Raw genomic sequence first — 113,911 nt, forward strand, 5'->3', positions numbered from 1 at the left:
GTGAACGTGGCGTTCAGTAAGGGTGGAGGGCGGCCGGATGGACGTGGAGGAGCTGGGGCACCCGGGGCGGACCGGCCGGCCTCGCAGCGAGAAGCACAAAGCGGCTGGGTCCGGGTCCGCTCCGGGAGAGCGTCCGGACCCGCATCGCCGGCATGCGGGTCCGGACGGGTCAGGGTGCGCCCGCCGTCGTCCTCGGCGTCAGATCCTCCAGGTCCTTCTGGTCCTCCAGGTTCTTCTGGTCCTTCAGATCTTGTTGAAGATCTTGGAGTAGGCGTACCCGGTCGGCTTGTCGTACTGGTCGACCTCCCAGAAGGCCAGTTCCTGCACGCCCTTCGACGCGGCGAAGCTCTCCAGGGTGGAGGCGTTCGCCTGGGTGAAGTTCTCGTCGTCGTCGTTCTGCCCGGCGATCGGGGTCAGGCCCATGCGGGCCCAGTTCTGCGCGGCCGAGCCGCCGTAGATGCTCGCGAACTGCTTCTCGGCGGCGGTGGCACCGGACTCCGCGTCCGCCAGGGCGTTCTCGCCGTCGCCGAAGTCCATGGTCATGAGGTTCACCGCGCTGGTCTTCACCCCCGCCGACTGCGCGTTCTTCAGCAGCGTGGTGACGTCGGACTCCATGCCGTCCGGGTCCACGGCCACCGTCCAGTCGATCTGCACGGACGGGTCGGCCTGCTGGAGCGCCGCCAGGGCCTGGTCCCGCCGGGCGTTGGCGTTGCCGTTGGCGAGGGTGTCGCCCTCGATGTCGAAGTCGAGCCGGGTGACGCCGTAGGTGCTGACCACCTTCTGGTAGGCCGCGGTGAGACTGGAGACCGAGGTACAGGTCTGGGCGAGTTCCTTGCTGCCGGCGCCGCCGAAGGACGGGATCACGTTGCCGCCGGCCGACTTCACCGCGTTGATCTGGGAGCTGAAGGCGCCGACCGAGTCCCCGCCGTCCTCCCACTGGAGGGTGCAGCCGGACTTGGAGGTGAGGAAGGCCAGCGTGTAGTTCTTCAGCCCGCTCGCGCTCTGGTCGGCGGCCATGTCCTTGGCGGAGGAGGAGTCGATCTGCAGGTACGGCGCCGCGAACTGTGCGGGGAGCGCGGTCGGGGCCACGGCGGCGGCGTGGGCGCCGGGGGCCGCGGCGAGCAGCGCGAGCACCGGGGCGACCGCGGCCGCGGCGACGAGTGCGGGGCGGACGGGTGACTTGGCCATGGTGAAACCTCTCGGGAGGCGGAGGAGACAGTGGGGGAGCGCAAGACCGCAGGGGTGACAGGTTAGGAAAGCTTCCTAACCATGAGTCAGCATGGTTGGGCCCTTGGCTGGTGCACGTCAAGACCCGGAGTTCAGATAAATGAATCGCGGCCACCCTCTTGACCGAGGTTTTGCCTGCCGTGGGTCCGGGGTCCGGTCCCGGGGTTCGGGGCCCGGGACCGGGTCCCGGGGCGTGGGGCGTGGGGCGTGGGGCGTGGTGGCGCGCGGCCGGGGCTGGCTGGGCCGGGCCGAGCGACGCGGGAGGGCGCGCGCCCGGCGATGGGCGGGGGAGGGCGGGCTCGGCGGAGAGCCGCCGGCTTACTCCTCCGGGTCGGCGTCCTCCGCCGCCTCGGCGACCTGCAAGGCGTGGCGGGAGCGGCGGGTGGCGTTGACGACGAGCCCGGCGCCGGCGAGGAGGAAGACCGCGCCGCCGATGACGTAGGGCTTCGTGTCGATCATGCCGGTCTCGGCGAGCGACCCGGCGGGCGCCGCCTGCGTGGTGGTGGCGGGGGTCCGGGCGGGGGTGCCGGCCGACGTCGTGGCCGCGACGGTGGAGGTGGCCGCGACGGTGGCGGTGTCCGCGTGTGCCGAGGGGACGAAGTAGAGCGCGGCCAGCACGGCAGCGGCGGCCACGGCGACGTACGGGCGGGGCGAGGCCATCTGATCCCCCAGCGGATGCGGCGAGTTGACCGTAAGGGCCGATCGTAGTGACTGGCGGCGGCCGGTGGGAAGCGGCGGGTCGGCCCGACGGGGATTCGCCGGCGGTTCGCGGTGCGTGGCGGGAGGGCTGCGGAATGCCGCGGAAAGCCGCGTGACGGTCATCACGGGGAGTACGTGTCAAAGCCCACAATTTCCATCGGAAAGGACATACCTGGCGCCGAGGCTGTTTCCATGGATGGCGGAAGAAGCCCCGCGCCGATCGTTTCGGCCTGCGGGCGACCCCGATCATGGGAGAGACGCGTGACGCCGCCCGACACCGGAAAATCCCCCGCCTCCGCAGAGGACGGCCCCGCCGAGCACGGCAAGACCGGAGCAGTCCGCCGGAAGCGCACCGTGTTCCGCCGCGGCACCCTCGCGGCGCTCGCGGTGGTGGCCGGCGGCGCGGTGGCGCTGACCGCGTGCGGCCACGGCGACAGCGGCAAGGACAGCAGCCAGAACGCGGCCGCGTCCGTCTCCCCGACGACGAGCGCCACCTCCGCCGACCCCGGCTCCAGCCCCACCACGAGCCCGACCACCAGCCCGCAGACGCAGGCCCGGGAGGACGCGGCGGCGGCCAAGCACACCTCGACCGCGAAGATCACCATCTCGCCGAAGTCCGGCACCACCCAGGCCGCGGTGAGCGGCGCGGTGAAGGTGAGCGTCACCGGCGGCAAGCTGACCAAGGTGACGATGACGGCCACGTCGACCGGCCACACCGTGGCGGGCAGGATATCCGCCGACGGCACCACCTGGACGCCGAACGCGACGCTCGCGCACGGCCTCCAGTTCCGGATATCCGCCACCGCCAGCGACTCGCAGGGACGTACGACCTCCACGCAGGCCACGTTCGGCACCAAGGCGGCCACCGGCAGCTTCGTCGGGTACTTCACCCCGGAGGACGGCTCCACGGTGGGCGTGGGCATGCCGGTCTCGATCAACTTCAGCAAGGCGATCTCGTCCGCCGACCGGGCCGCCGTGCAGCGCGGGATCTCCGTGCAGTCCAGCAGCGGGCAGCAGGTCGTCGGCCACTGGTTCAGCTCCACCCGGCTCGACCTGCGGCCGCAGAGCTACTGGCAGGCCGGCTCGCACGTCACGCTGAACCTGAACCTGGCGGGCGTCGAGGGCGCCCCGGGCGTCTACGGCACGCAGCACAAGACGGTCGGCTTCGACGTGGGCCGCTCGCAGGTCTCCACGGTGGACGCCGCCACGCACATGATGACCGTGGTCCGCGACGGCAAGGTGATCCGCACCCTGCCGATCTCCGCCGGCGGCGACGGGCACACCACCTACGACGGCCAGATGGTCATCGAGGAGAAGGACCAGACCACCCGGATGAACGGCGCGACGGTGGGCTTCACCGACGACGACGGCAAGGGCGAGTACGACATCCCCGACGTGCCGCACGCCATGCGGCTGAGCAACTCCGGCACGTTCATCCACGGCAACTACTGGTCCGACAAGTCGATCTTCGGCACCGCCAACACCAGCCACGGCTGCATCGGGCTGAGCGACGTCAAGGGCGGCAAGGACGACACGACGGACGCGGCGTGGTTCTACAACAACTCGCTGATCGGCGACGTGGTCGTGGTGAAGAACTCGCCCGACAAGACCATCCAGCCCGACAACGGCCTCAACGGCTGGAACATGTCGTGGAGCAAGTGGGTGGCCGGCTCCGCGCTGTGAGCTGAGCCGGGCAGGTAGCCGGCCGGGCAGCAGACCGTACGGGAGCGGCCGTACGGGAGTGCGCCGGGCGAAGTGAGCCGGGCGGTACGGGTCGCGTCTCGGGGGCGCGGCCGGTACCGCCCGGCTCGCTTGTCAGTCCAGGGCGGTGTGAATCCAGGCGGCCGGGTCGTCCAGGACGGCCCGCACCGCGCTGTAGGCGGCGCCGCGCAGCACGCCGTCGCGGCCGAGCCGCGAGGTGACCACGTCCTCCGGGCGCCACTGGCGGTCGGTGACGCGGGCGGCCAGTTCGCGGCGCGCGCCGGGCAGCAGCCAGGGCGCGAGGTCCGCGAGCGGGCCGCCGACCACCACGGCCTGCGGGTCGAGGAGGTTGACGGCGCCGCTCAGCGCGATGCCCAGGGCCGCGCCGGCGTCCTCCAGGGCGCGGATCGCGGCGGGGTCGCCGGCCGCCGCGGCGGTGCGCAGCTCCCTCGGGGTGCCGGCGCCCGCGGACCGGAGCAGGGCCTCCTCGCCGGCGAAGGTCTCCAGGCAGCCGTGCGCGCCGCACGAGCACAGCGGCCCGTCCGGGTGGACCGGGACATGGCCGAGCTCGCCGGCGAAGCCGCGGGCGCCGCGGAAGAGCCGGCCCTCCACGATGAGGGCGGCGCCGATGCCGATCTCGGCGGAGACGTGGACGAAGTCCGCGAGGCGGTCGTGGCCGCCGAGCCAGAGTTCGGCGAGCGCGCCGAGGTTCGCCTCGTTCTCCACGACGGTCGCGTGCGGGCCGAGCGCGGTGGCGACGGAGACGTCCTCCCAGCCGAGGTTGGGGGCGCGCAGTACGGTGCCGCGGTCGCGGCTGACCAGGCCGGGGACGGCGACCGTGGTGCCGACCGGGCGCAGCTCCATCGCGGCGGCCTCCTTGGCGACCTGCGCGGTCAGCTCCGCGAGTTCGGCCAGCACGGACGCGGCCGGGCGGCCCCGGTTCGCGGCGGGGGACTCGGTACGGCAGCGCAGCTCGCCGCGGAGGTCCACCACGCAGGCGGCGAGGTGGTCGATACCGATCTCCGCGCCGATGCCGGCGGGGCCGGTGTCGGACAGCGCGAGGGCGGTGCCGGGGCGGCCCACGGTGCCGGGGCGGCGGGCTCCGCGCTCCTCCAGCAGGCCCGCGGCCAGGAGTTCGTCCACGAGCGTGGAGACGGTGGCCCGGGTGAGGCCGACCTCGGCGGCGATGGTGGCGCGGGTGAGGTCGTCCTCCGTGGCCAGGGCTCGCATCACCAGGGAGAGGTTGCGGTGGCGTAGTTCCGATTGGGCGCCGGTGCGTTTGACCACGGTTCTCCTTTCACGCCGTGCCGTCCACAAAGTATGTGCGGCCCCTCCGGGGGCTCCTCCCCGCCCACCCGCCCGCTGCTGGCCGAGGGCACGCTCCCGGGCCCCCGCCGCGGGGGTTCCGACATTCGCCCTTCCGCCCCGCGGCAAGCGCCTGTGACGTCAGGCGCCCACCAACGGCAGCGCTGCCCGCAGCCGTTCGAGCGTCGCGTCGTCGCGTTCCGTCGCCGGGAGCAGCTCGCCCCGGTCGGTGCCCCAGCGCGCGGCGACCGCGGCGGGCTCCTCGCCGGTGAGGAGGACGGCCGCCTGGACCGCCGCGCCGAGGGCGACCAGCTCCGAGGCGACGGGCACCTGGACCGCCCGCCCGGAAAGCCTCCGTACGGTCTCCCGCCACGCGGCCCCCCGTGCGCCGCCGCCGATCAGCAGGATCGGCTGGTCGCCGGGGTCCGCCCCGTCGACGGCGAGCACGAGGTCGAGCGCGGCGAGCAGCGCGTACACCGCACCGTCGTAGGCGCCTTGGAGCACCTGCCCGGCGGTGGTGTCGTGCCGGACACCGGTGAGCAGGCCGGAGGCGTACGGCAGGTTCGGGGTGCGCTCGCCGTCGAGGAAGGGGAGGAAGGCGACCGAGCCGCCGGGGTCGACCTGCTCGCGGTCGCGGCCGAGCAGCGTGGCGACCTTGTCCACGGCGAGCGTGCAGTTCAGCGTGCAGGCCAGCGGCAGCCAGGCCCCGTCGGCGGCGGCGAACCCCGCGACGGTGCCGGAGGGGTCGGCCGGGCGCTGCCGGGCGACCGCGTAGACGGTGCCGGAGGTGCCGAGGCTGAGCACCGGCCGCCCCGGGGCGAGCCCGAGGCCGAGGGCGGCGGCTGCGTTGTCGCCGGTGCCGGCGCCGACCAGCGCGCCGGGCCGTACGCCGGCGCCGTCCCGTACGGTGCCGGCCTGCTCGCCGGGCCCGAGCACCGCGGGCAGCAGCTTCGGGTCGAGCCCGACCTCGGCGAGCAGCGCGTCGTCGTACGCCCCGGTGCTCGCCGCCCACCAGCCGGTGCCGGAGGCGTCGCCGCGGTCGGTGACGGCGGTGCCGCTCAGCCGCTCGGTGAGGAAGTCGTGCGGCAGCCGGACCGCCCGCGCGGCCGCGGCCGCCTCGGGTTCGTGGGCGCGCAGCCACTCCCACTTGGCGATGGTGAAGCTCGCGCCGGGCACCGAGCCGACCCGCTCGGCCCACCACGCGGCGCCGTGCCGTTCCACCAGCGCCTCGGCCTGCGGGGCGGAGCGGACGTCGTTCCACAGCAGCGCGTCCCGCACCGGGCGGCCCCGCTCGTCGAGCACGACCAGGCCGTGCTGCTGGCCGCCGACCGAGATCGCGTCGGCCCGCGCCGCGTACGGTCCGAGCTCGCCCAGCGCTTCCTGGAGGGCGTTCCACCACACCTCGGGGTCGGTCTCGCGCCCGGCGCCGGTGCTGACGGTGTGCGCCGCCTGGCCGCGGGCGAGCACCTCGCCGCTGTCGACGTCGACCGCCAGCACCTTCGTGGACTGCGTCGAACTGTCCACGCCGAGCACGATCTGCCCTTGTCGCGCCATGTGATCCCGGTCCTTTCGCGCGGTTCCTACTTCCCAACCCTGGGCTCGCATACTAATTTGTTCAACAGTCTGACGAATAGGAGCCGACCGCAATGACTTCCGAGACGAACCTCACCCCCACCCCCGCCGACAAGTTCACCTTCGGACTGTGGACGGTCGGCTGGCAAGGCCGCGACCCGTTCGGCGACGCGACCCGCGCCCCGCTCGACCCGGTCGAGTCGGTGAACCGGCTCGCCGAACTGGGCGCGTACGGCGTGACGTTCCACGACGACGACCTGATCCCCTTCGGCTCCTCCGACGCCGAGCGCGACGGCCACATCAAGCGCTTCCGGCAGGCGCTGGACGCCACCGGCATGAAGGTGCCGATGGCCACCACCAACCTCTTCACCCACCCCGTCTTCAAGGACGGCGGCTTCACCTCCAACCTCCGCGAGGTGCGCCGCTTCGCGCTGCGCAAGGTGATCCGCAACATCGACCTGGCCGTGGAGCTGGGCGCCGAGACCTACGTCGCGTGGGGCGGCCGGGAGGGCGCGGAGTCCGGCGGCGCCAAGGACGTCCGGGTCGCGCTGGACCGGATGAAGGAAGCCTTCGACATCCTCGGCCAGTACGTCACCGAGCAGGGCTACAACCTGCGCTTCGCGGTGGAGCCGAAGCCGAACGAGCCGCGCGGCGACATCCTGCTGCCGACCGTCGGCCACGCGCTGGCGTTCATCAACTCGCTGGAGCGCCCCGACATCGTCGGCGTCAACCCCGAGGTCGGCCACGAGCAGATGGCCGGGCTCAACTTCCCGCACGGCATCGCCCAGGCGCTGTGGCACGGCAAGCTCTTCCACCTCGACCTCAACGGCCAGACCGGCATCAAGTACGACCAGGACCTGCGGTTCGGCGCCGGCGACCTGCGCTCGGCCTTCTGGCTGGTCGACCTGCTGGAGCGCGGCGGCTACGAGGGCCCGCGGCACTTCGACTTCAAGCCGCCGCGGACCGAGGACATGTCCGGCGTGTGGGCGTCGGCGGCCGGCGGCATGCGCAACTACCTGATCCTCAAGGAGCGGGCCGCCGCCTTCCGCGCCGACCCGGTGGTCCAGGAGGCGCTGCGCGTCTCCGGCCTGGACGAGCTGGCGCAGACCACGCTGGGCGCCGACGAGTCGCTGGCCGACCTGCTCGCCGACCGCAGCGCGTACGAGGACTTCGACGCGGACGCGGTGGCCGAGCGCGGGATGGCCTTCGAGGCGCTCGACCAGCTCGCCATGGACCACCTGCTCGGCGTGCGCTGAACCGTACGACCGCTGCACGTCCCCGGTCGGACCGGCGGACCGGCCTGCCGGCCCGTACGCCGGTCCGGGCAACGGACAAGAGTCCCGGACCAACCTGGGGACCGGCTGTGAACAGGCCGTGCGCGGCCTGTTCAAGGAAGAAATCACCTTCCGCTCAGCCGGACCTCATCTCCACGTGCTCTTTCTCAAGCCCCCCTCACTTTCGCCTCACCGCGCCCTCACCGCCGATTCCTAGCGTTGCGCGGCAGTGGGAGCAGGGGCGGACGCCTCGCCCTCCTCGCGTTCGCCCCCGCTCTCCGCACCTCACCCCGGTGCACTCCACTGCCTCTCTCTGCCAAACACGAGGAATCGGATGTTCTTCACGTATCTCCGGCGCGAGCTGCGCCGCCGGCGCAAGGCGGCGCTCGTGGTCGCGCTGGGCCTCGCGCTCGGCATCGGCCTCGTCATCACGGTCGACTCGGTCTCGTCCGGCATGGACCAGGCCCAGGGCAAGGTGCTCAAGTCGCTGTACGGCCTGGGCACCGACATGACGGTCACCAAGGCCGCGCCGGCCGCCGGCACCGGTTCCACCACCCGGCCCAAGTTCGACTTCGACGCGAACAGCGACGGCAAGTCGCAGAGCAGCGACCGGGTCACCGTGCAGGGCTTCCAGACCCTGTCCTCCTCGGTCGTCAGCAGCGTCGGCAAGCAGAAGAACGTCGCGGGCGCGGTCGGCGGGCTCAACCTCCAGGTGCTGAAGATCAACGGCACCTTCACGCCCGGCCAGTTCCAGCAGCGCCAGAGCACCTCCGGCGCGGGTGGCGGGCCCGGCGGCGGCTCCGGCGGCAGCGGCGCGCCGCAGGGCGAGGTCAAGGGCGGCGGCGCGCAGTTCGACGCCAACAGCTACACGCTCTACGGCGTGGACGTCTCCAACCTCTCGCTCGGCCCGCTGACCTCCTCCAAGATCACCTCGGGCACCACCTTCACCGCGGCCGACGCCGACGCGAAGGTGATGGTCGCCGACTCCGCGTACGCCAAGCAGAACAAGCTCAAGGTCGGCTCCACCGTCACCGTCAAGGGCACCAAGTACAAGGTGATCGGCATCGCCACCGCCGACAGCGGCGACGCGGCGGCCAACCTCTACCTGCCGCTGAAGCAGGCGCAGACCCTCTCCTCCTCGGCGAACAAGGTCACCACGGTCTACGTCAAGGCGGCCGACTCCAAGCAGATCTCGGGGGTCAAGTCGGAGATCCAGAAGAACATCTCCGGCACCACCGTCACCACCTCCGCCGACCTCGCCTCCACCGTCTCCGGGTCGCTGTCCACGGCGTCGTCGCTCGCCACGAACGTCGGCAAGTGGCTGTCCATCGCGGTGCTGATCGCCGCGTTCCTCGTCGCCGGGCTGCTCACCTCCTCGGCGGTCAGCCGCCGCGTGCGGGAGTTCGGCACGCTCAAGGCGCTCGGCTGGAAGAGCGGCCGGGTCACCCGGCAGGTCATGGGCGAGGCCCTGGTCAACGGCCTGATCGGCGGCGTCCTCGGGATCGCGCTGGGCCTGGCCGGCGCCTTCGCCGTCACCGAGATCAGCCCCAGCCTCACGGCCCAACTCGGCTCCTCCGCCTCCTCCGGCGGCACGGGCGGGCCCGGCGGCGGGGGCCCCGGCGGCTTCGGCGGCGGCGCCCGGCAGGCCGCGTCCAAGACGCTCGACGTCGCCCTGAGCGCGCCCGTCAGCGCCGGCACCATCGTGCTGGCCGTGGGGCTCGCCATCGGCGGCGGCCTGATCGCCGGCGCGTTCGGCGGCTGGCGCGCGTCCCGGCTGCGCCCGGCCGACGCGCTGCGCCGCGTCGAGTAGCCGCGGCTGTGATCGGCCGCCGATCGGCCGCGCCGCCCGCTGATCGGCCTCGCTGATCGGCCTCGCTCGTCGGCCCCGCCGCCCGGCCCCACCCGGTGGCCGGGCAGGGCCGGGTGGCCGCCACCCGGTCACCCGGCAACCCGGCCACCCGGCCGCTCCGCCGCGTGACCCCGGCCGTCCGGCCGCCCCCGGGGCCTCTCACCCGGCGGCCACCCCCACTTCCCTTCCGCTCCCAGGAGTCCACCCATGTACCAGCTCAGCGGCGTCACCAAGCGCTATCGCCGGGGCAAGACCAACGTCGACGCCCTGCGCGGCATCGACCTCACCATCGCCGACGGCGACCAGGTCGTCATCCAAGGCCCCACCGGCGGCGGCAAGTCCACCCTGCTCCAGATGCTCGGCGCGCTGGACCGGCCCACCTCCGGCTCGATCGAGTTCGACGGCACCGACCTGGCCAAGCTCAGCGAGGCACGGCTGACCAAGGTCCGCTCGGAGAACATCGGCTTCATCTTCCAGAGCTTCAACCTCATCCCCACGCTCACCGCCCAGGAGAACGTCGAGACCGCGCTGGTGCCGCTCGGGGTCCGCCCGTCGCTGCGCCGCACCCGCGCCGCGGCCGCCCTGGAGTCGGTCGGACTCGGCGAGCGCCTCACCCACCTGCCGTCCGAGCTCTCCGGCGGCCAGCAGCAGCGGGTCGCCATCGCCCGCGCCCTGGTCAAGGAGCCCAAGGTGCTGCTCGCCGACGAGCCGACCGGCAACCTCGACGAGGGCACCCGCGACGACATCATGGCGTTGCTCGAAGGGCTGTGGCGCGACCGCGGCCTCACCTTCATCCTGGTCACCCACGACTCCACCATCGCCAAGCGCGCCCCCCGGCTGGCCACCATCCGCAAGGGCACCCTCACGGTGCGCGAGTCCACCCGCAAGTGAGCCCCCGGGGCGGCGCCGCCGCCGGTCGTCAGCCCGTCGTCGGCTCGCCGCCGGTCGTCAGCCCGCCGCCTGCCCGGCGGCGCGCTCCTGGGCTTCGAGCAGTTCCTCGCCGTGCTCCCGGGTCCAGCGGCCCATCGCGCGCAGCGGGCCGTCCACCAGGCTGGTGCCGAGCGGTGTGAGGCCGTAGTCGACCCGGGGCGGCGCGGCGCGGAAGGCGCGGCGCTCCACCAGGCCGTTGGCGAGCAGGCGGCGCAGCGACTCGGTGAGCACCTTGTCGCTGATCCCGCCGGCCAGCGCCCGCAACTCGGCCCGGCGCAGGGGCCCTTCGCTGAGCCCGGCGAGGATCACCGGGTCCCAGGTGTGGGCGAACAGCTCGGTGGCCGCGCGCAGCCGGCAGTCCACGAGCAGCCGCTCGCAGGAGGCGTCCCCGGGGTTCCGGGTGGTGGGGGCGCCTCGGTTCTCCCGGGCGTCGTGCGGGGCCCGGGTGCCGGTCGCCGGTTCGGCCGTCACCGGTGCGGCGGTCGTCGGTGCCGTGGTCGCCGGTGCGGTGGTCGTCGGGGTGGCGCGGTCGTCGTCCATCGTGCCGCCATGGTCCCGCATCCGTTTCCTACCGTCCGGTGCGCGTCGGTTTTCCTACGGTGGCGGTCCCGCGGCGGCCTCGACCCGCAGGCCGCCCACACCTTCGGGAGCACACGATGAGGATCGGGATTCTCGGCACCGGAAACCTGGCGACCGCGCTGGGGGCGGCCTGGGTACGGGCCGGGCACGACGTGGTGGTCGGCGGCCGTTCGCCGGAGAAGGCCGAGGCGGCGGCGGCCGCGATGGGCGCCGGTACGGTCACCGGTGACCCGGGCCGTGGCGGTACGGCCACCCGTGGCACCGCCCGCGCGGGGGCCACCCCTGCTGAGGCCGTCGCCGGGCAGGACGCCGTGCTGCTCGCCGTCACCTGGACCGGGGTGCCCGACATCCTGCGCGCGGCGGGCGCCGCCGGCGGCGCGCTGTCCGGGACCGTGCTGATCGACCCGGTCAACGCGGTGGACCACGGCGTCGGCGAGCACCTCGTGGCCGACGGCCGGGCCGCCGCCGAGCACATCGCGGAACTCGCCCCGGGCGCACACGTGGTCAAGGCGTTCCACCTCTTCCCCGCGGACCAGTGGTCGCCCGGCCGCGCACCGGTCACCGTACCGATCGCGGGGGACGACGAGGCGGCCCTGCACACCGCCGCCGGCCTCGTCCGCGACGCCGGCGCCGAGCCCGCGGCCGTCGGGCCGCTGCGCCGCGCGCGCCAACTGGAGGAAGCGGCGGGCCTGGTGATCGCCCTGGTCTTCGCCGGGCACGACCCGGGCGCGGCCGTCCCCCACGTGCCGGCCCGCGCCACCGCGCGGGCCTGAGCCGCCCCGGCCGCCGGGCGCGGACCCGCCGGGTCGGAACGGGGGTGCGCGCCACGCCGTACGATCCGGCGCGTTGCGCCGATCAGCGGGTCACGGTGCTCGGCGGCTACGCTCGGCGGCATGAACGATAGCCCTCACCACCCGCGTGCGCACCAGCACTTCGAGACCCTGGCGATCCACGCCGGCCAGCCGGCCGACGCGCAGACCGGTGCGGTGGTCACGCCGATCTACCAGGTCTCGACGTACAAGCAGGACGGCGTCGGTGGACTGCGCGGCGGTTACGAGTACAGCCGCTCGGCCAACCCGACCCGCACCGCGCTCGAACAGAACCTCGCCGCCCTCGAAGGCGGCAGCCGCGGCCTCGCCTTCGCGTCCGGCCTGGCCGCGGAGGACTGCCTGCTGCGTACGGTGCTGACGCCCGGCGACCACGTGGTCATCCCCAACGACGCCTACGGCGGCACCTTCCGGCTCTTCTCGAAGGTCGCCGAGCGGTGGGGCGTGCGGTGGTCGGTCGCCGACACCTCCGACGTGCAGGCGGTACGCGACGCCGTACGGCCGGAGACGAAGCTGATCTGGGTGGAGACGCCGTCCAACCCGCTGCTCGGCATCACCGACATCGCCGCGCTCGCCGGGGTGGCGCACCAGGCCGGGGTGCGGCTGGTGGTCGACAACACCTTCGCCAGCCCCTACCTCCAGCAGCCGCTGGCGCTGGGCGCGGACGTGGTGGTGCACTCCATGACCAAGTACATGGGCGGGCACTCCGACGTCGTCGGCGGTGCGCTGGTCACCTCCGACGCCGCGCTCGGCGAGGAGTTGGCGTACCACCAGAACGCGATGGGCGCGGTGGCCGGGCCGTTCGACGCGTGGCTGGTCATGCGCGGGATCAAGACGCTCGCGGTGCGGATGGACCGGCACAGCGAGAACGCCGGGCGGATCGCGGAGATGCTGGCGGGCCACGGCAAGGTCACCCGGGTCTACTACCCCGGGCTCGCCTCGCACCCCGGGCACGAGGTCGCGGCGAAGCAGATGCGGGGCTTCGGCGGGATGGTGTCCTTCCAGGTGGCCGGCGGTGAGGAGGCGGCGGTCGCCGTCTGCGACCGTGCGGAGCTCTTCACGCTCGGGGAGTCGCTCGGCGGGGTGGAGTCGCTCATCGAGCACCCGGGGCGTATGACGCATGCGTCTGTGGCCGGTTCCGCGCTCGAGGTTCCGGCGGACCTCGTCCGTATCTCGGTCGGCATCGAAGCGGTGGACGACCTCATCGACGATCTTCGCGGCGCGCTCGGCTGATCCACCCGGGTGCCCCGGTCCGACGGTCGAGGGGCCGCCTGCCGGTGGGGGTGCTCGCGCGGGGGGTGGTTGCTCGCCGTGTCCAAGGGCAGCCCCCAGGGGGTGGTCCCGGCGCCGGCAGGGCTGGGGCACCCGGGGGTTCAGGCGAGGAGGAGCACGGCCGTGGTGGCCGCGGCGAGGAGGACCGTGCAGAGCGCGTAGCGCACGACGCGGCGGCGCCGTAGGAGGTGACGGCCCCGCGCGGCGGCGCGCTCCGCGAGGTCGGAGGGCACCAGCGGGTGCGGGGTGTCGAGTTGCCGCCGCAACTCGTCCTCGCGCCGGTTCGGCGGCGCACTCACCGTCCGACCGCCGAGGCCGTACGGGACCGGGACCGTGCGGCCCGGGGGCCGACCCGGGCCGGCCGGCTGCGCAGCCTCGCCCCGCTGTGCGCGGCGATCTCCCCGACCCGTTCGACCCCCATCCCGAGCAGCGCCGCGGTCTGCTCCTCCCCGATCCCCTCGAAGTACCGCATGGTGATGATGAGCCGCTCGCGCGCGGAGAGCCCGTCGAGAGCGCCGCCGCGCAGGCGGCGCCAGGGCCGGTAGGCGTACCGCACGAACAGCTCGGTGCGCGCCCGGTCGTAGGGGTCGTCGCCGTCGAGCAGGTGCTGCCAGTCCGCGTAGAGCCGGGCGAGCGCGGCGGTGAGCAGCCGCTCGGCGGCGGCCCGGTCGCCGGTGAGGAGGAGGGCGGAGTGCAGCAGCCGTCCGCCCGCGCCCGCGACGAACGCCGCGAACTCGGCGTCCCGGCGGGTCCCCGCGACCGCCCGGCGCTGACGCCCTGGAGTGCGTCCTGGAGTGCGTCCTGGAGTCCCCACGCGGCCATGGGACGGCACGCGCGGGCCTGCGGTCAATACTCGTGCGTGACCCGGGTCACACCGGTTCGGCGGCGCCGGTGCGGGGGTGCGCTCAGCGGCCGACGATGTCCTCGCCGCGGTCCGGCTCGCCGCGCTGCCCGAACCCGGAGTGCCAGTCGGCCAGCGCGATGTTGAAGCGGCCCAGCAGCTCGGTGAACAGCTCCCGTTCCCGCGGCGACCAGTCCTCGGTCACCTTGGCCATCAACTCCCGCCGGGAGTCGCGTACTTCGCCCAGCCGGCCGCGGCCGCGCGGGGACAGCGCGAGGACGACCGCACGTCCGTCCTCGGGGTGGGAGGTGCGCTTGACCAGGCCGGTGTCGACCAGCGGCGCGACCTGGCGGGTGACCGTGGAGGAGTCGATGCCCATCGCCTCGGCGAGTGCCTTGACGCCCATCGGGCCCTCGTGGTCGAGCCGGTTGAGCAGGAGGTAGGCGGCGCGGTCCATGGAGTTGCGGGCCCTGCCGACACCGCCGAGCCGGGTCTGCTCGGCGCGGCGGGCGAAGAGGGCGACCTGGTGCTGGAGGCTCTCAAGGAGTTCGGTCGAGGTCTCCGGAGGGTTGGACATGACCTTGAAGCTCGCGTTCTGTCGGTCCGGTGGAGTACCGGTGAGGGTTCCGGTCGAAGGTGGGATGAGCGGGGGATGAGCGGGAGGTACGGCGCGGGTACGGCGGGAAGTTGGGAGAAGAGTACGCGGCCACGGTCACCGCGGGGAGCTTCTGTCGACTTCCCGGGCAAAGGGTTGGCCGGGATCGTGAGGTCGGACTGCGAGACTGGGCGCATGGACAACAATCGGCTCCGGTCGATCACCCTGGATGACGTGCGCGGAGCCCACAAGATGCTCTCCGGGGTCGCCCGGATCACCGCGATGGAGACCTCCCGCCACTTGTCGTCGCTGGTCGGGGCGCCGGTGCATCTCAAGTGCGAGAACCTCCAGCGCACCGGGTCGTTCAAGATCCGCGGCGCGTACGTGCGGATCGCCGGGCTGCGCCCGGAGGAGCGCGCGGCCGGCGTGGTGGCCGCGAGCGCCGGCAACCACGCGCAGGGCGTCGCGCTCGCCGCGTCGCTGCTCGGCGTGCGCTCGACGGTGTTCATGCCCATGGGCGCCCCGCTGCCCAAGGTGGCCGCGACCCGCGACTACGGCGCCGAGGTTCGGCTGCACGGCACGGTCGTCGACGAGACGCTGCGGGCGGCGATCGCGTACGCGGAGCGGACCGGCGCGGTGTTCATCCACCCCTTCGACCACCCGGACATCATCGCCGGGCAGGGCACGGTGGGCCTGGAGGTGCTGGAGCAGTGCCCCGAGGTGCGGACCGTGGTGGTCGGCGTCGGCGGCGGCGGGCTGGTGGCGGGGATGGCGGTGGCGATCAAGGCGCTGCGGCCGGATGTGCGGGTCGTCGGGGTGCAGGCGGCGGGCGCGGCGGCGTATCCGCCCTCGCTCGCGGCGGGGCGGCCGATAGCGCTGGGCTCGGTGGCGACCATGGCGGACGGCATCATGGTCGGCCGGCCGGGCGACGTGCCGTTCGCGCTGGTCAAGGAGCTGGTCGACGACGTGGTGACGGTCTCCGAGGACGACCTGTCGTCGGCGCTGCTGCTGTGTCTTGAACGGGCGAAGCTGGTGGTGGAGCCGGCCGGGGCCAGTTCGGTGGCGGCGCTGCTGGCGGCGCCGCGGTCCTTCGAGGGCCCGGTGGTGGCGGTGCTGTCGGGCGGGAACGTGGACCCGTTGCTGATGCAGCGCATCCTGCGGCACGGCATGTCGGCGGCCGGCCGCTACCTGTCGCTGCGGCTGCGGCTCACCGACCGACCGGGCGCGCTGGCCGGGCTGTTGAGCACATTGTCAGAGGCGGATGCCAATGTGCTCGACATCAGCCACATGCGCACCGACCCGCGGCTCGGCCTCACCGAGGCGGAGGTCGAGGTGCACCTGGAGACGAAGGGGCCCGAGCACCGCGCGGTGGTCGCGACGGTCCTGGAGGACGCCGGCTACCGGGTGATCGGCTGAGCGGGCGGCGCGGCCCGGGAAAACCGGGCCCCGGGAAAACCGGTTGACGCGATATATCGCGTCTGGCATGCTCGCGGACTATCGCGAAGACGCCCGTCGACCGATGAGTTCCGGTCGGCGCACCGGTCGAACGGGCACGAGGCAGCGGGCCCGGCCGCGGGCACGCGGCTGCCGCCCCGGTACGCGTCCCGCGTACGCGCACACACAGATCACCGACGGGAGCGAAAGACATGGCGGGCGCCATCTACGCCGAAGGTCTGGTCAAGACCTTCGGAGACGTCAGAGCACTGGGGGGAGTGGATCTCGACGTGCCGGAAGGCACCGTCCTCGGCCTGCTCGGGCCCAACGGCGCGGGGAAGACCACCGCCGTCCGGGTTCTGACCACACTGCTGCGCCCCGACAGCGGCAAGGCCGTCGTCGCGGGCATCGACGTGCTCAAGCACCCCAACGAGGTCCGCCGGCACATCGGGCTGTCCGGCCAGTTCGCGGCCGTCGACGAGTACCTCACCGGCCGCGAGAACCTGCAGATGGTCGCGCAGCTCTACCAGCTCGACGCGAAGCGGGCCAAGGCGCGCGCCGACGAACTGCTGGAGCGGTTCAACCTCGCCGACGCCGCCAACCGCGTCTCCAAGACCTACTCCGGCGGTATGCGCCGCCGGCTCGACCTGGCCGCCGCCCTCGTGGTCAGCCCGCCGGTGATGTTCATGGACGAACCCACCACCGGGCTCGACCCGCGCAACCGGCAGCAGTTGTGGGAGGTCATCCAGGAACTGGTGGCCGGCGGCACCACCTTGCTGCTCACCACGCAGTACCTGGAGGAGGCCGACCACCTCGCGCACGACATCTGCGTCATCGACCACGGCCTGGTGATCGCCCGCGGCACCTCCGACCAGCTCAAGGCGCAGACCGGCGGCGAGCGGATCGAGGTCGTCGCCCACGACCAGGGCCGGATCGAGGACACCGTGGCCGTGCTGGTCCGGCACGGCAAGGGCGGCCGGGACGCCGTCACCGTCGAGCAGCACACCCGCAAGGTCACCGTGCCGGTCGCCGGCGGCGCCAAGCTGCTGGCCGAGGTGATCCGCGACCTCGACGCCGAGAGCATCGAGATCGACGACATCGGGCTGCGCCGCCCCACCCTCGACGACGTGTTCCTCTCCCTCACCGGGCACACCGCCGAGGAGTCCGAGGCGCAGGCCGCGGAGGCCGCCGAACGCGCCGGCTCCGACTCCGACTCCGGTTCGGCTTCCGGCTCCGGTGACGACCAGCAGGCCGCTTCGGCGAAGGAGAGCACGAAATGAGCGCCGTCACCGGCACCCCCGAGACCCCGCACGCCACCCTCGCGCCGACCCCGCGCGGCGGCGTGCTGGGCTCCCTGCACGACTCCCTGGTCGTCGCCAAGCGCAACCTGCTGCGGATGATGCGCATCCCCGAGGTCGTGATCTTCGGCCTGTTCCAGCCGATCATGTTCGTGGTGCTGTTCAGCTACGTCTTCGGCGGCTCGGTCGCCGTCGGCGGGTCGTCCAACGCCTCCGACTACCGCAACTTCCTGATGGCGGGCATCTTCGCGCAGACCGTCACCTTCGCCACCGCGGGCGCCGGCGCGGGCATCGCCGACGACATGCACAAGGGCCTGATCGACCGGTTCCGCTCGCTGCCGATGTCGCGCGGCGCGGTGCTCACCGGCCGTACCCTCGCCGACCTGGTGCAGACGGCGCTGACCGTGGTCGTCCTCGCCTGCGTCGGACTGCTGGTCGGCTGGCGCATCCACAACGGCGTGCCGAAGATGTTCGGCGCGTTCGCGCTCCTGCTGCTGCTCGGCTACGCCTTCTCCTGGATCGGCGCGCTGATCGGCCTGTCGGTGCGCACCCCCGAGGCGGCCACCTCCGGCGGCCTGGTCTGGCTCTTCCCGGTCACCTTCGTGTCCAACGCGTTCGTCTCCCCGGAGAACATGACGCCGTGGCTGCGGCACATCGCCGAGTGGAACCCGTTCAGTGCCACCGTCCAGGCGAGCCGCACGCTCTTCGGCAACCCGGGCGTGGTCAAGTCCTCGGCCTGGCCGATGGAGCACCCGGTGTGGGCCTCGCTGGCCTGGTCGGTGGTCATCGTGGCGATCTTCCGCACCCTCGCGGTGCGCAAGTACCGCTCCGCGGCCTCCTAGCCGGTCCCGTACGAGGCCGTACACAGCCCGTACGCAGGCCGTACGCGCCGGTGCGCCCGCGCCCCGGACGTACGCCGTACACGTACGCAGCCCCGGCCGTCACCCGACGGCCGGGGCTGCGTCATGCGTGCCGCGAGGGCGGCGCCGCGCGGAGGGCTCAGCCCTGGTACGGCTTCACGTCGAGGACCTTCACCGCCGCCGTCTTGCCGTTCGGCAGCTCGTACGTGGCGTCCTCGCCCTTGCGCTTGCCGGCCACACCCCGGCCGAGCGGCGACTGCGGCGAGTACGTGTCGAGGTCGCTGCCGACCCCCTCGCGCGAGCCGAGCAGGAAGGTCAGCGTGTCGTCCGGGTCGCCGTCGAACGCGATGGTCACCACCATGCCGGGCGCCACCACGCCGTCGTCGGCCGGCGCCTCGCCGACCTTCGCGGTCTCCAGGATCTGGTTGAGCTGCCGGATGCGCAGCTCCAGCTTGCCCTGGTCCTCACGCGCCGCGTGGTAGCCGGCGTTCTCCTTGAGATCGCCTTCCTGACGGGCTTCCTCGATCTTGGCGACGATCTCGGCGCGGGCCGGACCAGACAGATGCTCCAGCTCGGCCTTGAGCTGGTCGTACGCCGCCTGGGTGAGCCAGGTGACGTTGTCGCTGGTCTGGGTCACAGGTGCTCCTCGTCGGTACTGTCATGCGGTGTGCGTATGCGTGTCCCTTTCCGGTGAACAAGTGCATTGCCAGCCGGTGCAGGGACGAAACCACGAGCCTAACAATTCCTGACCGGCGAGGCGGCCTCGTCCTGCCGGTCCGCGGCCACTCGGCGGCCGGCGGGCGGGTCCCGGGCGGGCACCGGGCGGGGCCCCGGGCGCGTCCCGCACGCGCCTCGAACGCGTTTCCGGGCCTCGTGGAGCCCTTCTGGCGCGTGCCGCTCGGCGCGCGGCCGACATGCGGCGGCGCCCCCGGCCGGGTGCGGGGAGATATGCCCCACATGCGGTTACATCGTGCGGAGCGACCGTACTGCGCGAAGGGTGGCAGCGTGCCGGACAGCCCGAGCCGGGACACGGCTTACACGACCCTGGGCGTGCCGCGGCAGCGCCTGCTGTTCGGCGGCGTGTACGGGACGGTGCTCGCCAGTTCCCTCGCGTCCGCCCTCGACCACGACACCGGCCAGCCCAACCCCGGCTACGACGCGCTGTGGATTCTGCTGGCCGCGGTCACGGCGGCCGCGGCCCACGGTTACGCGCACACCATCTCCCACTGGTCGGCCGGCGGCGGCAAGAAGGCCACCGTCGAGACGCTCCGGTCGATGCGGGACGAGTGGCCGCTGGTCGCCGCCGTGATGCCGACGCTGTTCGTGCTCCTGGGCGCCTCCGCCGGGTGGTGGAGCGAGAGCGGCGGCACCAGCGTCGTCCTGATCGTCAACACCGCGACGCTCTTCGGATGGGGGCTGTGGGCGGCCCGCGCGGCGGGCCAGGGCTGGGGGCCGTCCTGCCGGGTCGGCGGCGTGGACGTGCTGATCGGCCTGTTCATCGTGGGCGCGAACGTGCTCAGCCACTGACGGGAGCGGGGCCGGGCGGCCGGCCCGGGGCCTGCCCTTCGACCGTCCCCCGGGTACTCGTCAGCTGTTCTTCGCGGTCTGGCAGCCCACGAGTTCGCCGGTGGTGCCCAGCGCCGTGGTGCGGAGCGTCACGATCGTGTCGACGTCCTTGGCGTGCTGGGTGATCCGTACGTCCTTGCGCCCGACCTCGTTGTGGTCGGTGTCCTGGGAGCGGACCGTGCAGATCGCGACGGTGCCGGCGCCCTTGTGGACTTCGAGGTGGATCTGCAGGGAGTGGTCGGTCACCGCCTTGAAGGAGACGACCTGCGCGCTGATCTTGTTCCCGGTCAGCGAGTGCCAGGCGAAGTAGCCGATGCCGACCGCCAGGAGCGCGCCCAGCACGACCGCGGCCCTGCGCAGTGCGCGGTCCTTGCGGGCGTCCGCGTCCGGGCCGCCGCCGTAACGCCCTTCGGGCAGCGCGGGTGCCGGGCCAGGCTGCACGGCCGTCATGATCGTCCCTCCGTCGGGGAACCGCGGAATTATTCGCCCCCGTCTCCCGTCACTATAGGGAGGTTCCCCCGGGTGACTTCGGAGGGGGTTCGACACTGTTGTGAAGACCGGAGACCTAAGGAAGCCAGCCTTGACCGATCAGCTTCGACTGATGGCCGTGCACGCCCACCCCGACGACGAGTCGAGCAAGGGTGCGGCCACCATGGCCAAGTACGTGTCAGAGGGGGTCGACGTGCTGGTGGCGACGTGCACCGGCGGCGAGCGCGGCTCCGTGCTCAACCCCAAGCTCCAGGGCGACGCCTATATCGAGGAGCACATCCACGAGGTCCGGGCCAAGGAGATGGACGAGGCCCGGCAGATCCTCGGCGTGAAGCAGGCGTGGCTCGGCTACGTGGACTCGGGGCTGCCCGAGGGCGACCCGCTGCCGCCGCTGCCCGAGGGCTGCTTCGGCCTGGAGGACGTGGACACCGCGGCCGGCGCGCTGGTGAAGCTCATCCGCGAGTTCCGGCCGCAGGTGATCACCACCTACGACGAGAACGGCGGCTACCCGCACCCCGACCACATCATGACCCACAAGATCTCGGTGGTGGCGTTCGAGGCGGCGGGGGACCCCGAGCGCTACCCCGAGGCGGGCGAGCCCTGGACCCCCTCGAAGCTCTACTACAACCAGGGCTTCAACAAGGCCCGCACGCTCGCCCTGCACGAGGCGCTGCTCGCCCGCGGCCTGGAGTCCCCGTACGAGGACTGGATCAAGCGGTTCGAGGAGTCCGACCGGCCCGAGCGCAACCTGACCACCCACGTGCCGTGCGGCGACTTCTTCGAGATCCGCGACAAGGCGCTGCTCGCCCACGCCACCCAGATCGACCCCGACGGCGGCTGGTTCCGGGTCCCGATGGACGTCCAGCGCGAGGTCTGGCCCACCGAGGACTACGAACTCGCCCGCTCCCGGGTGGACGTCTCCCTGCCCGAGGACGACCTGTTCGCGGGCGTTCGCGGGGCCTGACCTCCGGGGCCTCGCGGGCCTGAGCAACAATGGAGGGCGTGACTGACTACCACGCCCTCCACCACCTCGTCCCGCTCGCCCAGGAGCTCGACAAGAACAAGGTGACCCCAGGGCTGCTCGGGTTCGTGGTCTTCGCCGTGATCGCGGTGGGCCTGTGGGCGCTGATGAAGAACATGAACAAGCAGATGAAGAAGATCGACTTCGAGGAGCAGCCGGCTCCCGACACGAAGCCGAAGATCCCGGCGGCGCGGGAGTAACCGCGCGGCGGCCCGCCGCTACGTCGGGACCGCCATCACCATCCGGGCAGACCTCGTCGGGGTCATGCCCAGTCTCCACGCGTCCCAGGGCGACCCGGGGACGATGGAACCGCGGGCGAGCAGCAGCAGGTGCGCCTCGGCGTACTCCGTGAGATCGGGGTCGCGCTCGGGGAAGGACTCGGCCAGCAGCGCCTGGAGCTCCTCACGGGCCCGGGTGGTGCCGTCGGGCCCGGCCGGGTCCGGCGGCAGCAGCGGCAGCACCGTGGCCCGCAGGAAGACCGCCCAGTCGTGGCCGCGCCGGTCCCCGAGCGAGGCGAAGAGCTCCGCCGCCTCGTCCAGCAGCGTCAGCGCCTCCAGCAGCCGCCCGTTCCCCGCGTCGATCACCGCCAGCTCCACGCACGACCACGCCTCGCCGTGCTCCACCCCGATCCGCCGGAAGTCCTGCCGGGCGTCCTGGAGCAGCTGCCGGGCGAACCCGCTGTTGCGCAGGTTCCCGGTGCGGGCCGCCCGCTGGTCCCGGGTCACCCGCGCGGAGTGGTGCCGGGCGCACGCCAGCCCGTAGACGTCCCGCATCCGGGAGAACATGCTGCGCGACCGCTCCAGGGTGCGCAGCGCCGCGTCGGTGTCGCCGCTCTCCTCCAGCGCGTGCCCGAGGTAGTACAGCGTCCACGCCTCGCCGCGGGCGTCCTCACTGGTCCGGTGCCGCTGCACCGCCTCGTCCAGGTCGCGGGCGGCCTCCCGCGCCTCGCCCCTCATCAGCCGCGCACGGGCCTGCTGGGTGAGCGTCCACGCGGTGCCGCGCGGGTCACGGGCCAGGGCGTACGACCGCCCGGCCGCGCGCAGTTCCTCCTCGCCCTCCGCCAGCCGGCCCAACCGCAGGTAGACCTGGCCGAGTTGGAGGTGCGCCCAGGCCTCGCCCTGCACGCTCTCGTTCTCCCGGTGCAGCGCCAGCGACTCCTGGAGCAGCCCGAGCGCCTGCCCGACCTGGCCCATGTCCCGCAGTACCGCGGCGAGCGCGTGCAGCGTCCAGGCCCGGTCCTCCTCCAGCCCGGGCGCCGCCTGGATGTCGACGGCCTCGCGCAGCCGCAGTTCGGCCTCCCGCAGGTTGCCCTGGTGGTGCAGGGTGATGCCGAGGCTGTCCAGCGCGCGGGCGGCGCCGGCCGGGTGCTCGGCCTCGAAGTACAGGTCCACCACCGCGCTGAGGGTGGACTTCGAACGGTCCAGCTCGCCGAGCTGCCGGGCCGCGATGCCGGTCCGCCACTGCACCGACCGCACCAGCACCGAACGGTCGTCCTCGGTGCCCGAGCGCAGCCCCGCGGCCTGCTGCGCCTGGGCCATCTCGCTGATCTCGCCCAGCCGGTACAGGTCGCCGCGCAGCAGGCAGTAGTCGCACAGCGCGCCCAGCAGCGCCTGCACGGCGGACTGGTCCACCCCCGCGGTGTCGCGCAGCGCGGCGGTGATGAACGAGGACTCCTCGTCAAGCCAGCGCAGCGCGAGTTCGAGGGAGGCGAAGCCGTGCGGCCCGAACCGGCCGGCCCGGGTCGAGGTCTTCCCCTCGACCAGCCGGATCACGGTGTCGGCCAGGTCGGCGTAGGAGCGGATCAGCCGTTCGTGGGCGGCGGCCCGCTCGACCGGGTCCTCCTCGTCGAGCAGCCGCTCCGCGGCGAAGGCCCGGACCAGGTCGTGCGGCCGGTAGCGGCTGCCGCGGACGTTCTCCAGCAGCCCGGCGGCGGCCAGTTCGGCCAGCCGACGGCCGGCCTCCTGCTCGTCGGTGGCCAGCAGCGCCGCGGCCGCGGCCGCCCCGAAACTCGCCCGGCCGGCGAGCGCGAGGCGGCGCAGCAGGCGGCGGCCCGGCTCGGGCTGGTCGTGGTAGCGCAGCGCGAGCACCCGGTCGACCGGGTCGCGCGGCCCGAACACCTCGATGTCGTCGGCCAGTCCGGCCGCGCCGCCGTGCTCGGCGAGCCCGGAGGCCGCGATCCGCAGCGCGATCGGCAGGCCCGCGGTCAACTCGCGCAGCCGCTCGGCCTGTTCGGGCGGCGCGGTGTCGGTACCGGCCGCGTCGGCGATCTCGCCGAGCAGTTCGAAGGTGTCGTCGAGGTTCAACGGGCCGACCGGCAGGTGGTGCACGACCGCGCCCGGCAGATCCGGGTCGAACGGCTCGGCGGAGGTGACCAGCACCAGGCTCTCGGAGCGCTCCGGCACCAGCTGCCGGATCTGCTCGGCGTCGGCCGCGTCGTCCAGCACGATCACCACCGGCACGCCGGTCAGGTGCTGCTGGTACTGCTCGGCGAGGCGGCGCATGTGCTGGCCCTGGTCCTGCCGCTCCGGCCGCTCCCGGAAGAGGAGCTGGTCGCGGGGCGCGCCGAGCCGGTTGAGCAGGTGCAGCAGCGCGTCCCTGACCGGCAGCGGCGCGGCGCCCGCGCCGCGCAGGTCCACCACGCACGCGCCCTTGAACTGGTCCTTCAACTCCCTTGCCGCGCGCACCGCGAGGGCGCTGCGGCCACCGCCGGCCGGGCCGTGCAGGACCACGACCGTGGGGCGTACGGCAGTTGACGCGCGGGCCTGGTGCACCCACTGCGCGATCTGGGCGAGGTGGCCGCGCCGCCCGGCGAACGGCCCCTCGGTCTCCGGAAGTTGGCCGAACGACTGCTCCAGGACCGCCCGGGCCCGGGCGGCGGCGCTGCGGTCCCCGCCGCGCCGCGCCTTGGTGGCCGCGGCCCGCTCCGGTACGGGCGGCGGCACCGGTGCGGGCAGGGCCGGGGAAGCGGGTGCGGGCGCGGGCCCGCGGGTGGGCGGCGGCGCGGTCGCGCGCGGCGGCTCGGGCGCGGCGGTGCGCTGCCTGGCGATCGATGGGGCGCCCGCGCCGGATACGGAGCCCTGTGTGGAGCCCTGCGCGGAGCTCTGTGCGGAGCCGGATGCGGAGCCCGGTGCGGCCGGCCGGGCGTCCAGCACGAACGGCCTTATCCCGCGCTGCTCCACCGCCGCCAGCCACGCCGACCTGGCCTGCGCGGCGCCGGCGGGCAGCGCCTGGTGCGCCCGGAGGGTGCGCAGCGCCGCCACGCAGAAGGTCGCGGCGCCGGTGGCGAGGCCGGTGATCACGGCGGCGCCGGCCGACAGCCCGTGCCCGAGGTCGAGGCCGAAGGCGACCACCGCGGCCACGATCGCGGCGAGTCCTGGCACCGAACCGGGCGCCATCGCCGAGACGTTGGAGGCGGCCCGGCCCTCGCGCAGCGCCTTGCGGTAGGCGGTGTACTCCTCGGGAGCGGCACCCGCAAGGTCGTCCAACTGCTGCCGGCCGCGCGCCAGCAGCGCCCGCGTGTCGCCCGCGGGGCTCCCGGCGCCGGCGCCCCGCTCGGCCACCGTTCGGCGCAGCAGCCGCTCCACCTCGGCCCGGTCCGCCGCCCGCAACGCGATCCGCGACTCCGCCACATGCCCTCCCGTTACCTACCGGCCCCGTGGTGAACACACTCCACGGGTAGTAGGAGGTTCCCGTACCGGGCCCGCCTCAACCCCCCGTTTCCGGCGCGCCGTTGACAAGCACCCGGAGCCCACCGCGCGCGCCGGGCGGACGCAGGCGCCACCGGGCGTGGTGCCGGACCGGTGGCAGGCGCTGCGGCGGAGCCGGTACGGGCGCGCACGGTGCGGGCCGCGGGCGTCAACTGCCGTGCGGCTGAACCCCGTTGTCGGCGGCAGCGGTGGCGCGCTTGCCTGCTTCCCTGCCCGGTTCCGGCGCCGGCTCCACCTCGGTCTTCGCGCCCGCCTCGGTCTTCGCGCCCGCCTCCGCGTCTGCGCCCGCCTGCGCCGACCGCCGCAGCAGCAGGGCCCGTTCGGCGTTGTTCCGGGTCAACTCCGCGGCCCGGGCGAACTCCTCGCGCGCCTCGGCCGCCCGCCCCAGCCGCAGCAGCAGGTCCGCCCGTACGGCCGGCAGCAGGTGGTAGCCCTCCAGCGCGCCCGAGCCGGCGAGCGCGTCGGCCAGTTCCAGGCCCGCGGCCGGGCCGCGCGCCATGCCGACCGCCACCGCGCGGTTCAACTCGACCACGGGGGAGCCGGTACGGGCGGCCAGCATCCGGTACAGCCCGGCGATCCGGTCCCAGTCGGTGTCCGCCGGGTCGAGCGCGCTCGCGTGGCAGGCGGCGATCGCGCCCTGGAGCGCGTACGGCCCCGGCGCCACGCCCCGCTCCCGCGCCGCGGCGTTCGCCCGGGCCAGCGCGGCGAACCCGCGGCGGACCAGCAGCATGTCCCAGCGCCGCCGGTCCTGGTCGGCCAGCAGGACCGGCTCGGCGCCGCCGCGCGCGGCCGACCGCGACGCCTGGATCTCCAGCAGCGCGGCGAGCCCGTGCACCTCCGGCTCGGCCGGCATCAGCCCCGCCAGCACCCGGGCCAGCCGCAGCGCGTCCTCGCACAGCGCGGGACGCGTCCAGTCGTCGCCGGCGGTCGCCGAGTAGCCCTCGTTGAAGACCAGATAGACCACTTCGAGGACCGACGCGAGGCGCTGCGCCCGCTCCGGCCCGTAGGGCACCTCGAACGGCACCCGCTCCTTCGCGAGGGTGCGCTTGGCCCGGACGATCCGCTGCGCCACCGTCGGCTCCGCGACCAGGTACGCGCGGGCGATCTCGTCCGTGGTCAGGCCGCCCACCAGCCGCAGGGTCAGCGCGACCCGCGCCTCCTGGGACAGCACCGGGTGGCACGCGGTGAACACCAGCCGCAGCAGGTCGTCCTCGATCGCGTCCGGGTCCTCCGCCCGTGCGAACGCCTCCTCGACGTCCGCCGGCCCGGGCCCGGTCTCCTGTTCGCGGGCGAGCAGCCGCAGCTTGCGGGCGAACGTCTCGTCCCGGCGGATCTGGTCGATCGCCCGCCGCTTGGCGGTGGTCATCAGCCACGCGCCCGGGTTGCGCGGCACCCCCTCGCGCGGCCACTGCTCCAGCGCGGCGACCAGCGCGTCCTGGGCGAGTTCCTCCGCCGTGTCCAGGTCCCGCACCAGCCGGGCCAGCCCGGCCACCAGCCGCGGCGACTCGATCCGCCACACCGCGGCCACGGCCCGATGCGCGTCCCGTCCCGGGTCCGTACGGGACCGGGCCTGCCCGTCCACCGCCGCTTGCCCCTGTCCCTCTTCCTCCGTCATACCGTCATACCGCCACACCCGCCGCCTGCCGTGCCCGCCGTCGTCGCCGTGCTCGCCGTAGTCGCCGTGCTCGCCGTACGACCCATGACAGCAGCCGGGGGCGCCCGCGCACGGCAGGCGCCCCCCGACGCGCGGATCGCGTTACTGCGGCTCCACGATCTGCCGGATCTCCGACGACAGCTCCCACTCGTCGTCGTGCACCGACAGGAAGCGGGACGCCCACTCCAGGGCCTCCTCCTGCGACTTCACCTGCACGATGCAGTAGCCGCCGACGATCTCCTTGGCCTCGGTGAACGGCCCGTCCAGCACGGTCTGCTTCCCGCCGGACAGGTGCAGCACGGTGCCCTCCTCGGCCGGCCGCAGCCCCCCGGTGTCCAGCAGCACCCCGGCCTTGGCCATCTCGTCGATGAGCTTGCCCATCTCCGTCATCATCTCCGCGCTCGGCCCCGCCGCGGGCGCCTTCGAGGGGTCCACCTTGACCAGCATCATGTAGCGCATCTCGTGCTCCTTCGGTCCGTCCGGAGATCCTCCGGCCGCGGGACTTCTTCCCGCTCCCACCAGTGCGTCGAGCGGACCACCCCGGAATCGACACGCCCGCGGAACTTTTTTCCGGGCGGTCGTCGAAGACCGGGCACGCGCCCGGAAACAGCACATACCGGTGGACCAGCGCCACGGTCGCCGGCGCCCGCCCGACCCGCCAGTGGAACGGAATGCCCGCGCACTGCTCGGCCGACCACGAGTCGTACTGCTGGGCCGTGATCCGCTCGTGCATCCACGCGGGCACGACCCTCCCGGCACTCATCGTGCGCTTCCCGGTCCTCCTGGTCTCCGGCGCCGTCCGACGGCAGCGTGCGCAGCGTACTGGCCAGGGACGCGCGACGCGGTGACGGTGGGTCGTGGAGCGGCCGTCACGACACCTCCACGTCGGCGCGCGCGGAGGGTCGTGGCGGCGTGAGAAAGTGGCCGGGTGAACCGACTTGGTGACGCGACGTCGCCGTACCTGCTTCAGCACGCGGACAACCCGGTGGACTGGTGGCCCTGGGGCGAGGAGGCGTTCGAGGAGGCCCGCAAGCGGGGGGTGCCGGTGCTGCTGAGCGTGGGGTACAGCAGTTGCCACTGGTGCCATGTGATGGCGCACGAGTCGTTCGAGGACGAGGCGGTCGCCGCCTACCTGAACGAGCACTTCGTCGCGGTCAAGGTGGACCGGGAGGAGCGCCCCGACGTCGACGCGGTCTACATGGAGGCCGTGCAGGCCGCCACCGGCCAGGGCGGCTGGCCGATGACCGTCTTCCTCACCCCCGACGGCGAGCCGTTCTACTTCGGCACCTACTTCCCGCCCACCCCGCGCGGCGGCATGCCCGGGTTCCGGGAGGTGCTGGAGGGCGTGGTCGCCGCGTGGCGGGAGCGCCGCGAGGAGGTCGGCGAGGTGGCCGGCCGGATCGTACGCGAACTGTCCGAGCGGGCCGGGGCGTACGGCAACGCGACCGGCGGCGTGGGCGAGAGCGAACTCGCCGCGGCGCTGCTCGGCCTGACCCGGGCGTACGACGAGACGCACGGCGGCTTCGGCGGCGCCCCGAAGTTCCCGCCGTCGATGGCGCTGGAGTTCCTGCTGCGCCACCACTCCCGTACCGGCGCCGAGGGCGCCCTGCGGATGGTCCGCGACACCTGCGAGGCGATGGCCCGCGGCGGGATCTACGACCAACTCGCGGGCGGCTTCGCCCGGTACAGCGTGGACGATGCGTGGGTCGTGCCGCACTTCGAGAAGATGCTCTACGACAACGCGCTGCTCACCCGCGTGTACGCACACCTGTGGCGGACCACCGGCTCCGACCTCGCCCGCCGGGTCGCCCTGGAGACCGCGGACTTCATGGTCACCGAACTCGGCACGGCCGAGGGCGGGTTCGCCTCCGCGCTGGACGCGGACAGCGACGACGGCAGCGGCCACGGCGTCGAAGGGGCCTACTACGTCTGGACGCCCGCCCAGCTCGCCGACGAACTCGGCCCGGCCGACGGTGAGTTCGCGGCCGGCTACTTCGGGGTGACCCCGGGGGGCACCTTCGAGGAGGGCGCCTCGGTCCTCCAACTCCCGCAGGGCAACGGCGTGGTGGACGCCGACCGGGTGGCCTCCGTACGCGACCGGCTGCTCACCGCCCGGGCGCGGCGGCCCCGGCCCGGCCGGGACGACAAGGTGGTGGCCGCCTGGAACGGGCTGGCCATCGCCGCGCTCGCCGAGACCGGCGCCTACTTCGACCGGCCCGACCTGGTGCAGGCCGCGGTCGACGCCGCCGACCTGCTGGTACGCGTCCACCTCGACCCCGACGGACGGCTGCTGCGCACATCCCGCGACGGCGCGCCCGGCACCAACGCGGGCGTGCTGGAGGACTACGGCGACGTCGCCGAGGGCTTCCTCGCGCTCGCCTCCGTGACCGGGGAGGGCGCCTGGCTGGACTTCGCGGGGCTGCTGCTGGACGGGGTGCTCGCGCATTTCACCGCGCCCGACGGCACGCTCTACGACACCGCCGACGACGCCGAGGCGCTGATCCGCCGCCCGCAGGACCCGACGGACAACGCGGTGCCCTCCGGGTGGAACGCGGCGGCGGGCGCCTTGCTGTCGTATGCCGCGCACACCGGTTCCGAGCGGCACCGCACCGCGGCGGAGCGGGCGCTCGGCGTGGTCGGGGCGCTGGCCGCCCGCGCGCCCCGCTTCGTCGGGTGGGGGCTCGCGGTGGCCGAGGCGATGCTCGACGGGCCGCGGGAGGTCGCGGTCGTCGGGGCGGTCGGGGACCCGCTCACCGACGAGTTGCACCGCACCGCGCTGCTGGGCGCCGCGCCCGGCGCCGTGGTGGCGATCGGGGAGGAGGGGTCGGAGGAGTTCCCGCTGCTGCGGGGGCGCCCGACCAGAGGAGGGCGCGCGGCGGCGTATGTCTGCCGCCGCTTCGTCTGCGACGCCCCCACCTCCGACCCCCGCGCCCTGCGCTCCCAACTCCGAGTGGACGCCTGACCCCCGGGTGCCCCCGTCTCCGTAGGCACGGTCCCGGGGGCGCGGGGTGGTTCAGGTCAGGTCGGCGGGATGTCGAGACCTCGGCGGAGCAACCCGAGGGTGCGGTCGAGCAGTTCGATCATGTCCTCGGACCGGTGGTGCTCGATCCAGTACATCGTGGTCTCGTGGATCGCCCCGAAGACCGCCGTCGTGAAGACCCGGACCTCCAGGTCGTCCGCGGGCCGCCCGGTCCGCTCCGCGATGATCCCGCCGAGCAGCCGCCCGGTCGTGGACATCGACTCGTGCGCGCGGGCGCGGATCGCCGGGACGTCCCGGACCAGTTCCTCGCGCCGGACCATCTCGTCCCGCGCCTGCGGGTCGTCGAGCATGCGGCTCAGCACCTCGTGCATCACGTGCCGCACGGAGGCGAGCGCCGGCTCGTCCATCGGGCGGGTGCGCAGCACCCTCGCCATGTCGTCGTCGTACTCGTCCGTGAGGACGATGTCCTCCTTGGTGGGGAAGTAGCGGAAGACGGTACTGGGTGACACGTCCGCCTCCGCGGCGATCTGGTCGACCGGCGTCGCGTCGTACCCCTGCTCGGCGAAGAGCCGGTACGCGGCCGTGCGGATGGCCTGCCGGGTTTTGACCTTCTTGCGTTCCCGCAGGCCGGGCGCGGGCACGTCGGTGGGGGTCGTACGAGGGCACATGCCGCTCATTGTCGGGCATCGGTGGCCTTGGGAGCCATGGGCGCGGGCGCGCCCTGCGGTACGTCCTGCCGTGCGTCCGGCGCGGTGGCCTGGCCGGATGCCTGGCCGGATGCCTGGCCGGACGCCTGGCCGGACGCGTTGCCCGCGGCCTTCCCGGATGCCTGGCCGGGGGCCGCCGGCGTGCGCGTGTCGGGCAGGAAGACCGCGACGAGCGCGGCCGCGGCCAGCGCGGCGGCGCCGCAGACCACGATCGCCAGGTCCATGCCGTGGACGTAGGCCCGGTCCGCGGCGGCGGCGAGCGCGCGGTCGCCGAGCTTGGCGGCGACCTGGTGCGCGCCGACCACGGAGTCCCGTGCGGTGCGGGCCGCCGCGCCGGTCAGCCCGGTGGAGCCGAGCCGGTCGCGGTAGCCGGAGGCCAGCACGCTGCCGAGGATCGCGACGCCGACCGCGGAGCCGGTCTGCCGCAGCGTCTGGAGCAGCCCCGAGCCGCTGCCGGCCCGGTCGCGGGGGAGCGCGCCGAGCGCGCCGTCCATCGAGGGCACGATGGCCAGGCCGAAGCCGAGCCCGGCGATCGGCTGCCAGGTCGCGCAGGCGCCGTAGCCGTCACCGCTGCCGGTGGTGGCCCCGAGGAAGGCGGCCGCGGCGAGCAGCAGCAGCCCGGTGGCGATCACCGGCCGGGGGCCGAACCGCCGTACCAGGCCGGCGCTGAGCCGGGCGGCGACCATCAGCCCGCCCATCATCGGCAGCAGCCGCAGGCCGGTGCCGAAGGCGTCGTAGCCCAGCACGGTCTGGAGGTAGGACGGCAGCACGAAGAGCAGGCCGGTGAGGATGAAGCTGACCAGGGTCGCGGCCACCGCGTTCCACAGGAAGCCGCGCTGCCGCAGCAGCGACAGGTCGAGCATCGGCCGCGACACCCCGCGCTCGCGCAGCACCAGCGCGGCGATCAGCAGCACCGACCCGAGCAGCGAGCCCAGCACCAGCGGGTCGGCCCAGCCGCGGTCGGGGGCCTCGATGATGCCGTAGACCAGGGCGCCCAGGCCCGCGGCCGCGCACACGGTGCCGACCGGGTCCACCCGTGGCGCGGCCGGGTCGCGGGTCTCGGGGAGCAGCAGCACGCACGCCACGATGCTGATCGCGACCAGCGGGATGTTGATCAGGAAGACCGAGCCCCACCAGAAGTGCTCCAGCAGCGCGCCGCCGATGATCGGGCCGAGCGGCATGCCGAGCGCCATCGAGGTGCTGGTGATGGCCACCGCCTTGGGCCGGTCGGCCGGGCCGAACAGCGACGGGATCACCGACAGCGCCAGCGGCATCACGAACGCCCCGCCCAGGCCCATCACGGTACGGGCCACGATCACCGGCCCCGGGCTGTGCGCGAGGGTGCCGATCATCGAGCCGGCGAGGAACACGACCAGGCCGGCCACCAGCATCCGGCGCCGCCCGAACCGGTCGCCGAGCAGGCCCGCGGGCAGCATCGCGGCGGCGAAGACCACGGTGTACGAGTCCACGATCCACTGCAGGTCGCCGGTCCCGGCGTGGATCTGCCCGGCCATGCTCGGCAGCGCCACGTTGAGGATCGTCATGTCGAAGCTGAGCACGAGGGTGCTGGCGACCAGCGCGCCGAGCGCGAGCCATCTCCTGGGGTCGGCGCCCGGCTCGTGGGTGTGGGGCGCTGCTGCGGAGGGTGTTGCGGACGGTGCCGACACGAGATCTCCCGCGAGTAGATGTCAAATGAGAGTGACTACTAAAAAATAGTAGCTGTCACTCCGGACATGCGAAAGCCCCGCACTCCCGTGGGCGGGGAGTGCGGGGCGGGGGGGTGTGGCGGGACCGGGTCCGGCTGGATCAGTTGTGGCTGTAGGCGACCAGCGAGATGCCGACGTAGTGGACGATGAACGCCGCCAGCGTGAAGGAGTGGAAGACCTCGTGGAAGCCGAACCAGCGGGGTGAGGGGTTGGGCCGCTTGAAGCCGTAGACCGCCGCGCCGGTGCTGTAGAGGATGCCGCCGACGACCACGCAGACCATCACGGCGACGCCGCCGGTGCGCATGAAGTCCGGCAGGAAGAAGACCGCGACCCAGCCGAGCGCGATGTAGCAGGGCGTGTAGAGCCAGCGGGGGGCGCCGACCCAGAAGACCCGGAAGGCGATACCGGCCAGCGCGCCGGCCCAGACCAGCCACAGCAGCAGCTCGGAGGTGGCTCCGGGCAGCAGCAGGATCGTCAGCGGCGTGTAGGTGCCCGCGATGATCAGGAAGATGTTCGCATGGTCAAGTCGTCGCAAAATTCCGGCACCGCGCGGGCCCCAGTTGCCGCGGTGGTAGAGCGCGCTGACGCCGAAGAGGGCGCAGGCGGTGACGGTGAAGACGGCGCAGGCGATCCGCCCGCGGGTGCTCTGCGCGAAGGCCGTCAGTACCACGCCGGAAATGAGTACCGCGGGGAACATTCCCGCGTGCAGCCACCCCCTGAGCTTGGGTTTCGTGAGCTTGGGCAGGTCGACCGAAGCAGCGGGGGAGGCTGCGTCGTCGGTCTCGTCCACGGCGGTCATACCGCGGATGATACCTACGCGACCGTAAGTTACCCGTAAGTAGTATGACCGCCCTCCGAGTGGTAATGCTCACGCTGGGTGGTCTGGACAGAATCATTTCGCCGGGACCACACTCATATGAGTGCGGTCGGCACCGGATGAGCACTCCACGAACGCGTCCGGGCCGCAGCCCCCAAGGGGCCGAGACAACACCCTCACACCACGCCGGTCTGTGCGGACCCGGCGGGACGGAGCGATCGTGGCGCGCGGCAATGCGGCTCCCACCAACCATCAGGAACTGATCAACTGGGTCGGCGAGATCGCCGAACTCACCCAGCCCGACGAGGTCGTGTGGTGCGACGGCTCGGAGGAGGAGTACCACCGGCTCGCCGGGGAACTCGTCGCCAAGGGCACCTTCACCAGGCTCGACCCGACCCTGCGCCCCAACTCGTACTACGCGGCATCCGACCCCACCGACGTGGCGCGGGTCGAGGACCGGACCTTCATCTGCTCGCGGCGCGAGGCCGACGCGGGCCCGACCAACCACTGGAAGGCGCCCGCCGAGATGCGGGAGATCTTCACCGGCCGGAAGGGTGACCACGGGCGCGGCGACACGAGCGGCGGTGCCGGCACGAGCGGCGGTGCCGGCACGAGCGGCGAGAGCTCTGAGGGCGGTGAGGGCGGCCTGTTCCGCGGCGCCATGCGCGGCCGGACCATGTACGTGGTGCCGTTCTGCATGGGCCCGCTCGGCTCGGAGCTGTCCGCGATGGGCGTGGAGATCACCGACTCCGCCTACGTCGCGGTGTCCATGCGCACCATGACCCGGATGGGCCGCGCGGTGCTCGACGAACTCGGCACCGACGGCGCCTTCGTCAAGGCCGTGCACTCCGTCGGCGCCCCGCTGACCGACAAAGCGGCCGACGTGCCGTGGCCGTGCAACGCGACCAAGTACATCTCGCACTTCCCCGAGGACCGCGAGATCTGGTCCTACGGCTCCGGCTACGGCGGCAACGCGCTGCTCGGCAAGAAGTGCTACGCGCTGCGGATCGCCTCGGTGATGGCCCGCGACGAGGGCTGGCTCGCCGAGCACATGCTGATCCTGAAGCTGACACCCCCGCACGGCGAGGCCCGGTACGTGGCCGCGGCCTTCCCCTCGGCCTGCGGCAAGACCAACCTCGCCATGCTGGAGCCCACCGTCTCCGGCTGGAGCGTGGAGACCATCGGCGACGACATCGCCTGGATGCGGTTCGGCGCGGACGGCCGGCTCTACGCGATCAACCCCGAGGCCGGCTTCTTCGGCGTCGCCCCCGGCACCGGCGAGCACACCAACGCCAACGCGATGAAGACCATGTACGGCAACTCGGTCTTCACCAACGTCGCCCTCACCGACGACGGCGACGTGTGGTGGGAGGGCATGACCGAGCAGCCGCCGGCCCACCTCACCGACTGGAAGGGCAACGACTGGACGCCGGACAGCGCCACCCCGGCCGCCCACCCCAACGCCCGGTTCACCGTGCCGGCCGCCCAGTGCCCGATCATCGCGCCCGAGTGGGAGGACCCCAAGGGCGTGCCGATCTCGGCGATCCTCTTCGGCGGGCGCCGCGCCTCCGCGGTGCCGCTGGTCACCGAGTCCTTCGACTGGCAGCACGGCGTCTTCCTCGGCGCGAACGTCGCCAGCGAGAAGACCGCCGCCGCCGAGGGCAAGGTCGGCGAGCTGCGCCGCGACCCGTTCGCGATGCTGCCGTTCTGCGGCTACAACATGGGCGACTACTTCGGCCACTGGGTCAAGCTCGGCAAGGAGCACGACCCCGCGAAGCTGCCGAGGATCTACTACGTCAACTGGTTCCGCAAGGACGCCGACGGGCGCTTCGTGTGGCCCGGGTTCGGCGAGAACAGCCGCGTGCTGAAGTGGATCGTGCAGCGGCTGGACGGCCAGGCGGAGGGGGTGCGCACCCCCATCGGCGTGCTGCCGGCCGAGGGCGCCCTCGACACGGACGGGCTGGGCCTGTCCGCGGCTGACCTCGAACTGCTGCTGAGCGTCGACCGCGACATCTGGCGGCAGGAGGCGGCGCTCATCCCGGCCCACCTGGAGACCTTCGGGGAGCACACCCCGCCGGAGCTGTGGACGGAGTACCGCTCGCTGGTCGAGCGGCTGGGGTAAGCGGTGAGGGGCGCGGGGGATGGACCCCGCGCCCCTGCGAAACGGCTCGTACGGCTGGAGCGCTTACGGCTGGAACTCCTACGGCTGGCTGTAGCCGTCGAGGAAGCGGCCGATCCGGCCGACCGCCTCGCGCAGGTCCTCCGCGCGCGGCAGCGTGACGATGCGGAAGTGGTCCGGCTCGATCCAGTTGAACCCGGTGCCGTGCACGATCATGATCTTCTCCGCGCGCAGCAGGTCAAGCACCATCTGCCGGTCGTCCTTGATCTTGTACACCTGCGGGTCGAGCCGCGGGAAGGCGTACAGCGCCCCCTTCGGCTTGACGCAGGTGATGCCGGGGATCTCCATCAGCGCTTCGTACGTGGCGTCGCGCTGCGCCCGCAGCCGGCCGCCGGGCAGGACCAGGGAGTTGATCGACTGGTGGCCGCCGAGCGCGGTCGCGATGGCGTGCTGCGCCGGCATGTTCGCGCACAGCCGCATGTTCGCGAGGATGGTCAGGCCCTCGATGTAGCTGCCGGCGTGCTTCTTCGGGCCGCACACCGCCATCCACCCGCTGCGGAAACCGGCCACGCGGTACGCCTTCGACAGCCCGTTGAAGGTGAGCGTGAGCAGGTCGGGGGCGATCGCGGCGGTGGGGGTGTGGGTGGCGTCGTCGTAGAGGATCTTGTCGTAGATCTCGTCGGAACAGACCACCAGGCGGTGCCGGCGGGCGATGTCGGTGATGCCGCGCAGCAGCTCGTCGTCGTAGACGGCGCCGGTGGGGTTGTTCGGGTTGATCACCACGATCGCCTTGGTGCGGTCGGTGACCTTGCGCTCGATGTCGGCGAGGTCCGGCATCCAGTCGGACTGCTCGTCGCAGCGGTAGTGCACCGCGGTGCCGCCGGCCAGCGAGACCGAGGCGGTCCACAGCGGGTAGTCGGGGGCGGGGACCAGCACCTCGTCACCGTCGTCGAGCATCGCCTGCATCGACATCTGGATCAGTTCGGACACGCCGTTGCCGAGGTAGATGTCCTCGACCTCCAGCGGGATGCCCTTGGTCTGGTAGTGCTGCATCACCGCGCGCCGCGCCGACAGCAGCCCCTTCGCGTCCCCGTAGCCATGCGCGTCACCCAAGGTGCGCAGCATGTCCTCCAGGATCTCCGGCGGGCAGTCGAACCCGAAAGGCGCCGGGTTGCCGGTGTTCAGCTTCAGGATGCGGTGCCCGGCCGCCTCCAGCCGCATCGCCTCCTCAAGAACCGGACCCCGGATCTCATAACAGACGTTCGCGAGCTTCGTGGACTGAATCACCTGCATGTCGGTCACCTTACGGCGGCGTCACGGGAGCCGCGCGGTGTTTTCCACCACGTGGACACCGGACGGATTTCGCCGGGCCCGCCCCTGGGGCGTCCAGGGCTGGAAGACTCGGGGGATGGCGATCCAACCGCCGCACGGCGGCCGGCCCGGGCCCGCCGCGCACGGCACGGTACGGATGGGGGAGGGCGCCCGCAGCGGGCTGGTGCTGCTCAACGACGAGCCGGTGACCGGCGCCGAGGACGACGAACTGGGTGCCCGGTGGGTGGCCGAGCAACTGTCCGCGCTGCTGCTGGCCTCCCGGCGCTCCACGCCCTTCACCCTCGCGCTGGAGGGCGGCTGGGGGATGGGCAAGAGCAGCCTGATGCGGCTGGTCGACGCCAAGCTCCAGGACACCGACGGCGTGCACACCGTCTGGTACAACGCCTGGAGCTCGACCGGGGCCGACGCGCTCGAAGGGCTGATCAAGTCCGTGCTGGCGCAGTTCGACCCGAACGTCCTGCGCCGCGCGCTGCGCCGGTTGCAGGGCGGCAGCGGCCTGGCCAGGGTGGTCCGCGCGCTCACGCTGGTGGCCGCGGGGCCGCTGGGCGTGGCGGGCATGGTGGACGCGCTGTGGCGCGCCCTGTCGGTGGACGCCACCGCGCGCAACCGGATGCGGGACGCGCTGCGCAGGATGGTGGCGGACTGGACGGCCGCGCCGCACCCGGGAGCCCCCGGCAGGCTGCTGGTGATCTTCATCGACGACCTCGACCGCTGCTCCCAGGAGACGGTGCTCGCGCTGTGCGAGGCGCTCAAGGTCTACCTGGACGTGCCGGGCCTCGCCTTCGTGATCGGCTGCGACCGCGAGGCGATGAGCGAGGAGGGCATGCTGCGCAACCTCACGCCGGCCGGCGCGGCCTTCATGGAGAAGATCTTCCAGACCAGCTACCGCATCCCCGCTCCCGGCAACCGCGACATCCAGCGCTACGTATGGAGCTGCGCCGGGCGGGCCGGCATCGCCGACCTCCTCGACCAGCAGCTGGTGGAGCTGCTGGGCTACCGGGCCGCCCGCAACCCGCGCCGGGTGAAGACCCTGGTCAACGGCCTGCTGCTGGAGGCGAACCTCAACCCGAGCTGGTCCGACCTGAGCACCGAGGCGGTCATCATCACGCTGCTGCTCCGGTACCTCTACATGGACTTCTACCGGTTGATGACCGCGCAGAACGAGCCCGGCTCGCAGCCCGAGGTGGTGGACACCTTCTTCGAGTACTGCGCGGTCCGGACGCTGCTGCGGGCCGGTTCGCACTGGTCGGCGCGGGACGCGGAGCGGGTCGAGGGCTTCCTGGCCCGGTACGCCATGGCGCCGCCGGAGGGGGAGGACCAGCACGACCGCGAGGACACCCTGCGCGTGCTGGAGGGCGAACTGCCCGACCGGTTCCCCGCGTTGGCCATCGACCAGACGTTCGTGTCGCTGCTGTGGGGGCTGCGGGAGCTGGAGGGCGCGGAGCTGGTGCTCCAGCGGCTGCGGGAAGGGATGGACCGCCCGCTGGAGCCGCTGCCGCCATCGCCGTCCGAGCCGCCGGCGGGGTGGGTCGCGCCGGCGATGGTGGGGCTGCCGGACAGCGGCGAGCCGACGATGCTTCCGGGGGCGCGCGGGGAGCCCGGATCGAGCGTGCCCGGTGGGGACCGTCCCGGGGCCGGCCGGCCGAGCGGGGACTCGCCGAGCGGGAACCCGCCGCGCGGAGACGGGTCGGGCGGCGACCGGCCGGTCGGGAACTGGCCGGCCGAGAACTGGCCGACTGGGAACCGGCCGGGCGGGAACCGTTCGACGAGCACGCCGCAGGCGTCGCCGCGCACCACCACGCAGCCGCCCGCGGCCCGGCCGGCCGGGCCGGTCGATCCGGTCAGCCCCGCGCTCGACCCGCAGGACACCGAGACCTTCCCGGTGGACTATCCGCTGCCCGCCGGGTACGCCCAGCGGATGCCCTCGTCCCTGTCCCCGGGCGGCGACGGGCGGGGCGCGCGCCCCCCGGTCGTGGTGGTGGCGGGCTTCACCTCGGGCGCCGCGGGGGCGGTCGGTTTCGCGCTGCGCCGCGGCGGTCTTGACCACGACTTCGACTTCTACGAAGAGCTGTGGCCCGACGTGCTCGCCCGCGAACCGCGGGCCGTGCTGTGCCATGTCGCCGCGTTCGGCACCCCCGGCCGGGGCTTCGAGCTGATCCGGGCCGCCCGCGATGACGGCTACCGGGGCGTCGTCGTCTTCTACACCCCGACACTGACCCCGAACGAGCGGCTGGCCGCCGACCGGCTCGACGCCGAGATCACCAACGACCCGGACCAGGCGGCCGCCCTGCTGTGGGCCGGGCTGCGGCGACCGCAGGCCGGGCCGCCCGCCGCCTCCGGCTGAGCGGCACCGCCCGACGCCCGCCCTCCCGTCCCCGCCTCACCCGCGCCGGCCGCCGCGCGCCGGCGACCTGCGCACCGAGCGCCCGGCGAGCACCCCCGTACGCCGGCCGTCGGCCATCACGAACCGGCCGTCCACCAGCACGTACGGAATGCCCGTCGGCAAGGTGCGCGGGCGCTCGAAGGTGGCGCCGGCCGCGACCGTGTCCGGGTCGAAGAGGACCAGGTCGGCGCGGTAGCCGGTGCGGACCAGGCCGCGGTCGGGCAGCCGCAGCCGGGCCGCGGGCCGCCCGCTCAGGTGCGCCACGCACTCCTCCAGCGTCAGGACGCCCAACTCCCTCACGTAGCGGCCGAGATAGGCCGGGAAGGTGCCGTAGGCGCGGGGGTGCGGTTTGGCGCCGCGCAGGATGCCGTCGGAGCCCGCGGTGTGCGCGCGGTGGCCCATGATCGTACGGACGTTGGACTCGTCGCCGACGTGCTGCAGGATCGTGGTGCCCAGGCGGTCGTCGAGCAGGAGGCGGCGGGCGGTGGGCCAGCCGTCCACCCGGGTGCCGATGCGGGGGGACAGGGCGGGGTCGGTGACGCCCGAGATCTCGATGGTGGACCAGTCGACGGGCACCCCGTGGCAGCCGTCGGAGCCCTCGACCTCCAGGGCGCGGCGGATGGCCTCGGCCGAGGTGTCGTCCCGCAGCCGGGCGAGGGTCGCCTCCGGACCGCCCTCCGCGGCCCAGCTCGGCAGCAGCGCGACCAGCGTGGTGCAGCCAGGGGTGTACGGATACGTGTCGAGGGTGACGTCGATGCCCGTGTCCAGGGCGCGGTCGAGCAGGGCCAGCAGCTCGGGGGCGCGGCCGGTGTTCTCGTCGAAGTTCATCGTGGCGTGCGCCAGGTGCAGGGCGCACCCCGAGGTGCGGGCGAGGGCGAGCATCTCCTCGTACGCGGTCAGCGCGCCGGCGCCGTACGACCGGTGGTGCGGGCAGTAGTAGCCGTCGTAGGCCGCCACCACCCGGCACAGCTCGGTCAGTTCACCGTCGGAGGCGTACATCCCCGGGGTGTAGGTGAGGCCGGAGGACATGCCGACGGCGCCCTCGGCGAGGCCGCGCGCGACCTCCTCCTTCATCCGGTCCAGCTCGGGCTCCGTCGGCGGCCGGTCCGCCCAGCCCATCACCATCGCCCGCACGGTGCCCTGCGGCACCAGGTAGGCGGCGTTCACCGCGATGCCCTGGTCCAGCCGGTCCAGGTAGCCGCCGACGCTGCGCCAGGTGAACTCCGCGTCGGCGCCCGGACCGTTCCACCCGGCGATCTGGGTGCGCAGCTCCTTGAGGGTGACGTCGTCGACCGGGGCGTACGACAGGCCGTCCTGCCCCAGCACCTCCAGGGTGACGCCCTGGGCGGCCTTCGCCTCGTGCGCGGGGTCCTCCAGCACCGCGAGGTCGCTGTGCGCGTGCATGTCGATGAAGCCCGGGGCCAGCGCCAGCCCGTCCGCGTCCACCACCAGCCGCCCGCCGAGCCGCGCCCCGCCGTCCCGCTCCCGCCGGATCTCCGTGATCCGCCCGCCGTCCACCCCGACGTCGGCCCGGTACGAGTCGCCGCCCGACCCGTCCACCACCCGCGCCCCGCGTACCACCAGCTCCATGAACAGCCATCTTCCCTTACGAATCGAGCGTTTCCGGCGGGCGGCCCGCCCCCGCGGCCCGGGGCCGCCGGGTCACGGGCGGCGAGGGGCGGGCCGTACCACCGGGTCGGAAACGGGTCAGAAGAACGTGCGGACGTAGGACGTGACCGTGCCGTCCGCCCGGGCGACCGGGATGAGCACCCACTTGTCGAATGTGGTGCAGGGGTGGGACACGCCGAGCGCGACCCAGTCGCCGACCTCCAGGCCGTCCTCGGGCGGGACGCGCAACCAGGCGTGCTGGTCGGAGAGTTTGACCACCTCCAGCCCGTCCGGCGCGGTGCGCACCGCGCCGTCGCGGGCCGAGCGGACCGTGCGGGGCGTCGGCAGCCCGAGGTCGTAAGGGGCGTCCCGCTTGCCCGCGTTGAGGAACGCCTGGTCCGGTGCGGGCCGGGAGACGACCTGCGCCCACAGCCGGAAGGCGGGCTGAAGGTCGCCGTCGTCCGGCACCCGGTTGAAGGGCGTGATCCGCCGGTAGTGGTCGTCGTCGTGGGTGACGTACGCCCCCGAGCGCAGCAGCCGCAGCGCCGGACGGGACAACTCCGGTACCTCCGCGAAGACTTCGGCGACCGCGTCGAACCACGCGGAGCCGCCCGCGCTCACCACGATCTCGGTGGCGTCCGCGAACCGGCCGGCCCGGTCGAGCGTTTCGGCGAGCGCCACCAGCCGGCGCAGGTAGGCCCGTACCTGCTCCGGATCGGCCGCGGGCACCTCGCCCTCGTACCCGGCCACGCCCACCAGCCGCAGCGTGCCGACCGCCGACACCGCCGCCGCGACCGCCTCGGCCTCGCGGTCGGTGCGCACCCCGGTCCGCGCGCCCTGCCCGGCGCCGAGTTCGACCACGACGTCCAGCTGCCGCTGTACGCCGGCCGCGCGCAGCGCCGCGTCCATCAGCTCGACCCCGCGCAACGAGTCGACGTAGGTGATGAGCTGGAAGTCGGGGTCGGCGTCCAGTTCGGCGCCGATCCAGCGCAGCGCGGCCGCGTCGACCAGTTCGTTGGCGAGGAAGATCCGCGGCACCCCGAACGCCCTTGCCACCCGCACCTGGTGCGGCACGGCCAGGGTGATCCCCCAGGCGCCGTGGGCGAGTTGGCGGGCGAAGAGCTGCGGCGCCATGGAGGTCTTGCCGTGCGGCGCGAAGACCAGGCCGTACTTGTCGGTGTACTCCTCCAGCGCGGCCAGGTTGTGCGCCAGGGCCTCCTCGGACAGCACGAGCAGCGGCGTGCCGAAGCCGCCGTCGAACAGGCTGCGGCGCTGCGCGGCCAGCTCGCCCACGGTCAGCCCCTCGGCGTCCGGCGGAAGCGCCTTGAAGCGATGGTCGATCCGCTCGGCGTCCAGTGCCGCGATCCGCTCGTCGATGTCCATCCACCCTCCCGGGAAGCGGCCCGGCGGTGCCGGTGCCGCGTCGTACGGCCGTTGCATCCTGTGCAACGTCCGTTGCGTATTCTGTTTCAAGCTGTCTAACATCCTGGTCGGCGCGGGGTCAACGGCGTCCGGACCGGCCGGCCCGATGATCCGCCGGCTCCGATCCGGCCCCGTCCGCCCGCCCGAGCCCGTACCGACGAGGAGCGGAGACCCGCGTGACCGCAACGCCGAGCGCCGAACGTGTCGATGTCGTCTGCCTGGGCGAGTCCATGGTCACCTTCGTACCCTCCCGGCCGGGACCGCTCGCCGACGTCCCCTCCTTCCACCGTGCCATCGGCGGCGCCGAGTCCAACGTGGCCTGCACGCTCGCCCGTGCCGGGCACACCACGAGCTGGGTGAGCCGGGTCGGCGCGGACGGCTTCGGCGACCACCTGGTGGACACCATCGCCGCGGCCGGGGTGGACGTCGGCGCGGTGCAGCGCGACCCGCGCCGTCCCACCGGCGTCTACTTCCGCACCGCGCAGGAGCGCGCCACCACGGCGGCCGGGCCGTCCGAGCGCGCCGAGGTCGTCTACTACCGCAAGGGCTCGGCCGCCTCCGCGCTGTCGCCCGCGCTGGTGCGCCGGAGCGACGTGTGGGCCGGCCGGGTGCTGCACCTGACCGGCATCACCGGTGCGCTGTCCGCGAGCTGCCGCGCCCTGATGGCCCGCCTCACCCACCGCGAACCGGGCCGCCCGCTGGTCTCCTTCGACGTCAACCACCGCCCGGCGCTGTGGCACGACGCCGACCCGTGGCAGCTCGCCGAACTGGCCCGAGGCTGCGACCTGGTCTTCGTCGGGGAGGACGAGGCGCAGGCGGCGTGGGGCCTGCCGGACGCGGACGCGGTACGGGCCGCACTGCCGGAGCCGGCGATGCTCGTGGTCAAGCAGGGCGCGGCCGGGGCGACGGTGTTCACGTCCGCGGGGGCGGAGCTGCCGGAGGGGCTGGGGGATCTGGGGGACCTGAGCGGCCTTGGTGACCTGGACGGTTCGGGCGGCGCGGGTGCTTCGGGCGGCGCGGGTGCTTCGGGCGGCGCGGGCGGGCCTGGCGGTGATGCGGGGCGGGGCGGCGTCCGGCTCCAGGTGCCGGCGCCCGCCGTGGAGGTGGTCGCGCACGTCGGCGCGGGTGACGCCTTCGCCGCCGGGTTCCTGTCCGCCACGCTGCGCGGGCTGCCGCTGCGGGACCGGATGCGGCACGGCCACCTGCTGGCCGCCGCCGCGCTGACCGTCGCCGACGACCTGGCGGTTCCGCCGGACCGGGCCCGTACCGACGCGTTGGCCGCGCTGGACGACGCCGCATGGGGCAGACTGCGGCTGGGCCCGGGGTGGACGCGGGACGCGGGCGGAGAGGTGCCGGGATGAGCCAGACCGTGGACCGGGCGCTGAGCATCCTGCCGCTGCTCGCCGAGGGGCCGGCCGGGCTGGAACAGGTCGCCACCCGGCTCGACGTGCACAAGTCGACCGCGCTGCGGCTGCTGCGCACCCTGCACGAACACGGCCTGGTCTACCGCCAGCAGGACCAGCGCTACCGGCTCGGCGCGCGGCTGTTCGCGCTCGCCCAGCAGGCCGTCGAGGCGCTGGACATCCGGGAGATCGCCCACCCGCACCTGGCCTCGCTCAACGAACGCACCGGCCACACCGTGCACCTGGCGGTGTACGAGCAGGGCGAGGTGGTCTACATCGACAAGGTGGACAGCCGCTACCCGGTGCGGATGTACTCCCGGGTCGGCCGCCCGGTCGCCATCACGGTGGCCGCCGTCGCCAAGCTGCTCCTCGCCGACCTGCCGGAGCCCGAGCGGCGGGCGGTCGCCGAACGGCTGGACTACCCGCGCTACACCGCCCGTTCGACGCCGGACGCAGCGGCGTTCCTCGCCGAGTTGGCGCGGGTGCGCGAGCAGGGCTGGGCGAGCGACCTCGGCGGCCACGAGGAGTCCATCAACTGCGTCGGCGCGCCGATCCACGGCCCGGACGGCCGGGTCTGCGCCGCGATGTCGCTGTCCGCGCCCAACGTGGTGGTCGGCGCCGACGAGTTGCTGCGGCTGCGCCCGCTGATCCTGCGAACCGCGCACGCGGTGGGCGAGGAACTGTGCGGCAGGCACGGGAGCGAGCGCGACGAGCACGAAGAGCCCGACGGACGCGACCGCCCCGACGAGCGTGACCGCCCCGATGAGGGCGACCGCCCCGACGACGCCGTACACCTCGCGGGCCACCACGACGCGGGCCACCCCGACGAGGACCACCACGACGCGGACCACGACTGACACCACGGCCCGCGCCACGGCCGCGCCACGACCGTCACCACGTCTCCCGACCCCCCCTACAACTCCCCTCCCCGACGAACCGAGCAACGAGGACACCGACGCATGAGCGACCAGCCCGAGACCGGCACCGACCGGCTTCCGCGCCTGACCAAGACCGCGATCACCCCGCCCACGCACACCGCGCCCCCGGCGAAGTTCTCGCACGGCGTCCGCAAGGGCAACATCCTCCAGGTCGCCGGCCAGGTCGGCTTCCTGCCCGCCGTCGAGGGCCAGGCCCCGACCCCGGCCGGCCCGACGCTGCGCGAGCAGACGCTCCAGACCCTGGAGAACGTCCACTCCGTGCTGACCGCCGGCGGCGCGAGCTGGGAGGACGTGGTGATGGTGCGGGTCTACCTGACCGACACCGCGCACTTCGCCGAGCTGAACGATCTCTACAACGCCTACTTCGCCGACCTGGAGCAGCCGCCCGCGGCCCGCACGACGGTCTACGTCGGCCTGCCCGCCGGCCTGCTGATCGAGATCGACGCGCTGGCCGTACTGGGCTGAACCGCGGCTTCTTCCCACGGCGAAGGGAGCGCCCCAAGTGCGGGGCGCTCCCTTCGTGTTGCGCGGTTGGTGCAGGCGTGCCTACGTGCCTACGCGCAGACGTTTCAGACGTGATTACGACATCGCGTGGACGTGGGCGCCCACCGTGTTGGACCAGGAATTCCCGTTGGAGGCGTCCCAGTTCGTGGACCAGGTCATGGCGCCGCGAATGGTGGGCCACTTGGCCGACGGGTGGAAGGTGCCGCAGTTGGTGCCGCTGGCCAGGCAGTCGAGCGCGTTGTCGACCACCGACGGCGAGACGTACCCGGAGCCGGCCGCGCTGGTGGAGGCGGGGGTGCCGATGCCGACCTGGGACGGGTCGAGCCCGGCCTGGATCGCGGTGCAGGCCAGCGTGGTGATGAAGTCCACGGTGCCCTGGCTGTAGACCCCGCCGTCGCAGCCGTTCATCGAACCGCTGTTGTAGTACTGCGTGTTGACGACGGTGAGGATGTCCTTGATGTTCAGCGCGGTGGCCAGGTAGTCACTGGACGGCGACAGCATGTCGATGGTCTGCGGCGCCATCGTGATGATCAGCCCGGAGCCCGCCTTCGCGCTGAGGCTGCGCAGCGCCTGCGACATGTAGGTCGGGTCGATCCCGTTCTCCAGGTCGATGTCCACGCCGTTGAAGCCGTACGTCTGCATCAGGGTGTAGACGCTGTTGGCGAAGTTCGTCGCCGAGGCGGAGTCGCGCACCGAGATGGTGCCGTCCTGCCCGCCGACGGAGATGACCACCTTCTTGCCCGCCGCCTGCTTGGCCGCGATGTCCGCCTTGAACTGCGCCTCGCTGTAGTTGAGCGAGGGGTCCAGGGAGAAGCTGACCGCGCCGGGCGTGGTGGTGGCGGTCGCGAAGGCCACGGCGATGATGTCGTACTGGTTCTGCACCTGCGCGATGGTCTGCACGGTCGCGCCGTTGGAGAAGTCCTGCCAGTACCCGGTCACCGCGTGCTTGGGCAGGTCGCCGGCCGGCGGGCTGGTCGGCGGCGTGGTGGGGGGAGTGGTGGGCGGCGTCGTCGGGGGCGTGGTCGGCGGGGTGGTCGCGGTGCCGCCCGGGCCGGACAGGGTGACATCGTCGGCGTAGTAGGCGGGTTGGCCGTACCAGCCGTGCGTGTAGACGGTCACCGAGGTGGTGCTCGCGCCGGTGGTGAAGTTGACGCTGAGCTGGGAGTAGGAGGAGGCGCTCGGCGTCCAGGTGGACGGGTCGGTGCCGCCGGTGCCGGTCGCGCCGAGGTAGACGTACGACCCCTGCACCCACGCGCTCAGCGTGTAGGCGGAGTTGGGCTGCACGCTGATGGTCTGCTGGCACTGGGCGGTGTCGCTGCCGGACGGGGTGGCCTTCAGCGCGCTCGACCCGGAGTGCACCGGGGTGGAGACGGCCGCACCGCTGCCGGCGGAGCAGGTCCAGCCGGAAAGGCCGCTCTCGAAGCCGGAGTTGGCCACCAGATTGGTGGTGGCGGCGGAGGCGGCGCCCTCCGTGACGAGCGCGACGCCGGAGCCGATCACGGCCGCGGCGCTCAGCCCGGCGATCAACCGGCGCTTGAGGGTTGCTCTCGACTTCGCATGGCTCGCTCGATTCGCGTGCGATGCACGTTCCACGACTGCCTCCTGGGGGCAAGGAGTTGGGGGGTGGTGGGGTGTGCGGGTGACCCGGGTGCCCACGGATGGCATGGACACACGTAGTAGGGAGAAAGTTGGTCCAGACCAATCCGGTTGTCAAGACCTCTGATGGACACCGGTCGTTCACCTCGTTCGATCCGCAACTTTCCGCGCCCAACTCGCTACACATCGATAAGCTGACGACCGCGTACGGCCAGGCGGACCCCACTCGACCCGGACCGCCGCGCGCAGATGGGGAGGGGTGCCGCATGCCGAGCGTCATCACGGTGACCGCGGACGACCTCGCGCTCCCGCTGGAGGAGCAGGTGGTGCGCACCTCCACCGCGCTGGACATGCACGGCCACCTGGTCGCGCTCGCCCCGGCCGAGGCCGACGACCCGGCCCGGCGCCGGATGCACACCGTCCGCTCCGCGCTGGAGGGCGACCGGATCGCGATCGTGCCGCTGGCCCTGCCGCCGCTGGCCCGCACCCTGCTCGGCGAGCAGTTACGGCAGCTGTCCGGCACCGACCTCGGGCCCGGCGTGCTGGCCGGCGCCGCCCGCCTGCTGTCGTACTACCTGCACTCCGGCGCGCTGCTCGCGTCGGTCAGCAAGCTGGACCGGGTGCCGGTGAGCGTCGGCAGCCACGTCAAGTCCCTCGTGCCCGGGCGGCACTTCGCGGTGGTCGCGCACCCCGAGCCGTACCTGGGCGAGGCCCACGCGGAGCACGTGCCGCCCGGGCCCGGCTACCAGACGCAGCTCGCGGTGGCCGGAAACGGCCTGGACCCCGGCTGGGTGGCCGGGCCGCTCGCCGCGGCCTGGCGCACCCAGCATCTGCGCGAGGTTCCGCTGCCGCCCGACTCGGCGCGCTGGTGGGGGACTTCACGGCTGGTCGAGTTCACCGCGTACATCGCCGACGTCGGCATGCTCTACCAGCTCGTCACCTCGGTGCGGCGCGACACCTGCACCTGGTGCGGGCTCGAAGTCATCGGCGACCAGTGCCTGTTCTGCGCCACCCGGATCAACGACCGCGGCAACCCGGCCAAGCACGCCGCCCGTCCGCCCGGCACGGCGGTCGAGACACCGCGCCGCCCCCAACTCGAACCCCACAAGCGATAGGTCCACCCGCACATGAACTCACGTCAGCGCCGTGGCGTCGTCCTCCTGGTGGTCTCCGTGGTCTGCGCGGTGGCCGCCTTCGCCGGGGTGCTCGCCGTCGTCAGCAACGCCCGCTCCCAGGTGGGCCAGAAGGTGACGGCGTACGAACTGTCGTCGGACGTGCCCGCGTACACCGCGCTGGACTCCTCCAAGGTGCACCGGATATCGATGCCGAAACGGTGGCTGCCGGACACCGCCGTCCGCGACCTCGGCGAGTTCCAGGGGAAGATCGCCGCGGTGCCGCTGAAGAAGGGCTCGCTGCTGGAGTCCGACATGGTCGCCGCCCGGCCCGAACTCAAGCCCGGGCAGATGGAGATCGCCATCATGATCGACGCGGAGACCGGCGTCGCGGGCAAGATCACCCCCGGCGCCCGGGTGAACATCTTCGCCACCTTCGCCGGCCGCAAGGACACCGACCCCGACGTCTCGAAGATCATCGTGGCCGGCGCGCAGGTCCTCGACGTCGGCCAGATCAAGGCGTTCGACAAGAACGAGGACGCGCAGCGGCTGTCCGAGGAAGGCGTCCCGATCACCTTCGCGCTCGACGCCCAGGACGCCCAACGCGTCGCGTACGCCGAGTCGTTCGCCGAACACGTCCGGCTCGCCCTGGTCGCCCCCGGCGACACCGCGGCCCCGCCGGACAGCGACCGCACCTACACGCTCTCCGGCGACACGTCGGCGGCGTCCACGTCGGGAGCCGCGCGATGAGGCCGGGCGCGGTCGGGCCGGGCAGGGTCGGGCCGGGCGCGGTTGGGCCGGGCGAGACGAGGCCGGGCATGGTCGGGTCGGGCATGGTCCGGCCGGGCGAGACGAGGCCGGGCGCGGCCATGGGAGGGCCGAGATGACCGTACGCATCCTCGCCGGCACCGCCGACGCCGACGCCGCCCGCGCACTGGTCGGGCTGCTCGGCCAACTCCCGGGCGCCGAACCCGCCCCCGCCCTGCCCAACTCCACCGCGCTGCTCGACGCCCTCGCCCGCGCCGCCGAGGCGGGCGTCGACGAGCTGCCCGAAGTCGTCGTCGTGCACGACCTGATCGGGCCGATGCCCGCGCTCGACCTGGTGCGGGACGTGGCGCTGCGCTTCCCCGCGGTCGGCGTGGTGCTGCTCACCGCCGACCCGAGCCCGGCGATGCTGGCCTCCGCGATGAACTCCGGCGCCCGCGGGGTGATCGGAATGCCGCTCGCCTACGACGAGTTGGGCGCCCGGGTGGAGGCCGCCGCGTCCTGGGCGGAGGGGGTGCGCCGGCACCTCGCGCCGGGCCGGGCCGCGCTGCCCGCCGTCGCCGGCGGCACCCTGGTCGCGGTGGCCGGCGCCAAGGGCGGTGTCGGCACCACCGTCATCGCCGTCCAACTCGCCCTGGCCGCACACGCGTCGGGCCGCTCCACCGCCCTGGTCGACCTCGACCTGCAAGGCGGCGACGTCGCCTCGTACCTCGACGTCCAGTTCCGCCGCTCCATCGCCGACCTGGCCGACATCGCCGACGTCTCCTCGCGGGTCCTGAACGACGCGATGTACGTCCACGAGTCCGGGCTGGCGCTGCTGCTCGCCCCCGCCGACGGCGAGCGCGGCGAGGACGTCACCGACCGGGCCGCCCGCCTGGTGCTGACCGCCCTGCGGCAGCGGTACGAAGTGGTCGTCGTCGACTGCGGCACCCAGGTCACCAGCGCCAACGCGGTCGCCGTCGAGACCGCCGACACCGCTGTGCTGGTCACCACCCCCGACGTCGTCGCCGTGCGCGCCGCCAAGCGGATGGTGCGGATGTGGGACCGGCTGCAGATCCGCAAGCCCCAGGACACCACCGCCGCGGTCAACCGGCACACCCGGGGCAGCGAGATCCAGCCCTCGCTGATCGGCCGGATCACCGGCTCCAGGATCGCCGAGTCCGCCATCCCGGCCGGCTTCCGCGAACTCCAGCCCGTCATCGACGCGGGCCGGCTGCACGACCTCGACGCGCGCTCCACCGTACGCACCGGAATCTGGACGCTGGCGGGGGAGTTGGGCCTGGTCACCGGCGCGACGCTGCCGGCCGGGCGGTCCGGGAAGCGGCTGCGCCGGGCCGACCGCGACCGCGGCCAGGTCACCCTGGAGACGCTGGGCATGACCCCGGTCATCCTGATCACCCTCATCCTGGTCTGGCAGGCCGTGCTGGCCGGCTACACCTTCACCCTCGCGGGCAACGCCGCCGACCAGGCCGCCCGCGCCGCCGCCGTCGGCGCCGACTACCGTGCGGCCGCGGCCAGTGACCTCCCCGGCGCCTGGGCCTCCGACATGCAAGGCCCCACCGCCGACCGCTCCCAGGACGGCCAGGTCTCCGTCACCCTCGGCCTCAAGGTCCCCGTCCTGTTCCCCGGCGCCATCGACTTCCCCGTCACCGTGCACGGCCACGCGAGCACCGTGGACGAGACGGCCGGCGAGGGGACCACGCCATGACGACGCGGCGGGAGCGGCACGGGGAGCGGCACGGCGGGCGGGCTGGTGGGCGACTCGGCGGCACGTTCAGCGAGCGGTCCGGCAGGACGCTCCGCGAGCGGCACGGCGAGCGGCACGGCGAGCGGCACGGCGAGGGGCACGGCGAGCGGTACCGCGGGCGGATCTGCGGGCGGCGCCCGGCCGGCCAGGCATCCCTGGAATACCTCGGCATGCTGCCCTTCCTGCTGCTCATCGCACTCGCGGGCATCCAGCTCGGCATCGCCGCCTACTGCGGCTCGCAGGCCGGCACCGCGGCGCGGACCGCCGCACGTACCGCGGCGCTGCCCGACCCGCAGGGAGGCATCGACGCCGGCGCCCGGGCGGGCGAGGCCGCGGTCAGCGGCTGGGTCCACCCGGACATCGGATGGCCGGTGAACGACGCGCAGAGCGTCACCGCGGAGGCCACCGTGGACATCCCGTCCGTGCTGCCCGGCGTGCACCTGTTCGGGCCGGTGCACCGCGACGCGACCATGCCGAAGGAGGACTGGACGCCATGAGCCTGCGTGCCCGCCTCGCCGTCGAAGAGGCCACCCCGCAGACCCAGGAAGGCCACCTCGTGGCCGTCTACCGGGCCAAACTGCTCCAGGAGATCGACCTCGCCGAGATGTCGGCGCTCGCCGCCGCCGAGCGCCGCGCCCGGCTCGAACGCGTCCTCGGCCACATCATCAGCCGCGAGGGCCCGGTGCTCTCCAGCGCCGAACGCGCCGCGCTGATCCGTCGGGTGGTCGACGAGGCACTGGGCCTGGGCATCCTCGAACCGCTGCTGGAGGACCCCTCCGTCACCGAGATCATGGTCAACGGCCCGGACCGGATCTACGTCGAACGCGGCGGCCGGGTCGAGCTCGTCCCGGCCCGCTTCTCCTCCGCCGACCAGCTCCTGCAGACCATCGAGCGCATCGTCTCCACCGTCAACCGCCGCGTGGACGAGTCCAATCCGATGGTCGACGCCCGCCTGCCGTCCGGCGAGCGCGTCAACGTCATCATCCCGCCGCTCTCGCTGACCGGCCCCACCCTGACCATCCGCCGCTTCCCGCGCGCCTACACGCTCCAGGAACTCATCGGCCTGGGCACCCTCGACGAGCACATGCTGCTCCTGCTCTCCGGGTTCGTCCGCGCCAAGTGCAACATCATCGTCAGCGGCGGCACCGGCTCCGGCAAGACCACCCTGCTCAACGCGCTGTCCGGGCTGATCCCCGACGGCGAGCGGATCATCACCGTCGAGGACGCCGCCGAACTCCAGCTCCAGCAGGAGCACGTGATCCGGCTGGAGTCCCGCCCGCCGAACGTCGAGGGCGAGGGCCGCATCACCATCCGCGACCTGGTCCGCAACTCCCTGCGGATGCGCCCCGACCGCATCATCGTCGGCGAGGTCCGCGGCGGCGAGACCCTCGACATGCTCCAGGCGATGTCCACCGGCCACGACGGCTCCCTCGCCACCGTGCACGCCAACTCCGCCGAGGACGCCGTCCTGCGCCTTCAGACCCTCGCCTCCATGAGCGAGGTCAAGATCCCCTTCGAGGCGCTGCGCGACCAGATCAACTCCGCGGTGGACGTGCTGGTCCAGCTCCAGCGGCACGTCGACGGCACCCGCCGGATCGCCGAGATCGCGGTGCTCTCCTCCCGCGGCCGCGACACCTTCCGGCTCACCTCCGCCACCCGCTTCCGCGCCGAACCCCTCGGCGTCGACCGCATCGTCCGCGGCTGGTACGAACACCACCCGCTGCCCCGCGAGATCGGCGACCGCCTCTACCTGTCCGGCGAGCACATCCCCGCCGCGTACGGTGTGGGCGCCACCGAACTCGAACTCGACAGCCGGGAGGCGAAGTGACCCTCGCGCGAACCCAGTTCGCCAGTACCCAGTTCGCCTCCGGGCCCTACCCGCTGTTCGTGCTCGGCGTCGCCACCGTCGCGCTCGCCTTCGGTGTCTGGGGCCTGCACGCCTGGTGGGGCGGCCGCGCCGACCGCGCCGCGCTGGTCGAACGCCTCGCCGGCGACTTCGGCGACGACGGCCCCCGGCGGCCCGCCTTCGCCGCGCTGGACCGCCGGGTGCGCCGCTACGCCTGGGGCCGCCGGCTGGCCGGACGGCTCGCCGCCACCGGCACCAACCTCACCCCCGGCCAGTTCACCGCCGCCGTGACCGGCGTCATCGCCGCCGCCTGGATCGTCGCCGCGACCCTGCTCGCGCCGTTCTTCGGCCCGATCGCCGCGCTCCTGGCCGGCTGGGCCGGCTTCTCCTTCCTCGCCTGGCGCCGCCGGGTGCGCACCGAACGCTTCATCGCCCAACTCCCCGAACTCGCCCGGGTACTGGCCAACGCCACCCAGGCCGGCCTGGCGCTGCGCACCGCGGTCTCCATGGCAGCGGAGGAGCTGGAGGCGCCCGCCGGAGAGGAGTTGAAGCAGGTCGCCGACGCCATGGCGCTCGGCCACTCCGTCGAGGACGCCCTCGGCGAACTCCAGCAGCGCCTGCCCAGCCGCGAGTTGGTCGTCCTGGTGTCCACCCTCGTACTGTCCAGCCGGGCCGGCGGCTCCGTCGTGGAGTCCCTGCGCAACCTCACCGTCACCCTGGAGGAGCGCAAGGAGACCCGCCGCGAGATCCGTACCCAGATGTCCCAGGTCACCGTCACCGCCTACGCGGTCCCGGTGATCGGCATCGGCTCGCTGCTGCTGCTCAACCGCATCATGCCCGGCTCGCTCAGCGCCATGACCGGCTCCGGCATCGGCCGGATCTGCGTCCTGGTCGCCCTGGCCCTGTACGTGGTCGGCTTCGCGCTCATCCGCCGGATGTCCCGGATCGACGTGTGAGGAACCTGCCACGATGACCCTGATCGGACTCGGCCTCGCCGTCCTGCTCGCCGCCGCCCTGACCGGCGTCGTCTACGGCGTCGGCCTGCTGCGCGCGGACACGAAACTCCCCGACGACCTCGCGCTCGCCCTCGAAGTCGGCCGCACCCGCACCACCCGCACCGGCAACGCCATCGACCGGGTCGGCATGCGCTGGGCGCCCATGGTGCTGCGGATGATGGGCCCCGCCCGGATCGCCAAGATGCGCGCCCGGATCGACCACGCCGGCCACCCCTACGGCCTCACCGTCGAGCGCTACGCCGCCCGCCGCGCCGTCTACGGCTTCCTCGGTGGCCTCGCCGCCCTGGCGCTGTTCAGCCGCGGCAACTGGTTCCTGGCGCTCCTCCTGCTCGGCTACGCCTGGTGGTGGGCCGACCTCGGCATCTGGCTCGCGATCCGCCGCCGCCGCGACGACATCGAGCGCACCCTGCCGGACTTCCTCGACGTGCTCGCGGTCGTGGTCAGCGCCGGGCTCGGCTTCCGCCAGGCCCTCGAACGCGTCAACTCCGTCTACCAGGGCCCCTGGTCCGACGAAGTCCGGGTCGCTCTGCGGCAGATGGACGTCGGGGTCAGCCGCCGCGACGCCTTCGACCAGCTGCGCAAGCGCAACCGCAGCGACCAGGTGGGGCAGTTCGTCACCGCGCTCCAGCAGGGCGAGGAACTCGGCGCCCCCATCGCGCGCACCCTGCTCCAGATCGCCACCGACATGCGCCGTACCGAGGCGCAGAACGCCCGCCGCCGCGCGGCCCGCATGGTCCCGCGCGCGACGGGCGTCATCACGATCCTGCTCGTCCCGGCCACCATGATCCTGCTCATCTCGGGCACGATCATCGGCTCCCAGATTCACTTCGGTGACCTCTTCGGGGGCGGGTGAGCCGTTGTTTTGCGTGAACGGGGTACGACACAGCGTGAGTTCGCGTCATGCTGGCTCAGAGGGCGCCGACGTGCCCGGTACGAGCAGCAGGACCAGCGAAAGGCGGTGCGCCGTGCCCCCCGAGCCCGACCGGCCGGAACCGGCCGCCGTGACCAGGAGCCAGGTGATCAGGAATGGGGCGAGCAATCGTGAACAGGTGGGTTCTCCAGCACTACACGGACGCCGAGGTCTGGCTCCGCACCCGCACGGACCGTCTGACCGCCCGCCTCGCCGCCCGCACGGCGACCCGCTCGGACCGCGGCCAGACGTCCTTCGAATACCTCGGGATCGCGGTGGTGATCGCGGTGATCATCGGGGTGCTGGCGGGGACGACGGATATCGGAAACACCATCAAGAACGCGATCACCAACACGATCAACAAGATCACCAGCGGCAGCGGCAAGTAGGACGGTTCAGCAGCGACCGCGGGCAGACGGTGGGCATCTACATCGTCGCCATGGGGGCGTTGTTCTTCCTGGCGTTCGCGTTCTTCGCCGTCGGACAGGCGACGAATGTGCGGAGCAAGGCCCAGACGGCTGCTGACTCCGCGGCGCTGGCAGCAGCCCGACAGAATCGCGAGGAGGTCAAGATCGCGTTCCTCCGTGCACTGGACACCGGTAACAGCGACATCCTGGGCCAACTCCTCAATAATGCCGGCACCGATGACGGAGCAGCGTGCCAGGCGGCTCGCCAGTACGCCGGCGACAACCGAGCCACGGTGCGGCAGTGCGAGCGAGTCGGCAGCGGCGTGGGCTACACCGTTTCCGTCATCACCGACGACACCGTGGGTAGTTCGGTGATCGAGGGCACCGAATCCAAGCACGCGGAGGCCACCGCCACCGCGGTCGTCGAGCCGAGATGCTCCCTCGGAACCGATGCCAAGAGCGGCCATGCGATGCGCTTCACCTGTGACGGGGGCCCAATGACCATCGATCCGAGTGCCCAGGGATTCACTTTGGATCTCTCGGACTTCTACTCGGTGCACCTCAGCAAGTGAACTCCGACGATCAGCGAGGACGGGGAATGATGGGACACGCGCGCAGGGCGACGACAGCCGTGGCACTCGCCGTTGCCGCCGCCATCACCATGACGGCCTGTGGGGGAGGAGACGGCAAGAAGGAGGACGGCAAGTCCTCAGCGTCGCCTCGCTCGTCCGTCCAGGCCACGAAGGGTGGAGGCGGAGCGGATTCGCCCTCTCCGTCGCCGACTCAGGTCCTGGCTCAGATCAAGGGCGAGAGTGACATGCTCGTCACCATCAACTCCGCGGTGCGCGACTCCGGCGGTTTCGTCACGGTGGAAGGTACGGTGACGAACAACGGACAGTCGGTCTTCAGCGCCAATCTGTGGGTCGGTGAGGAGACCGCGCTCAGCCATTCCGGGGCGTCGGTGGCTGGAGCCGTCCTGGTCGATGAGGCGGGGAAGAAGCGCTATTACGTCCTGCGTGACACGGACGGGCGCTGCCTGTGCACTATGGGCCTGGTCGGAATCGAACCCAAGGAAACCCGCCCCTTCTTCGCCCAGTTCCCCTCCCCACCCGAATCCACCACCTCCGTCGAGTTCGAACTCCCCACCATGCCCCCCGCCAAGATCTCCATCTCCGAGGGGTGACCCGGCCGTGACCCGCACACCCCACCCCCGTCGGGCCGTCGCCGCGGCCGGCGCCTCCGCCGCGGCCGCGCTGATCCTCGTGTGCGCCACCCCCGCTGGCGCGGACCCGAACCCGCCGCCGACCGCGGGCGACCCCACGCCCTCCGCCCCCGTGCAGATCGACCCGAAGTCACCGGACCTGAAACTCCCCGAGGGCGCCACGCTGGCCCCGCCGAAGGTCCTGGACATCGTCTCGGTGACCGACCAGGGCTCGGTGTCCGCGAGCCAGCCGGAGGAGCGGCAGGAGACGTCGAACACGACGGTGACGTACGCCCTGCAGGCCGAGGTGCTGTTCACGAAGGACAGCGCGAAGCTCTCGGCGACCGCGACGTCCCGTATCCAGGCGATCGCGGGTGACATCAACGCGCAGCACGTCACCTCACCCATCCGTGTCTTCGGGTTCACCGACAACCTGGGCAGCAGCGAGCACGGCGACGTGCTGTCGAAGCAGCGGGCCACCGCGGTCTACAACGTGCTGGCCGCGCAACTGGCGACGCTGGGCGACCCCGCGCACACCTTCCAGGTCCGCGGCTACGGCGAGCAGTACCCGATCGCCGACAACTCCAGCGAGAGCGGCCGCCGCGAGAACCGCCGGGTGGAGATCACCTTCACGCCACCCGCGTCGTCGTAGGGAGCACCGGCCCCGGGCGCGGTAGCGTGTGAGTCCCCCCTCGGGCCGGTTCGCGCTCCCCCCTTGCGAACCGGCCCGTTCCCGTTTCCGCGTACCGGGAGCCCGACCCGCGACGCCGCCAAGGCCCGTCCTCAGTCCGGCACTTCCAGCGTGACGCCCTTCACGATGCCCCACCGGGCGAAGGCACCCGCCTCGGCCTCCAGCACGTGCCGGGCCCGCAGCCGGGGGCGGCCGACACGGCCGGGCGGCATGGTGCGGACCGCGAGGACGCGCAGCCGCCGGTCGAGGTAGGCCACGTCGATGGCGAACCGCATCCGGACGGTGTGGATGCTGGACGCGGGGGTGAGCAGCAACGCGCCGTCGAGCCCGTCGCGGCCCAACAGCCCCCGGGTACGGGCGCGGTAGGAGGCGGCGACCCGGAGCGCCACCTCGGTGCCCGGAGTGCGCAGCAGGCCCTCGCCGTCCTGCCAGCGTCGGCGCATGGTCCGTCTCCTCCCCGTCCGCCCGGCCCCTCCCGAACGGCGCGACCGCCCGTGTACGGTCGGCCCGGTGCATGTCTATCTGATCGTGGGCGCCGCCGTCTGGGGAATAGCGAGCGGGCTGCTCCTGCCGCGCGCCGCCTACCGGTTGGCGGTCCCCGCCGACGAGCCCTGGGCGGCGGCCTGCCCGTCCGGGCACCCGGTCGGCGGCTGGCTCGGCCCGGCCCGCTGCGGGCGGTGCCCCGAGGACCAGCGGCGCCACGGACCCGGCCACGGTGCCGCGCTGGGCTGCGCACTGGTCTGCGCGGCACTCGCCTGGCGGGCGGGCGGGCACCCCGAACTCGCCGTCTGGCTGCTGCTGGTACCGGTCTGCGGGGTCCTCGCCCGGGTCGACCTCGCGGTCTTCCGGCTGCCTGACGTCCTGACCCTCCCCGCGCTCGGGCTCACCGCGCTCCTGCTCGGCGGCGCCGCCCTGCTGCCCTCCCACCACGGCTCCTGGACGCGTGCCCTGATCGCCGCGGTCGTGCTGGGGGTCCTCTACGCCGTGCTGTTCTTCGTCAACCCGGCCGGCATGGGCTTCGGCGACGTGAAGCTCGCCCCCACCCTCGGGCTCGTCCTGGGCTGGTACGGCTGGGGCGCCGTGATCACCGGCACGTTCGCCGGGTTCCTGCTCGGGGCGGTGGTCGGGCTCGTCCTCATCGCCACCCGGCGGGCCACCCGCAAGACCGCGATGCCGTTCGGCCCCTTCATGCTCGCCGGCGCCCTGACCGCACTGCTCCTGGTGCCCTGACCCGTCAGCCCGCGGCCGTCAGAGGCTCCCGTCAGCCCCTGCCGTCAGCGCCCCTGCCGTCAGAGCCCCCCGCCCTCAGCGCCCCCGTCCTCAGAGCCCCCGCGCCCGGGTGCCCCTGAACCGGCGGAACAGGGGCACCCGGGGTCCGGCTACGCGTCGCTGCTGACGCTCCAGAGGTTCACGCCCTCCGGCTCCACGGCGTGCCGGTCGATCTCCGCCAGTTCCTCCGGGGTCAGCGGCGCCGCCCCGACCGCGGCGACGTTCGCCTCCAGCTGCCCGACGGACGACGCCCCGATCAGCGCCGAGGTCACCCGCGGGTCCCGCAGCACCCAGGACAGCGCGAGCTGCGCCAGGGACTGGCCGCGGGCGGCGGCGACGTCGTTGAGGGCGCGCAGCCGCGCGATCGTCTCGTCGTTGACCAGCGCGGGGTTGAGCGACTTGCCCTGCGCGGCCCGGGAGTCGGCCGGGATGCCGCCGAGGTAGCGGTCGGTGAGCAGGCCCTGGGCCAGCGGCACGAACCCGATGCAGCCCATGCCCTCCTCGTCGAGGACGTCCAGCAGCCCGTCGTCCTCGATCCAGCGGTTGATCATGGAGTACGACGGCTGGTGGATCAGCGCCGGCACGCCCAGCTCACGCAGGATGCGCGCCGCCTCGCGGGTCCGGTCCGGCCCGTAGGAGGAGATGCCGACGTACAGCGCCTTGCCCTGCTGGACCGCGGTGGCCAGGGCGCCCATCGTCTCTTCGAGCGGGGTGTCCGGGTCGAAGCGGTGGGAGTAGAAGATGTCGACGTAGTCCAGGCCCATCCGGGACAGCGACTGGTCGAGCGAGGCGAGCAGGTACTTGCGGGAACCCCACTCGCCGTAGGGGCCCGGCCACATGTCGTAGCCGGCCTTGGAGGAGATGACCAGCTCGTCGCGGTAGGGGCGGAAGTCCTGCGCGAAGAGGGTGCCGAAGTTGGCCTCGGCGGCGCCGTACGGCGGGCCGTAGTTGTTGGCCAGGTCGAAGTGGGTGATCCCGAGGTCGAAGGCGCGGCGCAGGATGGCCCGCTGCGAGTCCAGGGTGCGGTCGTCGCCGAAGTTGTGCCACAGGCCGAGCGAGACGGCCGGGAGCTTGAGGCCGCTGCGTCCGGTGCGGCGGTACTCCATCGAGTCGTAGCGCTCGTCGGAGGCGCGGTAGAGGTTTCGGATGTTCACGTCCTCTGCTTATCACGCGCGGTTGAAGGATCTACTACGCGATACCGCCCGCCCGCGCGGTCGCGCCGCCGCTCACGGCCCCGCCGCGCCACCGTCCGGCGCCCGTATCCGGCCCCGTCCGCGACCTGCGGCTGCTCGACCCGGTTCGTCCGTACGGCTGTTCGCGCAGTAGTGTGGCCGCTCGGGCGACGAGCACATGAGGGGCTGGTACGCGATGAATCTGCGCGACCTGGTGTACGGGTTGTACTCCCGCCGGGTGGAACGCCGGATCGACGTGTCGCAGACCCCCAAGCACATCGGCGTGATCCTGGACGGCAACCGGCGCTGGGCCAAGGCGTCCGGCGGCAGCCCCGAGCAGGGCCACCGGGCCGGCGCGGACAAGATCGCCGAGATGCTGGGCTGGTGCGAGGAGACCGGGGTCGAGGTGGTCACCCTGTGGCTGCTGTCCACCGACAACCTGGACCGGCCGGCCGACCAGCTGGTGCCGCTGCTGGGCATCATCGAGGACGCCGTCACCGAACTGGCCGCCGCGGGCCGCTGGCGGGTGCACCACGTGGGCACGATGGACCTGCTGCCCGCGCGCACCCAGAGCGTGCTGAAGGAGGCCGAGCAGGCCACCGACGGCCAGGAGGGCATCCTCGTCAACGTGGCGGTCGGCTACGGCGGCCGGCAGGAGATCGCCGACGCGGTCCGCTCGCTGCTGCACGAGCACGCCGGGCGCGGCACCTCCATCGAGGACCTGGCCGAGATCCTCGACGTCGAGCACATCGCCGAGCACCTCTACACCCGCGGCCAGCCCGACCCCGACCTGGTGATCCGCACCTCGGGCGAGCAGCGGCTGTCCGGCTTCATGCTGTGGCAGAGCGCGCATTCGGAGTACTACTTCTGCGAGGTCTTCTGGCCCGCCTTCCGCAAGGTGGACTTCCTGCGGGCGCTGCGTGACTACGCGGCCCGGCATCGCCGCTACGGAGCGTGATCGCCTCCACCGGAGGGGTGAGCGTTCCGTGGCGAGGCGGTGACCGTCGGGTGACTGTCGTATGCATCCGCATGCGAGCGGCTGATGCAGGGCATATCACTGGCAGACCGGCATCCGGACCTTGGCTGCCGGACCGCAAGACTCACCTCTCCCGAGGGGGTTCGTCCACACGTGGTGACCAGCAAGAATCGCCGTGATCACGACCGGCGCACATATGTACTCGACACCAGCGTGCTGCTCGCCGACCCCAACGCCTTCACCCGTTTCGACGAGCACGAGGTCGTGCTGCCGGTCGTCGTGGTGACGGAGTTGGAGGCCAAGCGCCACCACCCCGAACTCGGCTACTTCGCCCGCCAGGCGTTGCGCACGCTCGACGAGTTCCGGATCAGGTACGGCAGGCTCGACGCGCCGATTCCGATCGGCGACATCGGTGGCACGCTCAGGGTCGAGCTCAACCATTCGGACCCCGGGGTGCTGCCCGCGGGTTTCCGGCTGGGTGACAACGACTCGCGCATCCTCGCCGTCGCCCGCAACCTCCAGGCCGAGGGGTACGACGTCACCGTCGTCTCCAAGGACCTGCCGCTGCGGGTGAAGGCGTCCTCGGTCGGCCTGCTCGCCGAGGAGTACCGCGCGGAGCTCGCCATCACCTCCGGCTGGACCGGGATGGAGGAGCTGCAGATCGGCGCCGAGGACGTGGACGCCCTCTTCGCTCAGGAGGTCATCGATCTGCCCGACGTGGCGGATCTGCCGGTGCACACCGGGCTGGTGCTGCAGTCCGAGCGCGGCAAGGCGCTGGGCCGGGTCACCGAGGACGGCCGGGTGCGCCTGGTGCGCGGCGACCGGGAGGCGTTCGGCATCCACGGCCGCAGCGCCGAGCAGCGGATCGCGCTGGATCTGCTGCTGGACCCGGAGGTCGGCATCGTGTCGATGGGCGGGCGGGCCGGCACCGGCAAGTCCGCGCTGGCGCTGTGCGCGGGCCTGGAGGCGGTCCTGGAGCGCCGCCAGCACCGCAAGGTGATGGTCTTCCGCCCGCTGTACGCGGTCGGCGGGCAGGAGTTGGGCTATCTGCCGGGCAGCGAGGCGGAGAAGATGAGCCCGTGGGCCCAGGCCGTCTTCGACACCCTCGCGGCGGTGACGTCGAAGGAGGTCATCGAGGAGGTGGTGGCGCGCGGCATGCTCGAAGTGCTGCCGCTCACCCACATCCGGGGCCGCTCGCTGCACGACGCGTTCGTGATCGTCGACGAGGCCCAGTCGCTGGAACGGAACGTCCTGCTGACCGTGTTGTCCCGGATCGGGGCCGGCTCGCGGGTGGTGCTCACCCATGACGTGGCCCAGCGCGACAACCTCAGGGTCGGGCGGTACGACGGAGTCGTGGCGGTGGTGGAGAAACTGAAGGGGCATCCGCTCTTCGCCCACGTGACGCTCAGCCGCTCCGAGCGGTCGCCGATCGCGGCACTCGTCACCGAGATGCTGGAGGAGACCGGCGGCTGAGCAATGGCCGTATCTGTCCGATAATCAGGCGAGTTGAGGCTGCTGCGTCCGGGAAACCGGGCGCAGCAGCTTAGCGTTCGGGGGGTGTGCGTGCAGGGATTTACCTCCGTCCGCAGCATGTGAAGTTTGCCACTCAACCGGAAATTGCCGCACGGCGTCGGAGTACGGCAGGGTGTGAGGCTGTCAGGCCCCGCTCATGGCACTCCCGTACCCCTCGGGGCGCGGGAACGCGTCACCCACAAGTCCACATCGACGCCATGAGCCGCCCGAGCACCACGCGGACCCCGCAAGGGACTTCGCACCGGGCCAGTACCCCCGTGACCGCCCGGCCCGTACGGCGGACCGGCCCAGGGGGACCGCGCCAGGGGCACGATTCCGTCCGTGCGGTCACCAAGCGGGCGATTCCGGAAGGAAACCGTGTGAGCCGGATCTCGGTCCGGGGACTCGCGGTGGCGTCAGCCACTGCGGTCACCACAGTGGGCGCCGTGGTAGGCGTCGCGTCGGGCGCAGACCAGGGCAGCGGCACAGCCGACCAGCCCGTCGAAGCCGCGGGCACGACCACCCTCCTCGCAGACATCCCCGCCGGCCAGCAGGTGCAGCAGGCGTCGTTGACGGAGCAGGTACAAGCTCAGTCGGACGCCGCAGACGCCTCGGCCCGGCAGTCCGCGGAGCAGGCAGCCCGCGTCCAGGCCGCGAAGGACGCCGCCAGCAAGAAGAAGGCGGACGACGCAGCGGCGGCCAAGGCGGCCAAGATCAAGGCGGAGTCCGGCAAGGGCGACTCGAGCGCGACCTTCTCGGTACAGGCCTCGTACACCACCGCACAGGTGCAGGCCATGGCGCAGCAGATCGTCGGCAGCGGCCAGTACATGTGCTTCTCCAACATCGTGACGCACGAGAGCGGCTGGGACTACACCGCTCAGAACGCGTCCAGTGGTGCCTACGGTCTGGTCCAGGCCCTGCCCGGCTCCAAGATGGCCTCGGCGGGCGCCGATTGGCGGACCAACCCGGCCACGCAGATAAAGTGGGGCCTGAACTACATGAACAGCCGCTACGGCAGTCCTTGTGATGCCTGGCAGTTCTGGCAGGTCAACCACTACTACTAGAATCCGGCGCCGGACCGGCAGCCGCGTCGCGCCACCGATCGGGCCACTACCGTGGCCGGGTCAACCCTGATCCCGGGTAACGTCGTCTTGCACAGCAGTGCCACAGAGGGCCGACGGGTCAGGGGGAGAACAGCGATGCCGGACAAACGCCACTGGAGCGCCACGCTCGCGTCCGGTCTGGCGAATCTCGCCGGGCGACTGGACGAACGACACGCCACTGTTTCCGCGCGCGACGCGGAGCACCGGGGGGCCGCGACCACCGCGGCCCCCTCTGGCGTGCCCGCCCAGCCGGAGCCGGCCCGGCCCGAGGCCGGCGTCGCGCAGCCGCCGGACCCGGCGGCGGCCGGCACCGCCGACCCGGCGTCAGTTCCCGCGCAGGCGGCGGCATCCGACCCGCCCGCGCCGCCGCGCACCGCGCCGGTGCCGAACCCGGTCGCGGTGGTGCCGTGGAGCATGCGGGTCGCCGCCGAGATCGGCTGGCGGCTGCTGGTCCTGGCCGGCACCGTGTGGGTGCTGATGCGGGTGATAGGCGCGGTCCGGCTGCTGGTGCTGGCGTTCGTCGCCGCGCTGCTGATCACCGCGCTGCTCCAGCCGTTCGTGGCCCGCCTGAAGCGGATGGGGGTACCGCGCGGGCTCGCCACCGCCATGGTCTTCATCGGCGGCTTCGTGGTGATGGGCCTGGTCGGCTGGTTCGTGGTGTGGCAGGTGATGGACAACATCGACAGCCTGTCCACCAGCCTCCAGGACGGTATCGACCAGGGGAAGAAGTGGCTGCTCAACAGCCCCTTCCACGTCACCGACGACCAGATCAACCAGGTCGCCAACAACCTCAGCAACGCGATCGGGCACAACACCAAGCAGCTCACCGACGCGGGCCTGCAAGGCGTCACCGTCATCGTGGAGTTCCTGACCGGCGTGCTGCTGGCGATGTTCAGCACCCTGTTCCTGCTCTACGACGGGCCGAACATCTGGAACTGGGTGCTGCGGCTGTTCCCGCGGGACGCCCGGGCCGGACTGGCCGAAGCCGGCCCGCGCGCCTGGCGCACCCTGACGCTGTACGTGCGCGGCACCGTGATCGTGGCGATGATCGACGCGATCTGCATCGGCATCGGCATCTTCTTCCTCGGCGTGCCGATGGCGGTGCCGCTGGCGGTCGTCATCTTCGTGTCGTCGTTCGTGCCGCTGGTCGGCGCGGTCGCCTCGGGCGCGGTGGCGGTGGTCGTCTCGCTGGTCACCCAGGGGCCGTTCACCGCGCTGCTGGTGCTGCTCGTGGTGCTCGCGGTGCAGCAGATCGAAGGGCATGTGCTCCAGCCGTTCATCCTCGGCCGCGCGGTGCGGGTCCACCCGCTGGCCGTGGTGCTGTCGGTGGCGGCCGGGTCGATGATCGCCGGGATCGGCGGGGCGATCAGCGCGGTGCCGCTGGTCGCGGTGAGCAACACGGTCGTCGGCGTGCTCAGGGCGCGGGCGAAGTCGGGTTCCGAGGGCGAGACCGGGACCGGGACGTCCCCGGCTGCACCCGCGCCGGACGCCGAGCCCGCCCAGGAGGCGGCGGACCCGTCCTCGGCCCCTGGCCCCGACGCGGACCCCACCCCGGAGACGGCTGCGGAGGGGCACGCGACGGCGGATACCGACACGGACACCGGCACCGACGAGGACGAGCTCGACGCGCGTGAACTGGCGGACGACGGCGTGAAATAGGGGCGCGCGGGAGGGAATTCCGACCCCCCACGCGCCCCGCCGGGACGCGCCCTACTCCGTGCGGAGCCCGTCCGCCCGCATCAGCCGCCACAGCGGCGGCATGCTGAGCAGCGTCACCGCGAAGATGACCCCCGCCCCGACCCCGGTCATCGTGGCGACGCTGACCCAGTCGGTGTGGAAGGGCCGCTCCACCATCGCGAGCAGCGCCGCGCCGAACCCGATGCCGGCCGCGACGGCGAGCACCAGCCCCAGCACCACCGGCACCGCCGCCTGCCACAGCACCGACCACGCCAGCACCGAGCGCCGGGTGCCGAACGCGACCAGCACCGCGAGCAGCTTCTTGCGCTCGCGCAGTTGCTCCAGCATCGTCACCAGCAACCCCGCGCCTATCAGCCCCATGGTGAAGACCGCCCCGGCGAGCAGACCGCGGTGGATCTGCGTGAAACTGGCCTTCGTCCGCGTGTCATACAGGGCGTAGATGGACATGTCGACACCGAGGCGGGCCACGGCGTTGCGCGCCCGTTCGATCGCGTCGGGCTGGTCCGGGTCGAGCACGACCGCCAGCTGCCCGTCCAGGTACTTGAGCGACGAGCTGTCGATCGCCTCCGGAGTGGCGAGCACGCCCCACGTGTGCGCGCCCGTGGCGTCCGCGCGTGAGCGCACGCTGACCGCGGTGGCCGGGATCTGCCACAGCCGGGGCTTGCCGCTGTAGGCGTTGCCGTCCGGTGTGTTGAGGTCGAGCTTCCCGCCGGGCCTGGCGTACTTCTGGTAGTCGCTGTCGGTGCCGTCGCCCGGCGGCACCAGGAACACGCTGCCGGGCCGGCAGGTGGTGATCCGTGCCATCTGCCGGAGCGCGGTGCAGTCGCCGACGCTGATCGCCAGGTCGGGGTACTGCGTCTCGTCGTTCCTGGGGAGTTTGCTCGCGTCCGGCCCGGTGGCGTCGCCGTGCACGTAGCCGTAGACCTGCTTGACGCCCTGCGCGGCGGCGATGGACTTCGCGTCCGCGTCGAGCTGCGCGCCGCTCGCGACCATGCCGTTGACGGCGGCCTGGGCGCGGTTGGTGTCGGCGCCGGTGGACCGGACGTAGTCGCCACTGACGCCGTTGAAGAGCATCTGGAGCGCGATCGCGCCGGCGACGGCGATGGTCACCCCGCTCACCATCCGGGCGGACGCGCTGCTGCTGAGCTGGAGCCTGCGGGTGGCCAGCTGCCAGGCGATCGGCCCGCCGCGCAGCCGCCCCACGACGGCCTCCACCAGCCACGGCAGCACCGCGGTCACCCCGAAGAGCAGCAGGACGGCGCCGGTCGCGACCTGGTACTCGTTGATCCCCGAGCCCCCATGGACCTTGCCGAACAGCGGTACCAGCAAGGCCAGTCCGACCGCGGGCAGCAGCAGCCGCCACCACAGCCGGCGGCGCCGGCCGACGGCGTGCCGTACGACGCCCAGCGGCTCGATCGTGGTGCCGCGCAGGCTGGCCAGGGTCACCGCGATCGACGCGATCGGCACGGCGAGCACGATCAGTACGGTCAGCGCCGGGTTCGGCGTCAGGTCCGAGGAGAACGCGGAGATCGACATGACGCTGATCTTCGAGGCGAGCTGTCTGCCGATCAGGAACAGCGCCCCGCCGAAGAGCAGCCCGAACAGCGCCCCGAACACCGCCTCGCCGGCCGCGATCCGGTGGGTCATCCGGATGTCCGCGCCGACCAGCCGCAGCGCGGCCAGCCGCCGGTCCCGGCGCTCACCGCCGAGGCGCACCGCGGTGCCGATGAACACCGCGACCGGCAGCAGCAGCACCACCAGGACGATGACCAGCAGCAGTTCGAGCGTCGGGCCGAGCGGCTCCGACTGGTCGGCGAGGCCGAAGCCGGTGATCCGGTCGGCGTTGCCGACCAGGTAGCGGGAGTCGTGGGGGACCAACTGGTTGCTGCCGGCGTAGTAGTACAACTCCGCCGGGCCGGTGATCCCGGCCTTCCCGATGGTGCCGGTGATCGTGTACGGCAGGCGCTCGCGCAGCAGCGGCGCGGACGCCAGCAGCTTCTTCAGCGCGGGCGACACCACCATCTGCCCGTTGCCGGGCCAGCGGGTCAGGCCGGGCGGCAGTTGCGCCTCCGCGCCCTCCGGGTGCACCAGGGCCCCGCCGATGTCGTGGTCGCGGTACGTCGTCTGGGCGTCCGCCCGCAGCAGGCTGTCGGCGGTGGGATGGGCGACGTAGGTGGCGTTGGCGGGCTGGCGGGCGTTCTCCTTCTCGCTGCGGGTCTGCATCATCGCCGGCACCGCCGCGGTCAGCAGCAGCAGTGCCACCCCGAGCCCCACCCCGACCGCGGTGAGCATGGTGCGGGTCCACCCCTCGCGCCCGCCGCTGATCGCGAAGCGCGCGCCGAGCGCGAGGTCGCGCAGCCATGTGCGCAGGTCGGCGGAGTGCTCGGGCGGGCGCCCCGGGTGTCCTGGGTCTCCTGAGCGTCCCGGGCTGCGCGGGCCGCCGCCGGTCGCGTCGAAGCCGGCGAACGGCTCGAACCGCGCGCTTCCGTGCTGGGTGCTCATGACACCCGTTCCATGTCGCGCGACTTCCCGTCCCGCACGACGATCTCCCGGTCGGAGTACGCGGCCACCCGGGGTTCGTGGGTGACCAGGACGACGGCCGCGCCGGTGTCGTGGGCGGCGTCGGTGAGCAGCCGCATCACGCGCTCGCCGTTGAGCGAGTCCAGCGCGCCGGTCGGCTCGTCCGCGAAGACCACCCGGGGGTCGTCGACCAGGGCGCGGGCGACCGCGACCCGCTGGCCCTGCCCGCCGGAGACCTCGCCGGGCCGCTTGCCGGAGACGTCGGAGACCTCCAGCCGCTCCAGCCACTGGGCCGCCTTCTCCTCCGCGACGCGGCGCTTGACGCCGCCCAGCCGCATCGGCATCGCCACGTTCTCCAGGCAGGTCAACTCGGGGACGAGCTGGCCGAACTGGAAGACGAAGCCGAAGTCGGTGCGGCGCAGCGCGCTGCGCTCCCCGTCGGACATCGCCGACAGTTCCTGCCCGCGATAGCGGACCTCGCCGGAATCGGGGCGCACGATGCCGGCCAGGCAGTGCAGCAGCGTCGACTTGCCGGACCCGGACGGGCCCATCACCGCGACGACCTCGCCGGCGCGGATGGTCAGGTCCGCCCCGTCGAGGGCGGCGGTGGGTCCGTACGCCTTGCGTATCGCGATCGCCCGCAGCAGCGGTTCGGTCGAGGCGCCCTGGTCACGGGCGCCCGGACGGTTGTCGGCTTCTCCAGCGCTCACTTGGCCACCTCCGCGGCGAGTTGGTCCAGTCGGGCCGCGGTCAGTTCCAGCCACCGCAGGTCGGCTTCCAGGTGGAACAGGGCGTGGTCGCAGATGAGCTGGTCGGCGAGGTCGCCGTCCTTCTTGCGACGGGTCAGCTCGCGCATCAGCCGCAGGTGTTCGGCGCGCTGGGTGTCCAGCAGGTCCACGGCGGACCTGCCGGTCAGCAGGGCCAGGACGACCTTGGTGTAGAGGGTCGTCTGGAGGTAGGGCTCGGGCTTCTCCGGTTGGGCGAGCCAGTCGGCCACGTCGGTGATCCCGGCGTCGGTGATGGCGTACCGCTTGCGTTCCGGGCCGCCGCCGGGCTCTATGCCGTCCACCTCGACCAGGCCGTTCTTCAGCAGCCTGGCCATCGTGGAGTAGACCTGGCCGTAGGCGAGCGGCCGATCGTGTCCGAAGCGTTCGTCGAAGGCGCGCTTGAGGTCGTAACCGTGGCGCGGCCCGGACTCCAGGAGTCCGAGCAGGGTCTGGCCGATTGACATGCCGAGCAGACTACACCATGGGTATACATCACGTGTATACCCACTGTGCATAACTCTTCGGCTCGGGTGTTCCCGCAGGTCAGGGCGGTTCTATGGTCTCAACGGGGGTCGGTTGGCGGCTCCTTCGCCGGGCGCCCGCGGCGCGGGATCGGCCGGGCGGCCGGCGGCATCCGGCCCGCCTCGGTCAGTGCCCGCCGGAGCAGGTACTCGATCTGCGCGTTCGTGCTGCGCAACTCGCCCGCCGCCCACGCGGCGAGCGCGTCGTGGACGGCCGGGTCGAGCCTGAGGAGCACCTGCTTGCGGGAGGGGCGGCTGGGTTCGGTCACTGGCTGCGGTCCGCCTTACTGGTAGAGCGTGCCGGTGTTCAGCACCGGCTGGGCCGCCCGCTCGCCGCAGAGCACGACCAGCAGGTTGCTGACCATGGACGCCTTCCGCTCCTCGTCCAGGATCACGATGTCCTGCTCGGCGATCCGCGACAGCGCCGACTCGACCATGCCCACCGCGCCGTCCACGATGGTCTGCCGGGCCGCCACGATCGCCCCCGCCTGCTGCCGCTGCAGCATCGCCGAGGCGATCTCGGCGGCGTAGGCGAGGTGCGTGAACCGCGACTCGATGATCCGCACCCCCGCCGACGCCACCCGTGCCGCGATCTCCGTGGAGAGCCGCTCGGTGATCTCCTCGCTGTTCTCGCGCAGCGACAGCCCGTCGGTGTCATGGCTGTCGTACGGGTAGCGCGTCGCGATGTGCCGTACCGCGGTGTCGGTCTGGATCGACACGAACCGCACGAAGTCGTCGACCTCGAAGACCGCCTGCGCGGTGTCCTTGACCTGCCACACCACGACCGCGGCCAGCTCGATCGGGTTGCCGTACGCGTCGTTGACCTTCAGGACGGCCGTCTCCTGGTTGCGCAGCCGCGTGGAGACCCGGCGCCGGCTGGTGAACGGGTTCACCCAGCGCAGGCCGTCCTGCCGGATCGTCCCCTGGTAGCGCCCGAACAGCTGGCACACCCGCGCCTGCCCCGGCGCGACCTGGGTCAGCCCGAAGAGCAGCACGAAGGCCACCACGGCCACCACGATGCCGACCGTCACCAGTGCGACCGCCGTCCCGCCGCCCGCCCTGGCGCCGACCACCGTCAGTGCCACCCCGGCCGCTATCACCAGCAGCGCGATCAGCAGGAACGGCAGCCCCGGCATCCCCGCCGCCCGACGCTCGGACACTCTCGGCGCCGGCATCTCCGGGACGTCGCTCTGCTCGGCCGGAGCCGTCCCCTGTGGTTGCTCGGTCATGAGATCCACCCCGTTCTTGTGATTCCCTGCACTTATCTAAGTGATATCATAAAAACGCGAGGCGGTCACGGTTAAGGCATGGCCGGGGCCGGCACGCGATGCAGCCCCGGAGCACGGGGGGGACACGTGTTCCGGGGCTGCGCTCTTACGGTGGGTCCAGGCGAGAACGGACCGATCCTGGGCCGATCCTGACGGTCGGCGGGTTCTGGCGGTCAGCCGGTCTTGCCGGTCAGCGGGTCTTGACGGCCTGGGCGATCCGGTCGCCGACGGTCTGGTCGATGCTGCGCCAGTACGCGAAGGCGCGTTCCAGGACGGGCGCGCTGACCCCGTCGGACAGATGCCCGGCGACATTGCCGACCAGCCGGTCGCGCGCCGCGTCGTCCAGCACCTCGCGCACCAGCGTGCCCGGCTGCCCGAAGTCGTCGTCCTCGCTGTGCGGCGTGTACGCCTCCCGCACCATCTCACCGGCCGACTGCCACCCGGCGATGTCCCCGTACGCCTGCGCGGACGCGGTCGGCCCGCCGTAGGAGTTCGGCGCGTACGGTGCCCCGGTCCTGGCCGGCTCGAACCGCATCGGGCCGTCCTTGGCGTAGGAGTGCACCGGCACGTGCGGGCGGTTCGGCGGGAGCTGCTGGTAGTTCGGGCCGATCCGGTAGCGGTGCGTGTCCGGGTAGGAGAACAGCCGCCCGAGCAGCATCTTGTCGGGGGAGGGGCCGATCCCCGGCACCATGCTCGACGGTTCGAACGCCGCCTGCTCGATGTGGATGAAGTAGTCCTCCGGGTTGGTGTCCAGCGTCATCCGGCCGACCTCGATCAGCGGGTAGTCGCCATGCGGCCACACCTTCGTCAGGTCGAAGGGGTTGAACCGGTAGTCCGCCGCGTCCTCGAACGGCATGACCTGCACCCGCAGCGTCCACGACGGGTGGTCGCCCCGCTCGATCGCCTCGTACAGGTCCTGCCGGTGGAAGTCCGCGTTCTGCCCGGCCATCGCGTCCGCGTCGGACTGGGTGAGGAAGTCGATGCCCTGGTCGGTCTTGAAGTGGTACTTCACCCAGAACTTCTGGCCGGCGCCGTTGATCCACATGTAGGTGTGCGAGCCGTAGCCGTTCATGTTCCGGTAGGTCTTCGGGATGCCGCGGTCCCCCATCAGCCAGGTCACCTGGTGCGCGGACTCCGGGGAGAGCGTCCAGAAGTCCCACTGCATGTCGTTGTCGCGCAGGCCGTTGTCGGGGCGGCGCTTCTGGCTGCGGATGAAGTCCTGGAACTTGATCGTGTCCCGGACGAAGAACACCGGGGTGTTGTTGCCGACCAGGTCGTAGTTGCCGTGCTCGGTGTAGAACTTCAACGCGAAGCCGCGCGGGTCGCGCCAGGTGTCGGGGCTGCCCTGCTCACCGGCGACCGTCGAGAACCGGGCCAGCATCCGGGTGGAGCGGCCCGGCTGGAACAGGTCGGCCTTGGTGAACTGGCTGACGTCGTTGGTCACCTCGAACCGGCCGTACGCCCCGCTGCCCTTGGCGTGCACCACCCGCTCCGGGACCCGTTCCCGGTTGAACTGGGCCATCTTCTCGATCAGGTAGTGGTCCTGCAGCAGGATCGCGCCGTCGGGTCCGACGGTCAGCGAGTGCTCGTCGCTCTCCACCGGGATGCCGGCGTTGTCGGTGGTGGGCGGGATGTTCGACGTGCTCATGGAGTGTCCTTCCGGGTCCTCCTGGGCCGATGCCGCATCAGGACACCGGTCATCGTCTCGCGGTCCGCTACCCACCCTCGCACCGAACATTCCGCGCGGCATGCCGGCTCAGGGCGCTCAGGCCACGGCGGTGACGGCACTCCCCGCGAACTCGGTCGCGCCGGAACGCGGGCACTGAGCCCCGGAGGTGAAGGCCGGCAATCAGGGCAGCGGGAGCTCGAACCAGACGACCTTGCCGGCGCCCAGACGGGTGGCGCCCCAGCGCTGGGCCATGCGGTTGACGAGGTAGAGGCCGCGGCCGCCCTCCTCCTCGGGAGCGGCGTGCCGCATCCGGGGGAGCAGCGGGGCGTCGTCGCCGACCTCGCAGCGCAGCACGTCGGTGCGCAGCAGCCGCAGGGTGACCGGGCGTTCCGCGTACCGCACCGCGTTGGTGACGATCTCGCTGACCAGCAGCTCGGCGGCGTCGACCTGGTCGTCCAGGCCCCAGCGCATCAGCGCCTGGCGGACCAGCCGGCGGGCGCGTCCCGCGGTCTGGGCCTGCGGCTCCAGGAACCAGTACGCGACGTCGCTCGGCGCGATCCCGGCGAACCGGGCCGCGAGCAGCGCGATGTCGTCGTCGCGGTCACCGGGGCCGAGGATCTCCAGCACCTCGTCGCACAGCGGCTCCAGGGGCGGCGGGGAGACCACGGTGGCGGCGTCGTGCAGCCGCTCGCGGAGCAACTCGATGCCGCCCCAGACGTCGCGGGTGCGGGACTCCACCAGGCCGTCGGTGTAGAGCAGCAGCGTGGCCCCGGCGGGCGCGGGCAGCTCCACGGCCTCGAACGGCACGCCGCCGACGCCGATCGGGGCGCCCGGAGGCACCCGCAGCACCTCGGCGAGACCGTCGGCGTGCAGCAGTACGGGCGGCGGGTGACCGGCGTTGGCCACCACCAGGCGGTGCGCGATCGGGTCGTACACGGCGTAGACGCAGGTGGCCATCCGGTCCTGGCCGAGCCGCTGGGCCTGCTCGTCGAGGTGGTAGAGCACCTCCTGCGGGGCGAGGTCCAGCCCGGCGAGGGTCTGCACGGTGGTGCGCAGTTGGCCCATGATCGCCGCCGAGGTCATGGAGTGGCCCATCACGTCGCCGACCACCAGCGCGACCCGGCTGCCGGGCAGCGGGATCGCGTCGTACCAGTCTCCGCCGACCCGCGCGGACTCGGCGGCCGGCAGGTAGCGGCTGGCGAGCTGCACACCGGTCGGCTGCGGCAGCGAGTCCGGCAGCATCTCGCGCTGGAGGGCGTCGGCGATGTACGCCTCGCGGCCGTAGAGCACCGCCTTGTCGACGCCGAGCGCGGTGTGCGTGGCGAGTTGGGCGGCGACCAGCAGGTCGTCGGACTCGAACGGCGGCCGGTCCGCGCGGCGCAGCAGCACCGCGGCGCCGATCACCCGGCGGCGGCCGCGCAGCGGGGCCAGCAGCGCGCGGCGGCCGACCGGCAGCGGGCCTGGGGGGTTGCCGAGGAGTTCGGCGAGGGCGTCCGCGGCCCGCGGCGAGTCCGCGAAGACCGGGCGCACCCCGCGCAGCACCTCGGCGAGCGGACCGTCGAGCAGCACCCCGATGGTCTCGGGGGCGCCGCCGGACGGGGTCTCCAGCGCCGGCAGGTCGCCGACCGGCATGTCCGGGGTGTCGCCGGGACCCTCCAGGCCGCCGTCGGCCCGGCGCAGCCGCAGCCGCAGCGGACCCGAGGGGCGCTCGTCGCCGACCGGGAGCGGCTCGCGCAGGTAGACCAGGATCGCGTCGGCGAACGCGGGCACCGCCGAGCGGCACAGCCCGAGCAGGATCTCGTCCAGGTCGAGGCCGCGGGCGATCCGCCGGGTGGCCGCGCCGACGTACCGCAGCCGGTCCGCCTCGGGGCCGGTCTGCACCGGCATCGGGATGCGCATGCCCACCGAGTCCTCGTCCGCGGTGTGCCCGGCCGCGGTGTGGCCGGCCGCGTCCAGCGGCGTGCCCCGCGGCGGTGTGCTCACAAACGAGCTCAACGCCTCGCTCCCCTCCGTCACTGCCGGCACCCATCCCGTGTCGTGCGCCGGGGCGGGGGACTGCGCGGGCCCCTCGGGCTGGGCCCCGCCGCGCGCCTCGCCCGGCGCCGTTTCCGCGCGGTGCTGCCCGGCCGCCGGGGCACCATCGCTCCGCCGTGCACTGTACGCCCCGGGCCGGGTGGGCGCGGCGGGCTCGGTGGTCTGCTCGTCGTGCGCGCGGGCGGCGGGCGGGTGCCCCGCGTGGTCGTGGTCGTGCGCCTCGGACCCGGCGGCGCTCGGCGCCGCGGTCGTGTCGTCCTGGGCCGGCGGCGCCGATTCGCGCACGCCGAAGCTGCCGCGCGGGTCCTGCGGGGACGGCACGGTGTGCGGCCGGGGTGGGCGGGGCGGGTCCGTGGTCACGCGAGTGGGTCCATCCGTCGGTGCTCCGCCGCGGCCAGCGCGAGGCGGGGCTCGGGCCTGGTCTGGGTCAGGCGCGTCGGCAGTAGAGGAAGATCTGCTCCTCCGGCGGCACGTCGGTGCTCGCCGGCGCGTACGTGTACGACATCTCCTTGATCACCTCGAAGCCCGCGTCCACCACGATCTCGCGCAGCTCGTCCTTCAGGTACCCCGAAACCCGCACGGTGTGCCCGAGGAAAGGGATCGGTACGTCGTCCACGTCCGCCTCGACCATGCCGAGCGCCAGCAGGCCGCCGGGCTCCAGCAGTTCGCGGACGGCGGTCAGCGTGGCCGGGATCTCGGCCCTGGGCAGCATCAGCAGGGTGAAGAACGCCGCGATCGCGGAGAAGCCGCCGGTGGCCAGCGGCCCGCCGTCGACCAGGTCCGCCACGTCCGCCTGGACGAACTCCGCCTCGGGGACGTTCGACCGGGCTCTGGCCAGCATGCCGGCGGACAGGTCCACTCCCGTCACCCGCATGCCGGCCTCGACGAACTGCCGGGCGGTCGGCAGGCCGGTCCCGCACCCGAGGTCGAGCACCCGGGCGCCGGACGGCAGCTCGGCGATGAGCCAGCTGCCCGCGGTGATCTGGCCGTCCTTGTGCGGGAACGCCTCGTCGTACCGGTCGCCGATGGCGTCGAACGCCTCGGCCTGGCCGGTACGGTCCCGCCCCGACGCCGCCGCGGGGTTGTCGGACGGCGTGCCAACGGGCTCGTAACCGTCGGTATCCACTGCTCAGGGCCTCCCTGGCTGCTGTGACTGGTGTGACGGACGGGGCTGGAATGGGACCGGGGTGAAGCGGTGACGGGAAGGGTGGGTCCGGTGGGGCGTTGTTTGGCATATGCACAGGAGCGGCACTCGTTTGTACCCCCGTGACGTGGCGTCAAACTCTAGGCCGTGCCGGGCAATTGCGCAGGCTTCCGGTGGACGATCCTACGGTTGACGGCCCGGGGCGCGCCAAGGGGATCATGACCGGCGCCCGGACCTGCGCGCGCGCCCCCCGTCTTCGCTGGTCCCGCGCTCCCTGTTCCCGGGCTCACACCGCGGGGCGGTCCCAGTCGGACGGCAACTCGGGCACCGGCCATGACGGGTCGGGCCGCCAGTCCTGCCAGCGGTCGCGGAAGGGCGGGTCCCAGGCCCTGATCGCGCGCACCGCTTCCCGGCCGGCCTGCCGGACCCGGGCGGCCAGCTCGGCCGGCATCAGCCCGTCGGCCTGCGCCTGCGCGAACTCGTCCTCGTCCCGCCAGTACCAGTTGCGGTCCGGGTGGACCGAGATGTCGAGGAAGTGGTCTTGCGAGTCCACCCCCGCGGACCAGCGGTTGAGCGGCTCCTCCAGATTCACGTACCAGCTTCTGAACTGCCAGTCCTGCTCCCAGAACAGCCACACCGACCAGGGCTGACCGGGCCGGGCCAGCTTCAGCACCCCCGAGCCGAACCACTCCTCCACCACCCGGGTGCGGGGCTTGGTGTACCGGGTGGCCAGCGGCTCCTGATACAGCGGAGTGCCGTCGGCGAGCACCGGCTTGATGCAGCGGGTGCCCGCCGCCAGCCACACCACGAGCAGGTCCGGCTCGTCGCGCACCACCGTCACCGGGCGGCAGATGTGCACCTCGTCCGTGCCGTTGCCGCGGTAGCGCCACAGCACATGGTCACCAGGGGCCCAGCGGCCCGGCCGCGGCGCGTTCGATCCGTCCGGTTGCGTGGTGTCGAGGTCGGCTGTCATGAACAGAGTTTACGGAAGGCGTGTTACGGGTGGGTCATTCGCAGCACGTCCAGCGCCTCGTCGAGCTGCGCCTCGGAGAGCTCGCCGCGCTCCACGTACCCCTCCTCGATCACCACCTGCCGGATCGTCTTCCGCTCCGCCAGCGACTTCTTCGCCACCTTCGCGGCTTCCTCGTAGCCGATGTAGCGGTTCAGCGGGGTGACCACGGACGGCGAGGACTCGGCGTACTCCCGGGCCCGCTCCGGGTGCGCCGTGATGCCGTCGATCGTGCGGTCCGCGAGCAGCCGCGAGACGTTCGCCAGCAGCCGTACCGACTCCAGGACGTTGCGGGCGATCACCGGGAGCATCACGTTCAGCTCGAAGTTGCCCGCTGCGCCCGCGACGGTGATCGCCGTGTCGTTGCCGATCACCTGCGCGGCCACCATCAGCACGGCCTCCGGGACCACCGGGTTGACCTTGCCCGGCATGATCGACGAGCCCGGCTGGAGGTCGGGCAGGCTGATCTCGGACAGCCCGGTGCGCGGGCCCGAGGCCATCCACCGCAGGTCGTTGGCGATCTTCGTCAGCCCCACGGCGATCGTCCGCAACTGGCCGGACGCCTCCACGATGCCGTCCCGGGCGCCCTGGGCCTCGAAGTGGTCGCGCGCCTCGGTCAGCGGCAGGCCGGTCGCCCGGGCGACCTCCGCGATCACCGCGGCCGGGAACCCGGGCGGCGTGTTGATCCCCGTCCCCACCGCGGTGCCGCCCAGCGGTAGCTCCGCCAGGCGCGGCAGCGACGCCTCCAGGCGCTCGACGCCGTACCGCACCTGCGCGGCGTACCCGCCGAACTCCTGCCCCAGCGTCACCGGCGTGGCGTCCATCAGGTGGGTGCGGCCCGCCTTCACCACGCCCGCGAACTCCGCCGACTTCGCCTCCAGGGATTCCGCCAACCGGGTCAGCGCCGGCACCAGGTCGCCGGTCACCGCCGCGGTCGCCGCGATGTGGATCGAGGACGGGAACACGTCGTTGGACGACTGGGAGGCGTTCACATGGTCGTTCGGGTGCACCTTGCGGCCCAGCCGCTCGGTGGCCAGCGCGGCGATCACCTCGTTCGTGTTCATGTTGGACGACGTGCCCGAGCCGGTCTGGAACACGTCGACCGGGAACTCCGCGTCCCACGTCCCCGCGGCGACCTCGTCCGCCGCCGAGGCGATGGCCGCCGCCATGTCGGCGTCGATCACGCCCAGCTCGGCGTTCACCTTCGCTGCCGCGGCCTTGATCCGGGCCAGTGCCTGGATGTGCGCGCGGCTGATCCGCTGCCCTGAGATCGGGAAGTTCTCCACGGCGCGCTGGGTCTGCGCGCCCCACTTCGCCGCCGCGGGAACCCGCACCTCGCCCATCGAGTCGTGCTCGACCCGGAAGTCGTCCATACCGTCGTCCATACCTCCTACAGTGCCTCGCCCCCTGCCTTTGTTCCCCCGGACGCGCCCGTGCGCGGCCAAGCCCGGCAGCGGTCCCCGGGTGCCTTCAGCGTGCCGCCGTCCTCCCGCTGGCGTGCCTCCGGCGCGCTCCCGTCGCGCTCCCGTCGTGCAATGGATCACCCCGCTCTCTGGCGTGCATGTGCATTCCGCCCCTCCCCGGCCGCCGCCAGGGGTGCGCTGCGCGAACGGGCGGAGCTCAGTCCTCCCAGTCGAGTTGGGATTCCGGTATGCCGATGCCGCGGCCGTAGGCGGCGACCTCGGCGCGTCCCGCCGGGTCGCCGCGCGGGTAGCGGAACACGCGGTCGGCGAAGACCACGAACGCGTCGGCCGCGGTGTTGTAGTTGACGTACCAACCCCCGCTCGGCGCGAGGCAGTCGGCCAGCGCCGCGGCCAGCCGCTCCGCTTCCGCTTCCGGGGCGCGGAAGTCCAGCAGCGTCCACTGGGTCGGCTGCCCCTCGGCCGCACCGGTCACCGCGATCCGCCGCACCGTCGACACCTGCAAGGGCACGCCGTCGAGCGCCGACCCGACCCGAAGGCTCTCCCCGATCAGGACCCCACGCAGCATCTCGCCGACCTCGCCCTGCTGACCGTTCATCCGCCCACGCACCTCCAACACCATCGATCTCTCCGACTCGTTCGCCCGCTTACCTCCACATTTCCGAGCGTATGTGCGAACCGGTGCGCCAGGGAAGAGGAACCGTGCATGATTCGCTCGTTTGAGCGAATATGCGAAACGTGCAACCACCTACCCCGGGCTCCGCGCCCGCCCTCGAAGCCCGACTCACGGCCTTCCTGAGGCGGTACGAACAGGCCAACAACAGTCATCGGGTCGACCGCGTGCTGCCGATGATCGCGGAGGACGCCGTCTACTGGTTCACCGACGGCTCCTTCCACGGCGTCCCCGAGATCGCGACGGCGATCCAGCGGACCTTCGACGCCATCCAGGACGAGAACTACGAGATCCGCGACCTCGAATGGCTTGTTCTCGGCGTCGAACACGCCGTCTGCCGCTACCGGTTCCGCTGGACCGGAACGGTTGACGGCCGCTCCCGATCCGGTCAGGGCCGGGGCACCAACCTGATCGTCAGACGCGATGGCGAGTGGAAGATCCTCCACGAGCACCTGAGCGCGTGAGTGTGCCGCCGCTCTACGGATGCGGCGCGGTCCTTCCGGGTCACTGCTCGGCGACGGGGCGGTCCGCCGTGTCCAGCCACACGTGCGACCCGTGCGGCGTGACCGTCAGGCCGAAGCGGTCGATGGTCGGGTGGTCCTGGGAGCGCCACCAATGGACGGCGGACTCGACCTCGTCCCACAGCCGGCGGGGGCCGAACTGCCAGACCGGCGAGGCCGGTTGACCGTCGCGGAAGGCGACGACCGCCCAGGAGGGGTCAGCCAGGCCGTAGAACCAGACGGGGCGGGTGTCGCCGCGCTTCTCGGCGGCGGCCTGGACGCAGCCGGGCACCCGTAGCCCGAGGACGAAGGGGACGGTGCCGGAGCCGTCGCCGAGCAGGTCCTCCTCCGTGCGGGTCGTGGTGGACGGGTCGGCCAGGTCGGTGCCCTCCGGTGGGACGCGGTCGCCGTGCCGGAGGGCCGTCCGCTGGGCGCGCATCTTCATGAACTCCACCCGGCGGGTGAAACGCCCCGAGGCCGCCCCGTCCGCGACCTCCAGCCGGACCACGGCGTCGGCGTTGCCGAAGCGGGTGCCCCACGGGGCGACGATCGCCCCGCCCGGCGCCGTCTGCTCCACCCACGTGTACGGGATCTCGCGCACCCCGCAGGTCGCGATGATCCGGTCGTACGGTGCCCGCGCCGGGTGCCCGGCGAACCCGTCGCCGCTGATCACGGCGGGGCGGAACCCGGCGCGCTCCAGGGTGCCCCGGGCTGTTGCCGCCACGCCCGGGTCCACCTCGACGGTCGTCACGTGCGCGTCGCCGAGCCGGTGGGACAGCAGCGCCGCGTTCCACCCCGTGCCGGTGCCGACCTCCAACACGGTGTTGCCGTCGGCCACTTGCAGGTCGCCGAGCATGGCGGCCACGACCGACGGCATCGAAGCGGAGGAGGTGGACACGCGCCCTGGTGCGGTCCCTTCGTGTTCCCCGTCGTCCCACTGCGTGACGACGGGCACGTCCGCGTCGGCGAACGCCCGCCAAGCCGCCGGGTCCTGCGTGCGCACGACGGGTACGGCCCTGCGTTCGGCCATGTCGTACGGCCACATCAGGTCCGGCAGGAACGCCGAACGCGGCACCGCCCGGAAGGCGTCCTTCCACCCGGGTGCCAACTCGTCGCCGCGCCACGCGGGCAACGGCCGGCCCGCCGCGGACCGGCCTCGCGCTGCTTCCACCGCCGTCACTTGCGGTGCGTTCCGTCCCCGGGCGGCGTCGTCCCGTCCGGACTCGGCGGCTCCTCCGGCGGCGTCCACGGCGTCCCCGGGTGCCCATCACCCCCGTCGCCGGCGGTAACCCTCGTGGTCCTGTCCATGGTCCTCAACTCCCCAGCTCACTTCGGGTGTTCGGTCCCTTTCACGGTAGGCGCCCCGAAGTCGCCTTCCTACCCCGTTTCCTGTTCGCGCAAGAATTCGTCTCTGATCGCTTGCAGCGCAGTCCGCATTTCCTCGCCGGAGAGTGCTGCGTGAAAGAAGCCGCTGAACGTGTCGACGTACTCCTTGATGTCCCGGGGGTCGGTCACCACGACCTCGGCGTGGACGGTCTCGACCGTGACCAGTTTCTCGTCCCTGATCACAAAGGAGTGGGAGGGAAAGTCGCTCTGGCGCGCCGACTGGGAAACGACGCGTATGTCAACGGTGGGAAGCCGGGACAGCGAGATCAGCCGGTCGATCTGGCCGGCCATGACGGCTGATGAGGCGATCCGCCAGCGGCACACCGACTCGGTGATGACGAAGCGTAGTTCCTTGGTGCTGTCGTAGAGGACTTGCTGTCGGTCCAGTCGGGCGGCCAGCGTGCGCGCCTGCGAATCCGCGGTCAGTCCATACCTGGCTATCACCGCCCTGATGTACTCAGGGGTCTGGAGAAGCCCGGGGATGAGCGCGGGCTGGAAGACCCGTAGCAGAGCCATCTGCCGATCCAGCGCCTGAACCTGCTGCTGACCTTTGTGGAACCCGGTGCGCGCCAGAAGCCGCCACGCGATGACCTCGGTGGCGGCGGTTCTGGCCGCCTCCATGTATTCGGCTGTGGCCTGTTCGGAGACGCCGATGGCCGTGAGGATGCTCTGCACGTCTACGACGCTCGGGGTGAGCTTCCCGGTCTCGATCTTGCTGATCTTGCTGGCGGACATGGAAGCGCTACGGGCAACCGCCTTGGCCTCCTTTCCGGATGCCTTACGCAGTTCCCGTAGCGCTGCCCCGAGTTCGGTCTTTCTCACTCTTCCCCGTACTGCTCCCACCACGTCACGAACGGCCGCGCATGACGGAGCGCCCTGTTCCGGTGCTCGACGAACTCCGCTGCTCTGGCGGGCGGGAGGACCTTGGCGCCGAGGAACCCACCTGACGTGTCGTAGTTCATCGTCGCCGCCTCTTCATCGTCGAACAACCAGAAGTCCCCTACTCCGTCGAGCGGGTTGGCTTTCCCGGTCGTGTCGAGGATGAAGAACTCCTCGCCCGCGGTCGCGTTCTTCCGGTAGCCCCAACCCAGCTCGAACCGAAGATACGGAGTCAGGGGGCGGCTGAGTACGTGCACCCGGTAGATCCGCTTGCCGACCGATGCCGCCGCCCGAACCTCTTCCACCCAATCGGCGTTGTAGTCTGCCGGTTGGGGATCGCCGGAAACATACTGTCGAAAGGCGTCGACATTACCGGACCCGCTGTAGTCGTCCAGCGTCTCGAGCCGGAACGCCTCGCGCTTGAAAGAGTCGAAGAGGTCGCCGAGAGACCTAGAAGACACCATCGGCGATGGCCTTCTTCAGCAGTTCCACCGGAATTTCTACGACTCCCTCGCCTTGCGGCATGGTGAGCCCGTGCTCGTCTCCCGTGTAACCCTGGACCAGGAGCGTGCCCCTGTCGGTCTGGTAGAGCGTCGGGCAGTCCTTCTTGTCACAGATCTTGGCGAGCACGGTGACCTGCATCGGCATCCCCTTTCCGGTGGTGTGCTGTCGATGCTCCGGGCTACGCGAGTGCCCGGTCAAGGCCGGGTATGTGCCGGAACGGGAAACCCGCGGAGTTGCGGCAGACCGCAGCGCACGTGACCGCCTGCCGTCATGTCAAGGAACGCATGACGGCAGGGGCTCGGGCCGGGCGCATGGGGCGGGTCGGGTCAGGCGGTGAGGGTGTCGGTGTCCTTGTAGGTGACGCCGTCCTTCATGACCAGCAGGACGTTCGCGGGGTCGCCGAGGGAGCCGATGTCCTCGAGCGGGTTGCCGCGGGCGATCACGATGTCGGCGCGCTTTCCGGGCTCCAGGGTGCCGATCTCGCCCGCGCGTCCGAGGAGTTCAGCCGCCTCGCTGGTCCCGGCCAGCACCGCGCCCATCGGGGTCATGCCGCACTCCACCAGGTACCCGAGTTCCCGCAGGTTGGTGCCGTGCTCGGCGATGCCGCAGTCGGTGCCCATCGCGACCCGCACCCCGCGCTCGATGGCGCGCGGGATGTGCCGGCGCGCGACCTCCTGCCAGTGCTTCTTCTTCGCGTACGCCCAGGGCGCGGCCTTCGCCGGGTCCGGGTCGGTGTTGGCGGTGCTGAGGGTCGGGACGAGGAAGGTGCCCTGCGCCAGCATCAGGTCGATGGCCTCGTCGTCGATCTCGTAGCCGTGCTCGATGCTGGCGACGCCGCCGCGGACGGCGTTGAGTATCCCGTCGCGGCCCTGGGCGTGGGCGGCGACCTTCTTTCCCCGGTGGCCGGCGGCGATCTGCGTGATGGTGCGGATCTCGTCCTCCAGGAAACCGTCGTCGTCGGGCTGGTCGGTCGGGCTCCACACGCCGCCGGTCGCCGCGATCTTGACGCAGTCGGCGCCCTGCCGCAGCACCTCCCGTACCGCGTTGCGGCACTCGGCGATTCCGTCGGCGAGCCGCGCCATGCCGTTGGCGCTGGGGCGGCTGTCGTTGCCGGCCCGGAAGTCGCCATGGCCGCCGGTCGGGCTGAGCATGGAGACCGCGACCAGCAGCCGGGGGCCGACCAGCAGACCGGATTCGACCGCCCGCCGGTGTCCGGCGTCGGCGCCGCCGAGGTCCCGCGCGGTGGTGACGCCGGCTTCGAGCGTCTGCTTCATCCGCGGCCCGGACAGGAAGGTGAGCAGGGTGTGCGGCATGGTGGCGAGCTCGGCGTGGCTCAGCGCCGAGGTCCCGGGGGCGGCCATGTGGACGTGGCAGTCGATGAAGCCCGGAAGGATCGCGTCGCCGCGTACGTCGATGCGCCGGGTGCCGGCCGGGACGGAGCACTCCCCGGTCGGGCCCGCCCACCGGACGAGCCCGTCCTGGACGAGCACCGCTCCGTCGCGTACCGGCTCACCCCCGGTGCCGTCGATGAGCAGGCCGTTGTGCAGGAGTACGGAGGTGGAGGGGGCGGGCATGCTGGGGTTCCTTCCCTGGAGTGGGCGCGCGAGGGCGGGTCGGTGGGGCAGTCAGGCAGCGGGGCAGTGAGGCGGCGGGGCAGCGGTCAGTCGACGGATGACCGGGGGCGGGCCACGACCGTCGCGGAGACCGCGACGAGGATCGAGACGCCGGCGCAGCACCACCACACGGTGGTGTAGGCGTGGATGGTCGGGATCTCCGTGCCCTTGAAGGTGATGGCGGTGAGGATGGCCGCGAAGATCGCTCCGGCGACCGAACCGCCCACGGTCTTGGCGGTGTTGTAGATGCCGGTGGCGATGGAGGTGCGCTCCTGCGGACTGGACTCGACGATCAGGACCGGCATCGCGCTGAGCGCCAGGCCGACGCCCAGGCCGTTGATGATGTTCACCACGACGAACTGCCAGGGCTTGTCGTGGGCCTCGATCAGGAAGACGTAGCCGATCGCCATGAGGACTCCGCTGACGGCGAGGACAGCGCGTCCGCCGAGGAGTTTGAAGAGCCGGGAGGCGAACAGCGAGGCGACGAAGGCCATCACACCGGACGGCAGCATCAGCCACGCGATTCCCAGGGCGTCGTACCCGAATCCGTAGCCGAGCTTGTCACCGGGGGAGGAGACGAAGAGGACCGCGGCGGTCTGGGCGCCGAAGAGCGCGGTGCCGAGCAGGAAGCTCGCCGCGTACACGGGGAACAGGGTGCGCCGCACGGAGAGCCGGATGTCGACGATCGGTTCGGCGACGCGGAGTTCGACCAGCACCCAGGCGACCAGCGTGAGGGCGGCGACGGCGAACAGCGTCATGGTGTACGCGTCGGTCCAGCCCCACTTGGGGCCCTGGGAGATGCCGAGCAGCAGGGTGGCGAGTCCGACGCTGAGGAGTCCGGCGCCGACCCAGTCGACCTTGCCCTGGGCGCGCACCTTCGACTCGGGCACGAGGAAGAAGACGACTCCGGCGCACAGGACGGTGACGGCGGCCGGAATCCACAGCACGCCGTGCACGGAGGAGATGGCCTGCCGCAGCAGTCCGGCGACGACCATGCCGGCGCTGGCGCCGAAGGTCAGCGCGCCGACGAGCATGGCGATGGCGCTGCGGCCGCCCGCGGTGTCCAGCCGGTCGCGGACCAGGCCGATCTCCAGCGGCAGCAGCGCGGCGAGCGGGCCTTGCAGGACCCGGCCGACCAGCAGCACCTCGAACGAGGGAGACAGGGCGACCAGGACCGAGCCGGCGGCGAGGCACAGGACGGCGATACGGAGCAGCCGTCTATGGCCGTACATGTCCCCGAGGCGGCCGAACAGCGGCACGGAGACCGCGGCGGCGAGGAGCTGCGCCGCGTTGACCCAGTTGAGGTCGCCCGCGCTGACGTGCAGTACGGAGCCGAGTTCCGGCAGCAGGGCCGGCATCATGCCCTGGATGATGCCGCTGGTCAGCTCGACGAAGACCAGGAAACCCACGACCGCGGCGACACGGGCGCCGTCGAGGCCGGGAGCGTCGGCGCCCGCGGTGGGCTGGGTACGCAACATGGGTTCTCCACTTGGGCACGGCCGCGCGCGCAGGCGACACGGCAGAGGGTGAGGTGAGGGTTTCGGGGTTTCGGGCGGAGCCGGGGGCGCCGCTTTCCGGGTGGCCGGGATCGGCGGGCCGGTGCTGGAGCGGCAGGCGCAGGTGCAGGTGTTGGAGCGGCCGGGGTCGGCGGGCGGTGCTGGGTGACCGGGGTGACCGGGGTGACCGGGGTGACCGGGGGTGGCCGGGGTCGGCCGGTCGGTTCCGGAGTGGCAGGTACTGGAGTGGCCGCGGTCAGGCGGCGGTACTGGGGTGGCCGGGGTCAGGCGACCGGCTGCCGGCCGGCGTCGTTGAGCATGCGGGACACGGCCCTGATCACGGCCAGGTCGGCCGGTCCCGCAGTGATGCCGAGAGCGGCCAGCGCGGCCTCGGCACCGTCGTCGCCGTCGCCGTCGCCGGGTGCGCGCGCGGGTGGCGCGGCGGGCACGGGTTCCGGCCGGGTGTGCTCCGGGTCCCGGAGCGGGGCGGGCCGTTGCCGTGGGTCCGGCGCGGCCCGGCGCAGATGCCAGGTGGTGGCGGACTGGAAGGTCTCGCCCGCGGCGATCAGGGTGTGCTCGCCGCCGCGACGAGCGACCAGTTGGAGGGAGAGCGGGAGCCCGGCCGGGTCGGCGCCCATGGGCAGCGCGAGGGCCGGGAAGCCGGTGGGGTTCCACACCGCGGTGAGGTTGAGCTCGTCACCGGGCGCGGTCTCCTGGGTGTACGGGCGCGCGCTTGCGGGCCAGGTCGGGGTGGCGATCAGGTCCACACCTCCGGGTCCGTCCATCCGCTCCAGCAGCAGCGCGGTGAGCCGTTCGCGGTTGTGCTGGACGCGCAGGTAGACGTGGGCCGGCAGGAGCGCCCCGGCGGCGGCCAGCCGGCGAAAGCCCCGGCCGTGCCCGTCCCAGTCGGCGGCGAGCCGTTCGCCGTGGACGGCGAACGCCTCGGCGAGCATGGTGACCGCGTTGACGGCGAGCAGCGCGCCGAACTCCGGAAGCTCGAACTCCCGCACCTCGGCGCCGAGTTCGCGCAGCGTCCGCAGGGCGTCCTGGAACGCGGCGCGGCACGGCGGCGTGATCGCCGGCCCGTCGAGCAGCCCGAACGGTACGCCGACGCGCAGCCCGCGCACTCCTTCGGCGGTGGGCGTGCGCGGCGCCTGCCCGGTCATCGCGTCCAGCAGGAGCCCGCAGTCGCGGGCGCTGACCGCCATCGGGCCCAGTACGTCCTGGGAGGGGCTGAGCGGCACGCAGCCGTCGTTGGGCAGCAGCCCGGAGGTGGTCTTCAGGCCGGTGGCGCCGCAGAGCGCGGCGGGCAACCGCACGCTGCCTGCCGTGTCGCTGCCGAGGGCTCCCAGGAAGAGCCCGGCGGCGATGCCCGCGCCGTTGCCGGTGCTCGATCCGCCGGTCCACCGCTCCGGGTCCCACGGGTTGCGGGGCACCGGGAACGGATGGGCGGGGTCGGGGCGGCCCATGGCGTACTCGACCATGGTGGTCTTCCCGAGGACCACCGCTCCCGCCGCGCGCAGCCGGGCGACGGCCGGCGCGTCGCACCCGCGCCACCAGAGCGGGTCGTGGACGGGGCTCTGCGCGGTGGGCGACCCCTCGACGGTGGCGAGGTTGTCCTTGACGGCGAGCGGCAGCCCGTGCAGGGCGCCGCGCTCACCCGCCGGGACACGGTCGGCGGCGTCGGCGGCCGCGAGCGCCTGTTCCGGGAAGCGCGTCACGTACACACCGAGCAGCGGATCGAGCAGTTCGGCGTCGGCGAGCGCGGACTCGACGAGTTCACGGCTGCCGACGGTGCCCGACTGCAGAGCCGAGGCGGCCTCGGCGAGGGTGGCGAAAGGCTGCGGCACGCGGCACCTCGGGGCTGGGGATGTGGCTGGATTCACTGGATTCGGTGAAGTACGGCGATGCTAGTCTCCGATCAGAAAGCGGCCACGGATTGCATGTTTCTGTCAGATGCCGAGGCTGAATCCGGTTTTTTCCCACAGCGCCCCGGGGGCACGGACCCCAAAGGACTCCTTCATGGCTGAAAACCTGCCCTCGCTCAGCGAGCTGGACCTCGCCCTGGTCAACGCCCTGCAGATCAATCCACGCGCGCCCTGGATCGATCTGGCCAAGGCGCTGGACGTGGATGCCGCGACCGTGGCCCGGCGGTGGGAGCGGCTGCGGGCGGCCGGGCACGCCTGGGTGACGGCCTACCCGTACGGCGGCTCCGGCGCCGGCGCGCTGATCGAGATCGACTGCGCGCCCGGGCAGGCCGGAGCGGTGGCGGAACTGCTGTCGGCGGACCCGCACGCGGTGACCGTGGAGCACGCGGCGGGCGGTCGCGACCTGCTGGTCACCGCGATGGCCACCAGTTTCGGCGCGCTGTCGGGCTACATCGTGGACCGGCTCGGCACGATCCCCGGGATCACCGCGACCCGGGCGCACCTGGTCACCCGCAGCTACACGGAGGGCAGCGTGTGGCGGCTGACCAGTCTGAGCCGCTCGCAGCAGGAGGTGCTGGCCGCTTCCCGCCGGTCGGCCCTGGGGGACGGGCAGCCGCTGCCCGAGTACGCCGAGCTCGTCACGGCGATAGGGGAGAACGGCCGGATGTCGCTGAGCGAGCTGGCCGCGGAGCTCGACGTGTCGGTGAACACGGCGAGCCGCCGGCTGAACCGGCTGCTGGAATCGGGCCGGCTGGTGCTCCGCTGCGACCTGGCCCGCTCGCTGTCCGGTTCACCGGTCGCGGTGACCTTCTTCGGCTCCGCGCCCGCCGAGCACCTGGACGCCACCGCGCGCGAGCTGGCCAAGCTCCCGGAGATCAGGCAGTGCCTGGGACTGGCCGGGCCGCAGAACCTGATCGCGACGGTCTGGGTCGCCTCACTGGTCGACGCCCAGGCCCTGGAGGTGCGCCTCGCCACCACCCTGCCGCATCTGCGCATAGTCGACCGTGCGGTCGCGCTGCGTGCGGTCAAGCTGATGGGACGCCTGCTGGACCCGGACGGCCGCGCGATCGGGTTCGTGCCCATCAACCTCCTGGAGTGACAGCCGGCCGCGCGCTCACGATCGCGGTGGCGCGTCAGCCGCGGTCAGACGGTGGGAAGTTCGCCGGTGCGTATCGCGGTGATGAACGCGGTCCAGGCGGTGGGCGTGAAGGCGAGAGCGGGGCCGTGGGGGTTCTTGGAGTCGCGGACGGGGACGGTGCCCTGCACGGCGAGGCGGGAGGGCGCCCACTCGACGCAGTTGCCGCCCTCGCCGCCGCTGTAGCTGCTCTTGATCCAGGCGGTGCCGGTGGGGTCGGGGGTGTGGCTCATCTGGTGTGCTCCTCCGCGATGCTTCGGATGAGGGACAACGAGTCCTGCGGGGACGCGGCCGCGGCGCGGAGCCGGTCGTACGCCGTCCTGGCGCTCTCCACCGCTTCCGCTGACTCGTCCACATGTCCCGCGTTGCGGGTCTCGGAGTACACCACCCGCGTCCCGTCCCATGACGACAGTAGGATAAAGGGCGCGGAAGATGTCGGGGCTCCCGCCGAGAAGGGCAGGACCTGCACGGTGATGTGCGGGTTCGCCGCCCGCAGCACCAGGTGCTCCAACTGCGCGGCCATCACGGCCCGTCCGCCGACCTCCGTGCGCAGCACTGCCTCGTGCAGGATCACCCACAGCAGCGGTGGCCGCTCGCCCTCCATCACGCGGTACCGCTGCCGCCTCGCCTCGACCCGCGTCTCGATCTGCCCGTCGTCCTCGCGGGGGTTGGCCGCGCGGAAGGTCGCCTCCGCGTACTCCGGAGTCTGCAACATGCCCATCAGTAAGGTGCTTGAGTAGTCGCAGATCTCCTTCGCGCCCTGCTCCAGCTTCACGTACGGCACGAACCAACCCGCGTGGCCGCGCTCGGTCACCCGCTCCCGTAACCGCGTGAAGAAGCCCGACGTCCCGAAGATGCGGTCGCACGCCTTCACGAACTGCTCCGACGCGAGGAGCTGCCCGCTCTCCACCCGGGTCACGTAAGGCCGTTCGTACCCCGTCTGCTCGGCGAGCTGCTGCTGCGTCAATCCCAGGTGCTCCCGGGCGAATCTGACCTCCTGGCCCAGATACGCCGCGCCGTCCTTCCGGCCTTGCTGCCACCGGTCCTTCTCCTGAATGTCCGTCACTTCGGCACCCCCGAAACGTCGATGGTTCCGAACCGTTCGGAACCAGTTCACCCCTGGTCGGCCAGGGCCGTCCCCGCAAAGCTGACCGAGACGGGCCGACCTCGGAAGGACGATCGTCCGATTCCCTCCGCATTTGAGAGCTTATGGGCCGATCGAGCCCGCAGGGAAGGAAAACGAACGCAATTAGCCCTTTCGAGCTAACGTTCGATATCTGCCGCTCCGTCATGCCTCCCCGACACCTCGTCATGTCCTCCCACACCGCCTGGACATGCCGCGGCCCCCGCCCTCCGGGGTGAGCCGGGGGACAGGGGCCGAGGTCGCGGTCGAGCGGGGAAGCGGTCGAGCGGGGAAGGGGTCGAGCGGGGAAGCGGGGAAGCGGGGAAGCGGGGGAAAGGCGTCAGGCGCCCGGGCGGACGGGGATGGAGGTGAAGGTGGGGGAGGGGGCGGGGTCCTGGAAGAAGTCGTTGCCCTTGTCGTCGACGACGACGAACGCCGGGAAGTCCTCGACCTCGATCTTCCAGACGGCCTCCATCCCGAGTTCCGCGTATTCGAGGACGTCGACCTTCTTGATGCAGTCCTGGGCGAGGCGGGCCGCAGGGCCGCCGATGGAGCCGAGGTAGAAACCGCCGTGCGCGGCACACGCGTCGGTGACCTGCTGGGAGCGGTTGCCCTTGGCGAGCATGACGAACGAGCCGCCGGCGGCCTGGAACTGCTCGACGTACGCGTCCATGCGGCCGGCCGTGGTGGGTCCGAAGGACCCGGAGGCGTAACCCTCGGGGGTCTTCGCGGGGCCCGCGTAGTAGACGGCGTGGTCGCGCAGGTACTGCGGCATCCCCTCGCCCGCGTCCAGCCGCTCCTTGATCTTGGCGTGCGCGATGTCGCGCGCGACGACCAGCGGCCCGGAGAGCGAAAGCCGGGTCTTGACCGGGTACTTGGTCAGCTCGGCGCGGATCTCGTCCATCGGCCGGTTGAGGTCGATGCGGACCACGTCGTCGTCGAGGTGCTCGTCGGTGGTCTCCGGCAGGAAGCGCGCCGGGTCGGTCTCCAACTGCTCCAGGAAGACACCCTCCGCGGTGATCTTCGCGAGCGCCTGGCGGTCGGCGGAGCAGGACACCGCGATCGCCACCGGGCAGGACGCGCCGTGCCGCGGCAGCCGCACCACGCGCACGTCGTGGCAGAAGTACTTCCCGCCGAACTGCGCCCCGATCCCGATCTTCTGGGTCAGCTCGAAGACCTGCTGCTCCAGCTCCTTGTCCCGGAAGCCGTGCCCGGCCGGGGACCCTTCGGCGGGCAGCTCGTCGAGGTAGTGCGCGGAGGCGTACTTCGCCGTCTTCAGCGCGAACTCCGCGCTGGTGCCGCCGACCACGATCGCCAGGTGGTACGGCGGGCAGGCGGCCGTACCCAGCGAGCGGATCTTCTCCTCCAGGAAGCGCATCATCGACGCCTCGTTCAGCACCGCCTTCGTCTCCTGGTAGAGGAAGGACTTGTTGGCGCTGCCACCGCCCTTCGCCATGAACAGGAACTTGTACGCGCCGCCGTCGGTGGCGTACAGCTCGATCTGGGCGGGCAGGTTGGAGCCGGTGTTCTTCTCCTCCCACATGGTCAGCGGGGCCATCTGGGAGTAGCGCAGGTTCAGCTTGGTGTACGCGTCGTAGATGCCGCGGGAGAGCGCTTCCTCGTCGCCGCCCTCGGTCAGCACCTGCTGGCCGCGCTTGCCCATCACGATCGCGGTGCCGGTGTCCTGGCACATCGGGAGCACGCCGGCCGCCGCGATGTTCGCGTTCTTCAGCAGGTCCAGGGCGACGAAGCGGTCGTTCGGGCTGGCCTGCGGGTCGTCGAGGATGCGGCGGAGCTGGGCGAGGTGGGTCGGGCGCAGGTAGTGCGAGATGTCGTGCATGGCCTCGGCGGCCAGACGCCGCAGCGCCTCGGGCTCCACCTTCAGGAAGGTGCGGCCGTCCGCCTCGAACGTGCTGACGCCTTCGGCGGTGACCAGGCGGTACGAAGTGGGGTCCGCACCGAGCGGAAGCAGATCCGTATAGGTGAACTCGGGCATATGCGGCAATCCTCACTCGGCTGCGTCGACGCTGAAGCATATTCAGAGTAATTCCCCCGCACCCCGCCTCCGCCGCGGGGCCGGGTCCCCCGGCGGAGGGCCCGCCGGGCGTCGCGGGGGGTCCTGGCCGAGGTGATACGGGGCGCCCTCGCCGAAGCAGGTGCGGGCCGATTTCCCGCGCCCCCTAAGGGAGCGCTCAGGGGGCCCTCGGGGTAGTCGCGATCTATCGCGTCTGTGGACGGCTGTGTACGGTGGTCGGGTGGACGAATCGCCGCTCCAGAAGCGCTCGCAGCCCGCGGAAACGCCCGACCGCCCCAGCCCGGCGACCAGCCCCGCCGCCCCGGCGGTCCCGCAGACGGCCGGCGGCGCCCTGCGAGCCTCGGACGCCGACCGCGACCGGATCGCCGACATCCTGCGCGAGGCCCTCGCCGAGGGCCGCCTCGACGCGGAAGAGCACTCCGAGCGGCTGGACCGGGTCTACGCCGCGAAGACCGTCGGCGAACTGGAGCCGCTGGTAGGGGACCTGCCCGCGGGCCGGGTGACCGCCGCGACGGCGCCCTCGGCCGCGGCGCGCTCGTATGCGGGCGAGCCGCTTGGCGAGAACCCCACCCTGGTCGGCATCCTCAGCGGGGCGGAACGCAAGGGCCGTTGGCGGGTCGGCAACCGGATCACCGCGGTCGCGGTCATGGGCGGGATCGAGATCGACCTGACCGAGGCGACGTTCACCTCGCCGGAACTGGTCATCCACTGCACCGCGGTCATGGGTGGCATCAGCATCAAGGTCCCGGAGAACGTCACGCTGCAAGGCAGTGGCGTGATCGGCATCATGGGCGGCGCCGACGTGCGGGCCTTCGAGGCCCCCGACCCGCACGCGCCGACGGTCCGGGTCGTGGGCGTCGCTTTCTGGGGTGGGGTCGAGGCCAAGGCCAAGCGCGGCAAGAAGGTCGTCGACTGGGCGAAGAAGCGGCTCGAAGGCTGACGGCGGTGGCCGCGGTGGCCGCGGTGACGGCGTACGTGGTGACGGTGGCGGCCGGTACGGCACGGCCGGACGTCACTTGACCCGGTTTTCTGGTCCGTTCCGACCGACCCGACACGGCTGACGCCGCCCTGACGCGGACGCCGGCCCGCCCCTCCCTTGCGGCTCGCACGCGAAGCCCGGCTCCGACTCCTCGCCCCAACTCCCGCCCGCCCCCGGCATTCCGGACGACCCGGGCGGCGCACGCCGGAGCGATGGTCGTACGCGGGAACGAACACGGTGCGCATGAAGTCGCGCACAGCGGGTAGGGGAACGGCACGCCGCCGCACGGCAGCTCCGCCCAGCTTCGCCCGGGCGCCGGGCAGCGACGGGCAAGCGTGGCAATCTCCCCCAGAGCCGCGCCTGGGGGACCCCCAACGCCGTCGTCAGGAGTTTCCCGTGCTTCAACCGATCGAGCCCGCCACGGACCTCACGCTCCCGCCCGGACACCCGCGGGATCTGGGCGGCCCCTGGCACTCGGAGGCCGCCTGCCGAAGCGACGAGGCGGGGCTGTTCTTCGCTCCGTCGAAGGAGCCGACGGCGGCCCGGCTGTCGCGCGAGGAAGCCGCCAAGCGGGTCTGCGCGCGGTGCCCGGTGATGCTCGAATGCCGTGAACACGCCCTGCTCCAGCCGGAGCCGTACGGAGTGTGGGGCGGCATGACCGCCGCCGAGCGCCGCGTGGTGCTCGCCCGCAGGCGCCGCCGCGAGGTCGAACTCCAGCACGCGGCCCCCCGCATCGCCGCCGCCGGCTGAGCACCGCCGGCCGCGGGTGGCGGTCGGCGGTGCCCACAAGGAGTCGTCCAGGGAGCCGTCCAGGAGTCGTCAGGGAGCCGTCAGGACACCAGCGAGGACCGTAGATCGCCCATCGGGACGGAGAAGACGATCCGCTGCCGTACCACCGTGCCGGTCGTCGGGTACGTGCCGTCCGGGGCCGCGGCCCACTCCGTCTGCGCCCAGACCTGGTTCTGGTCGGCCATGAAGGTCATCCCCTCCGAGTGTTGTGCCCAGGAGTGCTCGGCGGCGGTGCCGGCGCTGGTGCTGCCGCCGGTCGAGGTGGTCTCGTGTGCCGCGGTCTGCGCTCCGGTGGCAGGCAGCGGAACCCGCCATGGAATGCCGTGTACCCCCGGACTGCCCAGCGAATCAGCGGTGTAGACGACTCTCTCGCCGTTCTCGGTCTGATTCAGCGTGCCTTGGATGCCGACGATGTCCGTGTCGTACACGTCGATCGGATCGGCGTGGCCGGCGCTGTTCACGGCGATGGGCATCAGGCGGCTGGTCGGCGCGAGCTTGTAGCGCCAGATCCGGGAGGTCGCCCCGACCGTACCCGAGGAGACCCACTCGTTGGCGACCAGCGTGTAGGGGTCCTGGGACCGGTCCATGGACAGCCCGTCGAAGCAGGGCAGCCGGTCGGCGCTGTGGTCGTTGTAGGAGCAGGCCGAGGTGACGCCGTACGACCCGATGGCCGGCCAGAAGTACTGGTAGCCGTGGGCCGATACCTGGCTGCCGTTGTGGCCGATCCAGGAGGCGTTGGTGTTCGCCTGGTAGATGTGCTTGGTCGAGAAGACGTAGATCGCGTTGTGGTGCGGGTCGCCGTCGAGCGACGCGGTGACCAGCAGCTTGTCGCCCCACCACACCATGCCGCCCATGTGCGAGGGGAAGCGGGTGAAGTTCGTGCCGCCGGCGGTGGGGATGACCGGCAGCACCCACCGGTAGCCGAGCTTGTTCGGCGACCCGTCGGTGTCGTTGATCACCGCGATGCGCCCCATGGCGGTGGTCTTGGGGGCGCTGGCCCAGCCGGAGAGCAGCACGCGGTCGGTCCCCCACACGCCGTCGCTGTCGGCGTCGCCGGAGGAGGTCATGCCCTGCGGCGAAAAGCTCTGCGTGGCGGCGTCGCCGGCGTCCCAGCAGTACGCGCTGCTCGCGGTCGGGGTGAGGGGCACAGTGTCCTTCTCGTCGGCGGTGCAGTCGCCGCCGGTGACCGTGTGCAGGTGGTGGTTCACGGTGTTCGCGATGGTGTGGATGCTGCTGTTGGCGAAGGTGTCGTCCATCGCCTGCTGCGACGCGTCCGACACGCGGTGCACCGTCAGTTCGAGTTTCGCCGCCGCCGCGGCCGAGGCGCGGACCGCCTTGCCCGGGGTTCCGGGCGACGCGCTCGCCGAGCCCGCGGCGCCCAAGGAGGCGAGGCCGAGCGCGAGCGCCGCGATCCCCACCGCCGTGACGCGGCCGGCCAGCCGCCACCTGCCCGCCCGGGACCGGCCCTCGCGGGTCCCCGTCCCGGTCCTTGTCCCCCTCGTCGTCCCTATCTTCCTTGCCTTTGTCTCCGGTGCTCTTCCGTCCCCGTCGACACGCTTCACTGGTACGCCTCTCCGTCGCCTTCAGTCGGGCGGACGGATGCCCCCGCGTCCAAGTTCCCCACGTGGACACCCCCCGGCGAAGGGGAACGCTATCGCGCCGGGTGGCAGCGGTGAAGGGCGTCACGGTCGGGTGCGGGACCGGCGCCTCACGTACATACGTACGCACGCACGCGTACGCGTGGCCGAGGGACGCAGGCGGCCGGCGACGCGGGCGCGCCACCCGTCGCGACGGATGGCGGGCAGCGCCCGGCCCGGCTCGCCTGGCGTCCTCTTCCCCTACCGGGGCGGTCGGTCGGCGGTCGGTCGGCGGTGAACAGGCGGGGAACAGGCGGGGAGCAGGCGGTCAGTTCGCCCGGTCGAAGTCGATCGCGCTGTACGCCCGCAGCTTCGACAGCCGGTGCACCGAGTCGATCTGCCGGATCGTGCCGGACTTCGACCGCATCACCAGGGAGGAGGTGGTGGCCGTCTCCGCCCGGTAGCGCACGCCGCGCAGCAGTTCGCCGTCGGTGATGCCGGTCGCCACGAAGAACACGTTGTCGCCGCTGACCAGGTCCGTGGTGTGCAGCACGCGGTCCAGGTCGTGGCCCGCGTCCAGCGCCTTGCGCCGCTCCGCGTCGTCCTTCGGCCACAGCCGGCCCTGGATCGTGCCGCCCATGCAGGCCATCGCGCAGGCGGTGATGATGCCCTCCGGGGTGCCGCCGATGCCCAGCAGCATGTCGACGCCGGTGCCTTCGCGGGCCGCCATGATCGCGCCCGCCACGTCGCCGTCCGCGATGAACTTGATCCGCGCGCCGGTCTCCCGGATCTGCCGGGCCAGCTCGTCGTGGCGCGGCCGGTCGAGCACCACGACCGTCACGTTCTCGGGGGCGATGCCCTTCGCCTTCGCCACCCGGCGGATGTTCACCGCGGGCGGCGCGGTGATGTCCACGAACTCGGCCGCCTCCGGGCCGACCACCAGCTTGTCCATGTAGAAGACCGCCGACGGGTCGTACATCGTGCCGCGGTCGGCCGCCGCGAGCACCGACACGGCGTTCGGCATGCCCTTGGCGGTCAGCGTGGTGCCGTCCACCGGGTCCACGGCGACGTCGCACTCCGCACCCGTGCCGTCGCCGATCCGCTCGCCGTTGTAGAGCATCGGCGCTTCGTCCTTCTCGCCCTCGCCGATGACCACCACGCCGTTCATCGACACGGTGTGCACGAGGGTGCGCATGGCCTTGACGGCGGCGCCGTCCGCTCCGTTCTTGTCGCCTCGGCCCACCCAGCGGGCCGAGGCCATCGCGGCGGCCTCGGTGACCCGGACCAGTTCCAGGGCGAGGTTGCGGTCGGGTGCCTCCGGACTCACTTCGAGCTGCGGAGGCAAGTGCTGTTCGGTCATCACGCGCACCTTTCTGTACGGGGACGGCCGGAAAATGAGGGTGCTGCGACCTTATCGGGTGAACTGCAAATCTGAGCAGGGGACATGTCACATGAGCAGCCGCCAACTCTTCGGGTACCCGGCGGACGGGCCGCAAACGCCCATGGGGGACGATAGGGCGCGTGGCAGCGGACAAGCGTGGTGGCAACAAGACGATCCGGGACCTGGTCCTGTCGATGCTCGTGCTCGGGGTCGTCGTCTACCTGATCTATCTGTTCATCCCGCACGACTCCAAGGAGACCCCGGTCAAGACGGAGACGGTCGGGTACAGCGTGGAGCTGAAGCAGGCGAGGCGGGACGCGCCCTACCCGGTGGCCGGCCCCGAAGGGCTCAGCGCGAAGTGGCACGCCACCTCCGTCACGTACTCCGCGGGCGACCGCCGCAACGTGACCTGGCACCTCGGTTTCATCGACCCCGACCAGCAGTACGTGGCGCTGGAGCAGTCCAACGGCGACCCGACCGGGTTCATCAGCCAGGTGACGATCAACGCGCACCGCGACGCAGGGCGTACGGTCGCGGTCGGCGGGACGAGCTGGCAGTACTACACCGGCGGGCGTTACGACGCGCTGGTGCGCGAGGAGAAGGGCGTCACCACGGTGGTGCTCGGTACGGCGCCGGACGCCCAGCTCCAGCGCTTCGCGGCGACCCTCAAGCCGTAAGCGGCTTCCGGCCCGCCGGCGCCCTCAGGCCGTGAGCCGGACCTGGCCGTGGGCGGGGCCTTGCCGTGGGCGGATGGGGCGCTATTCGGGCTCGGCGCCCTCCGCCTCTTCGGGGTCCTCCGCTGCCAGCGCGGCGTCCAGCCGGGCCCGGGCGCCCTCCAGCCAGCGCCGGCAGACCTTGGCCAGCTCCTCGCCCCGCTCCCACAAGGCGAGCGACTCCTCCAAGGTCGCGCCACCCGCTTCCAGGCGGCGCACCACGTCCACGAGCTCGTCGCGGGCCTGTTCGTAGCCGAGTACGGCGCTGGTGGATTCCTCGTCTGCCATGCCCGCAAGCCTAGGGCGTACCGCGGACAGTCCCGGGCGGCGCGGAGCGAGGTCGCTCCGGGGACCGGATCTCCAGCATCAGGCACCCCGTCCTCGTCCGGTAGGGGCCGTGCGGCATGCCCGGCGGGCGGGAGGCGTAGTGCCCCGCGGTGAAGGTGCGGCCGAGGGTGAGGTCCTCCAACTCGCCCTCCAGCAGGTACACCTCCTCGTAGTAGGGGTGCCGGATCACGCCCGCCGCGGAGGTGTCGAGCCCGGGCTCCCAACGGGCCAGCCGGGTCTGCTCGACCGCCGGATCGGGCCCGGCGGACAGCGGCCGCTCGCTCACCCCGGGCGCGCCCTCGGCCGCGCGCCACGGCACCCCCGCCGTGTCGTGGAACTCGCGCTCGTCCTTCATCGCCCGCCCTCTTCCGGCATCAGCCCGCCCTCTTCCGCTCGGTTCGCGCTTCAGTTCCCCTGGACCCGCACCGTGAAGTCGCCCTCCGCGACGCGGGCGCGCAGCGTGTCGCCGTCGGCGACCTCGGCCGGGTCGCGGACCGCCGCGCCGTCCTCGCGCTGGAGGACCGCGTAGCCGCGGCGGAGGGTGGCCGCGGGGGAGAGGGCGACGACGCGGGCGAGGGTGTGGGTGAGGTCGGCGTCGGCCCGGTCGAGCAGGTGCCCCAGGGTGCGCCGGGCCCGGTCCACCCGGTCGGCGACCTCCGCCTCGCGCTGCTCGACCATCCGGTACGGCGCCGCGAGGGCGGGACGGCTGAGCGCCGCCTCAAGGCCGCGCTCCTCCCGGTCGAGGATGCCGCGCAGCACCCGCAGCGCCCGGTCCCGTACCAACTGGACGCGGGCCAGCTCCTCCCGCACGTCCGGCACGATCCGCTTGGCGGCGTCCGTGGGGGTGGACGCGCGCAGGTCGGCGACCAGGTCGAGCAGCGGCGTGTCCGGCTCGTGCCCGATCGCGGAGACCACCGGGGTGCCGCACGCCGCGACCGCCCGCACCAGCCGCTCGTCGGAGAACGGCAGCAGGTCCTCCACGCTGCCCCCGCCGCGCGCCACCACGATGACGTCGACCTCCGGATGGGCGTCGAGCTGCTGCACCGCCTCGACCACCCGGGGGACCGCGGCCGCGCCCTGCACGGGGACGTTCCGCACCTCGAAGCGGACGGCGGGCCAGCGCAGCCGCGCGTTCTCCCGTACGTCCCGCTCGGCGGCCGAGGCGCGGCCGGTCACCAGGCCGATCAGCCCGGGCAGGAACGGCAGCGGGCGCTTGCGGTCCGCCGCGAAGAGCCCCTCGGCCGCCAGCGACTTCTTCAACTGCTCCAGCCGCGCCAGCAGTTCGCCCATCCCGACCGGCCGGATCTCGCTCGCCCGCAGCGACAGCGTGCCCCGCGGTCCGTACCACTCCGGTCTGGCGTGCACCACGACCCGCGCGCCCTCGCCGACCACGTCGGCCACCTGTTCGTACACCGCGCGGTAGCAGGTCACGGACAACGACGTGTCGTGCGACGGGTCGCGCAGCGTCAGGAACACCACCCCTGCGCCCGGGCGGCGGGAGAGCTGCGTGATCTGGCCCTCCACCCACACCGCGCCGAGCCGGTCGATCCACCCGCCGATCAGCCGCGACACCTCGCCGACCGGAATCGGCGCTTCCGCCGAGGTGTTCAGAGCCATACCCGCACCTTAGTGCGCCCCGCCGACACCCCACCCCGCCCCGGAGGCGGCCCCGTACGATGGACCGCATGACCTCTGACTCCACCCGCCGTGTCCTCCTCGCCGCCCCCCGCGGGTACTGCGCGGGTGTGGACCGTGCCGTCATCACCGTCGAGAAGGCGCTGGAGCAGTACGGCGCCCCGGTCTACGTCCGCAAGCAGATCGTGCACAACAAGTACGTGGTGCAGACCCTGGAGAAGAAGGGCGCCGTCTTCGTCGACGAGACGGAGGAGGTGCCCGAGAACGCGATCGTGATCTTCTCCGCGCACGGCGTGGCCCCGGTCGTGCACGAGGAGGCCGCCCAGCGCAGCCTCGCCTCCATCGACGCGACCTGCCCGCTGGTCACCAAGGTGCACAAGGAAGCCGTCCGCTACGCCGGCGAGGACTACGACATCCTGCTCATCGGCCACGAGGGCCACGAAGAGGTCGTCGGCACCATGGGCGAGGCGCCCGAGCGCATGCACCTGGTCGACGGCCCCGCCGACGCGGCCAAGGTGAAGGTGCGCGACGAGTCCAAGGTGGTCTGGCTCTCGCAGACCACGCTCTCGGTCGACGAGACGATGGAGACCGTGGACGCCCTCAAGGAGCGCTTCCCGCGGCTGGTCTCGCCGCCGAGCGACGACATCTGCTACGCCACGCAGAACCGCCAGGTCGCGGTGAAGCAGATCGCCGCCGACGCCGACCTGGTGATCGTGGTCGGCTCCCGCAACTCCTCCAACTCCATCCGGCTGGTCGAGGTCGCGCTGCAGGCCGGCGCCGGCGCGTCGTACCTGGTGGACTTCGCCGAGGAGTGCGAGGACGGCTGGCTGGAGGGCGTGCGCACGGTCGGCGTGACCTCGGGCGCGTCCGTGCCGGAGGTGCTGGTCGACGGGGTGCTGGAGTGGCTGGCCGCCCGCGGCTTCGACGACGTGTCGGTGGTGACCTCCGCGCAGGAGTCCATCCAGTTCTCGCTGCCGAAGGAACTGCGCCGGGATCTGCGTGCGGAGGCCGTCGAGCGGGAATCGGCCAAGAGGTGAGCGGTTCCACCCACCTTTAACCTGGGGGCCATGAACATGTTCGGTGTGGACATCGGCGGTACGGGAATCAAGGGCGCTCCGGTCGACCTCGACCGGGGCGACCTGTCGGACGAGCGGCACAAGGTGCCCACCCCGCAGCCGGCGACACCGGAGGGTGTCGTCGAGGGCGTGGCCGAGGTGGTCGAGCACTTCGGCCACAAGGGCCCGCTCGGCGTGACCTTCCCCGGCGTCGTGGTGGACGGCGTGACCCGCACCGCCGCCAACATGGACAGCGGCTGGGTGGGCGTGGACGCGCGGAAGCTGATCAGCGAGCGGCTGAGCCTTCCGGTGGTGATCCTCAACGACGCGGACGCCGCGGGCGTCGCCGAGATGACCTTCGGGGCCGGCCGCGGCCGCGGCGGCACCGTCATGCTGCTCACCCTCGGCACCGGGATCGGCAGCGCGCTGTTCGTGGACGGGCACCTGGTGCCCAACACCGAGCTGGGCCACCTGGAGCTGCACGGCCACGACGCGGAGAAGCGCGCGTCGGTCAAGGCCCGTGAGGACGAGGATCTGAGCTGGGAGCACTGGGCGCACCGGCTGAAGAAGTACCTCGCGCACGTGGAGATGCTCTTCTCGCCCGACCTGTTCGTGATCGGCGGCGGGGTGAGCCGGAAACCCGACAAGTTCCTGCCGCTGATCCACGGGATCAGCGCGGAGATCGTCCCCGCGGAGTTGCAGAACAACGCGGGGATCGTCGGCGCCGCGATGGCTGCCGCAAAGCTCTGACCGCCACGATCGCGGCGGCGAGCACCGTACCGGTGTAGAGCCAGCCGGTCATCAGGGCCAGGCCGGTGAAGACCCCGACCACGTGCCCGAGCAGGCTGCCGTCGCCGCTGTCGGCCGTCAGGGTGATGCCCACCGCGAACGCGATGGGCGCCGCCACCGGCGCCGCGACCAGGTCGTACGGCCGGACGTACACCGCCGCGGCGATGCACACGGCGATGAAGACCAGCCCGAAGAGGACGCCGGGGCCGTCGAAGAGCAGCGAGTCGACGGCCCCGCCGAGCACCGTCACCACGGTGGTCAGGGCGCCCGTGCCGAGGCCGGTCAGGCGGGGGCGGGGGCGGGGCAGGGTCCGCAGCCGGTGCGCGGCCGCCGCGAGCCGGTTGCTCGGCCGGGGCGGCGCGGACGCGGATGTCGTGGCCGAGGCCGCGGTCGATCCGGACGCCGCCGCCGAGGCTGCCGGCGCCGCCTTCGACGGGAGGGCGGCGGGGACCTGGCGGGCGGTGGTGCTCGTACGCGCAGTGTGTTGCTCCACCTACTCAACGTAGGCGGGTTGCGCTGGTCGCGCAGGTCCGGGACACGCGGATTCGCTCGCCTGGGCCCTCTGTTCGAAGTGCTCCGTTCGAGTGAGGCGGGATTGACGCGGGGGTGGTGGACGGTGGTCGGGTGGGCGTCCCGCCGGTGGTGCGGCGGCCCGTAGACTGGTCGGCGCCAGCCCCCACCTCCTGCCCACGGGAAGTCGTCACGTGTCGCTCTCCATCGGAATCGTCGGCCTGCCGAATGTCGGCAAGTCGACGCTCTTCAACGCCCTGACCAAGAACGACGTGCTGGCGGCCAACTACCCGTTCGCCACCATCGAGCCCAACATCGGCGTGGTCGGCGTGCCCGACCCCCGGCTGCACCGGCTCGCCGAGATCTTCGACTCGGCCCGGGTGCTCCCCGCCACCGTGGACTTCGTCGACATCGCCGGCATCGTCCGCGGTGCCTCGGAAGGCGAGGGCCTGGGCAACAAGTTCCTCGCGAACATCCGGGAGTCCGACGCGATCTGCCAGGTGATCCGCGCCTTCAAGGACGAGAACGTGGTCCACGTGGACGGCAAGGTCTCGCCCCGCGACGACATCGAGACGATCAACACCGAGCTGATCCTCGCCGACCTGCAGTCCGTGGAGAAGGCGATCCCGCGCCTGACCAAGGAATCGCGGATGCAGAAGGACAAGGCGAAGGTGCTGGCCGCGGCCGAGGCCGCGCAGACGATCCTCGCCGCCGGCGACACCCTCTTCGCCCACGGCATCACGAAGGACACCGAGCAGGGCGCCCTCCTGCACGAGCTGCACCTGCTCACCACGAAGCCGTTCCTCTACGTCTTCAACGTCGACGAGGACGAGCTCACCGACGAGGCGTTCAAGGACGAGCAGCGCGCCCTGATCGCCCCCGCCGAGGCGATCTTCCTCAACGCCAAGCTCGAAGCAGACCTGGCCGAACTCGACGACGCCGAGGCCCTCGAACTCCTCCAGTCCGTCGGCCAGGAGGAGCCCGGGCTCGCCACCCTCGCCCGGGTCGGCTTCAACACCCTCGGGCTCCAGACCTACCTCACGGCCGGCCCCAAGGAGTCCCGCGCCTGGACCATCAAGCGCGGCGCCACCGCCCCCGAGGCGGCGGGCGTGATCCACACCGACTTCCAGAAGGGCTTCATCAAGGCCGAGGTCATCTCCTTCGACGACCTCGTGACCACCGGCTCCGTCGCCGAAGCCCGCGCGAAGGGCAAGGCCCGCATGGAGGGCAAGGACTACGTCATGCAGGACGGCGACGTGGTGGAGTTCCGCTTCAACGTGTAGCCGCATCATTTGCTGCATGTGCGCTGATTTCGTCGAATGTGCAGGTCGGAAGGGGTCGGACTCGGGCGAGTCCGACCCTTCTGCGTTCCGGTGCCGGCTCGGTGCCGGCTTCTGGGCGCCTCGCGGCGGTCGCTTCAACCGCCCGGGTGTACGGGCGAACGTGGAGTGTCGCTTTCACGTGCCGCGCTATTGAAGCGCTGATCCGCCGGATCGACCGCAGGCTTGAGCGGGGGCCTTGCCTTCCCGTGCTGGTTCTGTGCTGGCTTGAGCCTCGCAGAACCGCGTTTTCGCAGGTGAGACGTCTTGAGGACGTCCACGGTGGGGCCGCACAGGAGCGTCAGGTCCACGGGGTCGGAGGGGGAGCGGTGCACGGGCCGGCAGCAGCCTGAACGGCGACGTCGCCGTGTGTGCGCCGTGGCGGGGTGCCGGTCAACGGGTGAACACGATGCGCCGTCCGGGCTGCGCTCCGTTGGTCGTCGCGTCGATGTGGGCGGAGCCGGTCGGCAGGTCGGTCATCGTCCCGTGCCCTTCATGCGGGCGTGGACGTTGTCATATCTTGCGTGCCGATGACGGAGAGCAGGCTCAGCTGGGCCGCGCCCTCGGTGCCGGGTGGGGCGCTGAACCACAGCAGGCGCTGGCGTCCGTCCTCGCTGAACAGGCTCTGGCAGTCCAGCTCGATGACGCCCAGGGCGGAATGGACTATGCGTTTGTGGTCGGTTCGCCGGAGGGCGACGTCGTGGGTGTCCCACAGGGTGGCGAACTCCCGGCTGCGTCCGCGCAGCACGGCGACCATCCGGGTCACCTCGGTGTCGCTGCCGCGGCGGGCGGCGACCGCCTGGAGGTCGGCGACGAAGACCCGGGAGTGGTGGGGGTGGTCCTCGGGCGGGTAGAGGGTCCGGGCCTGCGGGTCGGTGAACCAGCGGTGGACGAAGCTCGCCTCGAGACCGCGCAGTGCCGGGGGCCGGCCCACGAGTGCGGCGGCCAGCGGGTTCTGGACGAGGGTTTCGTGCAGGTCGGTGATGACCTGGGCAGGAGTGGTGGTGAGCTGGTCCAGCAGGCCGAGCAGACCAGGCTGGACATGTGCGGTCGGGCCGTGCGCCGCCGGGGGGATCGGACGGTCGGCGAGGTGGAACAGATGGTCGCGTTCGTCGCCGTTCAGCCGCAGCGCCCGGGCCAGCACGGCCAGGACCTGGGCCGAGGGCTGGGCGCCGCGTCCGCGTTCCAGCTCGGTGTAGTAGTCCGCGGACAGCCCGGCCAGATGGGCTACCTCCTCGCGCCGCAGACCGGGCACCCGGCGCCGCGGGCCGGTGGGCAGGCCGACGTCGGACGGGCGGACCCGGCCGCGCCGGGACTTGAGGAACGCGGCGAGTTCGGAATGGTTCACGTCTCCTATCGTCGCGCCCACCGGTGGACGCGAGCCAGGGGATGGCAACCCCTGGGTGCGGACAGCCCTGGCTGGGGCGGGCACGCCGAACCACTCTGGAGCCACGAGCGGGGCACCGCACCGACGCCCCTGGCCGTGATCCCTCTGTCGCGGCATCCCCTTTCCCGCACCTCCAGCAGGAGTGTTCATGTCTGCCCAGGAACCCGTGGACCGCCACGCCACGCCCGATCCCCGCGCCGATCGGCTCCGCGTCGCCATCGTCACGGGCGGCTCCCGCGGGATCGGCCGCGCGACGGTGAGCCGACTGGCCGCCGACGGATTCGCCGTCGTGGTCGGCTACGCGGGCAACCGCGAACTGGCCGAGGCCGCCGTCAAGGACGTGACCGCCGGCGGCGGCAGAGCGATCGGTGTCCAGGCGGACGTCGCCGACGAGCAGCAGATCTCCGCTCTGTTCGCCACCGCGGAGGCCGAGTTCGGCGGCGTCGACGTCGTCGTCCACGCGGCCGGCCGGGTGTTGCTGGCACCGATCGCCGAACTGGACCTGGCGGAGCTGGACGCGCTCCACCGCACCAACATCCGCGGGACCTTCGTCGTCGCCCAACAGGCCGCACGCAAGATCCGCAGCGGTGGCGCGTTCGTCACCTTCTCCACGTCCGTGGTGGGCCTGGCCTTCCCCGGCTACGGCGCCTACAGCGCCAGCAAGGGCGCCGTCGAAGCACTCACGCTCATCCTCGCGCGGGAGCTGCGCGGCCGGAACATCACCGTCAACGCCGTGGCCCCCGGCCCCACCGCCACCGATCTGTTCCTCGACGGCAAGGACGATCAGACCATCGCCCGGCTGGCCGCCCAGCCCCCACTGGAGCGCCTCGGTACCCCCGCCGACATCGCCGAAGTCGTCGCCTTCCTCGCCTCCCCGGCCGGCCACTGGATCAACGGCCAGATCATCCGCCCCAACGGCGGCATCATCTGACGGCCCCGTGCCCGGTGTCGGCCCCCGGCTGATACGCCCCCACGGACCCCAGCCCCGACGGAGGTGAAGTCCTCTCCGCGATCCTCTCCGCGATCGCCGCCGGCGTCCGCGCCGAGTCCTTCCGCCGCGTCGGGCTGGACGACCTGCTCACCGCAGGCGCTTCCCCGTAACCACAAACCGAAAGAGAACCACCATGCCGTTCGCGAACTTCAAAGTCCCTGCCGGAACCCTCGACGAGAAGCAGAAGGAGACGATCGTCACCCGTACCACCGAGCTGTACGTCGAGATCTACGGCGAACGCGCCCGGGCCAACACCATGGTCCTGGTCGAGGAGGTCATCGACGGCGGTTGGGGCATCGGCGGCAACGTCCTGACCCTGTCCATGCTCCAGCAGCCCACCGAAGACTGACGACCCGGGATGATCCACGGCTGGGGTCAAACCGTCGCCGCGACCGGCCCCAGCCCCGACCGGGCCGCCACCCGGTCGGCCGGATCGGGGACGGCAGTACCGACGTCGATCACTATGGCGTCAGGCCGAACGCCGACGCATGCCAACGCGCAAGCACCTGGTCGGAGCGCCGTCTCAACGGCTGCCGGCAGCAGGTCACGCCATTCCGCGCACCGTCGTCAGCGGGTCTGGTCGGTCGGACGGATCAGGATCTCGTTGACGGCGACGTGCTCGGGCTGGGTGAGCGCATACAGGACGGCGCCGGCGATGTCCTCGGGCTGAAGGGTCCGCATGGAGTCGGCGTAGTTCCTGGCGAGGGCCTGCATGGCGGGGTCGGTGATGTGGGTGGCCAGTTCGGTCGCGACCATTCCGGGTTCGATGACGACGACGCGTACGCCCTGCGCGGTGACTTCCTGCCGCAAGGCTTCCGAGAAGGCGGTGATGCCGAACTTGGTTGCGGCGTAGACGCCTCCGCCGGCAGATGCGGTGCGCCCTGATGTCGAGGAGACCTGCACCACGGCGCCCTTGCTCTCCAGCAGGTGGGGCAGGGCGGCATGGGCCGTGTACATCGATCCGAGGAGGTTGGTGTCGATCATGCGCGTCCACTCGGCGGTGTCCGCGTTCAGGATCGGTCCGCTGAGCATGACGCCGGCGTTGTTCACGAGGGCGTCGAGCGCGCCGAAGTGCTCGACGGTCGCCGTGACCGCGTCTTGCACGGACGCGCGGTCCGTGACATCGAGCTCCAGGACCAGCATCTCCCCGAGGGCGTCCTGCGCGAGCGACTTCAGTCGATCGGCCCGGCGGGCCCCGACCGCCACCCTGGCGCCGGCTTCGGCCAGGGCGAGTGCGGTGGCCCGTCCGATGCCCGAGGAGGCGCCGGTGACCAGGACGACCTTTCCGTCGAGGGTGGTGCTCATGTCTTCCTCCGATGGATGCGTGGTGAGAGGTGGTGGCCCGCCAGGCGTCTTGACGCCACGCAGCGGTTGACCCGGGCAGAAAATGACCGCTGGGTCATTTTGACCTTACACCAAAAATGACCACCCAGTCATGTTGCTGGTAGGCTCGTACTCGCCGGATGAGAGGTGCGTATGAGCGAGATGGCCACCGCGGGTCGGCGGGCGGACATGGTGCGCAATCGGCGCGTTCTGCTTCAGGTCGCGACGGAGGCGTTCGCGGAGCTGGGGACGGACGTGTCGATGGGCGAGATCGCCCAGCGCGCCGGCCTGGCCAAAGGCACGGTGTTCCGGCACTTCGCGTCGAAGGAAGACCTGCTTGCGGCGATCATGCTGCAGCTCGTCGACCGGTTGACCAGCACGGCGGAGCGCCTTGCCGAGGCCGACGACGCGGATGCGGCACTGGTGGAGTTCATGGCCGACGGCATCGAGGCCCTGGCCGCCGACCGTGCGTTCTGCGAAGTGATCGGGCGCCCGTCACTGGACCATGCCGGCGTCCGGGACGCGATCGGCCGCCTCTGCGACGCGGCCGAGGCGCTCACGGGCCGGGCGCAGGAGCAGGGAACCGTCCGCGGCGACGTCACGGGCACGGACATCGTGCTGCTGCTCGCGGGCATCCACCAAACGGCAGCGCCCTTGCTGGCCGCACAGCCGCAGGCGTGGCGCCGCTACCTTGAACTGGCCCTGGACGGGCTCCGCGTCACCGGCGCTCGCGAACTGCCGCATCCACCGGGGGAGCTGCACCTCGGTGGGCGTTCCGGCAAGAGCTGACCTGCGGACGCCGCCGTCGTCCTGCGCCGCGTGGCACGCTCCCGCGTCGTGCGGACGTCGGGGACCGGACCGGCCACCGCACCGCATCGCACCGCCCACAGATCCGTTCGGCGACGCGATCGGCTCCTCCCGCTGGTTCGACGTGGCCGCGCTCCTCGGGCCGAGGCACCGGCAGGAGGGCCTGGCAAGGCATCGGCTTCACCGCACGGATCACGGCGACCGTCCATACGGAGCCGCCGGTTCCGGCCGCGGACGAAGAGTGGGAAGGCGTGTGGGGGACGGCCCCTCACGAGTTCGAATCTCGTATCCTCCGCACTTGCCCACCAGGGCAGACGTGGCCCCCGACCGCACCGCGGCCGGGGGCCACGTCACGCTCGCCCAGCGGAGTGCGGGCGCAACGCACTGCTCGGGAAGTCGGCGGCGGGTTCGGGGGGCCAGTGATCAGGGGGTGGGGCGGGGGCGGCGGAGGAGGGCTTCGACGCGGGGGCGGTCCTGCGGGGAGGGGGTGCAGGTGACGACCTTGTGCTCGGGGTTGTCCGCGAGTTGGAGCACGACGTGGTGGAGCGTGAACTCGCCGAGCTCCGGATGACGCAGCCGCTTCGTGCCCGAGCCGACGGTGTCGACCTTGTGCTGCGGCCACCATGCCCGCACCTCCGGGCTCACCGCGTGGAGGCGTTCGAGCAGGTCGGCGAAGCCGGGGTCACCCGGGTGCCTGGCCGCGGCCGTGCGCAGCCGTCCGAGCAGCGCCGACGCCTCCTCCTCCCAGTCGACGACGATCCGCCGGGCCTCCGGGTCCGCGAACATCCACCAGAGCATGTTGCGGGTCTGCGGCGGCCGCTCCGGCCAGTCGGTCCAGAGCACCCGGGCGGCCCGGTTGGACGCCAGCACGTCCCAGTGCCTGCCGGTGACGTAGGAAGGGCACGGGTCGAGCCGGTCGACGAGGGAGACGACGGCGGGCGGAAGCGTCTCCATGGCGGCGGAGGTCTGCTCCGGTTCCGGCGGGGCGCCGTGGACGAGTTGGTGGACGTGGGCCCGCTCGCACACGTCGAGTCGCAGCGCCGCAGCCAGCGCGTCGAGGACCTGCCGGGAGGGCCGTACCTCGCGGCCCTGTTCCAGGAAGGCGTAGTAGGTCGCGGAGATGGACGCGAGCTGGGCCACCTCCTCGCGGCGCAGGCCGCGGGTCCGGCGCCGGGTGCCCGGTGGGAGGCCGACGTCGGAGGGCTGGAGCCGTTCGCGGCGGGAGCGGAGCAGATCGCCCAACTCCCTTGCCGGGGTCACCGTATGGGGCATCCTGGCACTCTCGTTACTAGGAAAGACGTCCTATGGATGGCGCTGGGGGACGCGGTTACGGTGACCGCATGGACAATCGAATCATCGGGCCGGAAGGGCTCACCGTATCCGCTGTCGGACTCGGTTGCATGGGGATGTCCCAGGGCTACGGAGCGGCCGACGACGCCGAGTCGATCGCGGTCCTGCAGCGCGCCGTCGACCAGGGGGTCACCTTCCTGGACACGGCGATGAGCTACGGCAGCGGCCACAACGAGGAGTTGCTCGGCAAAGCCCTGGCCGGCCGGCGCGACCAGGTCGTGCTGGCCACCAAGTTCGGGATCGTCCGCAGCCCGGAGGGGGTCCGGGTCGACGGCCGCCCGGAGAACGTCCGGCGCCACTGCGAAGCCTCGCTGGCCCGGCTCGGGACGGACCGCATCGACCTGTACTACCAGCACCGCGTCGACCCGCAGGTCCCGATCGAGGAGACGGTCGGGGCAATGGCCGAGCTTGTGGCCGAGGGCAAGGTCCGCCACCTCGGGCTGTCGGAGGCGAGCCCCGAGGAACTCGAACGGGCCGCCGCCACCCACCCGATCAGCGCCGCGCAGTACGAGTGGTCGCTGTGGTGGCGCGACATCGAGGACGACGTGCTGCCCACGGCCCGCCGGCTGGGCATCGGGATGGTTCCGTACAGTCCGGTGGGCCGCGGCTTCCTGGCCGGGCCGGTCAGCGTGGACGGTTTCGGGGCCGGCGACTTCCGGCAGAACGACCCCCGGTTCCAGGCCGAGAACCTCAAGCAGAACGAGGCGATCGTCGCCGAGGTGCGGTCGCTGGCCGCGGCGCGCGGGGTGACGCCCGCTCAGCTCGTGCTCGCCTGGCTGCTCGCGCAGGGCGACGACGTCGTCCCGATCCCCGGGACGCGCCGGGCCGAGCGGGTCGAGGAGAACGCCAAGGCGGCCGACGTCGAGCTGTCCCAGGACGACCTCGACCGGCTGGAGGCGGTCGCCCCGCGCGACGCGTGGGTGGGCGACCGCCAGTCCTTCGCCGCGCACCGCGTGGTGCGGACCCCGGTCTGACGCGTTGCCCGGTCCGACCGGCCGGTCCGGCCGGTCCGCTCGGACGTGCCCGACGTGCCCGACGTGCCGAACGTGCCGGACGTGCCCGTGCCCGCGCCGGCCCACCGTGATGGTGGGCCGGCACTCGCGCGCGTGCGGCTGTCCGTCCGGTACGGCCGCTGTCACGCGGTGGCCGGCACCGGTCGCGGCCGGGCGAGGACGACGACGCCCAAGGCGAGGACGGCACCCGCGGCCAGCACGATCCCGGAGTCGTGCAGGGTGGACAGGGTGCCGAGCACGGCGACGCCCAGCGCGGACCCCGCCTGGCGTCCGGCGTTGAGCGCGCCCTGTCCCGTCGCGGCCAGGTGGGAGGGGGCGGCGCCCGCCATGTCGGCGGTGGCCGCGGGGATGGCGAGGGTGCTGCCGAAGCCGAGCACCACCTGCATGCCGATGATCATCCCCAGCGGCGTGTGCGTCCCGGAGAGGGCGAGCAGGAGTCCGGAGACCACGTCGAGGCCGAGGCCGGCGAGGAGCACCGGCCGGGCGCCGGCACGCGCGACGATCCGTCCGGCGTAGAACGGCATGAAGCACATGGGGAGCGTCATCGGGAGGAAAGCCAGGCCGGTCTGCAGGGCCGACAGGCCGCGCTCCAGGACCATCCACTGGGTAAGCGCGAACAGCACGCCGTAGAAGACGAAGGACGCCATGGCGCCGGCCATCAGGTCGGCCTTGACCCGGGTCAGCCCGATCAGCGCCGGCGGCAGGATCGGGGCCTCGGCCCGCCGTTCGGCGACGACCAGCAGCACGAAGGCGATCAGGGCGCCGCCCAGGGCCAGCAGCGGAGCGGGCCGGCCCCACCCGGAGGTGCCCGCGTCCACCAGTCCGAAGGTGAGCGCGCTCAGCCCGGCGACGGACAGCAGCAGCCCCGCGCGGTCCACCGGCCTCGGCTCGTTCTGCGGCCGGTGCCCACTCAGTCCGCGCGCCAGCAGCAGCGTGGCGAAGGCGATCGGCGGGTTGACGAGGAACACCAGCCGCCAGCCGCCGAGTTCGACCAGCGCGCCGCCCAGCACCGGCCCCAGGATGAGTCCGATGCTGCTGATGGCGGCCCAGGCGCCGATCATGCGGGACCGCTGCGCGGCATCCGGGAACAGGGCGGCCAGCAGGCCGAGGGACGCGGGGACCAGCCCGGCCGCCGCGACGCCGAGCAGCGCCCGTCCGCCGATCAGGGTGCCCACGTTGGGCGCCAGGGCGCACAGCAGCGAGATGACGCCGAATGCGGCGAGCGCGCTGCGGTAGATCCGGCGCGGCCCCCACCGGTCGGCGACGGCGCCCGCGGCCAGCAGCAGCCCGGCGAAGACGACGGTGTACGCGTCCACCGCCCAGGGCAGCGCCGCCGCGGAGGCGTGCAGGTCGTGCCGTGCGTCCGGCAGGGCGACGTTGAGGATCGAGGTGTCGAGCAGCACGAGGAAGTTGCCGACCACGATGCCCGCGAAGTGGCCGTTCGGGCCCCTCCGTGCGGGTTCGTCCACGACGGGAGTCTTGCCACTGGTCAGAGTCATGGCATCAGCGTCGCGAAGTCCGCCGGGGTGCGACCAGGCTGTCTTTTCGATGGCGCCATCGGACTTCTCGATGGCATCATGGAGAAGTGGACCAACGACATCTTCGCGCCTTCGTCAGCGTCGCCGACCTCGGGGGCATCTCCGCAGCAGCCGAGCGGCTGGGTTACGCGCAGTCCACGCTGAGCGTTCAACTACAGCGGTTGGAGCGCGACTTGGGCGCGAGCCTGTTCAACCGCAGCAACGCCGGGGCGGCGTTGACCGAGGAGGGGCAGCGGCTGCTGCCCTACGCCCGCGAGGCGCTGAACCTTGAGGACGAGATGCGCCGGGTGGTGCGGAGCGGCCGGCCGCGGCTGCGCATCGGGGCACTGGAGACCCTGGCCGGCGAGTGGCTGCCGGACATCCTCGCCGCCCTGGCCCAGGGGGCGGCCGGCCCCGAGGGCGCCGCCGAGGTGAGCATGGTGGTCGCCCGGCGGGCGCAACTGGAGGATGACCTCGCCGCCGGCCGGCTCGACCTGGTCTTCGTGTTCGACAACGGGGTACCGACCATAGGGCCGCACGCGGTCGTGGGCCATGACCGCACCGTCCTCGTCGCCGGCCCGGGCCATCCGCTCGCCAAGGTGCCGCGCATCTCCCAGGGGATGCTGCTGGAGGCGGAGTTCCTGATCGCCGAGCCTGGTTGCACCTCGCAGATGCTCGTCGACCGCTTCGGGCAGGACCTCACCTCGCGGACCTGCGTCAGCATGGTCACGGGGTCGCTGGCGGCGCTGCGCAGGCTCGCCTGCCACGGCCGCGGCGTCGCCCTGATGCCGCACCTGTCCGTCGTCGGCGACCTCGAGGACGGGGAGTTGGTCGAGCTGGACGTGCGCGAGGGGCTGGCGCCGGTGAGCATCGAGGCGCGCTGGCGGACGGGGCTGGGCCCGGCCGAGGCGCCCATGCAGGCCGTGCTGCGGCTGGCCCGCCGCCACCAGCCGCCGTCCCGCCCCCTCGCCGAGACGGCCTGAGACCACCGGGGCGCCCGGAGGCGGCCCGGGGAGCCGGACGGTCGGGCGGTCCAGGGGCGCCGGACGGTCGGGCGGTCCAGGGACGGCTCACAACCGCCGAGCCCGGCCCGACACACCCCGACACGGTCCGACAATGTCAGACACGGAGCATTCTCTGATGCCGCAGTGAAAGCAGAGAGCTTTGTTGCCGAAGTGAATCCAGAAAGGTCATTTGGTCGGTTTTCCGTCGGCGACGCCCCGGGCGACCTGCGGGTTGCGACGATCCCCTATGTGGTTCATCACCTTTTTCGGATTCCTCCGACTGCCCCCTGTGCTATAGGGCCGGATGCAGTCGGAGGCATTTGAATAATCCTTGCGATATACCTTGCGGAAGGTTTATCGTATTCGGGTCAAGCGTGACTGGAACCCCCGCTACGCGGGGGCACACAGCAACGGGGGCTTGTCTTGATCGTGCACATGGAACCTTCAGCGGCGACCGACGACGACCGCCGCGCGCCCGACGGGCGCATGCCCCTCCGCGTCCCGCCCCGTGATTCCGGGCCTCGCATCCTGGAATCAATGGCGACCGACCATGGGGGAAACTTGCAGGTCTATCATCTGATGGCATTTCGCGAAGTGGCGAACGAACTCAGCTTCACCAAGGCCGCCGAGAAGCTCCACTGCGCCCAATCCACGGTGACCAGCCAGATCAAGGAGTTGGAGCGATCCCTCGGAGCCGAACTCTTTCACCGGGATCGGCGGCCGATCGAACTCACCTCGGCCGGAGCACTGCTCCAGGCACGACTGGGACCGATCCTGCGTTCCGTCGAGAAGGCGAACGCGGAGGTCCGCGAAGTCAAGCAGGCGGTGATGAAGCAAGGGCGCGCGGTGGGGAGGCCGGCCGTGCATCCTTCGCCTGAGGTCTGCTGAGCCACGGTACGTACACGCCGCCGTCCACTTCGTGCTGGACGGCGGCGTGTCGCGTGCCGGGGCCGGTCCGACGCCTCCGGCCGTGAACGGCCCGGTCAGACCTGGCCGATGGGCCGCATCTGGATGTGGTTGACGTCCATCCCCTCGGGCTGGTTGAGGGCGAAGAGGATGCTCTCGGCGATGTTCTCGGCGGTCAGCGCGGGGCCCTCCGGCGTGCCCCCGCGGTGGTCCCAGAACGGGGTGTCCACCTTGCCGGGCGCGATCAGCGTCACGCCGACGCCGTCGTTGGTGACGGCCATCCGCGTGTTCTCCGCCAGGGCGTGCGCGGCCCACTTGGTGACGGAGTAGAAGTTGCCGGGCGTGTTCTTGACCCCCGCCACCGATCCGACGATGACGATGCGCCCCCGGGTGTCCTTGAGGTACGGCAGCGCCTCCCGGATGACCAGCGCGGGCCCGAGCACGTTGGTCATCAGCATGGCCCGCATGGCCTCGGGCACGTGGTCGGCCAGGGTGCCGGGGAGGGAGAAGCCGGCGTTGACGATCACGTTGTCCAGGCGGCCCCACGCCTGGGCGGTCGTCCTGACCGCGGTCTGCACGTCGTGCGGGTCCGAGGTGTCCCCGGGGATGGTGATCAGGTCGTGCCCGGCGTCCTGCTCAGCCGCGAAGTCGCTCAGCTTCTCCGGGTCCCGGCCGGTGATCGCCACCATGTGACCCTCCTTCAGCAGCCTGCGGGCGGTCGCGGCGCCGATCCCCGAACTGCCACCGGTGATCAGGGTGACGTTGGCCATCGTTGCTCTCCTCGTTCGTGGTGGGAGTTCGTGGTGGGCGCTCGCGGTGAGCGTCGCCGCCGATCCATGCGACACGGCCGCCCCAGGGCCCTGACGGGTCGGGACGGCCGTCGTCACACACTCCGAACGGCGGCGGTCGGTGTGGACGCGAACAGCTGATGATGCGTCAACGTGCTTTCCCGGCGGTGCTGAACGGTGCGGGAACCGGTCAGCGTCCCTGAAGCCCAGGATAGCGACCGGTGTTGACCCACTCCGCGATTGCCGGCTTGTCCTCGATCCCCACGTACTCGATGCGCACGCCCATCAGGTCGGGAGCGGTGATGAGGGCGAACGGAGTCTCGCCCTCGGCGGGTCGGAAGTACGCGTCCACGCCGATGCCGGACGCCTCCAACCACGCCACGCGGGCCGCCATGTCGGGCTCCCACACGCCGTAGTACAGGACCTTCCCGGCGTGCTCGACGGACATGATGCCGTCGCCGTCGGCCTGGATGAGTTCGTACTGCGGCTCCGTGGTGCGGGAGAAGGCAGCGGTCATCTTGCCCGGGGCGCCCGTGCCGCCCTGCTCCAGGTACGGGATCTCGAAGGTGGCGGGTTCGGCGAACTCGATGCCGAACCACTCCGTGTACTGTTCCACGGCCTTGGCCAGGTCGGGCACCACGACGCCGATGTGGAAGCAGGACGCGGGCAGGACCGGCTTGGCCTCCGCCGGCCGGTACACCTCCACGGCCGGCGGCTCCTCCAGGCACTCCAGGAGCCGGGGTATGAAGGCCGCCAGGTAGTCGGTGTGCTTGTGGGCCTCCAGGGCGTTCTCGTCCGCGTACTCCTCGATGACCAGGCGCTCGCCGGGCCGGTCCGCGGAGACGACGTAGTCGAAGCGCAGGCAGCCTGGCTCGTTGGCGCGGATGTCCCGCTCCAGTTGGGCCATCAGCGCGTCGAGGCGTGACTCGGTGCCGGGCTTGATGATCTGGCGTGCGGTCGCGGTGATCGTCACAATGGGATTCCTTCCAGGGGTCGGGTGGGTGCGTGCCGGGTCAGGCCCGGCGGGCTCGGCGCGGCTCTGCTGGGCGGGGGAGCGGTCGAGGCTGCCCGTCCCGGCTCGCCACCAGGCGTGTCACGGGGTGTCTCACAGGGTGTTGAGGAAGCGCGGTCCGTAGAAGACCGGCTCGGCCAGGTCGGTGTAGTGGTCCAGCGCCCGGAACTCCTCGGGGTACAGCTCCGCCAGCCGCGCCACCGCGGTGGGGGGGATCTGGTTGCGCATGATGGTGAAGCACGAGCGGACCCGCATCTGGTCCATCTGGGTCACGGCGGCGCCCAGCGAGGGCCACCAGGTCTCCACCGGCCCGTTCCACGAGGTGTCCAGCGCCACCAGCATCTGGGTGTAGGCGTCGTCGAAGCCGTCAAGCTCCTTGCGCACCTCGGCCTCCCGCGGGTCGAGGGCGAGTACCGCCTCGTAGCCGTCCGCCGGCACGGCCAGCGTGTTGATGACGACGGGCCAGGCGATCTCCTCACCGCTGAAGAAATCGGGCTCGGTCTCGCGGGTGATGGAGACGCCGTCCTGCGGGACGTACCGGCGCCCGTAGCGCAGTTCGGCGAAGCGGGCGTAGTGCGATCCCTCCTTCTGGAAGTCCTCCTTCACGGTCTCCACCGTGCCCACGCCCTGCCCCTCGCCCTGTTCGGTGATGATGTCCAGGGCCCGCAGGAACGAGCCCACCGGGTCCTTGTCATCCTTCTCGAACGTGGGATAGCCCAGGTTGCCGCCGACCTGGTTGGCCGGCCCGCCGCGGCGCACCGCCAGCTCCACCGCGTCCGCGTTGCGGACGACGGCCTCCCGCACGGCGTCGTAGAAGGAGCCGATCGTGGGGTAGGCCGAGCCGCGCTGGCGTGAGTTGAGCATGAACTCCGGGGCCTCCAGCCGCATGAAGGACTCCAGGCTGGCGTTCGACAGCTTCGCCAGCCGGGGCCGCAGGTCCGGGGCGGTGCCCCCGGGCAGCCCGCCCCGCCCCGCATACGGCGGGTTCAACCCCTTGATGTCGGGACTGCCGCCGAGCGCGGCCACCATGTTGGAGGCGATGGCCATGTGGACCATCTCCTCCATCAGCACGCTGCGGATGGTGTTGTACGACGGGTAGTTCTGTACTTCCAGCGAGTACATGGCCGCGCAGTACAGCGGCATGGTGGCGTGCTCCAGCGCGATCGCGGTCTGCAGGGCGCCGCGTATCCAGCTGAGGTCTCGGAGTTCGACGGGCGTGGGCATGTGACGGCTCCAGGTCTGCGGGTCGGGTCAGGCTTCCGCGTTCTCGTCCAGCGGCGGGTAGAGCATGGGCTGGAAGAAGTCCTGGAACGACTCCTCCAGCGAGGGGTTCTGGAAGAACTCCGGCCCGGTCTCCTCGAAGATCACGTCGCCGATCCCGCCGAGCGTGTCGAACATCATCGAGACGATCGTTCCGACCTCGCGGCCGAAGTAGTGCGCCACCAGGGCGACCGCGCCGCCGTTGACACCGTAG

At 72.3% G+C, this 113,911-nt stretch carries 104 protein-coding genes and 2 pseudogenes (1 of these 106 cut by a window edge); 48 read left to right on the forward strand and 58 right to left on the reverse strand.

What is annotated here, in order from left to right:
- Window positions 1-243: 243 nt before the first annotated feature.
- Window positions 244-1,188, reverse strand: a complete 945-nt coding sequence (locus AB0399_RS11270; protein ID WP_366411081.1) for a glycosyl hydrolase family 18 protein — start codon at window positions 1,186-1,188, stop codon at window positions 244-246.
- Between the two features lie 357 nt (window positions 1,189-1,545).
- A complete protein-coding gene (locus AB0399_RS11275) occupies window positions 1,546-1,887 on the reverse strand; it encodes a hypothetical protein (RefSeq protein ID WP_366411082.1) in 342 nt (113 codons plus the stop codon).
- A gap of 393 nt (window positions 1,888-2,280) precedes the next feature.
- Here AB0399_RS11275 and AB0399_RS11280 point away from each other — a divergent pair, with 393 nt between their 5' ends.
- Complete coding sequence (locus tag AB0399_RS11280) at window positions 2,281-3,609, forward strand: Ig-like domain-containing protein (RefSeq protein ID WP_329373985.1); 1,329 nt, start codon at window positions 2,281-2,283, stop codon at window positions 3,607-3,609.
- 132 nt (window positions 3,610-3,741) lie between these two features.
- Here the strand turns inward: AB0399_RS11280 and AB0399_RS11285 are convergent, their stop codons facing one another.
- Window positions 3,742-4,857 (reverse strand): ROK family transcriptional regulator, encoded by a 1,116-nt coding sequence (locus AB0399_RS11285; RefSeq protein ID WP_329373983.1) that lies wholly within the window; start codon window positions 4,855-4,857, stop codon window positions 3,742-3,744.
- Between the two features lie 216 nt (window positions 4,858-5,073).
- On the reverse strand, window positions 5,074-6,486 hold the full coding sequence (gene xylB, locus AB0399_RS11290; RefSeq protein WP_329365454.1) for a xylulokinase: 1,413 nt from the start codon (window positions 6,484-6,486) through the stop codon (window positions 5,074-5,076).
- A gap of 92 nt (window positions 6,487-6,578) precedes the next feature.
- On the opposite strand from xylB, the gene xylA reads away from it, so the two are divergent.
- The 3 genes from xylA to AB0399_RS11305 all read left to right on the forward strand — a co-directional run bounded on the left by xylA (window position 6,579) and on the right by AB0399_RS11305 (window position 10,518).
- Entirely contained in the window at window positions 6,579-7,760 is a 1,182-nt protein-coding gene (gene xylA / locus AB0399_RS11295; protein ID WP_328468500.1) for a xylose isomerase, read from the forward strand.
- A gap of 352 nt (window positions 7,761-8,112) precedes the next feature.
- Window positions 8,113-9,588: an ABC transporter permease gene (locus tag AB0399_RS11300; protein ID WP_329365451.1), complete on the forward strand. Its 1,476-nt coding sequence runs from the start codon at window positions 8,113-8,115 to the stop codon at window positions 9,586-9,588.
- A 246-nt stretch (window positions 9,589-9,834) separates the two neighbouring features.
- A complete protein-coding gene (locus AB0399_RS11305; RefSeq protein WP_366411083.1) occupies window positions 9,835-10,518 on the forward strand; it encodes an ABC transporter ATP-binding protein in 684 nt (227 codons plus the stop codon).
- A 57-nt stretch (window positions 10,519-10,575) separates the two neighbouring features.
- On the opposite strand, the gene AB0399_RS11310 is transcribed toward AB0399_RS11305, so the two are convergent.
- Entirely contained in the window at window positions 10,576-10,926 is a 351-nt protein-coding gene (locus AB0399_RS11310) for a helix-turn-helix domain-containing protein (RefSeq protein ID WP_366411151.1), read from the reverse strand.
- A 287-nt stretch (window positions 10,927-11,213) separates the two neighbouring features.
- Here AB0399_RS11310 and AB0399_RS11315 point away from each other — a divergent pair, with 287 nt between their 5' ends.
- Both AB0399_RS11315 and AB0399_RS11320 read left to right on the forward strand, forming a co-directional pair.
- Window positions 11,214-11,909, forward strand: a complete 696-nt coding sequence (locus AB0399_RS11315) for an NAD(P)-binding domain-containing protein (protein ID WP_366411084.1) — start codon at window positions 11,214-11,216, stop codon at window positions 11,907-11,909.
- A gap of 120 nt (window positions 11,910-12,029) precedes the next feature.
- Complete coding sequence (locus tag AB0399_RS11320; protein WP_329365446.1) at window positions 12,030-13,196, forward strand: cystathionine gamma-synthase; 1,167 nt, start codon at window positions 12,030-12,032, stop codon at window positions 13,194-13,196.
- Window positions 13,197-13,336: 140 nt separating this feature from the next.
- Here AB0399_RS11320 and AB0399_RS11325 read toward each other — a convergent pair whose 3' ends face one another.
- From AB0399_RS11325 to AB0399_RS11335, 3 genes are all read right to left on the reverse strand, one after another.
- Entirely contained in the window at window positions 13,337-13,534 is a 198-nt protein-coding gene (locus AB0399_RS11325; protein ID WP_366411085.1) for a hypothetical protein, read from the reverse strand.
- Window positions 13,531-14,049, reverse strand: a complete 519-nt coding sequence (locus AB0399_RS11330) for a sigma factor-like helix-turn-helix DNA-binding protein (RefSeq protein WP_366411086.1) — start codon at window positions 14,047-14,049, stop codon at window positions 13,531-13,533. Before AB0399_RS11330 ends, AB0399_RS11325 begins: the two co-directional genes overlap by 4 nt.
- A 91-nt stretch (window positions 14,050-14,140) precedes the next feature.
- Window positions 14,141-14,653, reverse strand: a complete 513-nt coding sequence (locus tag AB0399_RS11335; RefSeq protein WP_328468514.1) for a MarR family transcriptional regulator — start codon at window positions 14,651-14,653, stop codon at window positions 14,141-14,143.
- A gap of 213 nt (window positions 14,654-14,866) precedes the next feature.
- Between AB0399_RS11335 and ilvA the strand changes: the two genes are divergently transcribed.
- The 3 genes from ilvA to AB0399_RS11350 all read left to right on the forward strand — a co-directional run bounded on the left by ilvA (window position 14,867) and on the right by AB0399_RS11350 (window position 18,245).
- A complete protein-coding gene (ilvA, locus tag AB0399_RS11340) occupies window positions 14,867-16,087 on the forward strand; it encodes a threonine ammonia-lyase (RefSeq protein ID WP_366411087.1) in 1,221 nt (406 codons plus the stop codon).
- Between the two features lie 230 nt (window positions 16,088-16,317).
- Window positions 16,318-17,385 (forward strand): ATP-binding cassette domain-containing protein, encoded by a 1,068-nt coding sequence (locus AB0399_RS11345; protein ID WP_366411088.1) that lies wholly within the window; start codon window positions 16,318-16,320, stop codon window positions 17,383-17,385.
- Window positions 17,382-18,245: an ABC transporter permease gene (locus AB0399_RS11350; protein ID WP_328468520.1), complete on the forward strand. Its 864-nt coding sequence runs from the start codon at window positions 17,382-17,384 to the stop codon at window positions 18,243-18,245. The genes AB0399_RS11345 and AB0399_RS11350 overlap by 4 nt, the downstream gene beginning before the upstream one ends.
- A gap of 157 nt (window positions 18,246-18,402) precedes the next feature.
- Here the strand turns inward: AB0399_RS11350 and greA are convergent, their stop codons facing one another.
- The gene (gene greA, locus AB0399_RS11355; protein ID WP_328468522.1) at window positions 18,403-18,900 is read right to left on the reverse strand and encodes a transcription elongation factor GreA; all 498 of its coding nucleotides are present in this window, start codon (window positions 18,898-18,900) and stop codon (window positions 18,403-18,405) included.
- A 368-nt stretch (window positions 18,901-19,268) separates the two neighbouring features.
- Here greA and AB0399_RS11360 point away from each other — a divergent pair, with 368 nt between their 5' ends.
- The gene (locus AB0399_RS11360) at window positions 19,269-19,790 is read left to right on the forward strand and encodes a hypothetical protein (protein WP_329365436.1); all 522 of its coding nucleotides are present in this window, start codon (window positions 19,269-19,271) and stop codon (window positions 19,788-19,790) included.
- Between the two features lie 60 nt (window positions 19,791-19,850).
- Here AB0399_RS11360 and AB0399_RS11365 read toward each other — a convergent pair whose 3' ends face one another.
- Window positions 19,851-20,279, reverse strand: a complete 429-nt coding sequence (locus tag AB0399_RS11365) for a DUF4307 domain-containing protein (protein WP_366411089.1) — start codon at window positions 20,277-20,279, stop codon at window positions 19,851-19,853.
- Between the two features lie 130 nt (window positions 20,280-20,409).
- On the opposite strand from AB0399_RS11365, the gene mca reads away from it, so the two are divergent.
- Window positions 20,410-21,282, forward strand: a complete 873-nt coding sequence (mca, locus tag AB0399_RS11370; protein ID WP_329365432.1) for a mycothiol conjugate amidase Mca — start codon at window positions 20,410-20,412, stop codon at window positions 21,280-21,282.
- Window positions 21,283-21,311: 29 nt separating this feature from the next.
- Window positions 21,312-21,539, forward strand: coding sequence for a hypothetical protein (locus AB0399_RS11375; protein ID WP_329365431.1), 228 nt, complete (start codon window positions 21,312-21,314; stop codon window positions 21,537-21,539).
- An 18-nt stretch (window positions 21,540-21,557) separates the two neighbouring features.
- On the opposite strand, the gene AB0399_RS11380 is transcribed toward AB0399_RS11375, so the two are convergent.
- From AB0399_RS11380 to AB0399_RS11395, 4 genes and pseudogenes are all read right to left on the reverse strand, one after another.
- Entirely contained in the window at window positions 21,558-24,968 is a 3,411-nt protein-coding gene (locus AB0399_RS11380; RefSeq protein WP_366411090.1) for a tetratricopeptide repeat protein, read from the reverse strand.
- 226 nt (window positions 24,969-25,194) lie between these two features.
- The gene (locus AB0399_RS11385) at window positions 25,195-26,661 is read right to left on the reverse strand and encodes an RNA polymerase sigma factor (RefSeq protein ID WP_366411091.1); all 1,467 of its coding nucleotides are present in this window, start codon (window positions 26,659-26,661) and stop codon (window positions 25,195-25,197) included.
- Between the two features lie 141 nt (window positions 26,662-26,802).
- Window positions 26,803-27,159, reverse strand: coding sequence for a YciI family protein (locus AB0399_RS11390; protein ID WP_329365429.1), 357 nt, complete (start codon window positions 27,157-27,159; stop codon window positions 26,803-26,805).
- Window positions 27,160-27,370: 211 nt separating this feature from the next.
- Window positions 27,371-27,463: pseudogene (locus tag AB0399_RS11395) on the reverse strand (Uma2 family endonuclease); the annotation flags it as partial.
- Window positions 27,464-27,628: 165 nt separating this feature from the next.
- On the opposite strand from AB0399_RS11395, the gene AB0399_RS11400 reads away from it, so the two are divergent.
- The gene (locus tag AB0399_RS11400; RefSeq protein ID WP_366411092.1) at window positions 27,629-29,662 is read left to right on the forward strand and encodes a thioredoxin domain-containing protein; all 2,034 of its coding nucleotides are present in this window, start codon (window positions 27,629-27,631) and stop codon (window positions 29,660-29,662) included.
- A 56-nt stretch (window positions 29,663-29,718) separates the two neighbouring features.
- On the opposite strand, the gene AB0399_RS11405 is transcribed toward AB0399_RS11400, so the two are convergent.
- The 3 genes from AB0399_RS11405 to AB0399_RS11415 all read right to left on the reverse strand — a co-directional run bounded on the left by AB0399_RS11405 (window position 29,719) and on the right by AB0399_RS11415 (window position 32,892).
- Window positions 29,719-30,348, reverse strand: a complete 630-nt coding sequence (locus AB0399_RS11405) for a TetR family transcriptional regulator (protein ID WP_366411093.1) — start codon at window positions 30,346-30,348, stop codon at window positions 29,719-29,721.
- A gap of 5 nt (window positions 30,349-30,353) precedes the next feature.
- Complete coding sequence (locus AB0399_RS11410; RefSeq protein WP_366411094.1) at window positions 30,354-32,054, reverse strand: MFS transporter; 1,701 nt, start codon at window positions 32,052-32,054, stop codon at window positions 30,354-30,356.
- A 139-nt stretch (window positions 32,055-32,193) separates the two neighbouring features.
- Complete coding sequence (locus AB0399_RS11415; RefSeq protein WP_329365422.1) at window positions 32,194-32,892, reverse strand: hemolysin III family protein; 699 nt, start codon at window positions 32,890-32,892, stop codon at window positions 32,194-32,196.
- 238 nt (window positions 32,893-33,130) lie between these two features.
- Here AB0399_RS11415 and AB0399_RS11420 point away from each other — a divergent pair, with 238 nt between their 5' ends.
- Window positions 33,131-35,032, forward strand: coding sequence for a phosphoenolpyruvate carboxykinase (GTP) (locus tag AB0399_RS11420; RefSeq protein ID WP_366411095.1), 1,902 nt, complete (start codon window positions 33,131-33,133; stop codon window positions 35,030-35,032).
- A gap of 78 nt (window positions 35,033-35,110) precedes the next feature.
- Here AB0399_RS11420 and AB0399_RS11425 read toward each other — a convergent pair whose 3' ends face one another.
- Window positions 35,111-36,322, reverse strand: a complete 1,212-nt coding sequence (locus tag AB0399_RS11425; protein WP_329365419.1) for a pyridoxal phosphate-dependent aminotransferase — start codon at window positions 36,320-36,322, stop codon at window positions 35,111-35,113.
- Between the two features lie 115 nt (window positions 36,323-36,437).
- On the opposite strand from AB0399_RS11425, the gene AB0399_RS11430 reads away from it, so the two are divergent.
- Window positions 36,438-38,705, forward strand: coding sequence for a P-loop NTPase fold protein (locus tag AB0399_RS11430; protein ID WP_366411096.1), 2,268 nt, complete (start codon window positions 36,438-36,440; stop codon window positions 38,703-38,705).
- A 36-nt stretch (window positions 38,706-38,741) separates the two neighbouring features.
- Here the strand turns inward: AB0399_RS11430 and AB0399_RS11435 are convergent, their stop codons facing one another.
- Together AB0399_RS11435 and AB0399_RS11440 are read right to left on the reverse strand one after the other, a co-directional pair.
- Window positions 38,742-40,334 carry a D-aminoacylase gene (locus tag AB0399_RS11435; RefSeq protein WP_366411097.1) on the reverse strand — a complete coding sequence of 531 codons (1,593 nt, stop codon included), beginning with the start codon at window positions 40,332-40,334 and terminating at the stop codon, window positions 38,742-38,744.
- A gap of 117 nt (window positions 40,335-40,451) precedes the next feature.
- Window positions 40,452-41,735, reverse strand: a complete 1,284-nt coding sequence (locus tag AB0399_RS11440; RefSeq protein WP_366411098.1) for an alanine racemase — start codon at window positions 41,733-41,735, stop codon at window positions 40,452-40,454.
- Window positions 41,736-42,004: 269 nt separating this feature from the next.
- Between AB0399_RS11440 and AB0399_RS11445 the strand changes: the two genes are divergently transcribed.
- From AB0399_RS11445 to AB0399_RS11455, 3 genes and pseudogenes are all read left to right on the forward strand, one after another.
- Window positions 42,005-43,135 (forward strand): sugar kinase, encoded by a 1,131-nt coding sequence (locus tag AB0399_RS11445; protein WP_366411152.1) that lies wholly within the window; start codon window positions 42,005-42,007, stop codon window positions 43,133-43,135.
- Window positions 43,132-43,848, forward strand: a pseudogene (locus AB0399_RS11450) (IclR family transcriptional regulator); the annotation flags it as partial. The gene AB0399_RS11445 and the pseudogene AB0399_RS11450, both read left to right, overlap by 4 nt.
- 288 nt (window positions 43,849-44,136) lie before the next feature.
- The gene (locus AB0399_RS11455) at window positions 44,137-44,580 is read left to right on the forward strand and encodes a RidA family protein (protein WP_328468562.1); all 444 of its coding nucleotides are present in this window, start codon (window positions 44,137-44,139) and stop codon (window positions 44,578-44,580) included.
- 114 nt (window positions 44,581-44,694) lie between these two features.
- Here AB0399_RS11455 and AB0399_RS11460 read toward each other — a convergent pair whose 3' ends face one another.
- On the reverse strand, window positions 44,695-46,119 hold the full coding sequence (locus AB0399_RS11460; protein WP_329373977.1) for a glycosyl hydrolase family 18 protein: 1,425 nt from the start codon (window positions 46,117-46,119) through the stop codon (window positions 44,695-44,697).
- A gap of 362 nt (window positions 46,120-46,481) precedes the next feature.
- On the opposite strand from AB0399_RS11460, the gene AB0399_RS11465 reads away from it, so the two are divergent.
- The 11 genes from AB0399_RS11465 (at window position 46,482) to AB0399_RS11515 (ending at window position 55,871) form a co-directional block, all read left to right on the forward strand.
- Entirely contained in the window at window positions 46,482-47,330 is an 849-nt protein-coding gene (locus AB0399_RS11465; protein ID WP_366411099.1) for a hypothetical protein, read from the forward strand.
- 12 nt (window positions 47,331-47,342) lie between these two features.
- Window positions 47,343-48,077, forward strand: coding sequence for a Flp pilus assembly protein CpaB (cpaB, locus tag AB0399_RS11470; RefSeq protein ID WP_328468566.1), 735 nt, complete (start codon window positions 47,343-47,345; stop codon window positions 48,075-48,077).
- A gap of 133 nt (window positions 48,078-48,210) precedes the next feature.
- Window positions 48,211-49,800 carry a P-loop NTPase gene (locus AB0399_RS11475; RefSeq protein WP_328468568.1) on the forward strand — a complete coding sequence of 530 codons (1,590 nt, stop codon included), beginning with the start codon at window positions 48,211-48,213 and terminating at the stop codon, window positions 49,798-49,800.
- Window positions 49,797-50,336: a TadE/TadG family type IV pilus assembly protein gene (locus AB0399_RS11480; RefSeq protein ID WP_366411100.1), complete on the forward strand. Its 540-nt coding sequence runs from the start codon at window positions 49,797-49,799 to the stop codon at window positions 50,334-50,336. The genes AB0399_RS11475 and AB0399_RS11480 overlap by 4 nt, the downstream gene beginning before the upstream one ends.
- Window positions 50,333-51,667 (forward strand): CpaF family protein, encoded by a 1,335-nt coding sequence (locus tag AB0399_RS11485; protein WP_328468573.1) that lies wholly within the window; start codon window positions 50,333-50,335, stop codon window positions 51,665-51,667. Before AB0399_RS11480 ends, AB0399_RS11485 begins: the two co-directional genes overlap by 4 nt.
- A gap of 53 nt (window positions 51,668-51,720) precedes the next feature.
- Window positions 51,721-52,641, forward strand: coding sequence for a type II secretion system F family protein (locus AB0399_RS11490; protein ID WP_328474434.1), 921 nt, complete (start codon window positions 51,721-51,723; stop codon window positions 52,639-52,641).
- A 22-nt stretch (window positions 52,642-52,663) separates the two neighbouring features.
- The gene (locus AB0399_RS11495; RefSeq protein WP_329373973.1) at window positions 52,664-53,554 is read left to right on the forward strand and encodes a DUF5936 domain-containing protein; all 891 of its coding nucleotides are present in this window, start codon (window positions 52,664-52,666) and stop codon (window positions 53,552-53,554) included.
- A 188-nt stretch (window positions 53,555-53,742) separates the two neighbouring features.
- Window positions 53,743-54,000, forward strand: a complete 258-nt coding sequence (locus AB0399_RS11500; protein ID WP_366411101.1) for a hypothetical protein — start codon at window positions 53,743-53,745, stop codon at window positions 53,998-54,000.
- 29 nt (window positions 54,001-54,029) lie between these two features.
- Window positions 54,030-54,590: a pilus assembly protein TadG-related protein gene (locus AB0399_RS11505; protein WP_366411102.1), complete on the forward strand. Its 561-nt coding sequence runs from the start codon at window positions 54,030-54,032 to the stop codon at window positions 54,588-54,590.
- A gap of 26 nt (window positions 54,591-54,616) precedes the next feature.
- Window positions 54,617-55,201: a hypothetical protein gene (locus tag AB0399_RS11510; RefSeq protein ID WP_366411103.1), complete on the forward strand. Its 585-nt coding sequence runs from the start codon at window positions 54,617-54,619 to the stop codon at window positions 55,199-55,201.
- A 70-nt stretch (window positions 55,202-55,271) separates the two neighbouring features.
- Window positions 55,272-55,871, forward strand: coding sequence for an OmpA family protein (locus tag AB0399_RS11515; RefSeq protein WP_329373967.1), 600 nt, complete (start codon window positions 55,272-55,274; stop codon window positions 55,869-55,871).
- A gap of 131 nt (window positions 55,872-56,002) precedes the next feature.
- Here the strand turns inward: AB0399_RS11515 and AB0399_RS11520 are convergent, their stop codons facing one another.
- Complete coding sequence (locus AB0399_RS11520; protein ID WP_329365401.1) at window positions 56,003-56,353, reverse strand: DUF192 domain-containing protein; 351 nt, start codon at window positions 56,351-56,353, stop codon at window positions 56,003-56,005.
- A gap of 67 nt (window positions 56,354-56,420) precedes the next feature.
- On the opposite strand from AB0399_RS11520, the gene AB0399_RS11525 reads away from it, so the two are divergent.
- Window positions 56,421-57,140 carry an A24 family peptidase gene (locus AB0399_RS11525; RefSeq protein WP_366411104.1) on the forward strand — a complete coding sequence of 240 codons (720 nt, stop codon included), beginning with the start codon at window positions 56,421-56,423 and terminating at the stop codon, window positions 57,138-57,140.
- 149 nt (window positions 57,141-57,289) lie between these two features.
- On the opposite strand, the gene mgrA is transcribed toward AB0399_RS11525, so the two are convergent.
- Window positions 57,290-58,333, reverse strand: a complete 1,044-nt coding sequence (gene mgrA / locus AB0399_RS11530; protein ID WP_366411105.1) for an L-glyceraldehyde 3-phosphate reductase — start codon at window positions 58,331-58,333, stop codon at window positions 57,290-57,292.
- A gap of 214 nt (window positions 58,334-58,547) precedes the next feature.
- Between mgrA and AB0399_RS11535 the strand changes: the two genes are divergently transcribed.
- From AB0399_RS11535 to AB0399_RS11550, 4 genes are all read left to right on the forward strand, one after another.
- Entirely contained in the window at window positions 58,548-59,309 is a 762-nt protein-coding gene (locus AB0399_RS11535) for an isoprenyl transferase (RefSeq protein ID WP_328468587.1), read from the forward strand.
- Window positions 59,310-59,480: 171 nt separating this feature from the next.
- Window positions 59,481-60,800, forward strand: a complete 1,320-nt coding sequence (locus AB0399_RS11540) for a PhoH family protein (RefSeq protein ID WP_328468589.1) — start codon at window positions 59,481-59,483, stop codon at window positions 60,798-60,800.
- A gap of 419 nt (window positions 60,801-61,219) precedes the next feature.
- Window positions 61,220-61,903: a transglycosylase SLT domain-containing protein gene (locus tag AB0399_RS11545; RefSeq protein ID WP_329365396.1), complete on the forward strand. Its 684-nt coding sequence runs from the start codon at window positions 61,220-61,222 to the stop codon at window positions 61,901-61,903.
- Window positions 61,904-62,038: 135 nt separating this feature from the next.
- The gene (locus AB0399_RS11550) at window positions 62,039-63,601 is read left to right on the forward strand and encodes an AI-2E family transporter (protein ID WP_366411106.1); all 1,563 of its coding nucleotides are present in this window, start codon (window positions 62,039-62,041) and stop codon (window positions 63,599-63,601) included.
- A 51-nt stretch (window positions 63,602-63,652) separates the two neighbouring features.
- On the opposite strand, the gene AB0399_RS11555 is transcribed toward AB0399_RS11550, so the two are convergent.
- The 11 genes from AB0399_RS11555 to AB0399_RS11605 form a co-directional block, all read right to left on the reverse strand.
- Window positions 63,653-66,142, reverse strand: coding sequence for an ABC transporter permease (locus AB0399_RS11555; RefSeq protein WP_366411107.1), 2,490 nt, complete (start codon window positions 66,140-66,142; stop codon window positions 63,653-63,655).
- Window positions 66,139-66,807 carry an ABC transporter ATP-binding protein gene (locus tag AB0399_RS11560; protein WP_328474440.1) on the reverse strand — a complete coding sequence of 223 codons (669 nt, stop codon included), beginning with the start codon at window positions 66,805-66,807 and terminating at the stop codon, window positions 66,139-66,141. Before AB0399_RS11560 ends, AB0399_RS11555 begins: the two co-directional genes overlap by 4 nt.
- Before the next feature lie 59 nt (window positions 66,808-66,866).
- The gene (locus AB0399_RS11565; RefSeq protein WP_329365390.1) at window positions 66,867-67,391 is read right to left on the reverse strand and encodes a PadR family transcriptional regulator; all 525 of its coding nucleotides are present in this window, start codon (window positions 67,389-67,391) and stop codon (window positions 66,867-66,869) included.
- Window positions 67,392-67,489: 98 nt separating this feature from the next.
- On the reverse strand, window positions 67,490-67,717 hold the full coding sequence (locus tag AB0399_RS11570) for a toxin-antitoxin system HicB family antitoxin (protein WP_329365388.1): 228 nt from the start codon (window positions 67,715-67,717) through the stop codon (window positions 67,490-67,492).
- Window positions 67,718-67,732: 15 nt separating this feature from the next.
- Entirely contained in the window at window positions 67,733-68,677 is a 945-nt protein-coding gene (locus AB0399_RS11575) for an SPFH domain-containing protein (RefSeq protein WP_366411108.1), read from the reverse strand.
- Window positions 68,678-68,906: 229 nt separating this feature from the next.
- Window positions 68,907-70,364, reverse strand: a complete 1,458-nt coding sequence (locus tag AB0399_RS11580) for a catalase (RefSeq protein WP_366411109.1) — start codon at window positions 70,362-70,364, stop codon at window positions 68,907-68,909.
- A gap of 201 nt (window positions 70,365-70,565) precedes the next feature.
- Window positions 70,566-72,779 (reverse strand): SpoIIE family protein phosphatase, encoded by a 2,214-nt coding sequence (locus AB0399_RS11585; RefSeq protein ID WP_366411110.1) that lies wholly within the window; start codon window positions 72,777-72,779, stop codon window positions 70,566-70,568.
- Window positions 72,780-72,846: 67 nt separating this feature from the next.
- A complete protein-coding gene (locus tag AB0399_RS11590; RefSeq protein WP_329373963.1) occupies window positions 72,847-73,446 on the reverse strand; it encodes a class I SAM-dependent methyltransferase in 600 nt (199 codons plus the stop codon).
- Between the two features lie 403 nt (window positions 73,447-73,849).
- Window positions 73,850-74,536 carry a DUF402 domain-containing protein gene (locus tag AB0399_RS11595; RefSeq protein ID WP_329365381.1) on the reverse strand — a complete coding sequence of 229 codons (687 nt, stop codon included), beginning with the start codon at window positions 74,534-74,536 and terminating at the stop codon, window positions 73,850-73,852.
- Window positions 74,537-74,559: 23 nt separating this feature from the next.
- Entirely contained in the window at window positions 74,560-75,945 is a 1,386-nt protein-coding gene (locus tag AB0399_RS11600; protein WP_366411153.1) for a class II fumarate hydratase, read from the reverse strand.
- A 247-nt stretch (window positions 75,946-76,192) separates the two neighbouring features.
- Window positions 76,193-76,591 carry a hypothetical protein gene (locus tag AB0399_RS11605; protein WP_366411111.1) on the reverse strand — a complete coding sequence of 133 codons (399 nt, stop codon included), beginning with the start codon at window positions 76,589-76,591 and terminating at the stop codon, window positions 76,193-76,195.
- Window positions 76,592-76,731: 140 nt separating this feature from the next.
- Here AB0399_RS11605 and AB0399_RS11610 point away from each other — a divergent pair, with 140 nt between their 5' ends.
- Entirely contained in the window at window positions 76,732-77,130 is a 399-nt protein-coding gene (locus AB0399_RS11610) for a DUF4440 domain-containing protein (protein WP_366411112.1), read from the forward strand.
- Window positions 77,131-77,170: 40 nt separating this feature from the next.
- Here the strand turns inward: AB0399_RS11610 and AB0399_RS11615 are convergent, their stop codons facing one another.
- From AB0399_RS11615 to AB0399_RS11645, 7 genes are all read right to left on the reverse strand, one after another.
- Window positions 77,171-78,337, reverse strand: a complete 1,167-nt coding sequence (locus tag AB0399_RS11615) for a methyltransferase domain-containing protein (protein ID WP_366411113.1) — start codon at window positions 78,335-78,337, stop codon at window positions 77,171-77,173.
- 206 nt (window positions 78,338-78,543) lie between these two features.
- The gene (locus AB0399_RS11620) at window positions 78,544-79,374 is read right to left on the reverse strand and encodes a helix-turn-helix transcriptional regulator (protein ID WP_366411114.1); all 831 of its coding nucleotides are present in this window, start codon (window positions 79,372-79,374) and stop codon (window positions 78,544-78,546) included.
- Window positions 79,371-79,895: a DUF6879 family protein gene (locus tag AB0399_RS11625; protein ID WP_366411115.1), complete on the reverse strand. Its 525-nt coding sequence runs from the start codon at window positions 79,893-79,895 to the stop codon at window positions 79,371-79,373. Before AB0399_RS11625 ends, AB0399_RS11620 begins: the two co-directional genes overlap by 4 nt.
- Window positions 79,882-80,073 (reverse strand): hypothetical protein, encoded by a 192-nt coding sequence (locus AB0399_RS11630; RefSeq protein ID WP_366411116.1) that lies wholly within the window; start codon window positions 80,071-80,073, stop codon window positions 79,882-79,884. Before AB0399_RS11630 ends, AB0399_RS11625 begins: the two co-directional genes overlap by 14 nt.
- A 188-nt stretch (window positions 80,074-80,261) precedes the next feature.
- Entirely contained in the window at window positions 80,262-81,509 is a 1,248-nt protein-coding gene (locus AB0399_RS11635; RefSeq protein WP_329365367.1) for an amidohydrolase family protein, read from the reverse strand.
- Window positions 81,510-81,595: 86 nt separating this feature from the next.
- Window positions 81,596-83,026 carry an MFS transporter gene (locus tag AB0399_RS11640; protein ID WP_366411117.1) on the reverse strand — a complete coding sequence of 477 codons (1,431 nt, stop codon included), beginning with the start codon at window positions 83,024-83,026 and terminating at the stop codon, window positions 81,596-81,598.
- A 302-nt stretch (window positions 83,027-83,328) separates the two neighbouring features.
- The gene (locus AB0399_RS11645; protein WP_366411118.1) at window positions 83,329-84,894 is read right to left on the reverse strand and encodes an amidase; all 1,566 of its coding nucleotides are present in this window, start codon (window positions 84,892-84,894) and stop codon (window positions 83,329-83,331) included.
- A gap of 172 nt (window positions 84,895-85,066) precedes the next feature.
- Between AB0399_RS11645 and AB0399_RS11650 the strand changes: the two genes are divergently transcribed.
- Window positions 85,067-86,071: an Lrp/AsnC family transcriptional regulator gene (locus AB0399_RS11650; RefSeq protein WP_329365361.1), complete on the forward strand. Its 1,005-nt coding sequence runs from the start codon at window positions 85,067-85,069 to the stop codon at window positions 86,069-86,071.
- 44 nt (window positions 86,072-86,115) lie between these two features.
- Here AB0399_RS11650 and AB0399_RS11655 read toward each other — a convergent pair whose 3' ends face one another.
- The 3 genes from AB0399_RS11655 to AB0399_RS11665 all read right to left on the reverse strand — a co-directional run bounded on the left by AB0399_RS11655 (window position 86,116) and on the right by AB0399_RS11665 (window position 89,226).
- A complete protein-coding gene (locus AB0399_RS11655) occupies window positions 86,116-86,340 on the reverse strand; it encodes a DUF397 domain-containing protein (protein ID WP_366411119.1) in 225 nt (74 codons plus the stop codon).
- Entirely contained in the window at window positions 86,337-87,173 is an 837-nt protein-coding gene (locus tag AB0399_RS11660) for a helix-turn-helix transcriptional regulator (protein ID WP_366411120.1), read from the reverse strand. Before AB0399_RS11660 ends, AB0399_RS11655 begins: the two co-directional genes overlap by 4 nt.
- Window positions 87,174-87,570: 397 nt before the next feature.
- Window positions 87,571-89,226: a fumarate hydratase gene (locus AB0399_RS11665; RefSeq protein WP_366411121.1), complete on the reverse strand. Its 1,656-nt coding sequence runs from the start codon at window positions 89,224-89,226 to the stop codon at window positions 87,571-87,573.
- Between the two features lie 259 nt (window positions 89,227-89,485).
- On the opposite strand from AB0399_RS11665, the gene AB0399_RS11670 reads away from it, so the two are divergent.
- Both AB0399_RS11670 and AB0399_RS11675 read left to right on the forward strand, forming a co-directional pair.
- On the forward strand, window positions 89,486-90,205 hold the full coding sequence (locus AB0399_RS11670) for a DUF1707 domain-containing protein (protein ID WP_366411122.1): 720 nt from the start codon (window positions 89,486-89,488) through the stop codon (window positions 90,203-90,205).
- Window positions 90,206-90,652: 447 nt separating this feature from the next.
- Entirely contained in the window at window positions 90,653-90,994 is a 342-nt protein-coding gene (locus tag AB0399_RS11675; RefSeq protein ID WP_329373960.1) for a WhiB family transcriptional regulator, read from the forward strand.
- Window positions 90,995-91,074: 80 nt separating this feature from the next.
- On the opposite strand, the gene AB0399_RS11680 is transcribed toward AB0399_RS11675, so the two are convergent.
- On the reverse strand, window positions 91,075-92,451 hold the full coding sequence (locus AB0399_RS11680; protein WP_366411123.1) for a hypothetical protein: 1,377 nt from the start codon (window positions 92,449-92,451) through the stop codon (window positions 91,075-91,077).
- A gap of 487 nt (window positions 92,452-92,938) precedes the next feature.
- Entirely contained in the window at window positions 92,939-93,970 is a 1,032-nt protein-coding gene (gene glpX / locus AB0399_RS11685; protein ID WP_328468631.1) for a class II fructose-bisphosphatase, read from the reverse strand.
- A 161-nt stretch (window positions 93,971-94,131) separates the two neighbouring features.
- Between glpX and AB0399_RS11690 the strand changes: the two genes are divergently transcribed.
- Window positions 94,132-94,668 (forward strand): DUF4245 domain-containing protein, encoded by a 537-nt coding sequence (locus AB0399_RS11690; RefSeq protein WP_366411124.1) that lies wholly within the window; start codon window positions 94,132-94,134, stop codon window positions 94,666-94,668.
- Window positions 94,669-94,749: 81 nt separating this feature from the next.
- Here AB0399_RS11690 and AB0399_RS11695 read toward each other — a convergent pair whose 3' ends face one another.
- From AB0399_RS11695 to xseA, 3 genes are read right to left on the reverse strand one after another with little or no spacing between them, the layout of a single operon-like run.
- A complete protein-coding gene (locus tag AB0399_RS11695) occupies window positions 94,750-94,992 on the reverse strand; it encodes an exodeoxyribonuclease VII small subunit (RefSeq protein ID WP_366411125.1) in 243 nt (80 codons plus the stop codon).
- Between the two features lie 10 nt (window positions 94,993-95,002).
- Window positions 95,003-95,386 carry a cupin domain-containing protein gene (locus tag AB0399_RS11700; protein ID WP_366411126.1) on the reverse strand — a complete coding sequence of 128 codons (384 nt, stop codon included), beginning with the start codon at window positions 95,384-95,386 and terminating at the stop codon, window positions 95,003-95,005.
- A 50-nt stretch (window positions 95,387-95,436) separates the two neighbouring features.
- Complete coding sequence (gene xseA / locus AB0399_RS11705; protein ID WP_366411127.1) at window positions 95,437-96,648, reverse strand: exodeoxyribonuclease VII large subunit; 1,212 nt, start codon at window positions 96,646-96,648, stop codon at window positions 95,437-95,439.
- Between the two features lie 59 nt (window positions 96,649-96,707).
- On the opposite strand from xseA, the gene AB0399_RS11710 reads away from it, so the two are divergent.
- Both AB0399_RS11710 and ppgK read left to right on the forward strand, forming a co-directional pair.
- A complete protein-coding gene (locus tag AB0399_RS11710; protein WP_366411128.1) occupies window positions 96,708-97,703 on the forward strand; it encodes a 4-hydroxy-3-methylbut-2-enyl diphosphate reductase in 996 nt (331 codons plus the stop codon).
- A 30-nt stretch (window positions 97,704-97,733) separates the two neighbouring features.
- Window positions 97,734-98,471, forward strand: coding sequence for a polyphosphate--glucose phosphotransferase (gene ppgK, locus AB0399_RS11715; RefSeq protein ID WP_328468643.1), 738 nt, complete (start codon window positions 97,734-97,736; stop codon window positions 98,469-98,471).
- On the opposite strand, the gene AB0399_RS11720 is transcribed toward ppgK, so the two are convergent.
- The gene (locus tag AB0399_RS11720) at window positions 98,392-99,003 is read right to left on the reverse strand and encodes a DUF6542 domain-containing protein (protein WP_366411129.1); all 612 of its coding nucleotides are present in this window, start codon (window positions 99,001-99,003) and stop codon (window positions 98,392-98,394) included. The genes ppgK and AB0399_RS11720 overlap by 80 nt on opposite strands.
- 211 nt (window positions 99,004-99,214) lie before the next feature.
- Here AB0399_RS11720 and ychF point away from each other — a divergent pair, with 211 nt between their 5' ends.
- Complete coding sequence (gene ychF / locus AB0399_RS11725) at window positions 99,215-100,303, forward strand: redox-regulated ATPase YchF (RefSeq protein WP_329365342.1); 1,089 nt, start codon at window positions 99,215-99,217, stop codon at window positions 100,301-100,303.
- A 529-nt stretch (window positions 100,304-100,832) separates the two neighbouring features.
- On the opposite strand, the gene AB0399_RS11730 is transcribed toward ychF, so the two are convergent.
- The gene (locus AB0399_RS11730; protein ID WP_329365341.1) at window positions 100,833-101,687 is read right to left on the reverse strand and encodes a helix-turn-helix transcriptional regulator; all 855 of its coding nucleotides are present in this window, start codon (window positions 101,685-101,687) and stop codon (window positions 100,833-100,835) included.
- Between the two features lie 187 nt (window positions 101,688-101,874).
- Here AB0399_RS11730 and AB0399_RS11735 point away from each other — a divergent pair, with 187 nt between their 5' ends.
- Window positions 101,875-102,657: an SDR family oxidoreductase gene (locus AB0399_RS11735; RefSeq protein WP_366411130.1), complete on the forward strand. Its 783-nt coding sequence runs from the start codon at window positions 101,875-101,877 to the stop codon at window positions 102,655-102,657.
- A gap of 193 nt (window positions 102,658-102,850) precedes the next feature.
- Window positions 102,851-103,066: a 4-oxalocrotonate tautomerase family protein gene (locus tag AB0399_RS11740; RefSeq protein WP_329365338.1), complete on the forward strand. Its 216-nt coding sequence runs from the start codon at window positions 102,851-102,853 to the stop codon at window positions 103,064-103,066.
- A 218-nt stretch (window positions 103,067-103,284) separates the two neighbouring features.
- On the opposite strand, the gene AB0399_RS11745 is transcribed toward AB0399_RS11740, so the two are convergent.
- Window positions 103,285-104,022, reverse strand: coding sequence for an SDR family NAD(P)-dependent oxidoreductase (locus AB0399_RS11745; RefSeq protein WP_366411131.1), 738 nt, complete (start codon window positions 104,020-104,022; stop codon window positions 103,285-103,287).
- Between the two features lie 171 nt (window positions 104,023-104,193).
- Between AB0399_RS11745 and AB0399_RS11750 the strand changes: the two genes are divergently transcribed.
- Window positions 104,194-104,829 (forward strand): helix-turn-helix domain-containing protein, encoded by a 636-nt coding sequence (locus AB0399_RS11750; protein WP_366411132.1) that lies wholly within the window; start codon window positions 104,194-104,196, stop codon window positions 104,827-104,829.
- A gap of 441 nt (window positions 104,830-105,270) precedes the next feature.
- On the opposite strand, the gene AB0399_RS11755 is transcribed toward AB0399_RS11750, so the two are convergent.
- On the reverse strand, window positions 105,271-106,119 hold the full coding sequence (locus AB0399_RS11755; protein ID WP_366411133.1) for a helix-turn-helix domain-containing protein: 849 nt from the start codon (window positions 106,117-106,119) through the stop codon (window positions 105,271-105,273).
- 68 nt (window positions 106,120-106,187) lie between these two features.
- On the opposite strand from AB0399_RS11755, the gene AB0399_RS11760 reads away from it, so the two are divergent.
- Complete coding sequence (locus AB0399_RS11760; RefSeq protein WP_329365332.1) at window positions 106,188-107,171, forward strand: aldo/keto reductase; 984 nt, start codon at window positions 106,188-106,190, stop codon at window positions 107,169-107,171.
- 161 nt (window positions 107,172-107,332) lie between these two features.
- On the opposite strand, the gene AB0399_RS11765 is transcribed toward AB0399_RS11760, so the two are convergent.
- Window positions 107,333-108,709, reverse strand: a complete 1,377-nt coding sequence (locus AB0399_RS11765) for an MFS transporter (protein ID WP_366411134.1) — start codon at window positions 108,707-108,709, stop codon at window positions 107,333-107,335.
- A gap of 86 nt (window positions 108,710-108,795) precedes the next feature.
- Here AB0399_RS11765 and AB0399_RS11770 point away from each other — a divergent pair, with 86 nt between their 5' ends.
- Entirely contained in the window at window positions 108,796-109,710 is a 915-nt protein-coding gene (locus AB0399_RS11770; protein WP_329365329.1) for a LysR family transcriptional regulator, read from the forward strand.
- Window positions 109,711-110,268: 558 nt separating this feature from the next.
- Window positions 110,269-110,619, forward strand: a complete 351-nt coding sequence (locus AB0399_RS11775; RefSeq protein WP_329365327.1) for a LysR family transcriptional regulator — start codon at window positions 110,269-110,271, stop codon at window positions 110,617-110,619.
- Between the two features lie 95 nt (window positions 110,620-110,714).
- On the opposite strand, the gene AB0399_RS11780 is transcribed toward AB0399_RS11775, so the two are convergent.
- The 4 genes from AB0399_RS11780 to AB0399_RS11795 form a co-directional block, all read right to left on the reverse strand.
- Window positions 110,715-111,407: an SDR family oxidoreductase gene (locus AB0399_RS11780; RefSeq protein WP_329365326.1), complete on the reverse strand. Its 693-nt coding sequence runs from the start codon at window positions 111,405-111,407 to the stop codon at window positions 110,715-110,717.
- Window positions 111,408-111,615: 208 nt separating this feature from the next.
- Window positions 111,616-112,398 carry an antibiotic biosynthesis monooxygenase gene (locus AB0399_RS11785; RefSeq protein ID WP_366411135.1) on the reverse strand — a complete coding sequence of 261 codons (783 nt, stop codon included), beginning with the start codon at window positions 112,396-112,398 and terminating at the stop codon, window positions 111,616-111,618.
- A 132-nt stretch (window positions 112,399-112,530) separates the two neighbouring features.
- Window positions 112,531-113,661 (reverse strand): ferritin-like protein, encoded by a 1,131-nt coding sequence (locus AB0399_RS11790; protein WP_366411136.1) that lies wholly within the window; start codon window positions 113,659-113,661, stop codon window positions 112,531-112,533.
- A 27-nt stretch (window positions 113,662-113,688) separates the two neighbouring features.
- Window positions 113,689-113,911, reverse strand: the 3' portion of a protein-coding gene (locus AB0399_RS11795) for a DJ-1/PfpI family protein (RefSeq protein ID WP_329365321.1). The gene runs 578 nt beyond the window's last position; the window shows 223 of its 801 coding nt (coding positions 579-801); its start codon lies off the right edge, out of view — the gene reads right to left on this strand; its stop codon occupies window positions 113,689-113,691.

It is taken from the genome of Streptomyces sp. NPDC088194 (assembly GCF_040702025.1).
In the GTDB taxonomy this organism is placed as follows: domain Bacteria; phylum Actinomycetota; class Actinomycetes; order Streptomycetales; family Streptomycetaceae; genus Actinacidiphila.

Coding starts and splice junctions, on each gene's coding strand:
- AB0399_RS11300 (WP_329365451.1), top strand. CDS start 8,113: ATGTTCTTCACGTATCTCCGGCGCGAGCTGCGCCGCCGGCGCAAGGCG.
- AB0399_RS11270 (WP_366411081.1), bottom strand. CDS start 1,188: ATGGCCAAGTCACCCGTCCGCCCCGCACTCGTCGCCGCGGCCGCGGTC.
- AB0399_RS11535 (WP_328468587.1), top strand. CDS start 58,548: ATGAATCTGCGCGACCTGGTGTACGGGTTGTACTCCCGCCGGGTGGAA.
- AB0399_RS11605 (WP_366411111.1), bottom strand. CDS start 76,591: ATGAACGGTCAGCAGGGCGAGGTCGGCGAGATGCTGCGTGGGGTCCTG.
- AB0399_RS11275 (WP_366411082.1), bottom strand. CDS start 1,887: ATGGCCTCGCCCCGCCCGTACGTCGCCGTGGCCGCCGCTGCCGTGCTG.
- AB0399_RS11475 (WP_328468568.1), top strand. CDS start 48,211: ATGACCGTACGCATCCTCGCCGGCACCGCCGACGCCGACGCCGCCCGC.
- AB0399_RS11695 (WP_366411125.1), bottom strand. CDS start 94,992: ATGGCAGACGAGGAATCCACCAGCGCCGTACTCGGCTACGAACAGGCC.
- AB0399_RS11335 (WP_328468514.1), bottom strand. CDS start 14,653: ATGTCCAACCCTCCGGAGACCTCGACCGAACTCCTTGAGAGCCTCCAG.
- AB0399_RS11735 (WP_366411130.1), top strand. CDS start 101,875: ATGTCTGCCCAGGAACCCGTGGACCGCCACGCCACGCCCGATCCCCGC.
- AB0399_RS11550 (WP_366411106.1), top strand. CDS start 62,039: ATGCCGGACAAACGCCACTGGAGCGCCACGCTCGCGTCCGGTCTGGCG.
- AB0399_RS11320 (WP_329365446.1), top strand. CDS start 12,030: ATGAACGATAGCCCTCACCACCCGCGTGCGCACCAGCACTTCGAGACC.
- AB0399_RS11405 (WP_366411093.1), bottom strand. CDS start 30,348: ATGTGCCCTCGTACGACCCCCACCGACGTGCCCGCGCCCGGCCTGCGG.
- AB0399_RS11285 (WP_329373983.1), bottom strand. CDS start 4,857: ATGCGAGCCCTGGCCACGGAGGACGACCTCACCCGCGCCACCATCGCC.
- AB0399_RS11760 (WP_329365332.1), top strand. CDS start 106,188: ATGGACAATCGAATCATCGGGCCGGAAGGGCTCACCGTATCCGCTGTC.
- xylB (WP_329365454.1), bottom strand. CDS start 6,486: ATGGCGCGACAAGGGCAGATCGTGCTCGGCGTGGACAGTTCGACGCAG.
- AB0399_RS11305 (WP_366411083.1), top strand. CDS start 9,835: ATGTACCAGCTCAGCGGCGTCACCAAGCGCTATCGCCGGGGCAAGACC.
- ppgK (WP_328468643.1), top strand. CDS start 97,734: ATGAACATGTTCGGTGTGGACATCGGCGGTACGGGAATCAAGGGCGCT.
- AB0399_RS11565 (WP_329365390.1), bottom strand. CDS start 67,391: ATGTCAATCGGCCAGACCCTGCTCGGACTCCTGGAGTCCGGGCCGCGC.
- AB0399_RS11315 (WP_366411084.1), top strand. CDS start 11,214: ATGAGGATCGGGATTCTCGGCACCGGAAACCTGGCGACCGCGCTGGGG.
- xylA (WP_328468500.1), top strand. CDS start 6,579: ATGACTTCCGAGACGAACCTCACCCCCACCCCCGCCGACAAGTTCACC.
- AB0399_RS11740 (WP_329365338.1), top strand. CDS start 102,851: ATGCCGTTCGCGAACTTCAAAGTCCCTGCCGGAACCCTCGACGAGAAG.
- AB0399_RS11415 (WP_329365422.1), bottom strand. CDS start 32,892: ATGACCGCCGTGGACGAGACCGACGACGCAGCCTCCCCCGCTGCTTCG.
- AB0399_RS11710 (WP_366411128.1), top strand. CDS start 96,708: ATGGACCGCATGACCTCTGACTCCACCCGCCGTGTCCTCCTCGCCGCC.
- AB0399_RS11700 (WP_366411126.1), bottom strand. CDS start 95,386: ATGAAGGACGAGCGCGAGTTCCACGACACGGCGGGGGTGCCGTGGCGC.
- AB0399_RS11510 (WP_366411103.1), top strand. CDS start 54,617: ATGATGGGACACGCGCGCAGGGCGACGACAGCCGTGGCACTCGCCGTT.
- AB0399_RS11440 (WP_366411098.1), bottom strand. CDS start 41,735: ATGGACATCGACGAGCGGATCGCGGCACTGGACGCCGAGCGGATCGAC.
- AB0399_RS11630 (WP_366411116.1), bottom strand. CDS start 80,073: ATGCAGGTCACCGTGCTCGCCAAGATCTGTGACAAGAAGGACTGCCCG.
- AB0399_RS11750 (WP_366411132.1), top strand. CDS start 104,194: ATGAGCGAGATGGCCACCGCGGGTCGGCGGGCGGACATGGTGCGCAAT.
- AB0399_RS11385 (WP_366411091.1), bottom strand. CDS start 26,661: ATGACGGAGGAAGAGGGACAGGGGCAAGCGGCGGTGGACGGGCAGGCC.
- AB0399_RS11350 (WP_328468520.1), top strand. CDS start 17,382: ATGAGCGCCGTCACCGGCACCCCCGAGACCCCGCACGCCACCCTCGCG.
- AB0399_RS11390 (WP_329365429.1), bottom strand. CDS start 27,159: ATGCGCTACATGATGCTGGTCAAGGTGGACCCCTCGAAGGCGCCCGCG.
- AB0399_RS11765 (WP_366411134.1), bottom strand. CDS start 108,709: ATGACTCTGACCAGTGGCAAGACTCCCGTCGTGGACGAACCCGCACGG.
- AB0399_RS11465 (WP_366411099.1), top strand. CDS start 46,482: ATGCCGAGCGTCATCACGGTGACCGCGGACGACCTCGCGCTCCCGCTG.
- AB0399_RS11600 (WP_366411153.1), bottom strand. CDS start 75,945: ATGGACGACTTCCGGGTCGAGCACGACTCGATGGGCGAGGTGCGGGTT.
- AB0399_RS11375 (WP_329365431.1), top strand. CDS start 21,312: ATGGAGGGCGTGACTGACTACCACGCCCTCCACCACCTCGTCCCGCTC.
- AB0399_RS11780 (WP_329365326.1), bottom strand. CDS start 111,407: ATGGCCAACGTCACCCTGATCACCGGTGGCAGTTCGGGGATCGGCGCC.
- AB0399_RS11455 (WP_328468562.1), top strand. CDS start 44,137: ATGAGCGACCAGCCCGAGACCGGCACCGACCGGCTTCCGCGCCTGACC.
- cpaB (WP_328468566.1), top strand. CDS start 47,343: ATGAACTCACGTCAGCGCCGTGGCGTCGTCCTCCTGGTGGTCTCCGTG.
- AB0399_RS11625 (WP_366411115.1), bottom strand. CDS start 79,895: ATGGTGTCTTCTAGGTCTCTCGGCGACCTCTTCGACTCTTTCAAGCGC.
- AB0399_RS11575 (WP_366411108.1), bottom strand. CDS start 68,677: ATGACCGAGCAACCACAGGGGACGGCTCCGGCCGAGCAGAGCGACGTC.
- AB0399_RS11520 (WP_329365401.1), bottom strand. CDS start 56,353: ATGCGCCGACGCTGGCAGGACGGCGAGGGCCTGCTGCGCACTCCGGGC.
- glpX (WP_328468631.1), bottom strand. CDS start 93,970: ATGACCGAACAGCACTTGCCTCCGCAGCTCGAAGTGAGTCCGGAGGCA.
- AB0399_RS11655 (WP_366411119.1), bottom strand. CDS start 86,340: ATGAGCCACACCCCCGACCCCACCGGCACCGCCTGGATCAAGAGCAGC.
- AB0399_RS11755 (WP_366411133.1), bottom strand. CDS start 106,119: ATGCCCCATACGGTGACCCCGGCAAGGGAGTTGGGCGATCTGCTCCGC.
- AB0399_RS11580 (WP_366411109.1), bottom strand. CDS start 70,364: ATGAGCACGTCGAACATCCCGCCCACCACCGACAACGCCGGCATCCCG.
- ilvA (WP_366411087.1), top strand. CDS start 14,867: ATGGACAACAATCGGCTCCGGTCGATCACCCTGGATGACGTGCGCGGA.
- AB0399_RS11445 (WP_366411152.1), top strand. CDS start 42,005: ATGGTCACCTTCGTACCCTCCCGGCCGGGACCGCTCGCCGACGTCCCC.
- AB0399_RS11635 (WP_329365367.1), bottom strand. CDS start 81,509: ATGCCCGCCCCCTCCACCTCCGTACTCCTGCACAACGGCCTGCTCATC.
- AB0399_RS11435 (WP_366411097.1), bottom strand. CDS start 40,334: ATGGAGCTGGTGGTACGCGGGGCGCGGGTGGTGGACGGGTCGGGCGGC.
- AB0399_RS11775 (WP_329365327.1), top strand. CDS start 110,269: ATGGCGACCGACCATGGGGGAAACTTGCAGGTCTATCATCTGATGGCA.
- AB0399_RS11790 (WP_366411136.1), bottom strand. CDS start 113,661: ATGCCCACGCCCGTCGAACTCCGAGACCTCAGCTGGATACGCGGCGCC.
- AB0399_RS11665 (WP_366411121.1), bottom strand. CDS start 89,226: ATGCCCGAGTTCACCTATACGGATCTGCTTCCGCTCGGTGCGGACCCC.
- AB0399_RS11480 (WP_366411100.1), top strand. CDS start 49,797: ATGACGACGCGGCGGGAGCGGCACGGGGAGCGGCACGGCGGGCGGGCT.
- AB0399_RS11485 (WP_328468573.1), top strand. CDS start 50,333: ATGAGCCTGCGTGCCCGCCTCGCCGTCGAAGAGGCCACCCCGCAGACC.
- AB0399_RS11640 (WP_366411117.1), bottom strand. CDS start 83,026: ATGTTGCGTACCCAGCCCACCGCGGGCGCCGACGCTCCCGGCCTCGAC.
- AB0399_RS11555 (WP_366411107.1), bottom strand. CDS start 66,142: ATGAGCACCCAGCACGGAAGCGCGCGGTTCGAGCCGTTCGCCGGCTTC.
- AB0399_RS11650 (WP_329365361.1), top strand. CDS start 85,067: ATGGCTGAAAACCTGCCCTCGCTCAGCGAGCTGGACCTCGCCCTGGTC.
- AB0399_RS11345 (WP_366411088.1), top strand. CDS start 16,318: ATGGCGGGCGCCATCTACGCCGAAGGTCTGGTCAAGACCTTCGGAGAC.
- AB0399_RS11430 (WP_366411096.1), top strand. CDS start 36,438: ATGGCGATCCAACCGCCGCACGGCGGCCGGCCCGGGCCCGCCGCGCAC.
- AB0399_RS11365 (WP_366411089.1), bottom strand. CDS start 20,279: ATGACGGCCGTGCAGCCTGGCCCGGCACCCGCGCTGCCCGAAGGGCGT.
- AB0399_RS11425 (WP_329365419.1), bottom strand. CDS start 36,322: ATGCAGGTGATTCAGTCCACGAAGCTCGCGAACGTCTGTTATGAGATC.
- xseA (WP_366411127.1), bottom strand. CDS start 96,648: ATGGCTCTGAACACCTCGGCGGAAGCGCCGATTCCGGTCGGCGAGGTG.
- AB0399_RS11595 (WP_329365381.1), bottom strand. CDS start 74,536: ATGACAGCCGACCTCGACACCACGCAACCGGACGGATCGAACGCGCCG.
- AB0399_RS11745 (WP_366411131.1), bottom strand. CDS start 104,022: ATGAGCACCACCCTCGACGGAAAGGTCGTCCTGGTCACCGGCGCCTCC.